General features: G+C 71.6%; 90 protein-coding genes and 7 pseudogenes (2 of these 97 running past the window's edge). 52 read left to right on the top strand and 45 right to left on the bottom strand.

Annotation, left to right across the window (positions count from 1 at the left end):
- The 3 genes from FHS34_RS06070 to FHS34_RS06080 form a co-directional block, all read left to right on the top strand.
- On the top strand, window positions 1-1,935 hold the 3' portion of the coding sequence (locus FHS34_RS06070) for a glycoside hydrolase family 65 protein (RefSeq protein WP_184961926.1). Its footprint begins 462 nt before the window's first position; 1,935 of the gene's 2,397 nt are visible here — the last part of the coding sequence; the start codon falls outside the window, past its left edge; its stop codon occupies window positions 1,933-1,935.
- Window positions 1,936-2,165: 230 nt separating this feature from the next.
- Entirely contained in the window at window positions 2,166-3,350 is a 1,185-nt protein-coding gene (locus tag FHS34_RS06075) for an alpha-hydroxy-acid oxidizing protein (RefSeq protein ID WP_225817542.1), read from the top strand.
- Between the two features lie 115 nt (window positions 3,351-3,465).
- The gene (locus FHS34_RS06080; protein WP_184961928.1) at window positions 3,466-4,620 is read left to right on the top strand and encodes a helix-turn-helix domain-containing protein; all 1,155 of its coding nucleotides are present in this window, start codon (window positions 3,466-3,468) and stop codon (window positions 4,618-4,620) included.
- Window positions 4,621-4,731: 111 nt separating this feature from the next.
- Here FHS34_RS06080 and FHS34_RS06085 read toward each other — a convergent pair whose 3' ends face one another.
- The gene (locus FHS34_RS06085) at window positions 4,732-6,021 is read right to left on the bottom strand and encodes a PAS domain-containing protein (protein ID WP_184961929.1); all 1,290 of its coding nucleotides are present in this window, start codon (window positions 6,019-6,021) and stop codon (window positions 4,732-4,734) included.
- Between the two features lie 363 nt (window positions 6,022-6,384).
- On the opposite strand from FHS34_RS06085, the gene FHS34_RS06090 reads away from it, so the two are divergent.
- From FHS34_RS06090 to FHS34_RS06110, 5 genes are all read left to right on the top strand, one after another.
- Complete coding sequence (locus FHS34_RS06090; protein ID WP_184961931.1) at window positions 6,385-7,758, top strand: ATP-grasp domain-containing protein; 1,374 nt, start codon at window positions 6,385-6,387, stop codon at window positions 7,756-7,758.
- Window positions 7,755-9,767: a PEP/pyruvate-binding domain-containing protein gene (locus FHS34_RS06095; RefSeq protein ID WP_184961933.1), complete on the top strand. Its 2,013-nt coding sequence runs from the start codon at window positions 7,755-7,757 to the stop codon at window positions 9,765-9,767. The genes FHS34_RS06090 and FHS34_RS06095 overlap by 4 nt, the downstream gene beginning before the upstream one ends.
- An 8-nt stretch (window positions 9,768-9,775) precedes the next feature.
- Window positions 9,776-11,116, top strand: a complete 1,341-nt coding sequence (locus FHS34_RS06100) for an MFS transporter (RefSeq protein ID WP_184961935.1) — start codon at window positions 9,776-9,778, stop codon at window positions 11,114-11,116.
- Window positions 11,117-11,197: 81 nt separating this feature from the next.
- Window positions 11,198-12,367, top strand: coding sequence for a phosphatidylinositol-specific phospholipase C domain-containing protein (locus tag FHS34_RS06105; RefSeq protein WP_184961937.1), 1,170 nt, complete (start codon window positions 11,198-11,200; stop codon window positions 12,365-12,367).
- A 176-nt stretch (window positions 12,368-12,543) separates the two neighbouring features.
- Window positions 12,544-13,416: an LLM class F420-dependent oxidoreductase gene (locus FHS34_RS06110; RefSeq protein WP_184961939.1), complete on the top strand. Its 873-nt coding sequence runs from the start codon at window positions 12,544-12,546 to the stop codon at window positions 13,414-13,416.
- Between the two features lie 58 nt (window positions 13,417-13,474).
- On the opposite strand, the gene FHS34_RS06115 is transcribed toward FHS34_RS06110, so the two are convergent.
- Window positions 13,475-14,779 carry a M28 family metallopeptidase gene (locus FHS34_RS06115; protein WP_372478586.1) on the bottom strand — a complete coding sequence of 435 codons (1,305 nt, stop codon included), beginning with the start codon at window positions 14,777-14,779 and terminating at the stop codon, window positions 13,475-13,477.
- 327 nt (window positions 14,780-15,106) lie between these two features.
- On the opposite strand from FHS34_RS06115, the gene FHS34_RS06120 reads away from it, so the two are divergent.
- Window positions 15,107-16,180: a fatty acid desaturase family protein gene (locus tag FHS34_RS06120; RefSeq protein WP_184961943.1), complete on the top strand. Its 1,074-nt coding sequence runs from the start codon at window positions 15,107-15,109 to the stop codon at window positions 16,178-16,180.
- Window positions 16,181-16,253: 73 nt separating this feature from the next.
- On the opposite strand, the gene msrA is transcribed toward FHS34_RS06120, so the two are convergent.
- Window positions 16,254-16,775 carry a peptide-methionine (S)-S-oxide reductase MsrA gene (gene msrA / locus FHS34_RS06125; protein WP_184961945.1) on the bottom strand — a complete coding sequence of 174 codons (522 nt, stop codon included), beginning with the start codon at window positions 16,773-16,775 and terminating at the stop codon, window positions 16,254-16,256.
- A gap of 316 nt (window positions 16,776-17,091) precedes the next feature.
- Here msrA and FHS34_RS06130 point away from each other — a divergent pair, with 316 nt between their 5' ends.
- On the top strand, window positions 17,092-19,152 hold the full coding sequence (locus tag FHS34_RS06130; protein ID WP_184962859.1) for a galactose-binding domain-containing protein: 2,061 nt from the start codon (window positions 17,092-17,094) through the stop codon (window positions 19,150-19,152).
- A gap of 63 nt (window positions 19,153-19,215) precedes the next feature.
- On the opposite strand, the gene FHS34_RS06135 is transcribed toward FHS34_RS06130, so the two are convergent.
- The gene (locus FHS34_RS06135) at window positions 19,216-20,406 is read right to left on the bottom strand and encodes a S8 family peptidase (RefSeq protein ID WP_184962861.1); all 1,191 of its coding nucleotides are present in this window, start codon (window positions 20,404-20,406) and stop codon (window positions 19,216-19,218) included.
- 353 nt (window positions 20,407-20,759) lie between these two features.
- On the opposite strand from FHS34_RS06135, the gene FHS34_RS06140 reads away from it, so the two are divergent.
- A complete protein-coding gene (locus FHS34_RS06140; RefSeq protein WP_184961947.1) occupies window positions 20,760-21,491 on the top strand; it encodes a DUF7873 family protein in 732 nt (243 codons plus the stop codon).
- A gap of 450 nt (window positions 21,492-21,941) precedes the next feature.
- On the opposite strand, the gene FHS34_RS06145 is transcribed toward FHS34_RS06140, so the two are convergent.
- Window positions 21,942-24,038: a SpoIIE family protein phosphatase gene (locus FHS34_RS06145; protein WP_184961949.1), complete on the bottom strand. Its 2,097-nt coding sequence runs from the start codon at window positions 24,036-24,038 to the stop codon at window positions 21,942-21,944.
- A 345-nt stretch (window positions 24,039-24,383) separates the two neighbouring features.
- Here FHS34_RS06145 and FHS34_RS06150 point away from each other — a divergent pair, with 345 nt between their 5' ends.
- From FHS34_RS06150 to FHS34_RS06170, 5 genes are all read left to right on the top strand, one after another.
- Window positions 24,384-25,352, top strand: coding sequence for a cyclase family protein (locus FHS34_RS06150; RefSeq protein WP_184961951.1), 969 nt, complete (start codon window positions 24,384-24,386; stop codon window positions 25,350-25,352).
- A 124-nt stretch (window positions 25,353-25,476) separates the two neighbouring features.
- A complete protein-coding gene (locus FHS34_RS06155; protein ID WP_184961953.1) occupies window positions 25,477-28,299 on the top strand; it encodes a SpoIIE family protein phosphatase in 2,823 nt (940 codons plus the stop codon).
- Window positions 28,300-28,420: 121 nt separating this feature from the next.
- Complete coding sequence (locus tag FHS34_RS06160; RefSeq protein WP_372478587.1) at window positions 28,421-29,950, top strand: sugar ABC transporter ATP-binding protein; 1,530 nt, start codon at window positions 28,421-28,423, stop codon at window positions 29,948-29,950.
- On the top strand, window positions 29,947-31,029 hold the full coding sequence (locus tag FHS34_RS06165; protein WP_184961957.1) for an ABC transporter permease: 1,083 nt from the start codon (window positions 29,947-29,949) through the stop codon (window positions 31,027-31,029). Before FHS34_RS06160 ends, FHS34_RS06165 begins: the two co-directional genes overlap by 4 nt.
- A gap of 86 nt (window positions 31,030-31,115) precedes the next feature.
- Window positions 31,116-32,249 (top strand): substrate-binding domain-containing protein, encoded by a 1,134-nt coding sequence (locus FHS34_RS06170; RefSeq protein ID WP_225817546.1) that lies wholly within the window; start codon window positions 31,116-31,118, stop codon window positions 32,247-32,249.
- A 43-nt stretch (window positions 32,250-32,292) separates the two neighbouring features.
- On the opposite strand, the gene FHS34_RS06175 is transcribed toward FHS34_RS06170, so the two are convergent.
- The 8 genes from FHS34_RS06175 to FHS34_RS06210 form a co-directional block, all read right to left on the bottom strand.
- The gene (locus FHS34_RS06175) at window positions 32,293-34,146 is read right to left on the bottom strand and encodes a peroxidase family protein (protein ID WP_184961961.1); all 1,854 of its coding nucleotides are present in this window, start codon (window positions 34,144-34,146) and stop codon (window positions 32,293-32,295) included.
- A 117-nt stretch (window positions 34,147-34,263) separates the two neighbouring features.
- Window positions 34,264-36,168: a GMC family oxidoreductase gene (locus FHS34_RS42280; protein ID WP_308288302.1), complete on the bottom strand. Its 1,905-nt coding sequence runs from the start codon at window positions 36,166-36,168 to the stop codon at window positions 34,264-34,266.
- Window positions 36,165-36,578, bottom strand: coding sequence for a hypothetical protein (locus FHS34_RS06185; RefSeq protein ID WP_184961963.1), 414 nt, complete (start codon window positions 36,576-36,578; stop codon window positions 36,165-36,167). Before FHS34_RS06185 ends, FHS34_RS42280 begins: the two co-directional genes overlap by 4 nt.
- Window positions 36,579-36,995: 417 nt before the next feature.
- The gene (locus FHS34_RS06190; RefSeq protein ID WP_184961965.1) at window positions 36,996-37,970 is read right to left on the bottom strand and encodes an antibiotic biosynthesis monooxygenase; all 975 of its coding nucleotides are present in this window, start codon (window positions 37,968-37,970) and stop codon (window positions 36,996-36,998) included.
- Between the two features lie 6 nt (window positions 37,971-37,976).
- The gene (locus FHS34_RS06195; RefSeq protein ID WP_184961967.1) at window positions 37,977-40,694 is read right to left on the bottom strand and encodes a molybdopterin-dependent oxidoreductase; all 2,718 of its coding nucleotides are present in this window, start codon (window positions 40,692-40,694) and stop codon (window positions 37,977-37,979) included.
- Window positions 40,691-41,518, bottom strand: coding sequence for an FAD binding domain-containing protein (locus tag FHS34_RS06200; protein ID WP_184961969.1), 828 nt, complete (start codon window positions 41,516-41,518; stop codon window positions 40,691-40,693). The genes FHS34_RS06195 and FHS34_RS06200 overlap by 4 nt, the downstream gene beginning before the upstream one ends.
- A 274-nt stretch (window positions 41,519-41,792) precedes the next feature.
- Window positions 41,793-43,517 carry an acyl-CoA dehydrogenase family protein gene (locus FHS34_RS06205; RefSeq protein ID WP_184961971.1) on the bottom strand — a complete coding sequence of 575 codons (1,725 nt, stop codon included), beginning with the start codon at window positions 43,515-43,517 and terminating at the stop codon, window positions 41,793-41,795.
- Between the two features lie 119 nt (window positions 43,518-43,636).
- On the bottom strand, window positions 43,637-44,209 hold the full coding sequence (locus FHS34_RS06210; RefSeq protein WP_184961973.1) for a PadR family transcriptional regulator: 573 nt from the start codon (window positions 44,207-44,209) through the stop codon (window positions 43,637-43,639).
- Between the two features lie 199 nt (window positions 44,210-44,408).
- Between FHS34_RS06210 and FHS34_RS06215 the strand changes: the two genes are divergently transcribed.
- Entirely contained in the window at window positions 44,409-46,787 is a 2,379-nt protein-coding gene (locus tag FHS34_RS06215) for a SpoIIE family protein phosphatase (RefSeq protein WP_184961975.1), read from the top strand.
- A 196-nt stretch (window positions 46,788-46,983) separates the two neighbouring features.
- Here FHS34_RS06215 and FHS34_RS06220 read toward each other — a convergent pair whose 3' ends face one another.
- Window positions 46,984-48,585, bottom strand: coding sequence for a M4 family metallopeptidase (locus FHS34_RS06220; RefSeq protein WP_225817547.1), 1,602 nt, complete (start codon window positions 48,583-48,585; stop codon window positions 46,984-46,986).
- Window positions 48,586-48,729: 144 nt separating this feature from the next.
- Window positions 48,730-49,710, bottom strand: coding sequence for a LysR family transcriptional regulator (locus FHS34_RS06225; RefSeq protein WP_184961977.1), 981 nt, complete (start codon window positions 49,708-49,710; stop codon window positions 48,730-48,732).
- Window positions 49,711-50,114: 404 nt separating this feature from the next.
- On the opposite strand from FHS34_RS06225, the gene FHS34_RS06230 reads away from it, so the two are divergent.
- From FHS34_RS06230 to FHS34_RS06335, 22 genes are all read left to right on the top strand, one after another.
- Window positions 50,115-50,279: a hypothetical protein gene (locus FHS34_RS06230; RefSeq protein WP_184961979.1), complete on the top strand. Its 165-nt coding sequence runs from the start codon at window positions 50,115-50,117 to the stop codon at window positions 50,277-50,279.
- 812 nt (window positions 50,280-51,091) lie between these two features.
- Complete coding sequence (locus FHS34_RS06235) at window positions 51,092-52,570, top strand: sugar transferase (protein ID WP_184961981.1); 1,479 nt, start codon at window positions 51,092-51,094, stop codon at window positions 52,568-52,570.
- A gap of 73 nt (window positions 52,571-52,643) precedes the next feature.
- Window positions 52,644-53,960 (top strand): nucleotide sugar dehydrogenase, encoded by a 1,317-nt coding sequence (locus tag FHS34_RS06240; protein WP_184961983.1) that lies wholly within the window; start codon window positions 52,644-52,646, stop codon window positions 53,958-53,960.
- Window positions 53,950-55,221 (top strand): glycosyltransferase family 4 protein, encoded by a 1,272-nt coding sequence (locus FHS34_RS06245; protein ID WP_184961985.1) that lies wholly within the window; start codon window positions 53,950-53,952, stop codon window positions 55,219-55,221. The genes FHS34_RS06240 and FHS34_RS06245 overlap by 11 nt, the downstream gene beginning before the upstream one ends.
- Window positions 55,211-56,581: a Wzz/FepE/Etk N-terminal domain-containing protein gene (locus tag FHS34_RS06250; RefSeq protein WP_184961987.1), complete on the top strand. Its 1,371-nt coding sequence runs from the start codon at window positions 55,211-55,213 to the stop codon at window positions 56,579-56,581. Before FHS34_RS06245 ends, FHS34_RS06250 begins: the two co-directional genes overlap by 11 nt.
- Window positions 56,578-58,107: a Wzz/FepE/Etk N-terminal domain-containing protein gene (locus FHS34_RS06255; protein WP_184961990.1), complete on the top strand. Its 1,530-nt coding sequence runs from the start codon at window positions 56,578-56,580 to the stop codon at window positions 58,105-58,107. Before FHS34_RS06250 ends, FHS34_RS06255 begins: the two co-directional genes overlap by 4 nt.
- A gap of 3 nt (window positions 58,108-58,110) precedes the next feature.
- A complete protein-coding gene (gene asnB / locus FHS34_RS06260; protein ID WP_184961991.1) occupies window positions 58,111-60,045 on the top strand; it encodes an asparagine synthase (glutamine-hydrolyzing) in 1,935 nt (644 codons plus the stop codon).
- Window positions 60,046-60,061: 16 nt separating this feature from the next.
- Window positions 60,062-62,251, top strand: coding sequence for a bi-domain-containing oxidoreductase (locus tag FHS34_RS06265; protein WP_184961993.1), 2,190 nt, complete (start codon window positions 60,062-60,064; stop codon window positions 62,249-62,251).
- A complete protein-coding gene (locus FHS34_RS06270; protein ID WP_184961995.1) occupies window positions 62,248-64,215 on the top strand; it encodes a heparinase II/III family protein in 1,968 nt (655 codons plus the stop codon). Before FHS34_RS06265 ends, FHS34_RS06270 begins: the two co-directional genes overlap by 4 nt.
- An 8-nt stretch (window positions 64,216-64,223) precedes the next feature.
- Window positions 64,224-65,744, top strand: a complete 1,521-nt coding sequence (locus tag FHS34_RS06275) for a right-handed parallel beta-helix repeat-containing protein (protein ID WP_184961997.1) — start codon at window positions 64,224-64,226, stop codon at window positions 65,742-65,744.
- Window position 65,745: 1 nt separating this feature from the next.
- Entirely contained in the window at window positions 65,746-66,978 is a 1,233-nt protein-coding gene (locus FHS34_RS06280) for an O-antigen ligase domain-containing protein (protein ID WP_184962000.1), read from the top strand.
- Window positions 66,979-66,980: 2 nt separating this feature from the next.
- Complete coding sequence (locus FHS34_RS06285; protein ID WP_184962001.1) at window positions 66,981-68,225, top strand: glycosyltransferase; 1,245 nt, start codon at window positions 66,981-66,983, stop codon at window positions 68,223-68,225.
- Window positions 68,222-69,457, top strand: a complete 1,236-nt coding sequence (locus FHS34_RS06290) for a class I SAM-dependent methyltransferase (RefSeq protein WP_184962004.1) — start codon at window positions 68,222-68,224, stop codon at window positions 69,455-69,457. The genes FHS34_RS06285 and FHS34_RS06290 overlap by 4 nt, the downstream gene beginning before the upstream one ends.
- Entirely contained in the window at window positions 69,454-70,248 is a 795-nt protein-coding gene (locus tag FHS34_RS06295; protein ID WP_184962006.1) for a sugar phosphate nucleotidyltransferase, read from the top strand. Before FHS34_RS06290 ends, FHS34_RS06295 begins: the two co-directional genes overlap by 4 nt.
- Window positions 70,245-70,892: a PIG-L deacetylase family protein gene (locus FHS34_RS06300; protein ID WP_184962008.1), complete on the top strand. Its 648-nt coding sequence runs from the start codon at window positions 70,245-70,247 to the stop codon at window positions 70,890-70,892. Before FHS34_RS06295 ends, FHS34_RS06300 begins: the two co-directional genes overlap by 4 nt.
- Before the next feature lie 3 nt (window positions 70,893-70,895).
- Window positions 70,896-71,921: an NAD-dependent epimerase/dehydratase family protein gene (locus FHS34_RS06305; RefSeq protein WP_184962010.1), complete on the top strand. Its 1,026-nt coding sequence runs from the start codon at window positions 70,896-70,898 to the stop codon at window positions 71,919-71,921.
- On the top strand, window positions 71,909-73,192 hold the full coding sequence (locus FHS34_RS06310) for a DUF4910 domain-containing protein (RefSeq protein WP_184962012.1): 1,284 nt from the start codon (window positions 71,909-71,911) through the stop codon (window positions 73,190-73,192). The genes FHS34_RS06305 and FHS34_RS06310 overlap by 13 nt, the downstream gene beginning before the upstream one ends.
- 5 nt (window positions 73,193-73,197) lie before the next feature.
- Window positions 73,198-74,508 (top strand): MATE family efflux transporter, encoded by a 1,311-nt coding sequence (locus FHS34_RS06315; protein WP_184962865.1) that lies wholly within the window; start codon window positions 73,198-73,200, stop codon window positions 74,506-74,508.
- Entirely contained in the window at window positions 74,505-75,452 is a 948-nt protein-coding gene (locus tag FHS34_RS06320; protein ID WP_184962014.1) for a glycosyltransferase family 2 protein, read from the top strand. The genes FHS34_RS06315 and FHS34_RS06320 overlap by 4 nt, the downstream gene beginning before the upstream one ends.
- Window positions 75,449-76,672, top strand: a complete 1,224-nt coding sequence (locus tag FHS34_RS06325) for a polysaccharide pyruvyl transferase family protein (protein ID WP_184962016.1) — start codon at window positions 75,449-75,451, stop codon at window positions 76,670-76,672. Before FHS34_RS06320 ends, FHS34_RS06325 begins: the two co-directional genes overlap by 4 nt.
- The gene (locus FHS34_RS06330; RefSeq protein ID WP_184962018.1) at window positions 76,669-77,220 is read left to right on the top strand and encodes a dTDP-4-dehydrorhamnose 3,5-epimerase family protein; all 552 of its coding nucleotides are present in this window, start codon (window positions 76,669-76,671) and stop codon (window positions 77,218-77,220) included. The genes FHS34_RS06325 and FHS34_RS06330 overlap by 4 nt, the downstream gene beginning before the upstream one ends.
- 8 nt (window positions 77,221-77,228) lie before the next feature.
- Window positions 77,229-78,563: a glutamate-1-semialdehyde 2,1-aminomutase gene (locus FHS34_RS06335; protein WP_184962020.1), complete on the top strand. Its 1,335-nt coding sequence runs from the start codon at window positions 77,229-77,231 to the stop codon at window positions 78,561-78,563.
- Window positions 78,564-78,635: 72 nt separating this feature from the next.
- On the opposite strand, the gene FHS34_RS06340 is transcribed toward FHS34_RS06335, so the two are convergent.
- Complete coding sequence (locus FHS34_RS06340) at window positions 78,636-79,286, bottom strand: phosphatase PAP2 family protein (RefSeq protein ID WP_184962022.1); 651 nt, start codon at window positions 79,284-79,286, stop codon at window positions 78,636-78,638.
- A gap of 437 nt (window positions 79,287-79,723) precedes the next feature.
- Entirely contained in the window at window positions 79,724-80,731 is a 1,008-nt protein-coding gene (locus tag FHS34_RS06345) for an NADP-dependent oxidoreductase (RefSeq protein ID WP_184962024.1), read from the bottom strand.
- Between the two features lie 272 nt (window positions 80,732-81,003).
- On the opposite strand from FHS34_RS06345, the gene FHS34_RS06350 reads away from it, so the two are divergent.
- From FHS34_RS06350 to FHS34_RS06365, 4 genes and pseudogenes are all read left to right on the top strand, one after another.
- Window positions 81,004-81,552 carry a DUF485 domain-containing protein gene (locus FHS34_RS06350; protein WP_184962026.1) on the top strand — a complete coding sequence of 183 codons (549 nt, stop codon included), beginning with the start codon at window positions 81,004-81,006 and terminating at the stop codon, window positions 81,550-81,552.
- Complete coding sequence (locus tag FHS34_RS06355; RefSeq protein ID WP_184962028.1) at window positions 81,549-83,165, top strand: sodium/solute symporter; 1,617 nt, start codon at window positions 81,549-81,551, stop codon at window positions 83,163-83,165. Before FHS34_RS06350 ends, FHS34_RS06355 begins: the two co-directional genes overlap by 4 nt.
- 396 nt (window positions 83,166-83,561) lie before the next feature.
- A pseudogene (locus FHS34_RS06360) lies at window positions 83,562-84,302 on the top strand (SCO6745 family protein); the annotation flags it as partial.
- A gap of 1,065 nt (window positions 84,303-85,367) precedes the next feature.
- Entirely contained in the window at window positions 85,368-86,507 is a 1,140-nt protein-coding gene (locus FHS34_RS06365; protein WP_184962030.1) for a peptidoglycan-binding domain-containing protein, read from the top strand.
- 35 nt (window positions 86,508-86,542) lie between these two features.
- Here FHS34_RS06365 and FHS34_RS06370 read toward each other — a convergent pair whose 3' ends face one another.
- Window positions 86,543-87,964: a DEAD/DEAH box helicase gene (locus tag FHS34_RS06370; RefSeq protein WP_184962032.1), complete on the bottom strand. Its 1,422-nt coding sequence runs from the start codon at window positions 87,962-87,964 to the stop codon at window positions 86,543-86,545.
- 209 nt (window positions 87,965-88,173) lie between these two features.
- Here FHS34_RS06370 and FHS34_RS06375 point away from each other — a divergent pair, with 209 nt between their 5' ends.
- Window positions 88,174-89,394: a metallophosphoesterase gene (locus tag FHS34_RS06375; RefSeq protein ID WP_184962034.1), complete on the top strand. Its 1,221-nt coding sequence runs from the start codon at window positions 88,174-88,176 to the stop codon at window positions 89,392-89,394.
- 64 nt (window positions 89,395-89,458) lie between these two features.
- Window positions 89,459-89,712, top strand: a pseudogene (locus FHS34_RS06380) (GTP-binding protein); the annotation flags it as partial.
- A gap of 101 nt (window positions 89,713-89,813) precedes the next feature.
- On the opposite strand, the gene FHS34_RS06385 reads toward FHS34_RS06380, so the two are convergent.
- The 6 genes from FHS34_RS06385 to rpmG all read right to left on the bottom strand — a co-directional run bounded on the left by FHS34_RS06385 (window position 89,814) and on the right by rpmG (window position 93,677).
- On the bottom strand, window positions 89,814-90,563 hold the full coding sequence (locus FHS34_RS06385; RefSeq protein ID WP_184962036.1) for a TIGR03943 family putative permease subunit: 750 nt from the start codon (window positions 90,561-90,563) through the stop codon (window positions 89,814-89,816).
- On the bottom strand, window positions 90,560-91,585 hold the full coding sequence (locus tag FHS34_RS06390; protein WP_184962037.1) for a permease: 1,026 nt from the start codon (window positions 91,583-91,585) through the stop codon (window positions 90,560-90,562). The genes FHS34_RS06385 and FHS34_RS06390 overlap by 4 nt, the downstream gene beginning before the upstream one ends.
- Before the next feature lie 183 nt (window positions 91,586-91,768).
- Window positions 91,769-92,011, bottom strand: coding sequence for a 30S ribosomal protein S18 (gene rpsR, locus FHS34_RS42285; protein WP_184962039.1), 243 nt, complete (start codon window positions 92,009-92,011; stop codon window positions 91,769-91,771).
- A gap of 63 nt (window positions 92,012-92,074) precedes the next feature.
- The gene (locus FHS34_RS06400) at window positions 92,075-93,253 is read right to left on the bottom strand and encodes a GTP-binding protein (protein WP_184962041.1); all 1,179 of its coding nucleotides are present in this window, start codon (window positions 93,251-93,253) and stop codon (window positions 92,075-92,077) included.
- Window positions 93,250-93,507: a type B 50S ribosomal protein L31 gene (locus tag FHS34_RS06405; RefSeq protein ID WP_184962043.1), complete on the bottom strand. Its 258-nt coding sequence runs from the start codon at window positions 93,505-93,507 to the stop codon at window positions 93,250-93,252. The genes FHS34_RS06400 and FHS34_RS06405 overlap by 4 nt, the downstream gene beginning before the upstream one ends.
- Window positions 93,508-93,512: 5 nt before the next feature.
- Window positions 93,513-93,677 carry a 50S ribosomal protein L33 gene (gene rpmG / locus FHS34_RS06410; protein WP_184962045.1) on the bottom strand — a complete coding sequence of 55 codons (165 nt, stop codon included), beginning with the start codon at window positions 93,675-93,677 and terminating at the stop codon, window positions 93,513-93,515.
- A gap of 74 nt (window positions 93,678-93,751) precedes the next feature.
- Here rpmG and rpmB point away from each other — a divergent pair, with 74 nt between their 5' ends.
- On the top strand, window positions 93,752-93,988 hold the full coding sequence (rpmB, locus tag FHS34_RS06415) for a 50S ribosomal protein L28 (protein ID WP_184962047.1): 237 nt from the start codon (window positions 93,752-93,754) through the stop codon (window positions 93,986-93,988).
- Window positions 93,988-94,293 carry a 30S ribosomal protein S14 gene (gene rpsN / locus FHS34_RS06420; protein WP_184962050.1) on the top strand — a complete coding sequence of 102 codons (306 nt, stop codon included), beginning with the start codon at window positions 93,988-93,990 and terminating at the stop codon, window positions 94,291-94,293. Before rpmB ends, rpsN begins: the two co-directional genes overlap by 1 nt.
- A gap of 667 nt (window positions 94,294-94,960) precedes the next feature.
- On the opposite strand, the gene FHS34_RS06425 is transcribed toward rpsN, so the two are convergent.
- Entirely contained in the window at window positions 94,961-95,134 is a 174-nt protein-coding gene (locus FHS34_RS06425; RefSeq protein WP_184962052.1) for a hypothetical protein, read from the bottom strand.
- 192 nt (window positions 95,135-95,326) lie between these two features.
- Between FHS34_RS06425 and FHS34_RS06430 the strand changes: the two are divergent.
- Window positions 95,327-95,844: pseudogene (locus FHS34_RS06430) on the top strand (DUF6233 domain-containing protein).
- Between the two features lie 61 nt (window positions 95,845-95,905).
- Here FHS34_RS06430 and FHS34_RS06435 read toward each other — a convergent pair.
- From FHS34_RS06435 to FHS34_RS06445, 3 genes are all read right to left on the bottom strand, one after another.
- Window positions 95,906-97,042 (bottom strand): IS30 family transposase, encoded by a 1,137-nt coding sequence (locus tag FHS34_RS06435; RefSeq protein ID WP_184962054.1) that lies wholly within the window; start codon window positions 97,040-97,042, stop codon window positions 95,906-95,908.
- Between the two features lie 198 nt (window positions 97,043-97,240).
- A complete protein-coding gene (locus tag FHS34_RS06440; RefSeq protein ID WP_184962056.1) occupies window positions 97,241-97,537 on the bottom strand; it encodes a hypothetical protein in 297 nt (98 codons plus the stop codon).
- A 93-nt stretch (window positions 97,538-97,630) separates the two neighbouring features.
- Window positions 97,631-99,028: a replication-relaxation family protein gene (locus FHS34_RS06445; protein ID WP_184962058.1), complete on the bottom strand. Its 1,398-nt coding sequence runs from the start codon at window positions 99,026-99,028 to the stop codon at window positions 97,631-97,633.
- Between the two features lie 681 nt (window positions 99,029-99,709).
- Here FHS34_RS06445 and FHS34_RS06450 point away from each other — a divergent pair.
- Complete coding sequence (locus FHS34_RS06450; RefSeq protein WP_184962060.1) at window positions 99,710-100,165, top strand: helix-turn-helix domain-containing protein; 456 nt, start codon at window positions 99,710-99,712, stop codon at window positions 100,163-100,165.
- A gap of 178 nt (window positions 100,166-100,343) precedes the next feature.
- Here the strand turns inward: FHS34_RS06450 and FHS34_RS06455 are convergent, their stop codons facing one another.
- From FHS34_RS06455 to FHS34_RS06495, 9 genes and pseudogenes are all read right to left on the bottom strand, one after another.
- Window positions 100,344-101,075, bottom strand: coding sequence for a hypothetical protein (locus FHS34_RS06455; RefSeq protein WP_225817550.1), 732 nt, complete (start codon window positions 101,073-101,075; stop codon window positions 100,344-100,346).
- A gap of 58 nt (window positions 101,076-101,133) precedes the next feature.
- Window positions 101,134-101,490, bottom strand: coding sequence for a hypothetical protein (locus FHS34_RS06460; protein ID WP_184962962.1), 357 nt, complete (start codon window positions 101,488-101,490; stop codon window positions 101,134-101,136).
- Between the two features lie 317 nt (window positions 101,491-101,807).
- Entirely contained in the window at window positions 101,808-102,326 is a 519-nt protein-coding gene (locus FHS34_RS42290) for a hypothetical protein (RefSeq protein ID WP_225817551.1), read from the bottom strand.
- Window positions 102,327-102,549: 223 nt separating this feature from the next.
- Window positions 102,550-102,768, bottom strand: a pseudogene (locus FHS34_RS44050) (DJ-1/PfpI family protein); the annotation flags it as partial.
- 615 nt (window positions 102,769-103,383) lie between these two features.
- Entirely contained in the window at window positions 103,384-104,634 is a 1,251-nt protein-coding gene (fmdA, locus tag FHS34_RS06475) for a formamidase (RefSeq protein ID WP_184962062.1), read from the bottom strand.
- A 24-nt stretch (window positions 104,635-104,658) separates the two neighbouring features.
- Window positions 104,659-105,297 carry an AmiS/UreI family transporter gene (locus FHS34_RS06480; protein ID WP_184962063.1) on the bottom strand — a complete coding sequence of 213 codons (639 nt, stop codon included), beginning with the start codon at window positions 105,295-105,297 and terminating at the stop codon, window positions 104,659-104,661.
- A 191-nt stretch (window positions 105,298-105,488) separates the two neighbouring features.
- On the bottom strand, window positions 105,489-105,761 hold the full coding sequence (locus tag FHS34_RS44055; protein WP_184962065.1) for an FmdB family zinc ribbon protein: 273 nt from the start codon (window positions 105,759-105,761) through the stop codon (window positions 105,489-105,491).
- A gap of 159 nt (window positions 105,762-105,920) precedes the next feature.
- A complete protein-coding gene (crcB, locus tag FHS34_RS06490; protein WP_184962067.1) occupies window positions 105,921-106,289 on the bottom strand; it encodes a fluoride efflux transporter CrcB in 369 nt (122 codons plus the stop codon).
- The gene (locus tag FHS34_RS06495) at window positions 106,286-106,762 is read right to left on the bottom strand and encodes a fluoride efflux transporter FluC (protein ID WP_225817552.1); all 477 of its coding nucleotides are present in this window, start codon (window positions 106,760-106,762) and stop codon (window positions 106,286-106,288) included. The genes crcB and FHS34_RS06495 overlap by 4 nt, the downstream gene beginning before the upstream one ends.
- Window positions 106,763-106,978: 216 nt before the next feature.
- Here FHS34_RS06495 and FHS34_RS06500 point away from each other — a divergent pair.
- Together FHS34_RS06500 and FHS34_RS06505 are read left to right on the top strand one after the other, a co-directional pair.
- Window positions 106,979-107,461, top strand: a pseudogene (locus FHS34_RS06500) (NAD(P)-dependent oxidoreductase); the annotation flags it as partial.
- Window positions 107,462-107,633: 172 nt separating this feature from the next.
- Window positions 107,634-108,056 (top strand): hypothetical protein, encoded by a 423-nt coding sequence (locus tag FHS34_RS06505; RefSeq protein WP_184962069.1) that lies wholly within the window; start codon window positions 107,634-107,636, stop codon window positions 108,054-108,056.
- Window positions 108,057-108,162: 106 nt separating this feature from the next.
- On the opposite strand, the pseudogene FHS34_RS44060 reads toward FHS34_RS06505, so the two are convergent.
- The 4 genes and pseudogenes from FHS34_RS44060 to FHS34_RS06520 all read right to left on the bottom strand — a co-directional run.
- A pseudogene (locus FHS34_RS44060) lies at window positions 108,163-108,399 on the bottom strand (hypothetical protein); the annotation flags it as partial.
- 451 nt (window positions 108,400-108,850) lie between these two features.
- Window positions 108,851-109,231, bottom strand: coding sequence for a hypothetical protein (locus tag FHS34_RS06510; protein ID WP_184962964.1), 381 nt, complete (start codon window positions 109,229-109,231; stop codon window positions 108,851-108,853).
- A gap of 110 nt (window positions 109,232-109,341) precedes the next feature.
- Window positions 109,342-109,641, bottom strand: a pseudogene (locus FHS34_RS42305) (PAS domain S-box protein); the annotation flags it as partial.
- A gap of 270 nt (window positions 109,642-109,911) precedes the next feature.
- Window positions 109,912-110,964 carry an AI-2E family transporter gene (locus tag FHS34_RS06520; protein WP_505383588.1) on the bottom strand — a complete coding sequence of 351 codons (1,053 nt, stop codon included), beginning with the start codon at window positions 110,962-110,964 and terminating at the stop codon, window positions 109,912-109,914.
- A gap of 460 nt (window positions 110,965-111,424) precedes the next feature.
- Here FHS34_RS06520 and FHS34_RS44065 point away from each other — a divergent pair, with 460 nt between their 5' ends.
- Window positions 111,425-111,580 (top strand): diacylglycerol kinase family protein, encoded by a 156-nt coding sequence (locus tag FHS34_RS44065; protein ID WP_372478588.1) that lies wholly within the window; start codon window positions 111,425-111,427, stop codon window positions 111,578-111,580.
- 423 nt (window positions 111,581-112,003) lie between these two features.
- On the opposite strand, the gene FHS34_RS06530 is transcribed toward FHS34_RS44065, so the two are convergent.
- The 4 genes from FHS34_RS06530 to FHS34_RS06545 all read right to left on the bottom strand — a co-directional run.
- Window positions 112,004-112,681: an HdeD family acid-resistance protein gene (locus tag FHS34_RS06530; protein ID WP_184962073.1), complete on the bottom strand. Its 678-nt coding sequence runs from the start codon at window positions 112,679-112,681 to the stop codon at window positions 112,004-112,006.
- 100 nt (window positions 112,682-112,781) lie between these two features.
- Complete coding sequence (locus FHS34_RS06535; protein ID WP_184962075.1) at window positions 112,782-113,828, bottom strand: NAD(P)-dependent alcohol dehydrogenase; 1,047 nt, start codon at window positions 113,826-113,828, stop codon at window positions 112,782-112,784.
- A gap of 23 nt (window positions 113,829-113,851) precedes the next feature.
- A complete protein-coding gene (locus FHS34_RS06540) occupies window positions 113,852-115,120 on the bottom strand; it encodes a cytochrome P450 (RefSeq protein WP_184962077.1) in 1,269 nt (422 codons plus the stop codon).
- Window positions 115,121-115,180: 60 nt separating this feature from the next.
- Window positions 115,181-115,343 carry the 3' end of an NAD(P)/FAD-dependent oxidoreductase gene (locus FHS34_RS06545; protein ID WP_184962079.1) on the bottom strand. 1,241 nt of this gene lie beyond the right edge of the window, so the window shows 163 of its 1,404 coding nt (coding positions 1,242-1,404); its start codon lies off the right edge, out of view — the gene reads right to left on this strand; the stop codon is at window positions 115,181-115,183.

The raw sequence follows: 115,343 nt of genomic DNA on the forward strand, positions 1-115,343 counted from the left end.
TACGAGGTCGAGCCGGTCGACGGTGCGGCCACGGTGGCCGTGCAGTCCGAACTGGTCGCCAACGAGCAGCTGCCCCGCTTCGAGGGCGACCCGCGCGTCGCCGCGGCGACCGAGTCCCCGCTGGTGCCCGAGGAGCACTTCGCGCAGGACACCCGGCTGCGGCTCGTGCACCGCACCGGCCACAGCGGGCTGCGGGTGGGCGCGGCGGCCGACCACATCGTGGAGGGGCCCGAGAGCACCCGCTGGACGGCGCAGAGCGAGCCCGACGTCAGCCGTCTGACGGTGACCGCGGACCTGGTGCCCGGACAGCCGCTGCGGCTGGTCAAGTTCGTGGCGTACGGCTGGTCGGGCGAGCGTTCGCTGCCGGCCGTCCACGATCAGGTGGACGGAGCGGTGGCGGGCGCCGTCAGCACCGGCTGGGACGGGCTGGTCGCCGCGCAGCGGGCGTACCTGGACCGCTTCTGGGCCTGCGCGGACGTCGAGGTGGAGGGCGACGCCCAGATCCAGCAGGCGGTGCGGTTCGCCCTCTTCCATGTGCTCCAGGCGGCGGCGCGCGGCGAGAACCGGGCGATCCCCGCGAAGGGCCTGACCGGAACCGGGTACGACGGGCACTCCTTCTGGGACACCGAGTCCTATGTGCTGCCGGTGCTGACGTACACCGCGCCGGAGGCCGTCGCGTCGGCGCTGAGGTGGCGGCACCGGACGCTGCCGGCCGCGCGGGAACGCGCGCGTCAGCTGGGGCTGGCGGGGGCGACGTTCCCCTGGCGGAGCATCGACGGCGCCGAGTGCTCGGCCTACTGGCCCGCCGGTACCGCCGCGTTCCATGTCAACGCCGACATCGCCATGGCCGTCGTACGGTACGTCGTGGTGACCGGGGACGAGGACTTCGAACGCGGGGAGGGACTCGACCTCCTCGTGGAGACCGCCCGGCTGTGGCGCTCCCTCGGTCACCACGACGCGGAAGGCGTCTTCCACATCGACGGCGTCACCGGCCCGGACGAGTACAGCGCCTTCTCCCGGGACAACCTGTACACCAACCTGATGGCCCGGCAGAACCTGGTGTCCGCCGCGAACGCCGCGGTGCGCCACCCCGACCGGGCGGCGGAACTCGGTGTCGACGACGAGGAGGCCGCGGCGTGGCGGGACGCCGCGGCCCGGATGGCGGTGCCCTACAACGAGTCCCTGGGCGTGCACGAGCAGTCGGCCGGTTTCACGTCCTTCCAGCGCTGGGACTTCGAGGACACACCGCCCGAGAAATACCCGTTGCTGCTGCACTACCCGTACTTCGACCTCTACCGCAAGCAGGTCGTGAAGCAGGCCGACCTGGTGCTGGCGATGCTGGAGTGCCCGGACATCTTCACCGAGGAACAGAAGGCGCGGAACTTCGCCTACTACGAGGCGCTGACCGTCCGCGACTCCTCCCTGTCCGCGTGCTGCCAGTCGGTGCTCGCCGCCGAGACCGGGCATCTGCGGCTGGCCTACGCCTATCTCGGCGAGGCCGCCCTGATGGACCTGGACGACCTGGAGCACAACACCCGCGACGGGCTGCACATCGCCTCTCTCGCCGGCACCTGGATCGCCCTGGTCACGGGCTTCGGGGGGATGCGCCGGTACGTGGGCGAGGAAGGCAGGCCGGACCAGTTCGCGTTCGCGCCGCGCCTGCCGGAGGCGCTGTCCAGGGTGGCGTTCACCGTGCTGCTGCGCGGCCGCAGGCTGAAGGTGGACATCGGCCAGTCCTCCGCGATCTACCAGCTGGTCGACGGCGAACCGCTGGAGGTGCTGCACCACGGGGAGCCGGTGACGGTGACCGCCGAGGCGCCGGTGGAACGCCCCGTGCCGCCGGCTCCCGCGCGCCCCGAACCGCAGCAGCCTCAGGGCCGCCATCCGGAGGGCCTGACCGGTGGTGAGGAATCCCCGGCGGAAGCACACGAGTAGCGCCGTAGCGCCCGGGTGACGTCCGGGACAGCCGCTGCCGCACACCGCGAGAACGGCGGTGCGGCGGGGCGGGATCCGGGGCCGGGTGGCCGTGGTGTCTGTCCGTGGCGACAAGCCGGGACGGCCGTGTGCTGACCGCCGGGACATGGCCCTGGGCCCGCCCGGTCGGCAGGGTGGGAGGGGCCGCCGGCCGGGAGGGTCCCGGGCAGGCGGTGCGCGGGAGGGCTGGGATGACGATGCGGTCGGCCTCGGGCGGGCACTACGGCGACTACCAGAACGAGATCTACTTCGAGGGACTGTTCGGAGTGCTGCCGGACATGCCCATGGCCTACGCGGAGCTGGAGGCACGGGCCCGGGCTGCGCTGCCGGCGTCGGTGCTGTCGTACGTGGCCGGCGGGGCGGGAGACGAGTTCACGCAGCGGGCGAACGTCACGGCGTTCGAGCGGTGGGGGCTCGTGCCGCGGATGATGGTGGGGGCGGCCCGGCGGGACCTGAGCGTGGACCTGTGCGGCCTGCGGCTGCCGTCGCCGTTGTTCATGGCGCCGGTCGGGGTGATCGGGCTGTGCGCGCAGGACGGGCACGGTGACCTGGCGACGGCGCGCGCCGCCCGCCGGAGCGGGGTACCGATGGTGGCCTCGACGCTGACGGTCGACCCGATGGAGCGGGTGGCGGCCGAACTCGGGGACACCCCAGGCTTCTTCCAGCTGTACACGCCCACGGACCGGGCGCTGGCCGAGAGCCTGGTGCACCGGGCGGAGGCGGCCGGTTTCCGTGGCATCGTCGTCACCCTCGACACCTGGATCACCGGCTGGCGGCCGCGTGACCTCGCGGCGAGCAACTTCCCTCAGCTGCGCGGCCACTGCCTCGCCAACTACACCTCCGACCCGGTGTTCCGCGCCCGTCTGGCGAAGTCGCCGGAGGAGGACCCGCGAGCCGCCGTCCTGGAGTGGGTCCAGATCTTCGGCAACCCGCTCACCTGGAACGATCTGCCCTGGCTCCGGTCGCTCACCGACCTGCCGATCATCCTCAAGGGCATCTGCCACCCCGAGGACGTCCGCCGGGCCAGGGACGGCGGCGTGGACGCGGTCTACTGCTCCAACCACGGCGGCCGGCAGGCCAACGGCGGGCTCGCGGCGCTCGACGCGCTGCCCGGCGTCGTCGCGGCGGCGGACGGACTGCCGGTGCTCTTCGACTCGGGGGTCCGATCCGGCGCGGACGTCGTCAAGGCGCTCGCCCTGGGCGCCACCGCCGTCGGCGTGGGCCGGCCCTACGCCTACGGGCTCGCGGTCGGCGGCGAGGACGGCATCGTGCACGTCCTGCGGTCGCTGCTGGCCGAGGCGGACCTGATCATGGCCGTCGACGGCTACCCGTCCCTCGCCGACCTGCGCGCCGAGGACGCCCTGCGGCGGAACTGACGCCCCGCGCGACGGCCGAGGCACCGCGCCGGAACCGATGTGTCACGCCGGCGGTGGTCGCCGGGTGCCCGGGGCCGTGGGGCGGCGCGGCTCGCGCGGGGCGAGAATCGTCGTCATGCACGACAAGCCCGAGCCCGATCCGGCCACCCGGGAGCGGCAGCGCCGTCTTGTGCTCGACGCGCTGCCGGTCGGCGAGGTGGCCCGGGACGCCGCCGTCACCGTGGTGCACGAGATCGCCCGCTACCACCGGCACGGCGCCGAACAGGTCCAGGCCGAGCTGATGTCCGTACTGACGCCGGTACTCGCCATGCTGCGGGAGGCCAGGGACGCTTCGCCCGGCGAGCGGGAGGCGTTCGCCGCGTTCGGGGCGCTGCGCGCGCAACAGGGCATCGGCCTGGAACCGTTCCTGGAGGCGACCCGGCTGACCACCCGCCGGGCTTTCGACGCGCTGTACGCGCGGGCCCGTACGACGGCATCCCCCGAGGTCGGCATGGAACTCCTGCGGGACTTCTGGGCGGCCTGCGACCAGGTGTCGGCGGAGATGATCCAGGGCCACCGGGAGCGCGAGCCGGCACACGTGCAGGCCGCGCAGGAACAGCGCACCCTGCTCCTGCGGCAGCTGCTGACCGGCGAACTGCCCGCCGGGTGGCTGCCGTCCGCCGCGACCGCCCTGGGCCTGGACCTGCGTGCCGAGTACCGGGTCTGCCACGCCCGGCCGGACGAGGGGCACGACGTCGCGGCCGTGGAGCGGGCCCTGCGCCCGCACACCGTCGTCGTGCTCGCCGAGCCGGGCGCGCAACGGGTGATCGCGCTGGCCGACGGCCGGCCACCGGCCTCGTTCGGCCTGCCGTCCGGGGTCGGTGAGCCGCGACCGCTGGCCCGGCTGCGCGAGTCCCTCGCCCAGGCCGAACGGGGCAGCGAGCTGGCGGCCGCCTTCGGGCTGCGCCGCTGCGTGTCCCCCGACGAACTCCCCCTGCACTCGGCCGTACTGACCCTGCCCCAGGTGGGAGAGTGCCTGGCCGAGCGCTGTTTCGGCCACACCAGCGGGGAGCGCCGCGCCACCCTGGTCCGTACCGTCGACGTCTACCTCGCCGCCGACGCCAACGCCGACCGGGCCGCGGCCGCCCTGTTCGTCCACCCCAACACCCTGCGTTACCGCATCCGCGGCCTCACCGCCACCACCGGTCTGGACCCCGCCCGCACCGAGGACGCCCTGGCCCTGTGGTGGGCGGTCCGCCATCTGGAGGCCCGGGACCACGGCACGAACTGACCGGGACCATCGCACACCGAGATCTGTGACATCAGGTGGGCGGATCCGTGGCCGTGCCGGAGCAGTGGCCGGTGTGGAGGGCCGGCCGGACTCTTCCCGGCGGCGACCCGGTCAGGCGGGGCTGAGGGGATGTGCCGCCGTGGTGGAGCGCGGCGGCCAGGTGTGCGGGGAGAGGATGCCGAGCACGTAGGCCCGGGCGACGAGTGCCGGGCGGGTCGCGCCGCCCAGGAGGTGCCGCAGGCGGCTCAGGTGGTAGTCGACCGTCTGCCGGGACAGCCGCAGCGCCTCGGCGATGTCGGCGTTGCTGTGCCCGGCGGCCAGCAGGGCGAGTATCCGCACCTGGGCGGCGGTCAGCGGAGGGTGCGGTTCATGGCTCAGGCCGAGCCGGGTGACGACCGCCCACACCTCGGGAGCCCAGTCCCGGTGACGGCGTACGGCGCTCAGGTGGAGCCAGGCCCGGCGCCGGCGCCGGTCCCCGTCGACGAGCACGGCGCTGGTGCGCGCGCTTCTGCGCCGGCCGCCTATGAGGTCGTCCCAGATCCGGTGGAGCGCGGCGCGTTCGGGCGTCTCGGCCAGCAGGCTGTCGGCCGGCGAGCCGATGAGGTCGCGGAGCCGGACACGCAGCAGCTCGGCGACGGCGGCGCTGGCCTCCCCGACCACTCCGTCCGCGGACAGGCGCAGACAGGGCAGGCCGCTGTGGTCCCGCAGGGCCCGCAGATCCTCCTCGGCCTGGCGCCACTGGTCCAGTGCGTGGGTGTACTCGGTGATGTCGACGTAGATGCCCGCCACACAGCGCAGCGTGCCCCAGCTGAGGGGGAAGCGGTAGCCGGCCGCGTGCCCGGGGGAACCGTCCGGGCGGCGGTAGGCGAGGGTGTGCCGTACGGAGTGGCCGCCGCTGAGGACCTCCTCGTCGAGGGCGAGGAAGCGGGCCGCCTCCTCGGGTCCGTCCGTCTCGGTGAGGTGGCGGCCGATCAGGTGGTCGCGGGTGGTGCCGTACAGGTGGGCGTAGGCGTGGTTGGCCCAGACGTAGCGGCCTTCGGCGTCGCGGACGAACACCGCGGCGGGGCTCAGGTCGGCGAACGACGCGTAGGCCCCCGGCCCGGGTGCCGTGCCGCCCACCTCGACCGCGACTCCCCGGCTGCGTCGGCGCTGCGCCCCGCCGCCGTGCACCGACCGGTTGACGTCGAAGGTGCGGCCCTCGAACCGCGCCTGACAGGGCCCGTCGCCGAGTAACGCCGACGGGCCGCCGCGTTCGCCGCCCAGGGCCTCCAGGAAGCGGCGCGCGGTGCGTTCGTCCGCGAACGCACCGCCCCCGCTCTCGACCAGTCCCGAGCCGCCGTCGGCCTCCCACCAGGACACCGGAAGCGTCGCGAGCAGCGTCTTGAAATCGGCTTCGTCCACGGCTCAACTCCTTCAATTTTCCACGAACATCACGTTGAGTGACACATCATGCGTGTCCCGTAGGCGCCGCCGCATGCCGGGTCGCCCGGGACAGGCCGGATGTCGGCGCCCGCGGGCCCGGGCCGGGCACAGGCACATCACCGGATCTTCACACACCGGCCGCCGCGTCCCCGAGTAAGGCATTTGCCTGAGACGTCGACGCTCGGCACGCCGTGCGGCGGGCAGCCGGACTGCTTCGCTGGAAAGGAGAGACCCCGCGTCGGCGGGCGGCCGGCGCACCCCGGACGCCGCCCCGCCGGCGCACCGCGCGAACCGACGCGCGACAGGAGCAAGGTCCCGGACAGCAGAAGGAGTTGGGTATCCGTGGCGAAGGTGCTGTACGTGCATGCGAAGGGCGGGCCCCCGGTCGGGTACGCCCTGGCTCGGGTGGCCGCCAGGTCCGTCGTGCACCTGCTGGCACTCAGCGAGCTGCCCGCCGGTGTGGCGGCGCGGGCGGAGGGGCTGTGCGCCTCGGTCGCCGCACGCGAGGACGCGGGCGCGGACGATCTGGTCGAGCTCATCACGTCCCGCGCCCGCGAGGTGGGCGCGGACGCCGTCATCACCTTCTCGGAGTACGCGGTGGTCGCGGTCGCCGAGGCCTCCCGGCGGCTCGGCCTGCGGGGCGCCGGGCCCGCCGCGGCCCTCGCCCGGGACAAGCGCCTGATGCGCGCGGCCTGGCACCGGCGGGGCATACCCCAGCCGCGGTTCCGCGGCGTCACGACGGTGGGGCAACTGCAGGCCGCGGCGGCCGAGTTGCCCGGCCCGCTGCTGCTGAAGGCGGCCTGGAGCGCCGGTTCGACCGCGCACCAGATCATCGAGGGGCCCGCGGACGTCCCGGGCGCCTGGGCGCGGTCGCACGCGGTGATGACGGAGTCGGCCCGGCTCGGCTACGCGGAGCTCCATGTGGCGGGCGCCGGTGAGGACTTCATCGTGGAGGAGATCGTCAGCGGCCGTGCCGAGGAGTGGTTCGAGGAGCCGGGCTGGGGTGACTACGTCAGCGTCGAGGGGGTCGTCGTGGACGGCGTCTTCCGGCCGGTCTGCCTGAGCGGCCGGATGCCGACGGTGGCGCCGTTCACGGAACGCGCGGGCATCACGCCGGCCGCGGTCGGGACCCGGGCCCAGGCGAGGATCGTGGAACTGGCCCGGCGGGCCGTGGACGCGCTCGGGCTGGAGAACTGCGGCACGCACACCGAGATCAAGCTGGGTGCGGAAGGCCGTATGTGGGTGATCGAGACGGCGGCGCGCTTCGGCGGCGCGATGACCGTGCCGCAGATCGAGGAGGTCTTCGGGCTCGACCTGGTCGGCATGTTCACCGAGCAGTTGCTGGGCGGTTCGCCCGGCTGGCCGGCCGGGGCCCTGGCACCCGCGGACGCCGCGGGCGCGGCCGGGTCCCTGGTCGTCCTCGCCGTGGACGGCGCGGGCGCCCCGTGGCCGGACCGGCACCTGTGGGACTCGGCCTCGGTGATCCGTTCCGCTCCGGTCGGCGCGGGCAGCACGCTGAGCGTCGTCGGGGAGAGCTCGCTGCCGGACGGCACACCGGTGCCGGTCTACGATCCGGCCGCGGGTGCCAACACCATGGCGGGCCTGTGCCTGGTGTCCGCCGGCCGGCCGCAGGCCGTGGTCCGCGACTTCACCGCCCTCGTGGACGCCATGCCGCGCATCCTGCCGCGCTACGTCCCGCAGGGGGTGCGGGCATGACCCTGACACTGGGTGAGACCGAGGTCCCCTGGGCCGGCGGGGACCGTACCGTCGTCGGCGCCAACCTGTCGCTGCCGCTGTTCCGGACGCTGTCCGGGGTGCTCGCCGGGCACCCGTACCTGAAGGTGGTGGTGGACCGGGTGGAGAGCACCTGGCATCTGCTGGACACCCGGGTCCATCCCTTCCACGTCAACTACATCGCCACCCGCGTCCTCGGCATGACCCTGGACGAACTCGACGCCGATCTGGACGCCTTCAACGCGTCCGTGTACATGGATCCCGAACGGCGCTTCCTGCTCGGGGTGCTGTCGCTGCACAGCGAGGAGGCGGCGGACGGGTCCGAGAGCCCGTTCCTGGTCCTGGAGACCACCGAGGCGGACACCATGCACGCCGCTCTGCTGGAGGAGTTCTACCTTTATGTGCGCGGGCGGGTGGACGGCCGTCTGCCGCTGCTGCTGAAGCCCGCCAACCACGGCCAGGAGCACGAACTCGCCTCGGTGGGGGAGGCGCGCGTCCCCCGGATCCTGAGCCACCGGCTGTTCGGCGACCGGACCCGCACCTGCCTCAATCCCGGAGAGGCCGAAGGCCGTCTGCGTCACTTCCGCACCATGGCCGAGTACGAGGCAGCCGCGGCACAGCTGGGGTGGGCGGACATCGTCGCGATGCCCCGCCTGCCGGACGACGTGCCCCGGGTCGCCGGGTTCGTCAACACCGAGCCCATCACGCCGCTCTCGCACACCAACGTGCTGGCCTCGGGCTGGGGCATCCCGAACGCGATCATGCGCGACCTCGACGCCCTGGTGCGGCGCGACGGTCTGGACGGTGCCTGGGTGCGCTACCGGGTGCGCGAGGACGCCGTCACGCTGGAGCCGCTCTCTGCCGCACCGGACCTGACGAAGCCCGCCTGGCACCAGCAGCGCATCCGCATCGAGACACCGCTGCTGGACGAGGCCCCGGTGCTGGCCCTGCACCGGCTGCGGAGCACCGACCGCGACAGTTACGGCACCAAGGCGGCCAACCTCGGGGAACTGCACCACGTCCTGGACAGCCGCACCGCCGACCTGACGGCGTTCTACGCGCGCCCGCGCCCGCCGCGCCGCGATCTCCTCGGCCATCTCGCCGCCCGGCTCGGCGAGCAGGGGGCCTCACCGGAGCGGCTGCGGGCCGCCGCGGCCCGGTGCGTGGCGGAGACCGTCCGTGCCCCCGAGGGCGTGGCGCTGCCGTTCCGTCTGCACCACCTGTTCCTGACCTCCTCGCCCGCCCTCCAGCAGGGCATCGGCAAACTGAAGATGGCCCTGGAACTCGAGGCGTTCGACATCGTGGACCCGCTGTGTCTGAGCCTCCAGCACCTCGTGCGCACCGCGCCGATGCCGGACGAGGTGGCCCGGGCGATCACGGCGTCGGTGCCGGGACCGCCGGCCGGCGGGCACCGCATGGTGGTGCGCTCCTCCTCCAACGCCGAGGACCTGCCCGGCTTCTCCGCCGCGGGGATCTACGACTCGGTGACCACCGTGCGCGGTGTGGAGCAGCTCATGGACGCCGTGCGGCAGGTGTGGGCGTCGCTGCTGTCGCCGCGCAGCGTGCGCCTGCGGCACCAGGTCGGCATCTCCCTGGACGACACCTACATGGGGGTGATCGTCCAGGAGTACGTGCCCGCGAGCCTCGGGGGCGTGCTGGTGACGTGCAACCCGACCCGTCGTGAGGACTTCCGCAACGTGTACCTCAACTGCACGCCCGGTTCACCGGAGCGGGTGGTGGACGGGACGGTCCTGCCGCAGCAGTACCTGTACAACACCGTCGAGGGCGGCGGACGCACGCTGGACGTCGGCACCTCGGGCGAGGACCTGCCGCCCGAGACCCGGACGGCGCTCGCCCGGCTGGCCCTCACCGGGCGCCTGCTGCAGTCGCACTTCAGCGCGGACGACCCCGACGGCGCCCTGGACATCGAGTGGCTGATGACCGACGAGGGGGCGTTCCGTCTGGTCCAGGTCCGCCCGTACGCCCGGTGAGGCCCCGCATGCCCGCTCGGTGGCTCCGCCGGGCCGAGCCGGTCGCCTCCCCGGTGGCGCGTCGGATCATCCGCCTGAACAACGGGTTCCAGCTGCTGTTCAACCTGCTGTGGTGGATGCCGGTCTTCTACGCCTACCAGCGTGACGCCGGTCTGTCCGACGGCCAGATCTTCGGCATCCAGAGCATCTACTACATCGCGTTCTGCCTGTTCGAGATACCGACCGGTGTCATCGCCGACCGCATCGGGGCCCGCAATTGCCTGCGCGCGGGAGCGGTCGTCATGACGGCGGCGAACATGGCGCCGGTCCTGGCCCCGTCGTACACCGGCTTCCTCGTCCACTTCCTCGCCATCGCGGCCGGGCGCTCGCTCACGTCGGGCGCGGCGAGCGCCTATCTCTACGACGGTCTGCGCGCCGAGGGAGCGGAGGCGCACTACCTGCGGGCGGAGGGCACCGCGCGGTCCCTCGGGCTGGCCGCCAAGGTCGTCTGCTGGCCGCTCGTCGGCCCGCTGATGGCGCTGGCCGCGCCGACCCCGTACCTGCTCAGCGCGGCCGGTGCCGCCGGGTCGCTGGCCTGCGCCCTGGCGCTGCCGCGCCTCGCACCGCGCGGTACGGACTCCGGGCCGGGCGCGCGCGGGCGGCGGGGCGGAAGCCTGCTGCGCGACACGGGTGCCGCGCTGCGGGCCCTGCGGGTCTCCCCGTGGCTGCCGCTGCTCATGGTGCAGGGCGTGGCGGTGTTCACGCTGTCGCGCATCTGTCAGGTCAACCTCTTCCAGCCGGTGCTGCTGGACCACGGGATCGGGGAGAGCACGCATGGCGGTGTGCTCGCGGCCATGACGGTGGCCGAGGCGATCGCCTCGGCGCGCCCGCAGTGGCTGAGCCGCCGGCTGGCGCCGGCCCAGTGGGTGTCCCTGCTGAGCGTGGCGCTGGCCGTGGTCCTCGCGGGCACGGCCCTCGGGGGGCCCTGGCTCGTGGTGGCGCTGCTGTGCGCGTTCGCCGCGATCACCGGGTTCGTCTATCCCGTGCAGCGCAAGCTCATCAACGACGCCATCCCGGCGGACGCGCCGCGTGCCACGCTGCTGTCGGTGGAGAGCATCGTGGACCGTGGGGTGTGCGCGCTGGCCGCGGTCGCCGCGGGCGCCTACCTGGCGGCCGGCCGGCTCGACGCGCTGTTGTGGCAGAGCGCCGCGGTCACCTGCGTCCTGATCCCGGTCCTCCATCTGGCGCTGCGCCGGACCGGCCGGGCGGCACCGCGTGCGAAAGCCGGGGCAGCCGCGCGACCGGCTCCGGCGGAGGCCGACGAGCCGGTGCCGTTGCCGGTCGACGAGTGTGTCGCACCGCATCCGTGATTGAACTGGGCATGCCATGCAACTGCCCCTACCCTCGGTGCCCGACCTCGGCCTCTTCCCCCCCAAGGAGGGCGTACGAAGATGAGAAGTCGAACGGACGGCACCCGCCCACTGAGTTCCGCGGCCTGCCTGGTCGCCCTGGTTCTCGCCGTCGCCATGACGGTGACCGGCGGCGGACCGGCGCGGGCCGCGCAGCCCGGCCGGGCCTCCGCCGCGACGGTGGACCTGTCGCGCTGGATGGGCGAGCTGCACGGCTACCTCGACGGCCGGCCGCTGAACCGGATCGCGATGCCCGGCAGCCATGACTCCGGCAGCTGGAGCATCCCGGCCGACCCGGGCCTGTGCACCAGCGGCTGGTCCTACGACGCCGCCAAGCTGGACCCCCGGCTGGCCGCCAGCATCTCGCGGACCCAGAGCGGCAGTCTCACCGAGCAGCTCGACGAGGGTGCCCGCTATCTCGACCTGCGGCTGTGCCACGAGGGCGGGCAGTGGCGGACCTTCCACGGCGCCCCGATGGGAGGACTGTTCTTCGACGACGCCACCGGTGAGGCCGCCTCGGTGGGGCGCTGGATCGACGAGCACCCCTCGGAGGTCGTCGTCATCAGCGTGTCGGCCGCCGTCCCCGCGGGGGCCGACGCCACGGAGCCGCTGACCAGGCTGCGGGACCTGTTCGGCTCCCGCGTCGCCGACCGGACGGAGCTGTCCCCGGCCTCCCCCTACGGCGACTTCGTGCGGGCCGGCAAGAACGTCGTGCTCGTCGACGCCTCGGCCGCGGTCCACGAGCCGTGGGCCTGGCATGCGGACGACGTCTCCGACCGCGGCAGCTACCCGGCGGGCAACCCGAGCTGGTGGGACATCCTCAAGTCCTTCTTCAACGGAAGCCCGCCCCAGCAGGTCTACGACCAGACGCTGACCCTCGATCAGGCGGCCCTCGACCGCGAACCCGGCCCGGACGCCGGACGGTTCTTCGTCCTGTCGGGCATCGTGCAGCCGGACGTGCAGATACCCCAGCTGTTCCTCATCCGGCTGCTGGCGCCGTTCTTCCCGGCGGCCGTACGCGACAACTACCTCATGCATCTCGCGAACGGCCTCAATGCCCAGCTGGTCACCAAGCTGAGGACGGACTGGCGGGCGCCCGGGCCGGCCGGCCACATGAACATCGTGTCGGTCGACGACCTGGGCCACCGGCCGCAGGGCGACCTCCAGCGGGCCGTCATCGACATCAACACCCTGCCCGGCCGCGCCACCTGACCCCCGTCCGGGGGTCCGCCGGTCCCGCGATGGGCCCGGCGGACCCCGGACGGCACGTCGCACGGCCGTTCACGGCCGCTGCTGTTACGGTCGGGTTCCCTCTCGGTCCCGCTGGTCCGCACGCCCTGGAGCCGTCCGGCGCGGCGGACTCCGCACGGACGCCAAGGAGGCGACTCATGCGCGTGGGACTGCATGCCCTGGGCATCGGCGACGGTGCCCGTCCGGAGATCGTCCGGGCCGTGGCGCGCGCCGCCGAAGCGCACGGGTTCGGCCGGCTCTGGGTCGGCGAGCACGTCGTCATGGTCGACACACCCGTCTCCCGGTACCCGTACTCCGACGACGGCCGGATCGCCGTCCCGGCCGATGCCGACTGGCTCGATCCCCTGCTCACCCTGGCCTTCGCGGCCGCCGTGACGGACCGGATCGGGCTCGCCACCGGAGTGCTGCTGCTTCCCGAGCACAATCCGGTGGTGGTGGCCAAGCAAGCGGCCACCCTGGACGTCCTCTCGGCCGGGCGGTTCACGCTCGGCGTCGGGATCGGCTGGTCGGCCGACGAGTTCACGGCGCTCGGCGTCCCGTTCGCGGGCCGGGGCCGCCGGACGGAGGAGTACCTCGCCGCGATCCGGACACTGTGGCGGCAGGACACGGCCACCTTCGAGGGCGAATTCACGCGCTTCAGCGAGGTGCGCGTCAATCCCAAGCCGGTACGCGACCGGCGGATCCCCGTCGTCATGGGCGGCAACGGCGACGCGGCGCTGCGCCGGGCCGCGACGGTCGCCGACGGATGGTACGGCTTCAACCTCTCGGCCGCCGAGGCCGTGGAGCGGGCAGCCGTCCTCGCCGGGCACCGCGCCGAGCGGAACCGCCCGGCGGACGACTTCGGCGTGGCGGTCGCGCTGACCGACGGCGACCCGGAACTGCTGCCCGGACTCGCCCGGGCCGGCGTGACCGAAGTCGTGGTCGTCGCGGCCCCGCCCGCGACACCCGACGAGGCCACGCGCTGGGTCGCCGGCCTGGCCGACCGATGGCTGACTCCCGCCCGCGCCTGAGCGGCGGGACCGCGACTCCCGTGCGGGCCGGCGGCCGCCGGCCCGCACGGACGGCCGGTCAGAAGGTGAGCTTCCAGCTGTCGATGTAGCCGGTGTCCTGAGCGGCGACGTCCTGTACCCGCAGCCGCCAGGTCCCGTTCGCCGGCTCGCTGGACGCGTCGACCGTGTAGGTCGCGATCACGTTGTCCGCGGAGTCCGAGCCGCTGGAGTTCTTCAGCCGGTAGGCCGTGCCGTCGGGCGCCAGCAGGTCGACGACCAGGTCACCGCGCCAGGTGTGCTTGATGTCCACCCCGACCCGGAGCGCCGACGGCGCGTTTCCGTTGCGTCCGGACACGGTGACGGCCGAGGTGACCGCGGCCCCGTTGTCCGGGACGGCGACGTCCGTGGTGTTCTCGTACGAGTCGCCGGACGGTGGTGCCGTCGCGGCGAGGGTCCAGACCGCGTACGCGAGCGCGTCGCTGTTGCGGTCCAGCGCGGTGTCATCGATGTTGGCGGTCGTGTCGCACGAGGAGTGGTAGCACCGGTCGAACGCCTGACCGGAGGTGCCGCCCCATTTGGCGGCCTGCGCCGCCGACTTCGTCCGTTCGGCGCCGGTGAACAGGCCGCCGACCGGTATGCCCGCGTTCTTGAAGGAGGCGTGGTCGGAGCGGCCGTCGCCCTCCGTCTCCGGCTCGGTGGGTATGCCGAGCCCGGCGTACCAGTCCTTGAAGGCCTTCTCGATCGCCGGATCGTCGTCGTAGACGAAGTAGCCGGGGTTCGGGGAGCCGACCATGTCCAGGTTGATGTACCCGGAGATCTTGGCCCGGTCGGCGGCCGACAGGCTGTTCACGTAGTTCCTGCTGCCGACCATGCCCAGTTCCTCGGCTCCCCACCAGGCGAAGCGCAGGTGCTTGGCGGGCTGGAACTGGGCGCGGGAGACGGCGAGGGCCGTTTCGAGCACGGCCGCGGAGCCGGAGCCGTTGTCGTCGATACCGGGGCCGGCGGAGACCGAGTCCAGGTGTGCGCCGGTCATGAGGACCTGGTTCGGGTCGCCGCCGGGCCAGTCCGCGACGAGGTTGTAGCCGGTGCTGCCGGAGGAGGTGAACTGCTGGAGTGTGGTGGTGAATCCGGCCGCGTCCAGTTTGGCCCTCACGTAGTCGACGGAGGCCTTGTAGCCGGTGCGGCCGTGGGCCCTGTTGCCGCCGTTGGCGGTGGCGATGGACTGCAGCTGCGTGAGGTGGGCCTTGACGTTGGCGAGCGGGATGTCGGGTGCCGCCAGGGCCTGGGCCGCGGTGGGGGCCGTGCCGGTGCCGTCCCGCGTCACCGAGGACGCGGGCGAGGCGGCGAGCAGACCGGCCGCGGTCACCAGTGCCGCGCACGCCATACCTTGTGAGACGGCCGGGCGCAGGCGTGATCGTGGTTGCGTCATGTGGGGAGCCGCACTTTCTCGTCGATGTGGGGAGTCGAACGGTGCCTGGATCGGTGGTGCCAGAGCTGTGCGGTCGTGCCGTATGCGCCTGATGCTCAGTCAGCCGCCGATCCCCGTCAAGAGTGACGACCGGGCCTCGTCGTGCCCGGCTCCGCGCCGTGGGAACGAGGCCAGGGCCCGGTCGCGGGGGATAACCCCCGGCCGCGGGTGGGGCTGGGCGTCGTGGTCATACGGTGGCTGGCAGGCTTCTGCGTGCCGTGCGGCCTCCGCAGAATTTCCGGCATGACGACCTCTCCCGATGCCTCCGTCGCCACCCGCCGCCCGGCCGGGGACGCGGCCACCTCGCACTCCGGTGCCGGCAGTGACTTCGCCGGACTGTCCCGGCGGATCGCCGCGGCCGGTCTGCTGAAGCGGCGCCCCGGCTACTACACGGTGCGGCTCGGCCTCGTGACCGGATCGTTCGCCGCCGCCTGGGCCGCCTTCCTCCTGCTGGGCGACACCTGGTGGCAGCTGGTCGTGGCCGCCTTCCTGGCCCTGGTGTTCGGGCAGGTCGCCCTGGTGGCACACGATCTGGCGCACGGGCAGGTCTTCAGGCGGCGCCGGCACAGCGAGATCGGCGGGCGGCTGTTCGGCAATCTCGGCATCGGCATGAGCTACGGGTGGTGGATGAACAAGCACACCCGTCACCACGCCCACCCCAACCATGAGGAACTCGACCCCGATGTCGCCCCGGACATCCTGGTGTGGTCCGCCGAGCAGGCCAGGTCGAGCACCGGGCCGGCGCGCCTCATCGGTGGCCGTCAGGCACTGCTGTTCTTCCCGCTGCTCACCCTGGAAGGCTTCAACCTGCACGTCGCGGGTGTGCGGGCACTGCGTTCGCCGTTCATGAAGAACCGGCTGCTGGAGGGCGCTCTGCTCCTGCTGCACTGCGCCGCGTATCTGTCCGCGCTGTTCCTGGTGCTCTCACCGGGCAAGGCGGTGGCGTTCCTCGTGGTGCACCAGTGCCTGTTCGGCGTCTACCTGGGCTGCACCTTCGCGCCCAACCACAAGGGCATGCCGACGATCACCGGTGAGCAGCGGCTCGACTTCCTGCGGCGCCAGGTCCTGACATCCCGCAACGTGCGCGGCGGCCGGTTCACCGACGCGATGCTGGGCGGCCTCAACTACCAGATCGAGCACCACCTGTTCCCGAGCATGCCCACGGTCCATCTGCGGCGGGCCCGGGTGATCGTGCGGCAGTACTGCGCCGAGATCGGGGTGCCGTACCACGAGACCGGACTGATCCGGTCCTACCGCGAGGCCCTGACGCATCTGCACCGGGTGGGAGAGCCGATCAGGCGGCGGCACGGGGCGTGAACACGGATCCCCCTGCGCACGCGCGCGTGCGGAGGGGGATCGCGGCGTTCGGGGACGGCGGCCGCCCGGCGCCTCAGCCCTGCGGGGACGAGGCCCGGCGGGGCAGCTTCCAGTTCGGCCGCGGGAAGTGGCAGGTGTAGCCGTTCGGGTAGCGCTCCAGGTAGTCCTGGTGCTCGGGCTCGGCCTCCCAGAAGTCGCCCACGGGCTCGACCTCGGTGACCACCTTGCCCGGCCACAGGCCGCTCGCCTCGACGTCCGCGATGGTGTCCACGGCGACGCGGCGCTGTTCCTCGTCGGTGTAGTAGATGGCGGACCGGTAGCTGCGCCCGATGTCGTTGCCCTGGCGGTCCCTCGTGGTCGGGTCGTGGATCTGGAAGAAGAACTCCAGGACATCGCGGTAGGTCGTGGTCATGGGGTCGAAGAGGATCTCGATCGCCTCGGCGTGGTCGCCGTGGTTGCGGTACGTGGCGTCGGGTGTGTCGCCCCCGCTGTAGCCGACGCGGGTGGACACCACGCCCGGCTGCTTGCGGATCAGGTCCTGCATGCCCCAGAAACAACCGCCCGCCAGTACGGCTCGCTCGGTTTCCGATGTCATCGGTCGCTCCCTCACGTTCGAGCCGTTGTCCGGCGCGGTCGTCTACGTACGGTTCTCACGTTCATCCAGCTTATTACTACCTGTGAGTAACCATCGCGCGGACCGGCCGCCCGGAGCGGGCGCCCGGCCGGCCTTGCGCGGGCACCCCCGCCCATGACCCGGAACACGAGTATTGACTCGTAAGGCGGCACTGGCGATCCTCATGGCGCACGGATTACCTAGACATGACAAATCGGTGTGCGCGCGTGCCCGCGGGGGCTGACCTCCTTGTCGGCCGACCGCGCATCCCGCCGACCGAGGGACGTGGGCCGTGGCCATGACCAGCCGCCCGTACCGCCGACGCCGAGACGTCACCATGCTGTCGCTGCTCCTGCTCGTGCTGGCCGCCGTGCTCGGGCCCACCCCGAGCTCGGCGGCCGGGAACGACTGGTGGATCCCGGACGCACGACCGGCACCGGACTCCGGGATCAACGTCACGGGCGCGCCGTTCACGGGCACCGACGCCGAGGGCGACGTGCGCGGGTTCGTCGACGCCCATGACCACCTGTTCGCCAACGAGGCCTTCGGCGGCCGCCTCATCTGCGGCAAGGTGTTCTCCGAGGCCGGTGTCGCCGACGCGCTCAAGGACTGTCCCGAGCACTACCCCGACGGCTCGCTCGCCGTCTTCGACTTCATCACCAAGGGCGGTGACGGCAGGCACGACCCGGTCGGCTGGCCCACCTTCAAGGACTGGCCCGCCCACGACTCGCTGACCCATCAGCAGAACTACTACGCCTGGGTCGAGCGGGCCTGGCGCGGCGGCCAGCGGGTGCTGGTCAACGACCTCGTCACCAACGGGGTCATCTGCTCGGTGTACTTCTTCAAGGACCGCGGCTGCGACGAGATGACGTCCATCCGGCTGCAGGCGAAGATGTCGTACGACCTGCAGGCCTACATCGACAAGATGTACGGCGGCACGGGCAAGGGCTGGTTCCGGATCGTCACCGACAGCGAGCAGGCCCGTGAGGTCGTCGAGCAGGGCAAGCTGGCGGTCGTCCTGGGCGTGGAGACCTCCGAGCCCTTCGGCTGCAAGCAGATCCTGGACGTCGCGCAGTGCAGCAGGGCGGACATCGACAAGGGACTCGACGAGCTGTACGCGCTGGGCGTGCGCAGCATGTTCCTGTGCCACAAGTTCGACAACGCCCTGTGCGGCGTCCGCTTCGACTCGGGCAGTCTAGGAACGGCCATCAACGTCGGGCAGTTCCTGTCGACCGGCACCTTCTGGAAGACGGAGAAGTGCACGGGCCCGCAGGCCGACAACCCCATCGGCTCGGCCGCGGCACCCGGGGCCGAGGCGAAACTCCCGGCGGGGGTCAGTGTCCCCTCGTACGGCTCGGACGCGCGGTGCAACGTCCGCGGACTCACCGACCTGGGTGAGTACGCCGTGCGGGGCATGATGAAACGCAAGATGATGCTGGAGATCGACCACATGAGCGTCAAGGCCGTCGGCCGCGCGCTCGACATCTTCGAGTCGGAGTCCTACCCGGGCGTGATCTCCTCCCACAGCTGGATGGACATGAACTGGACCGAGCGGGTCTACGGACTCGGCGGCTTCGTCGCCCAGTACATGAACGGCTCGGAAGGCTTCGTGGCCGAGGCGAACCGCACCAAGGCACTGCGGGACAAGTACGGCGTGGGCTACGGCTACGGCACGGACATGAACGGTGTCGGCGGCTGGCCCGGGCCCCGGGGCGCGGACGCGCCCGACAAGGTGACCTACCCCTTCCGCAGCGTCGACGGAGGCTCCGTCATCGACCGGGTGACCGCCGGTCAGCGCACCTGGGACATCAACACCGACGGAGCCGCGCACTACGGCCTCGTCCCGGACTGGATCGAGGACATCAGGCGCGTCGGAGGCCAGGGCGTGGTGAACGACCTCTTCCGGGGAGCCGAGTCCTACCTCGGCACCTGGGGTGCGACCGAGCGGCACCAGGCGGCGGTGAACCTCGCCAAGGGAGCCCCGGCCACGGCCAGTTCGGCGGAGTGGTGGAACCCGTTCACCAGCTACGCGCCGGGCCTCGCCGTCGACGGCAGCCGGGACACCCGCTGGGCCAGCGAGTGGAACGACGGCCAGTGGCTGCGCATCGATCTGGGCTCCACCCACCGGGTCGGGCAGGTCACGCTCGACTGGGAGCGCGCGTACGGGAAGTCGTACAACGTCCAGCTCTCGGCGGACGGCTCCGACTGGCGGACGGTCTGGTCGACCACCGCGGGCGACGGCGGCCTCGACACCGTCCGCTTCCCCGGCACGCCGGCGCGCTACGTGCGCATCGCGGGCACGGAGCGGGGCACCAAGTGGGGGTACTCGCTGTACGAGGTCGGCGTGCACAGCGGCTGACACGAGGGCCCGGCGGTGCCGCCGCACTCGGGCGGCACCGCCGGGCCTCACGGTCCGGTGGACCTATTCGGTCACCTTCAGCAGCTTGTTGGCCGTTCCGCTGCCCGGGTTGGTGATCTTGTCGCTGGTGGCGCCGCCGGTCAGCGCCGAGGCGACCTGATCGGGCGTGGCGTCCGGGTGTCCGGCCAGGTAGACGGCGGCGGCTCCGGTGACGTGGGGGGTCGCCATGGAGGTGCCGGATATCGTCTTGGTGCCCTGGTCGCTGTCGTTCCAGTCGGAGGTGATGTCCGAGCCCGGCGCGTAGAGGTCCACGGCCTTGCCGAAGTTGGAGAAGTCCGACTGGGCGTCGTCCTTGGTGCTGGATGCGACCGTGATGGCCTCGGGGACGCGGGCGGGCGAGCTCTGCCCCGCGTCGGCCGACTCGTTGCCGGCGGCGACCGCGAACGTGACACCCGAGGCGATGGCCTTCTTGACCGCCTCGTCGAGTGCGGGGTCGACGCCTCCCCCGAGGCTCATGTTGGCCACCGAGGGGCCCTGGTGGTTCTTGGTCACCCAGTCGATGCCCGCGACGACCTGCTCCGTGGTGCCGGAGCCGTTGTCGTCGAGGACTCTGACGGCGACGATCTTGGCCTTCTTGGCCACGCCGTGGGCGGCACCGGCGATGGTGCCGGCCACGTGGGTGCCGTGGCCGTTGCCGTCGTCGGCCTTGTCGTCGTTGTCGATGGCGTCGAAGCCGTAGGCGGCGCGGCCCTCGAAGTCCTTGTGGCTGATGCGTACGCCGGTGTCGATGACGTACGCGGTCACTCCCTCCCCGGCCTTGTCCGGGTAGGTGTACTTGCCGTCGGCGGCCGTGTCCTTCTGGTCGATGCGGTCCAGGCCCCAGGACGGCGGCTTGTCCTGGGTGGCGTCGATGTGGAACTTCTTGTTCTGGACCACCGTGGACACCGCCGGGTCGGCGGCGAGGCGCTTGGCCTCCGTCTGGGTGAGGCTGTCGGCGGAGAAGCCGTTCACCGCCGAGCCATAGGTCCGGCTGACCTCGCCGCCGTACTCCTCGGCCAGTTCCTGCTTCTCGGCCGAGGACGCCTTCTCGTCCAGCAGGACGATGTAGCTGCCGGCCACGGCCCCTTCGGCGTTCAGGCCGAAGACCGTGCCCTCCGTGGGCTGTCCGGCCTGGGCGAGGGGGGACACGTAGAAGGCGGTGCCCACGACGGTTGCGGCGGCCGCGACCGCGGTGACGGTCCTGGCCCTGCCCATGCGTTTGTGTTGCGCCGTCAAGAGGGGTCTCCTCGCGAAGTGGGGGGATTTGCGTTCGAACGGCAGCGCTGCGCGTGCCCTGGAGCGTGCCGACTTGTCGCGAGCAGATCAATGCCTTGACGTGCCCCTGATGCCTCACGAGGCATCAGTCTCCACAGGACTCACGCACATCCGAGGCAACCCGAACGCAAACGCGCAGCCCGAGAGGCTGGTTGAAACGCCAAGGAACAGTCACGAATTCTCCGTGCCGATTTCTTCACCGGGCGGTCACGCGCCCTGCGGCGGGCGGTAAATCACGTGCGCGTGTCCGCGCCGACGGGATACGTTCCTGCCTGTTCGAAGGGGGAACCGAAGTGGCGAAGCTGAACCAGATCATCGCCGTCGAGAAGGGTGTCAAGGGCAAGTCGCTCCAGGACATCACCGCGGCGCACCACAAGGTGCAGAAGCCGGCCCTGCTGGCGGGCATCTCGCGCACGTACCAGCCGAAGGACGAGGAGGGCGAGCAGCTGCCGCCCGAGTCCACGCGGGTGCAGGTGCAGGCCGAGGACGTGCTGCGCGAGATGTCCGCGTCGCTCACCCGGCTCTTCGACGTCACCGCCACCAAGGACTGGGCGAACTGCGCGGCCCGCGCGGACGTCACGGTCGACGGCCGGACGATCGTCGCCGACGTCCCGGTCAGCTACCTCCTCTTCCTGGAGAAGCAGCTCACCGACCTGCACACGTTCGTCAGGAAGCTGCCCACCCTCGACGCCGCCGAGTCCTGGTCGCACGACCCGTCCACGGACTGGTGGAAGACGGACCCGGTGCGCACGATCCGTACCAGGAAGGTCCCGCGCAACCACGTCAAGGCGGAGGCGACCGACAAGCACCCGGCGCAGGTCGAGGTGTACTACGAGGACGTGCCCATCGGGTACTGGACGACCGTGAAGTTCTCCGGAGCGCTCCCGGCCCGGCGGGTGAACGAGCTGGTCGAGCGGGTCGAGAAGCTCCAGCAGGCGGTGAAGTTCGCCCGCGAGGAGGCCAACGGCGCCGAGGTCACCGACCAGCGGGTCGGCGACGCCGTGTTCGGCTACCTGCTCGGCTGACGCCGGCCGCGGGCAGCAACCATGATCGCCCCCGTGTGCGAGCGCGGGGGTGCGTTTCAGGCGCGGACCGGATTGAGGACCGGTGCGCGCGATGAGCGCAAGCTGACACTGAAGTTCAGCCTGAAGCAGCGGTGACAGTGAAGGTTCGAGTCCTTCCCCCGGCACCACACGGGCCGGGGTGGCCCAACATGGCAGAGGCAGCCGCCGTCAATCTCAGACTCTCGCTCCAGTCTCAGCATCGCCGCCGATCGCCGGATCGACCGAGGCCGGACGAACGCCGTCGGATGCGAGTTCGACTCTCGCCTGCACCTCTTGCACGGTGCGGTAGTTCAAAGGAAGAACACGACGGCATGATGACTGATCCGTCCTCTTAAACGCCGCCGGCGTGCGCAATTGGGTGGCATCCCCAGGGGCCCGGGAGCTGGATACGACTCCCGGGCTCCGCCATGTTCACCGGCCTTCGCGTGCGGCGCCCGGTCGGGGTCCGGCGCGGGCGATCAGCAGGGCGACGTCGTCCTCGCCGCCGGGCGGCCGGAGGATCTCCAGGATACGGTCGCAGGCGTCTTCCGGCTCGCGGCCACGGGTCGCGGTGAGGGCGTCGAGCAGGGTGTCGAGGCGGGCGTCGATGGATTCGCGCCGGGTCTCGACCAGGCCGTCGGTGTAGAGGACCAGTTCGTCACCGGGGCCGAAGGGGATCGTGGTGTCCTCGAAGGGGACTCCGCCCACGCCCAGCGGTGCGCCGGCGGGAAGGTCGAGAAGGCGCGCCTCCCGGCCTGCTCCCAGCAGGGCCGGGGGCAGGTGGCCGGCCAGGCACATGCGGCACTGGCCGCGGTGGGGGTCGTAGACGCAGTAGATGCAGGTGGTGATGGCCTGCTCCACCCCTTCGGTCAGGTGATCGAGGTGATACAGGGCCTCGGCCGGGGCGAGATCGAGCTCGGCGAACGCACGGGCCGCGCTGCGCAGTTGGCCCATGGTGGCGGCGGCGTTGATCCCGCTGCCCATGACGTCACCGACCACCAGGGCGGTCTTGTCCCCCCGCAGGGGTATGGCGTCGTACCAGTCGCCGCCGATCTCGCTCGTGGCGCCGGCGGGCTGGTAGCGGCAGGCGACCTCCAGGCCCGGCAGGTGCGAGGGCAGCTCCGGAAGCATGCTGCGCTGGAGGGTGAGGGCCGCGTGGCGCTGGGTCTGGTAGCCGCGGGCGTTGTCGATGCAGACCGCGGCCCGGGCGGCCAGTTCGGCGGCGAGCAACGCGTCGTCGTCGTCGAAGGGCGCGGGGTTGCGGGTGCGTACGAGATCGAGGGCGCCCAGGACCTCGCCCCGGGCCATGAGCGGTACGGCCAGGTAGGAGTGCACGCCGGCCTCCTCGAGGAGGGAGGCGGCCTCACCGTGGCGGGCGATGCGCTCCAGATCCGGGCGCGTGGTGCGGGGCACCAGGACCGGTTCGCCGGTACGCACGCACCGGGTGATCAGGCGGTCGCTGTCGTAGGTGGCGAGTCCCCCCGGCGGGTCGGCCGCGCCGACGGCCACGGTCGGGTGGGCCGCGCTGACGGCGAGGGCGCGGAAGCGGGCCGGGCCCTCGTCGGGCGCGGTACGGCAGCGGAGGGCACTGTCGAGCAGGTCCACGGCGGCCACGTCGGCCAGGACCGGCACGACGAGGTCGGCGAGCTCGCGCGCCGTGGTCTCCAGGTCGAGGGTGGTGCCCACGCACGCGGAGGCGCCGGCGATCAGCGCCAGCCGCTGCCTGGCCCGAGCCGCCTCGGCGGCCGCCCGATGGCGCTCGGTGACGTCGATGACGGAGTAGGCGAGGCCCAGCACCCGTCCCGCGGAGTCCTCCAGCCGGTAGTACGAGACGGACCAGGCGTGTTCGTGGTCCGGGTCGTTGGGCGGACGGCAGACGATGTCGCGGTCCACGACCGACTCGCCCGTCTCCAGGACATGGCGCAGCCGTGCCTCGGGATCGGTGTTCAGGAACGTGAGGACCTCGCCGACCGGCCGCCCGAGACGCTCGGCGGCGGACTGGCCGGTGATGCGCTCAAGGGCCGGGTTCACGGCGAGGTACCGCAGGTCCGGGCCGAGGATGGCCAGCCCGACCGGGGACTGGGACACCAGCCGCACGGCCAGCGCGGCGTCCCGCTCGACCCGCTGCACGGCGGCCTGGTCCGCGGCGAGGCCCAGTACGTAGGTGTCGCCGAGGTCGTCGAGCAGCCGCATGTTGCGGAATTCCACCAGGCGGGTGCTGCCGTTCTTGTGCCGGATCGGGAAGGCTCCGGCCCAGTCGGAGCCGGACTCCATGACCTCGGCGAAGAGCTTGATCACCTCGTCGCGGTGCTCCTCGTGGACGGTGAGGTCGGCCGCGAACCGGCCCAGCGCCTCTGTCGCGGTGTAACCGAACAGTTCCTCGGCCTTCGGGCTCCAGAAGACCACCTGGCCGTCGGCGTTCAGCACCACCGCGGCGACGCTGAGCAGGTCGAGCAGGCCACTGGGCGGCGCGGCGGGACCGGCCGGCGGCCGGCCGGCGACCTCTCGGGCGGATTCCGTGGTGCCCATGCCTCATTTTCCCTCCCGCTCGGTGGCGTGGCTCGTGCCATACCGGCGGTCTTCCCTTCATACATGGTCGTCCCGGACGAAGGAAGCGCACACCCGCGGCCCGCCACGGCACCCGGGCCGCTCAGGCGGCGCCGACCTGCTCGGATGCGAGCGGATCGAGGAAATCCGGTTCCGGCCGGGACGGGAGACCGGCCGGGACGGCAGGTGTCGGCCGGCAGGGCGGGTGCCCCGCGGCGGCCGGCCCCGGCTTCCCGGGCCGGGACGGGCGGGCTGTGCGAGGCTGGAGCCGATCACGAGCGCCTCGCTCCCTCCGAGTTCGTCACGCCCGGGGATCGGTGAGTACAGATGACTTCGAGGTCCGCCGACGCTCCCGGTACCGGATCGGCCGGCACCGGCAACGGGCCCGCCGTCTCCCGCCGGGAGTTCGACGCGCTCTTCGACGCGGTCCGCACCTGGGGCCGCTGGACCCCGGCCGACCGCGGTGCCTGGAACCGGGTGACCGCGGACCACGTCCGGCGGGCCACGGCCGCGGTGCGCTCCGGGGTGGTCGTCCCGCTGGCGCTGCCCTGGAACACCCGGCCCGGCCCCGACAACCGCCGGGCCGCCCTGCACCACATGACCGATCTCGGTGACGTGGAGAGCCCGGAGCCGTCCACGTACAAGGACTTCATCGGCGCCGACTACCACGGCAAGGGCGTCACGCATCTCGACGCACTGTGTCACATCGCCTACCGGGGGCGGCTCTACGACGGCCGGCCGGCCGGCGACGTCGTCGGCGCCGCGGGGGCCCGCTTCGGAGCGGTGTCGGCGCTCGGGCCCCTCGTCACCAGGGGGGTGCTCCTGGACCTTCCCGCGGTGCTCGGCATCCGCTGGCTGGAGCCGGGACGGGCGGTGCACGCGGCGGACGTCACGGCCGCGGAGCGGGCCCTCGGCGTGACCGTCGGCGAGGGCGACGCGGTGCTCCTGCGCTCCGGACACGTCCGCCGTCGCGCGGAGCTGGGGGCCTGGGACCCCGGCACGGCGAGCGCGGGCTTCCACGTGGACGCCGTTCCGCTGCTGGCCGGGCGTGGTGTCGCACTGCTCGGAGGTGACGGCGACAGTGATGTCCGGCCCTCGCCGGTGGAGGGGGTGCACTCGCCGGTCCATGCCCTGGCCGTGGCCGCGATGGGCGTCCCGCTGCTCGACAACCTCGACCTGGAAGCCCTCTCCGCCGCGGCGGCGGAGGCCGGGCGGTATGAGTTCCTGCTGGTCGTGGCGCCACTGAAGGTGCCGGGCGGGACGGGTTCGCCCGTCAACCCGGTGGCGGTCCTGTGACGGCCGAGCCGGACGATCACGCACAGGAAGTACCGGTTCCGTCGCGACCCATCACCCGAATGTCCGTATTCTCATTTATGTCAGACTGGTTCCGAAAAGCGGACTCTCGCAAGTGAGGCGCAGCGTGGTTCGGTTCGGCGGGACACCGACGCCGACGAGGCGTGCGGCGGGTGACACAGAGCCCGCCCGTTCTCGTGAGCGGTTCCTGGAGGGCGGCCCGGTCGAAGCCGGCGTGCGCGCGCCCATCTCCAGTTCGTGGCAGCGCTGCCGGTCCCTGGGGCTCTCACCGGACCGGAGCGACCTCCCCTTCCGGGATGATTACGACACGGAGGCACGGATCGTCCGCGCGGCCGCACCGGTGCTCGACCGGCTGCGGGACAGGTTCGCCGGCAGTCAGATGAACATCTGCGTCGCCGACGCGAGCGGGACCGTCCTCCTGCGCCGCTTCGGGGAGGCGTCCCTGGCCCGAAGCCTCCCGGCGATCCAGCGCGTCCCGGGATTCGTGTTCGCCGAGCAGTTCGCCGGCACGAACGGCATCGGTCTCGCTCTGGCCGAGCGGCAGCTCATCCGGGTCTACGGCGCCGAGCACTTCGCCGAGCGCGCCCAGACGAGCGCCTGCCGCGCGCTCCCGGTCCGCGACCCGCTCAGCGGCCGTATCGAGGGCGTCCTGTGCTTCGGCTACCCCCGCGGCTTCGACGACCCCGCGCTGGCCACCGTGATACGCAAGGCGGCGCGTGCCATCGAACGGCGGCTGCTCAGACACAGCTCCGCCCGCGAGCGCGCGCTGCTGCGGGCGTATCTGGACACCGCGGCCGAAGCCGCCGTCGGCCGTCACCACACCATCGGCCTGGACGAACTGGCCCTCGGTCAGCACTCCCGGGACCGGGCGATCCTCATGGAGACGGCCACCGAGCTGATCTCTGGCGCGCAGCGGGCCGCCGTCCACGTCCCGCTGTCCGACGGCCGGCGTGTCACGCTGCTGAGCCGTCCGATGACGAGTGCCACCGGGGTCGTGGGCCTGGCCATCGAGGCCGTGCTGCCCGGCCCGGCACCACGGCATCCCCTCGTCGCCCCGCGGCAGGTCGACGAGGTGCCGGTCTTCCCCGCCGGACCCGCCGCTTCCTACGCCGGCCTGCCCCTGGGAGCCGTCACCGTCGCCGCTCCCGGCCGGACCGCCACCGGGGGCAAGGGCGTCACCTGCCTCGGAGCGCCGGACGATCACCCTGCCGCCGTTCCCCCGTCGAGAGGGCTGCTGCTGGTGGGAGAGCCGGAGGTGGCACGGCACGCCCTCGCCGCACGGCGCCGGCTGGAGCTGCTGTCCGAGGCCAGTACGCGCATAGGCACCACCCTGGACGTGCGCCGCACCGCCCAGGAACTGGCGGAGACGGCGGTGCCGCAACTCGCCGACTACGTCACGATCGACCTGCCCGAGGCCGTACTGCGCGGGGAGGAGTCCGCCGACCCGCACGGCGACCTGCACCGCACGGTGGTTCACGGCATCCGCGACGACTGCCCCTTCCATCCGGTCGGCAAGCAGGTCGACTACGGCCCGACCACCCCGCAGCTGCGCTGCCTGACCGACGGGGAGCCGGTGCTCGAACCGGACCTGGAGGCCGCCGCGGGATGGCTCGCCCACGACCCCGAGCACAGCGGGGACCTGCTGGCCCACGTCCACTCCCTCATCGCGGTCCCCCTGGTGGCCCGCGGTGTCGTGCTGGGCGTCGCCGCCTTCTACCGCGGGCGGGATCCCGCGCCCTTCGGCGACGACGACCGGTCACTGGCCCAGGACCTCGCCTCACGTGCCGCGCTGTCCATCGACAACGCCCGGCGCTACACACGCGAACGCACCATGGTGCTCGCCCTGCAGCGCAGCCTGCTCCCGCACGGGCTGCCCGAGCAGGACGCCGTCGACGTCGCCCACCGCTATCTGCCGGCCGAGGCCGACGTGGGCGGGGACTGGTACGACGTCATCCCCCTGTCCGGCAGCCGGGTCGGCCTCATGGTCGGGGACGTCGTCGGCCACGGCATGCTCTCCGCCGCCACCATGGGCCGGCTGCGCACGGCGGCACGCAGCTTCGCCGAACTCGACCTCCCCCCGGACGAGGTCCTCATCCACCTCGACAACCTGGTGGGGCGCCTGGACCGGGAGGACGCCGCCGACGACGAAGCGGACATCATCGGCGCGACCTGCCTGTACGCCATCTACGACCCGACCACACAGCGGTGCACCATGGCCCGCGCCGGGCACCCTCCCCCCGCCCTGGTCAGCCCCGACGGCACGGTGTCCTTCCCGGAGCTGCCCGCCGGCCCTCCCCTCGGCCTGGGGGGCCTGCCCTTCGAAGCGGTCGAGACCGGCCTTCCCGAGGGCAGCCAGCTCGTCCTCTACACCGACGGGCTCATCGAGGACCGGCACCGCGACGTCGACGACGTCCTCGACCAGCTGCGCGAGGCCCTGGCGTACCCGGAGCGCCCGCCCGAGGAGACCTGCCAGGCGGTGCTGCACAGTGTGGCGCCCGCCCACCCCTACGACGACATCGCCCTGCTCGTCGCCCGCACCCGTGCCCTGGACCCCGGCCGGATCGCCACCTGGGACCTGCTGCCCGACCCGGCGCTCGTGGGCGATGTCCGCGCCCGCGCCATGCGTCAGCTGGCCGACTGGGGACTCGACGAAGCCGCGTTCGCCGCGGAGCTGATCCTCAGCGAGCTGGTCACCAACGCCATCCGCCACGGTTCCGGATCCGTCCGCGTCCGGCTGCTCCTCGACCGCACCCTGATCTGCGAGGTCTCCGACGCCAGCAACACCGCCCCGCACCTGCGCCGGGCGGCGAGCACCGACGAGGGCGGCCGGGGACTGTTCCTCGTCGCCCAGCTGGCGCAGAGCTGGGGTACGCGCTATCTGCCGCAGGGCAAGGTCATCTGGGCCGAATGCGGCCTCGACGGCACCTGAGGCCGGCGGCGCCACTGATCCGTTGGGGCCACACCCGCGCAAGAAATCCTGGATGTCATGGATCGTCCCCCTAGGATCGAGGGCGACCGCCGGGACGAACTCGCCAGGCCGACCTCCGGAGCTGTCCGTGCACGACCCTCCCGGCACCGACGCGGAACCGCTGGTCCGCATCCGCGGGCTCAGCAAACGGTTCGGCGGCACCCTCGCGCTGGACGGCGTCGACCTCGACGTACGCGCGGGCAGCGTCCTCGCCCTCCTCGGCCCCAACGGAGCCGGAAAGTCCACCCTCATCAAGGTGCTCGCCGGCGTCCACCACGCCGACGCGGGACACGTCATGGTGGACGGGCACCCGCTGGGCAGCCATGCCGCCTCGCGCGCGATGTCCTTCATCCACCAGGACCTCGGTCTCGTGGACTGGATGACGGTCACCGAGAACATCGCCCTGGGCATCGGCTACCGGCGCCGCGCCGGACTGATCTCCTGGCGGCGCACCCGGGAGCGCTGCGCCGAGGCCCTGCGGACCGTCGCCGGGCACCTCGACCCCGCCACGCCGGTCGCCCGCCTCTCCCCCGCCGAGCGCTCGCTGGTCGCCATCGCCCGTGCCCTCGCCGCCCGGGCGGGGCTCGTCGTCCTCGACGAGCCGACCGCGCGCCTGCCCGCCGCCGACTGCGCCCGGCTCTTCCGTGTCCTGCACGCCCTGCGCGACCAGGGGCACGGCCTCCTCTACGTGAGCCACCGCCTGGACGAGGTGTACGAGGTCGCCGACGCGTTCGCCGTCCTGCGCGACGGCCGGCTCGTCAGCCACGGCGCCCTGGCCGGCCACAGTCCCACCCGGCTGGTGCACGACATCGTCGGCGCGGAACCGGCCCCCTACCGCCCCGCGACCGCCCGCGCCGACGGCCCGGCCGTGCTGAGCCTCGACGGCGTACGGACCGCCGGCGCGGGGCCGGTCGGCCTGGAGCTCGGGGCCGGGGAGGTCCTGGGCCTGGTCGGCCTCTCGGGCGCCGGGCACCGGGAGCTGGGCCGGGCACTCGCCGGTACCCGGCCGCTCCTCGACGGGCGGGTCCTGCTCGGCGGCCGGCCGTACCGGCCGCGCTCGGTCGCCGACGCCGTCCGCCTCGGCGTCGGCTTCGTGCCCGGCGACAGACAGCGGGAGGGCTGCGCCGCCGAGCTGACCGTGCGGGAGAACCTGCTGGCCAACCCGAGCGCCGGTCGTCTCCCGGCGCCGCGGTGGATCGCCCCCCGCCGCGAACGCGCCGAGGCCGCCGGCCTGATCGAACGGTTCTCGGTGCGCCCCCGCGACACCGAGGCACCCATCGGCACGCTGTCCGGCGGAAACCAGCAGAAGGTCATGATCGGCCGGTGGCTCCGGGTGGGTCTGCGCCTGCTGATCCTGGAGGAACCGACCGCGAGCGTGGACATCGGGGCCAAGGCCGCCGTCTACCGCCTGCTCGACGAGGCGCTGGCCGCCGGCCTCGCGGTGCTGCTCGTCTCCACCGACTTCGAGGAGGTGGCGGGCGTCTGCCGGCGCGCCCTGGTGTTCGTCCGCGGGTCCGTGACGGCCAAGCTGAGCGGTCCGGCCCTCACGGTCGCCGGGCTCACCCGGGCCGCCTCGGCCATGCCGCCGTCCGGAACCGCGACGGACTCATGACCGCCCCGCCGTCCTCCTCCTCGTCCCCGTCCCGGCCGCACCGGCGAAGGCCGGCCGGGCACCTCGTCGGCGCCTACGGCCTGCCGGCCCTCACCGTCGTGCTCTTCCTGACCTTCTCCCTCGTCCTGCCGCGCACGTTTCCCACCCGGGACACGGTCGACTCGCTCCTGTACACCCAGTCGGTCCCCGCCGTCCTCGCGCTCGCCGCCACGGTTCCCATCGTGACCGGCGCGTTCGACCTCTCCCTCGGCTACGGCCTCGGCCTGGCGCACGTCATGGTGCTGCGGCTCGTCGTCGACGGGCGGTGGCCGTGGCCCTGGGCCTGCCTCGCGGTGATCGCCGGCGGGGCGCTGGTGGGCGTCCTCAACGGTGTGGTCGTCGAGTACGGCCGGATCGACTCGTTCATCGCCACCCTGGGGACCGGCAGCATGATGTACGCCGTGACCGGCTGGGTCACCGGCGGCGGCCGGATCGTCCCCGGCCCCCAGGGCCTCCCCGCCGCCTTCACCGATCTCTACGACTCCCGGTTCCTCGGCCTCCCGGTCCCCGCCTGCTACGTGCTCGTGCTCGCGGTCGCCCTCTGGCTGGTGCTGCAGCGGCTGCCGCTCGGCCGGTACCTCTACGTCGTCGGCTCCAACCCGCGCGCCGCCGAGCTCGTCGGCATCCCCGTCCGCAGGTACACCGTCTACGCGTTCGCCGCGTCGGGGCTGATCGTCGGTTTCGCCGGTGTGCTGCTCGCGGCCCAGCAGCAGATCGGCAACCCCAGTGTGGGCCTCGACTATCTGCTGCCCGCGTTCGTCGGCGCCCTGCTCGGCTCCACCGCGATCCAGCCCGGACGGCCCAACGCCCTGGGCACGCTCGTCGCCGTCGCCGTGCTCGCCGTCGGCCTCACCGGCATCGGCCAGCTGGGTGCCGACTTCTGGACCATCCCCCTGTTCTACGGCGGCACCCTGCTGCTCGCCGTCGGCCTGGCCGGTTACTCCGCCCGCCGGCTGCGCACCGGGGCCGACATGTCCGCCGTACCCCTGGAGCCGCCGCCTGCGGGGCGGGACGGCGACCCGACGGACGCCGCGCCATGACCCGGCTCACGGATCGCCGGTCGCCGCACCCCCGCTTCCCTCCGCGAGGAGCGTCGGCGCACCGCGGCCGCGAGGCCGTCCCCCGCGTGGCCGGGGCACGGCCGGCCGCCGTCGCCCTGCTGCTGGCGGCGACCGCCCTCGCGGGCTGCGAACGCGGCTCGTCGCATCTTCCCGGGGTCTCCCCCACGGGCCCGGGCGGCTGTCCCGCGGCCCAGGCCGAGGCCCGGACCGCCGTCAGCCGGGCGGAGCGCGGCGACGTCCCCTGGGGCGGACCGACCGGTGGCCCCGCGGCGGTGCCGGGCAAGACGATCGTCTACGTTGCACAGACCATGACCAACCCCGGCGTCGCGGGCGTCGCCCAGGGCGTACGGGAGGCCGCGCGGGTCATCGGCTGGAACGTCCGGGTGATCGACGGAGAGGGCACCCCCGCCGGCATCCAGGCGGCGCTGGGCGAGGCCGTGTCCCTCAGGCCCTCGGGCATCGTCCTCGGCGGTTTCGACCCCGGCTCCACCTCCCAGCAGGTGGCGCGGGCCACCGCGGCGCACATCCCGCTCGTCGGCTGGCACGCGGTCGCGTCCCCCGGCCCCAGCACCGACCCCCCTCTCTTCACCAACGTCACCACCGACGTCGACGCCGTCGCCGGGATCAGCGCGCGGTGGGTCATCGCACGCTCCCACGGCAACGCCGGGGTCGTCCTCTTCACCGATGCCTCGATCCCGTTCGCCCGGCACAAGTCCGACCTGATCGCCCAGGGGCTGGCCGCCTGTTCCGGCGTGCGGCTGCTGGCGAACGAGAACATCCCGATCCCGGACGCGAGCAGCCGTACGCCCAGGGAGGTCTCCGTCCTGCTCTCCCGTTTCGGGAGCCGGTGGACCCACTCGGTCGCGATCAACGACCTGTACTTCGCCGACGCGGCCCCCGCCTTCCGGGCGGCCGGGGAGAAGGGGTCCGGCCCGCCGTTCAACATCGGCGCGGGTGACGGCGACCCCTCCGCGTTCCAGCGCATCAACAGCGGGCAGTACCAGGCGGCCACCGTCCCCGAACCGCTGACGCTGCAGGGCTGGCAGATCCTCGACGAGTTCAACCGCGCCTTCTCCGGCCGTCCGGCCAGCGGCTATGTCGCGCCCGTCCATGTCTCCACGGCGGGCAACAGCGCGGGGGCCATGACCTGGAACCCGTCGGGCTACCGGGAGGCGTACCGGAAGATCTGGGGCGGGTGACGCGGCCGCCGCCGGCGGCCGCGTCCCGCGTCTTCCGGGGCTCTCAGGTCTCCTTCGGTGCGGCGCTGTGCCACGGCACGAAGGCGTTGGTCAGCCCGGAGAGGGCCGTACGCAGCTCGGGGTGGTGCCGCAGCAGGACGGTGACCATGCTGTTGTCGTCGATCCAGGCCATGCCGGCCTTGGAGTAGACCTCGGGGGTGTAGTGGGTGGTGAAGAACCGGTCGCTGTTGAGCCGGCGGGACGCCATGAGGATGAAGATGCGGAAAGCCGTGTCGCTGAAGGCGAATCCGGGCGGCAGTTTCTCCGCGTACAGCCCGACCATCAGGTCGACCTTCTCGATGTCGCCGTCGTAGAGCCGCTCGATCTGCCCGGCCCACGCCGGATCGTGCGCGAGCTCCGTGAAGCTCCCTGCGGGCTTGAGGCGCAGCAGCCGGCGGAACTCGTTGTAGCGGGGCACGCCCAGTTCGCGGGAGCGCAGGATGTCGGTGGCGGCGAGGTCCTGCAGAAACCCGTCCGGCCGCTCGAACTCCTGCAGGAACCTGGGGAAGTTGTGCAGGGTGACCAGTCCGGGATGCAGGGTGCCGAAGCTGTAGAGCAGGTCGGCCATCTCCGTGGTCTCCAGGAACTTCAGCGCTCCGGGACCGGAGATGTCACGCAGGGTGCAGTGGCGCAGGGACGTGTCGTCGGCGACGGCGCGCAGATGCCAGTCGTCGCGGATCAGCGGGTGCATGCGGTACACCGCCACGAACTCCTCGGTGAGCGCGTACGGGACGCCGTAGTGGTCGGTCTCGCCGCCGGGGATGCCGCTGATGACCTCGCTGTCGCTGATGCGCCCGAGCAGGTTGTGGACGCGCTCCTCCGCGATGCCCCACCAGTTGGCGCGCAGCGCCTTGACCGTGGTGGGGTGGCTGATCACGGCCGGTGTCCACTCCACGGTGTGGATCTTCGCGAGGAGCGCGGAGTTGATCAGCCGGGCGCGCTGGAACAGTTCCTCGTCGCTCCAGGACGGGTAGGCGCCGTGCAGGTGGTCGCAGATCGCGTTGTGCTCCCGGGTGAACAGGTCCTGCATCATGGCGAGGCCCAGCCAGAAGCCGGGCACGCGGGCGGGGTCCTGGGCGGGGTCGGCCGGCACGGGCGGCTGCTCGCCGTCCCACAGGTGCAGCCGGCCCAGTTCTCCGGTGCGCAGCTGGTGCTGCTCGGACTCGCTCTTCCCGTAGATCTGGGACGCGTCCCACCAGTGGGAGGACACGTTGACGCGGGTGTCGGGCGTACCGGCCGGTGCGTGGGGGTCGCGCGTGGGGTCGTCCGGGGTCCGCATGATCTTCATGGGGTGTTCGGGCCAGGGGTCGTCGTCCAGCAGGGGAACCTCCCAGGGCCGGTCCGCGGGGCTCGTGCCGTGGCTGAACCAGTCCCGGATCATGAACTGGAGCCAGGCGGCGACCAGGGAGTTGACGGATTCGGCCGGGACGAGCCCGTCACGGGTGAGCAGGGTCCGGCTGACCTCGCGCGGACTGGGCGCGGACAGTACGTCCTCGGGTGCGGCCGGGGCGATGGCCTCCAGCGGAATGTTCCGGCCGAAGCGGGTGCCGGCCATGCCCATGCGCGGCTCGCCGAGGTCGTTGTGGCTGCCGTCCGCGGTCCGGTTGACCTGGTGGCTCGCGGACGGGGGCGCGGGCTCGGGTTCGTCGGCCGCGGGCAGCCCGCCGGTGTCGTACAGGTTCTTCTGCCGGAGCCGGACCCGCAGCCCGAAGAGCGTCAGCAGGCCCGCCGGCACGGGCAGTCTGTCCCAGCCGATGCGCCGGTCGACGTACTGGGCGGCACCGGTGATGATCCGCCAGGGCAAGGACGTGCGGTATCCGGCCGGGGAGCGCCGTGGGGCGCGTCGGTGCGTGGTCATCGCGATACTCCTTGGGTGACTCCGGATCGTTTCGTTCGGGGGGCGGACGGGACGGGGGCGGGGACCCGCCTGGAGGGGGCGGGGACGGGGGCCGCCCGGCGGGGACGGTGGCGGGGGTCAGGCGCGGGCGGCGTCGTGGAGGATCACGTCGCTCGCCTTCTCGCTGATCATGTAGATGGGGGTGGCGACGAAGAAGCCGGGGATGTGCGGGAAGACCGAGGCGTCGACGATCCGCAGCCGGTCCACCCCGCGGACCCGGAAGGCGCTGTCGACGACCGCCGAGGGGTCGTCGGCGCCTCCCATCCGGCAGGTGCACGACGCGTGGTGGCCCCAGGCCTCGTCCTGCACGAAACGCCGGACGGCGTCGCGGTCGCCGGCCTCTTCGCCGGGCCACAGCTCCTTGAGGACCACGGCGTCGGCCCGCTGGTTCATTCCGCGCACGAACTCCACGGCGTCGGCCATCGCCTCGAGGTCGAGGCCCTCCTTGTCCGTGCCCTCGGTGAAGTAGTGGAAGTCCACCAGTGGGGTGTCGCGCGGGTCCGTGGAGCGCAGCCGGACCCGGCCTCCCGTGTTGCGGGTGCGGCTCTTGAGGATCGCCCAGGTGAATCGGTCCTTGTGGTGGGTCAGGTCGAGGGAGTAGCCGGGCCGGTAGCCCCGGAAGTCGAAGGGACCGCCGAAGATGAACAGGTCGGGGGCGTCCAGGTCCGGGCGGGACTTGCGGGTGATGCCGAGGACGGCGCCGTTGGTGGTGTACAGGCCCTCGCCCTCCCGCCACTGCCGGTAGCAGCGATCCGGTTCGGTCCCGGGCCTCGGGGCGTGGAAGGCGCACTCCTCGACGATCGGGAACGCGCGGCGCATCTGGCTGACCACGCCGACCTCGTACCGGTCCTGGAGATGCGCGCCCACGCCGTACAGGCCGGCCCGTACGGGGATGCCGTGCCGCCCCAGCTCCTCGGGCGGTCCGATGCCCGAAAGCATCAGCAGCTGCGGCGTGTTGAAGGCGCCGGCGGCCAGGATCACCTCACGGGAGGCGACGACCCGGCGCGGCACCGCCGGACCGGAGTCCGCGCCGGGATCGGCCCGGTAGGCGTGCGCCCCGTCCAGGTAGTCGACGCCGGTCGCCGCGTTCCCTTCGTCCAGGACGATCCGGGTCGCCAGCGCGTGCGTGCGGACCGTCAGATGACCGGGGTGTTCGCGCTGCACGGCCCGGACGCGTTCGCGTACGGCGCTGCGGCGGCCCGCGGCCGTGGAGAGGGGGATCTGCCACAGCCCTTGCAGCGCCTGGGTCTGCACCCGCCAGTCGTTGGGGTCGGCGAAGGAACCGAAGCCCTCCAGGGGGGACAGCGGCCGGTCGAGGAAGCCGGCCAGCTCCTCCTCCGCGGCGGAGACGATGACCTTCAGCAACTGCGCGTCCTGCACGGCCAGTCGGGGATCGGCCAGGGCGGTGGGCAGCCAGCCGTCGAACCCGTGCCGGGCGTCGTTGCGGTACCGGGCCGCCACGAAGGGCAGGTGGCGGAGCAGCACGGCCAGGAGCGGGTTGCCGGGCGGCCGCTTGGGCCTCGGCCGGTAGGTACAGCGTTCCAGCCGCTCGAAGTACCGGCGCATGGCCGTGCTGTGCCAGCTGGGGTCGCCGGTCTCCGCCGCGATGGCGTCCCAGTCGGCGTTGTACGGGTAGACGGTGATCAGCGCATGGTGTGCGGTGCACCCGCCGACCGTGCCGGCGCGCGGGTAGAGGATGCCCTCGTCCGGTACGAACTTGCTGTCGCGCCGTTGCTGCCGGTCGTCGGCGTAGTGCCGTACGAAGTAGTTCCAGCACTGCGCGGGATCCTCGGAGGCGTCGGCGTGGAACGCGGGCACCAGGTAGTTGTCGTCGTCCTCGGCGCCGCCGGCGTCCAGGAGCAGGGTGCGCATCCCCGCGGCGGCGAGGTTGGCCGCCAGTGGCCCCCCACCGGCGCCCGCTCCGACGACGACGTAGTCGAAGCCCGTCTCGGTGGGCGGGGCGGCCCCTGGATGAGTGGTCACTTCCGGCCGCCCTTCGGGGAGTCGGTGAGCGCGGCGGTGCCGCTGACGGCCAGGGCGGTGTTCAGGGCCGAGATGAGCGTGGTCAGTACCGCGGTGTGCGGCGCGACACGTCCGTTGACGCCGAGCATGGCCGCCGTCGCGGTGTCACTGGCATGGATCAGGATGCCGTCGCGGACGTCGTCGCGCAGTCGCTCGCCGCTGTGGGTCAGCAGGTCGAGTCCGAGCAGGACCGTGCGGATGCCGAAGAGGCGAAAGGCGTAGACCGCTGCCGGGCTGGGCGGATCGCGGTCGGGGTCGAACCGCCGGATGAGCGATTCCGGTGCCAGCAGCCCGGCGGCACCGTTGAAGAGTCTGATTCCGGCCAGGAGGTACACCGGGACCGGTCGGGTGGAGGCAGGGGCCGTGGCCATGACGTCTCCTGAGGGTGTGGTGATTCTCGCGGTGACGGGACCATTCGCCGAACCCCACGGCAAGGGAGAGGAACACCCTGGACGCACTCTTGGTGACCACGCTAGGTCACCGCCTGCCCAACTGCCACTCGGGGCACACGACTCAACGTTGAATCCGCAATGGTCAAACGGGCACACATCCCCACCCGCCGGTGGCGGGCCCTCTCCGGATGACCGCGAACGACGCGTAACGGCGGACGATCACGACGGACGGACGCGACGGACGCCGTCGGTCCTGACGGATTGCCGCTCCCCTCCCGACGGGCGGCGCCCTGGCTGAGCTCACCCGAGCTGACGCCCTGTCATCTCGCTCCGCGGGCCGCCGTCGCCCGGCCGGGAGGAACTTCGGGTACGCGCTGCCGTCCCCGCGCTCACCGGTCAGGGCAGCGTCCAGAACCGTACGGTGACGAGATAGAACAGGGCGGCCCAGCAGACCATCGCCACCGCGACGATGCCGAGGCCGCGGAGGTCGGTCCTGGCCGCCGGTTCGTCCGGTGGCGGCCGCAGCCACCGCCCGAGCAGCGGGTTCACGTAGTAGGGCATGGTCAGGAAGCTCATGAGGAAACTCGACAGCAGGTTGCCCACGAGCAGCCCGATCCAGAGCCGCAGGTGCAGCGGGGAGAGAGCGAGCGTCAGCAGGACGACGGTCGGATACAGACCGACCCAGATGGCGAGGGAGGTCCTGGTCTCGGAGGGCGGCGGCGGTGTCTCCTTGCCGTTGCCCTCGAAGGCGAACCAGCTGCCGAACGAGTTGTCTATCGTCCGCAGCTTGAAGTCGCTGAACTTCTCGCCCGCGGCCAGGACCTCCTGCCGTTGGGGTGACGTCAGCCAGGCGTCGAGGTGCTCGGCGCTGTCGTAGCGGTACAGCGTGGTCCATTCCTCCTGCAGGCCCTCGATGGGGCGGAACAGCTCGGTCCCGCGGAACCCGGCGAACTTGCTCTCCGCCTCGACCATGTGGCGCTGCCAGTCGAGGAAGGCGTCCACATGGCTGGGGTGGACGCGGTGGGTGACCACCACGGTGACCAGCGGATCCAGTGCCTGGGTGCCGCTGCTGACCACCTGCTGGGTCGCCGGACCGTCGAAGTACCTGGCACCGACGTCCAGGTACGTCTGCCGGGTGGCGCTGTTGATCCACGCCTGCAGATGCGCCACCGAGTCGAACCGGTACACGACGACCCAGTCGGGCTGGAGCGGTGTCGGCGGGGAGACCTCGGCGCCGAGGAAGCCGGGGTAGTAGGCCGCCGCCGTGTTCAGGTCCTCCTGCCACTTCTCGAACTCCCGCTCCGTGCCGGGCAGGACCTTCTGGCCGATGATCGCCGTCGCCGCGGCGGCTACGTTCTTCTGGATGCTCATGGTGGATCAACCTGTCGACACCGACTGCTCCGCGGGGAGTCGGCCGTAAATGCGTTCCGGAGTCAGCGGCAGCGCACGGTAGCGGACGCCCGTGGCGTCGTGGACCGCGTTCGCCAGCGCGGGGGCCACCGGGTTGATGCAGCACTCCGCCATTCCCTTGGCCCGCAGGGGCCCGACCGAGTCCGCCGAGCCCACCAGGAGCACCTCGGTGGGCGGTATGTCGGCGTAGGTGGGGATGCGGTAGTTCCGTAGGTTCGGGTTGACCATGACGCCGTTGTCGTCGACCTGGTAGTTCTCGGTCAGCGCGAAGCCGATGCCCTGGGCGACCCCGCCCTCGATCTGTCCCCGGACCTGCGCCGGGTTGATGATCACTCCGGCATCCGCCGCCTGCACGCTGTACAGGATCCGGATCTCGCCGGTCACGCGGTGCACGGCGACCCGGAACCCTTGCGTGTTGGAGGTGACGCTGCGGGGCGAACCGTAGGCCTTGCGTGCGGCGGTGAACCGGATTCCGCGCGCCCGGGCCAGCGCGACGAGTTCGGCCAGTGACACCCGGCGGTCGCCGCAGACCACACCGTCGTCGTCCATCGCGCACATCACGACGTGCACGCCCGTGTGCGCCGCGGCGAACTCCAGGATGCGGTCGCGCACGGCGCCCGCCGCCCGCAGGACCGCGTTCCCCGCCACGAAGAGGCCCGCGCTCGCGAAGGCGCCGGTGTCGAATCCCGTGCGGTCGGTGTCGGACTGCACCAGCCGGATCCGCTCCGGCGTCGTGCCCAGCTGGCCGGCCGCGATCTGGACATGGGCGGTCGAGGTCCCCTCCCCGAACTCGACCGTACCGACGGCCACTTCGTAGATGAGGTCGTCGCCCAGGGTGACCCAGGCCTCGGAGAGGTGTTCCGTCGGGGGCGCGGTCTCGTGCAGGGAACTGGCCACGCCGGCTCCGACGAGCCACTCGGGACCGGGGGGCGGCCGGTCGGCCGTACGGACCAGGGCCTCGCCGACCAGGTCGACGCACCGGGCGAGTCCGTCCTCGGTGAAGATCACGTCGTCGGGACCCTCGTGCAGGGCGACCAGGGGCTCACCCGGCCGCACGATGTTGCGGCGGCGCAGTTCGAGCGGGTCCATGTGCAGGGCGCGGGCCAGTTCATCCATCGCCGACTCCACGGCGAACGCCGGCTGCGTCATCCCGTAACCGCGCAGCGCCCCGCTCGGCACGGTGTTCGTGTAGACGGAGTACGCGTCGTACCTCTTGTGGGGGCAGCGGTAGATCATGACGGCGGCCCCGCCCGCGTAGACGGTTTCGCCGCCGTGGTTGCCGTAGGCGCCCGTGTTGGACACGTTGCGCACCTGGAAGGCGGTGAGCGTTCCGTCGGCCTTCGCGCCGAGTTTCACCGTGAGGGTCATCGGATGCCGCGGCGAGGCCGTGGTGAACTCCTCCTCGCGGGTGTACTCGAGACAGGTGGGCCGCCCGGTGTCCAGGGTGGCGAGCGCGACCAGGTCCTCCGCGATCACCTCCTGCTTGCCGCCGAATCCGCCGCCGACGCGCTTGCAGAACACCCTCACCTGGTCCGGGCGCAGCGCGAACAGGTACTCCAGCTTGACCTTCGCGATCGAGGGCGACTGCGAACTCGTGCGGACGTTCAGCCGGCCGTCCTCCAGCCAGGCGATCGAGCCATGGGTCTCCAGGTGCGCGTGCTGCACGCGTGGGGAGAAGTACGTGCCTTCGTGGATCACGTCGGCCGCGGCGAACCCCGCGTCGACATCGCCGATGTGCGAGTGGAGTTCGAGCAGGATGTTGTGGACGGGGTCGCGGACGAACGGATCGTCCGAGCCGTGCAGTTGGGGCGCGCCGTCGGCCATCGCCTCCTCGGGGTCGAACACCGCGGGCAGCACCTCGTACGCGACGACGAGCCGCCGGCAGCCCTCCTCCGCGGCCCCGGCCGTGTCGGCCAGGACCGCGGCGACGCGCTGGCCGGCGAAACGGACCGTGTCGTCGAGGATGCGGGTGTCGTCCGGGTCGACCAGATGGTCGGTGTGGATCGCCGTGGTGAAGCGTCTGCGGGGTACGTCTTCCCAGGTGTAGACCCGGCGCACACCGGGCACCGCGAGGGCGGCCGTCCTGTCGATCGAGACGATCCGGGCGTGCGCGTGGGGCGAGTGCAGCACCTTGAGGTGCAGCATGCCGTCGATCCGTGTGTCCATGGTGAACTCGGCGTGCCCGGTCACCACGTCGTGGCCCGCGGGCGCTGCGACGCTCGTGCCCACGGCCTTGCCCGGTGCCGCCGTCTCCACCGCGCCGACACCCCGCACGGCGTCCGCGATCGCCCGGTATCCGGTGCAGCGGCAGAGGTTGCCCTTCAGCGCCCTCGGCAGGTCCGCCTTCTGTTCCTCGGTGAAGGTCGCCGACGTCATGATCACCCCCGCGGTGCAGAAACCGCACTGGAATCCCGGGGCGTCCTCGAACTGCCGCTGCATGGGATGTGGGGCGCCGGGGCGTCCGAGGCCCTCGATCGTGGTGACCTCGCGGCCGTCCGCGCGGAAGGCGGGGGTGATGCAGCTGTGCACCGGTGCGCCGTCCAGCCATACCGTGCAGGCGCCGCAGTCGCCGGCGTCGCACCCCTTCTTGACGCCGAAGTGGCCGAGGTCGCGCAGGAAGGTGCGCAGACACTGACCGGGGGCCGGCTCGCGGTCGGATTCCTTGCCGTTCACGATGTAGTTCATGCCAGGTCCCCAGCGGTGAGTTCGCGGCGGATCTCCTCGGCGAAGTGCCGGGTGAGATGCCGGCGGTGGTCGGGGGTCCCGTTGGGATCGGCGAACCAGACGTCGGCGGGCACGGCGTCGATGCTCCGCCGCAGGGTCCGGGCATCGGGCAGGGAGTCGAAGGCGATGCGGACCGGCCGCGTGGTGCCGGCGGTGACGGTGAGCAGCAGGTCGCTCGCTCCCCGCCGCTGCGTGCCGACGAGGAACACCGTCGAACGGCCGAGCCGGGTCAGTGCGAAGCGACGGTGCGCGGTGCGTCTGCGCAGCGCGTGCTCCGGAAGGGTGACGCGCCGGAGGATCTCCCCGGGGGCGAGTACGTTGCGGTGGTCGCCGATGACGAAATCGAGGGCGTCGACGAAGCGCACGGAGCCGTCGGGCGCCCACAGTTCGTACCGTGCCTCGAGCGCGACCGTCAGCGTGATCATCGGGCCGGCGGGCAGCGACATGCAGATGTTTCCGCCGACGGTGGCCGCGTTCCAGACCTTGAACGAGGACAGGAACGCCTCGCAGCTCGCCCGGAACAGAATTCCGGCGGTCCAGCTCTCCGGGCACGGGAAGGCGTACAGGTCGCGGATGGTGCAGGTGGCGCTGATCTCCAGGCCCTGGTCCGTCGGGACGAGGGGCTCCCAGGGCAGTGCCGTCAGATCGATGAGCCTTCGCAGGTCCGGCTGCTCCGTGGAGTAGAGCCATGTTCCGCCTGCGAGCCAGGCGTCGCCCTCGTGCCAGTCCATGCCCGGCCGCTCGGACGGTCGCCGGATTACTTCGGTGATGGTGTTGAGGTCCATGAGAACCGACCTACGGGAGAACGGACCTGCGAAGAACCAGGCCGTGGCCGCCCTGTCCGGGTCACCGCGCCGGCAGGGACCGGCGGGCCCGGGCACTTTTTCACAGGGTATCGCGGCACGTGAAAGGGGCCTTGCCGGAGCGATGAGCACCGAGAGTGACCGAAGGGCTCCGAAAGGCTCCGAGGGGCGACTACGCCGTCCACCGGGCCGAACCCCGGCCGCACCGGTGGCCGGGCCCGCGCGGGCCGGGCCACCGGTGCGGCGTACGGCGTGGCTACGGAGCCATCTCGTACGCTCCGGACAGCGCCTCGACCCGCTGCCAGACCCGCTCCGTGCGCGCCTCGTCGACGACCGGCCGCCGGACCGCGCCCAGCGCCCAGTCCTGCTGCCGCTCGGTCGCCGAGTCCTTGCCGTGCAGTTCGACGGCGTGCGCGGAGAAGTCCCGCACGAGGACGGCGAAGAGCTCGTCGAGGACGTCCTCGTCGAGTCCGGTCAGGGCGGCCTGCTCCAGGACGAGCTGACCGTGCACGACGAGGGCGAAGAGCTGGCCGACCGCGAGGAGGAGGTCGAGGTCGCGGCTCTGCTCCGCGTCGGGGGCGGCCGTGGTGGCGAACTCGCAGAGCGCGTCGGCCTGTTCACGGAAGCGGACCACGTTGGGCAGGTGTGTGAAGGCGTCGAAGGCGGGCCGCCAGTCGTGGAAGCGCACCGAGCCGAGGCCGCGGGCCGGGCCCTGCCGGAACAGGAAGTCGTCGTCGGCCGCGTCGAGACGCGTCGGTACGGCCGGGTAGTCGGCCGGGTCGAGGAGGTGGCTGCGCATGAACTTCAGGATCAGCGCCAGGTTGACGTGGACCGTGCCCTCCAGCTTCGGCAGACCGCGGATCTCGACGGCGGCCTGGCCGAAGTAGTTGTCCTTCTCGAAGCCCTTGGCCGCGATGACGTCCCACATGAGGTCGATGACCTTCTCGCCCTCCGTGGTCACCTTCATCTTCGTCATCGGGTTGAAGAGCAGGTAGCGGCGGTCGTCCGGTCCCGCGGAGCGGAAGTAGTCGACGGCGCGGTCGCTGAAGGACTTCATGCCGACGAGCCGGACGTACGCGTCGGTCAGCTCGCGCCGCACGTGCGGGAAGGCGGTGACGGGGCGGCCGTAGAGGATGCGGTTGTGGGCGTGGGTGACGGCCTCGTACATCGCGTGCTCGCAGATGCCGATCGAGGCGGTGCAGAGGTTGAACTTGCCGACGTTGACGGTGTTGAGGGCGGCGTCGAAGGCGGCCCGGCCGGTGTGCAGGACGTCCTCGGCCCCGACGGGGTAGTCCTCCAGGCGGAACTCGCTGACGAACTTGGAGGAGTCGACGACGTTCTTGACCAGGTGGTAGGCCGGGTGACGGCTGTCGGCGGCGAAGAACACGTAGCCGTCGGGGCCCTCGACGTCGGTACGGCGGCCGAAGACGGAGACGAGTCCGGCGGTGTTGCCGTTGCCTATGTAGTACTTGGCGCCGGTGGCGCGGAAGCCGCCGTCACCGTCGGGCTCCAGCAGCATGTCGGTGGAGTAGATGTCGGCGCCGTGGGTCTTCTCGGACAGGCCGAACGCGAACACCTCGCCCTGGGCGAGGAGTTCGGCGGCACGGCTGCGGGCGGCGGCGTTGTCGCTCTGCCAGACCGGGCCGAGCCCGAGGATCGTGACCTGCCAGGCGTACCAGTAGTCGAGGCCGTAGAAGCCGAGGATCTCGTTGAGCGCGGCGATCCGGGCGGTGTCCCACCGCTTGTCCGGCTCCGGCTCCCCCGCCGCGGACGACGGGGTCAGGAAGGTGGCGAAGAGGTTCTCCTTCGCCGCGAAGGCGAGGAAGTCACCGAGCCACGCGCGGGTCCGGTAGTCCTCGATCAGCCGCCGCTTCCCGCGCTCCTCGAACCAGTCGACGGTGGCCCGCAGCAGGCGGCGCGTCTCGGGGTCGAAGTGCGCGGGATCGTACGTGCGCGGGTTGAACAGCAGCTGGTCGGCCATGGGTTGACGCCTTTCGGCTGGTGGAGGGGTGGGAATCGGGAGGTCGTCCGGACGGGCCGGACCGGGAGGATCCGGAGGACGGGGACGGTCACATGGACCGGCGGCGGGTGCGGAGGCGGTCAGCGGTCGGGGCCGAACCGGGCCAGCGTGGCGAGCACGTCGTCCAGCCAGTCGATCATCATGCGCTCGTACGCGACGCCGCCGCGCAGGACGACGTGCTGGAGTTCTCGTTCCGCGTCGAGCGGCGCCTTCGCGCCGGCCGCGCTCGCCTCCGGCCCCGTGAAGTCCCGTGTCTCCCCTGCGAGATAGTGCGCCAGCCGGTCCCGGTGCGCCTGCCGGTGCCGCTCCACTTCGCGGATCAGCGCCGCCGGATCGTCGAAGGCGGCGCCCCGGATCTTCACGGCCAGGTCGTGGCGGACGCTCTCCGGCTCGATCGGATCGTGCAGCCAGGAGGACAGCGCGGCGCGCCCGAGATCGGCGACGGAGTACTCCTTCTTGTCCGGCCGGCCCTGCTGCGGGACGTCCCGGGCGTCGACCCAGCCGTCGTCCTCCATGCGCTTGAGCACGCGGTAGATCTGCTGGTGGGTCGCGGTCCAGAAGTAGCCGATGGACCGGTCGAAACGCCGGGCGAGTTCATAGCCGGACGCCGGCTTCTCCAGGAGCGACACCAGGATCGCGTGTTCGAGCGCCATGACGTCGATCCTGCTATGCAACTCGTTGCATAGCAAGCGTCGCCCGCACCGATGCGACGCGGCTCACCCCACGGGCGGCACCCGACCCGATGCGACCGGCGGTCCCGGGCCGTCCCCGCCCACCACGTGGTGATCGCGGGTGCGGTTGTCGTCCCCCGTGCGGCACGGGATCCTGAGGAGCACGAGGGGAAGCGGTGTCATGGATCGTTTTCCGAATGCAGCCGATGTCGAATTCCACAGCCCTTTGGACCTCTCCAGGGCCGCCGTCGCGGTACTGGACGCCGAAGGCCGCGTCTCCGGGTGGGGACCCTCGGCCCAGCGCCTTCTCGGACACGCGCCCGAGGACGTGCTCGGCCTGCCGGCGGAGCGACTGCTGGCCGCGGCCCCCGGACAGCGGCCGGCCGCCCTCTGCAGGGCGGGCAAGCCCCGCGGCACGGTCCTGGACCTCTGCTGCCGGGACGGTCGTATCCTGCGCGCCGCCGTGACGTTCAGCCCCCTCGCGCACCGGGGCGCCGCCGCGACCGTCGTCGTGGCGGCCGACCTGGAGGCGCTGCGCGGCTGGGAGCTGCAGCTGGCGATGCTGCAGGGGCTGGCGACGGAGTCCGCGGTGGGGCTGACGATCTTCGACACCGACGGGATCGTCGTCTGGGGCAACGTCTCCACCGATCTGGAGCTCGCGGGGATGGCGCAGTACATCGGCAAGCCGGCGTCGGCCCTCTTTCCGGAGGGCGAGTTCATCTCCCGCCACCACCCCCCGGACGAGGACCAGATCATGGAGCACGTGCTGACGACGGGGGAACCGATCCTGGGCATGCACTATCGCGGACGCGCTCCCGCCGACCCCGTGCGCGAGCACGTCTGGTCCTGTTCCTACCACCGACTGGTGGACGCCCGGGGCGAGCCGCTGGGGCTCTTCGAGGAGTCGCTGGACATCACCGACCGCTACCGCGCCCAGGAGCGCCTGTCCCTGCTCGTGCGGGCGGGAAAGCGCATCGGTGCCTCGCTGGACGTGCGGCGTACGGCCGCGGAGCTCGCCGACGTGGCGGTGCCGCAGCTGGCCGACGAGGTGCTGGTGGACCTGCCGGCGGCGGTCATCGAGGGACGGCAGCCGCCCACGGGATCGGCGCCGGGGCACAGTCTGCTCCGGATGCACGGCCGGACCTCGGAGGAGTTCCGGACCAGCCCGGTCTCCTACCCGCCGTCGTCACCGCAGGCGCAGAGCCTGGCCACGAGCCGCCCCGTCGTCGGCGCGTCCCCGCCCGGGACCCCGGACGAGACGGAGACGGAAGCGGGCGCCTCGCACTCCTGTCTCTTCGTCCCGCTGCTCACCCGCGACGCGGTCCTGGGTCTCGCCACGTTCCGGCGCAGCAGCAACCCCGATCCCTTCGGCGCCGAGGAGCAGACGCTCGCCGTGGAACTGGCCGAGCGAGCCGCCGTCGGCATCGACAACGCCCGCCGCTACACCAGCCAGCACGCGGCGGCCCTGGTGCTGCAGCGGAGCCTGCTGCCGCAGCACCTGCCCCGGCTGAGCGCGGTCGACGTGGCGTACCGCTACCTGCCCGCCGACAGCCGCGTGGGCGTGGGCGGCGACTGGTTCGACGTGATCCCGCTGTCCGGTGCCAGAGTGGGTCTGACGGTCGGCGACGTGGTGGGCCACGGCATGCACGCGGCGGCGACCATGGGCCGTCTGCGCGCCACCGTGCGGACCCTGGCACTGCTCGACCTGGATCCGGCCGAGCTGCTCACCCGGCTGGACGACCTGGTCACGCAGGACTCGGAATCCCGGACGGACGACGTGCTCAGCGACCAGGCGCTCGGGGTGACCTGTCTCTACGCGATCTACGACCCGGTGAGCGGCCGGTGCGTCTGGGCGAGCGCGGGTCATCCCCCGCCGATCGTGGCCGACGCGAACGGCGCGGTGGCCCTGTCCGCGCTGGCGCCGGGACCGCCGCTGGGGCTGGGGGGCCTGCCCTACGAGAACGTCGAGCTGAGCCTGTCCAACGGCAGCGTGGTGGCGTTCTACACCGACGGCGTCGTGGAGGACCGGCGCACCGACATCGACAGCGGAATCGACCGTCTGGCCCAGATCCTCGCCTGGCAGCGGGGCCCGGTGGAGGAGTTGTGCGACAGGGCGCTGGGGGCCCTGCCGCCCGGACCGCAGGCGGACGACGCCACCCTGCTGCTGGTCCGCACCCGGCGTCTCGACGCCGGCCGGGTGGCGGACCTGGAGCTGCCCCCCGACCCGGCCATGGTGGCTCGCGCGCGCACGCTCACCGAGCGCCAGCTGGAGACCTGGGACCTGTCCGACCTGTCGTTCACCGCCGCGCTCGTGGTGAGCGAGCTGGTCACCAACGGCATCCGGTACACCGGCGGGCCGGTGACGCTGCGGCTGATCAAGGACCGTTGCCTGCTGTGCGAGGTCTCCGACAACGCCCACACCGCACCCCATCTGCGGCGGGCGCGTCGGGACGACGAGGGAGGCCGCGGCCTGTTCCTCGTCGCCCAGGTTGCCCAGCGCTGGGGCACGCGGTACACCTCGTCCGGCAAGACGATCTGGGCCGAGCTGGCCATCCCCTAGCGCCTCTCGTCCGGTGCGGCGGCCCTGGGCCCGGGAAGCGCGACGTCACCGGAAGACGCCGGGGCCCGGACGACGGGGCTGGGGATCCTCGTCGTCCGGGCCGGCGTGCACGGAGCGGGCGGGGCGTCGGCGCCTCGGCGCTCCGGTGCTCCTGTGCTTCTGTGCTCCTGCTTCGGTGCCTCGGCGCTTCGGTGCGTCAGACGACCTTGACCGCGCTCCAGGCCGCGGCCACGGTGGCGTACTCGGGGCCGGTGGCGCCGTAGAGGTCCTTCGCCGCGTTCAGCGTCGCGGTGCGGGCGCCCTTGTAGTCCGTGGTGGAGGTCATGTAGACGGTCAGCGCCCGGTACCAGATGGCGGAGGCCTTCTTGTTGCCGATGCCGGTGACGGTGGAGCCGTTGCAGGTCGGGCTGTTGTAGGAGACGCCGTTGACGGTTTTGGCGCCGCTGCCCTCGCTCGCGAGGTAGAACCAGTGGTTGCCGACGCCCGAGGAGTAGTGCACGTCGAGCCGGCCGACCGACTTCGACCAGCAGTCGGCGGAGCCGCCGTCCAGGGACGGCTTGTCGAAGCGGCGCAGCCACGGCGGGGTGGACTGGTCGCTGAAGAGGTAGTCGGGGGTGTCGACCGGGTTGTTCGCGTACCACTCGACCATGGTGCCGAGGATGTCGCTGGTGGCCTCGTTCAGGCCGCCGGACTCACCGCTGTAGCGCAGGTTGGCGGTGGCGGAGGTGACGCCGTGGGTCATCTCGTGGCCCATGGTGTCGAGGTCGACCTGCTCGGGGTCGGTGGTGCCGTCACCGTCGCCGGTCAGCATGCAGAAGCAGGTGTCCGACCACTGGGCGTTGTCCCAGTTGGTGCCGACGTGGACGAAGACGGTGGCGCCGCGGCCGTCGTTCTTGATGCCGTTGCGGCCGAAGGTCGACTTGTAATAGTCGTATGTCTTCGCGGTGTTGGCGTGCGCGTCGACGGCGGCGGTGGCGCGGTCGGCGGAGAACTTCCTGCCGTCGCCCCACACGTTGTCGGCGTCGGTGAACAGGGTGCCGGAGGTGCTCTTCACGGACGAGGACGAGAGGTTGTGGGCGTCCTTGGTGATGTGGCCGCGCACCGGGTCGATCAGGGCGAAGGTGCCGTCGGCCTGCTGGGTGGTGTCGATGCCGATGTCACCGGTGTACTCGGAGTGGCCGGTTCCGGTCGCCTCGCGCTCGGCGTCGTAGTTCTCGATCGCCGCGCCGGTGGTGGCGTCGGTGACGAAGACCTCGCCGTGCGGCTGGCCCTTGTCGCCGAGGCCCTGCACGGTGGTGCGCCAGGCCAGCCGCGGGGTTCCGTCGGCGGCCCACACGACCAGTTCGGGGGTGGACCTGGCGTTGCGCACCAGGCCGTGCGAGCGCTTCAGGGCGCCGGCCGCGGTGCCCTTGGCGCCGACGGCGGGAACGACGGACCTGAGCGCCACCGTGTGGGCCTTGGCGCGGGTGGATCCCTTGAGCGAGCCGTCGGCCTTCTGGTGGACGACGAAGTCGCCGCCGACGACGGGGAGACCGCGGTAGGTCCGCTCGAAGCGGACGTGCTGGGTGCCGTCGGCGTCGAGGACGACGTCCTTGACGTGGAGCTTCTGGCCCGCGCCGAATCCGAAGGTGCCGGCGTGCCGGGTCACGTTCACTCTGGCCTGGGATATCGCCGTGTCGCGGACGGTGTGCGCGCGCTGCGCCGCCTGGGGCTGCGAGTGCGCCGGTACGGCCATCGCACCGGTGGTGAGGACGCCTGCGGCGACCATCGTGGAAAGAGCAAGAAGGGGACGGGGCATGACGGGGTGATTCCTTCGCTCGTCGTGGGGTGACGACGTCCTGGGACGTTGACGCGAAGTGTTCACCAGGTGACATGTTCCTGACGTGACTCCATCTGGGATATAGCCGCGGAGCTATAGGGCAGGAGTCCGTGCCCCGGCCCCTCACCCGTCCCCGGCGAGCGCGAAGTCCTCGCCCCCCGCCTCCCACCAGGCCAGATACTGCGGCCGTTGCCGCACCATCGACAGATAGGCGGCCAGCAGACGCGCGCACGCCGCGTCGGCGAGCTCAGGCGGAACCGATCCGGTGTTCCAGGCGAGGAGCAGTCGCCGGTGCAACGGCACGTCCACGAGCGGCCGCTGCACCGTTCCCTGGACGGAGACCTCGGCCGTCGGCCATACGCCGCAGACGGCACGCCCACCGGCGACCAGGATCTGCGCCACGGACAGGTCGGGCGTCACATGGGTGATGCGCGGAGTGAATCCGGCCGACTGGCAGGTGAGTTGGAGATAGGCGTGCACACCGCTCTCGTCGGCCTCCGGCATGACCCACTCCTCGTCCGCCAGTTCATGGAGGCCGACGCTCTCCTGGCGGGCCAGCGGATGGTCCGCGGCGAGCAGGACGAAGACCGGCTCGCGGAGCAGTGTGCGGGTCGCCACCGACTCGCCGACCGGCAGTGGGAAGCCGGGGAACTCGCCGAACACCGCGATGTCGCACTTCGACAGGCTCAGCGACTTCACGAGGGTGTGCACGGAACGGCGGGCGTCTATGGTGAGCCGGCGTTCCGGGACGAGTTCGAAGAGGGCGGAGACCAGCAGCGACATCAGCGGTCCGGCGGTTCCGCCCGCCCGCAGCGGGGTGGCGGCCTGCCGGTCCCCCTCGGCCGCCGCTCGCGCGTACTCCCGCAGCCGGTCGAAGCCGACGACCAGGTCCCGGGCGCAGCGCAGGACGTACTGCCCGTTCTCGTTCGGTGTCACCCCGTCGACGCTGCGGACGAAGAGCGGGCCGCCCAGCTCCTGTTCGATCCGCTTCAGCTGCGCGCTCATGGCCGGCTGGGAAAGCTGGAGCCGTGCGGCAGCCCGGCGGATGCTGCCGGCCTCGGCGACCGTGAGCAGGACACGGAGGTGCCGGAACTCGAGGTGCATGAACATTCCCCGCTCAGCGCGGGGGACCCGTACACCCCCCGTGACCTGCAGAACCCTCTGCCCGAGGGCATGGGGACCAAGAATCCGACGGACCCGTGGGGGTGGCAACCCCCGGACGGTAAAACCTGCGCGCGAACGCCCCGGCGCTTCACCGGCATTCCGGTTCCAGTCCCCGCATACCGCCACGATTCACCGGACCGCCTCCGTCCGGACCGCCTCCGTCCGGACCGCCTCCGTCTGCAAGGTCGACGCTCACCGGCCCGCCCGCCATCAGGCGGAGCAGCGGTCACGTACGGGTAGGCGGTGACCCGGCCGTCCGCGCGGGCGACACCCTTCGGGGGCCGCTGACCCCGGACGGCAACACCGGCGGCATCAGGGCCGGCGGCAACTCGGTGACCGGGGCGGTGAGTATCACCGACAACAGCGGCAGCGGCCCGCTACCCGGTGAGGCCGTGCCCGTGTTCGACGGCAACCAGGTCTCCGGGCCGCTGAACTACGCGGGCAACGAGCCGGGGCTCACCCAAATCCGCAACACCGTGGACGGGCCCCGGTCCGGACAGTGCCGGTGACACGGATTCGCCCCGTCGGCGGCAGTGAAGGCGGCACGGAGCCGGCGCCGGAATTCCGCGGTGCTGACTAACGGCCTGAAGCTAACGACCTCAAGACGAGTCCTGCCACTGTCCGAAATCTGGCGCCTAAAATCAGGCATCCTCACTCTCCGTGGCGATAGAAGCCCGCGAACAGCCGACAACTCGCCGAGTATTCGTTCGAAATGCGTTTCGGCCAGACTTAACCCGCCACAACTCGCCGAGCCTACCGCGCGGAAGCCCCACCTGGGGGCCGAACAAGCCTCTTCAGTGCACGGCGCCGCCAGGCACCCGTAAACGATCAAGGGTCGGCGTAGCCGACCGAAAAGGTTGAACACAAATTACACACACCCCCTCTTCAATTCCGGCACCGATGGTCTAGATTGACCGTGCTTCAGCTGACCGGTCGCGAGGCGACCGGCAAATGATCTTTGGGTTCGGCGCCAGGGAAAGCCGTCAGTCGCGTTCCCGGCGCCGGACGTGGGGGTGATCAGTTTTCGGGGCCCGGGAAGGGGGCCTGGGGTGCGGGGGCACCCGGGGTTCCGACGGGTTCCCGCGCACCTCGCGAGACCGGCAGGACATACGCCCTGCTGCCACCGGGGTGGGTGGTTCGAGCGGCTCCGAAACGGCCGGGATGCCATGCGCCCAAGGGGCGGGGGCCTCCCGGGGAAGGGCAGCGCGGCGGGGGGCGGGGGCCTCCCGAGGGGAGGAACAGTGCGGGAGGCGGGGGCCTCCCGAGGGGGAGGAACAGTGTTAGGCGAACACGTCGAACCACTGGGAACCTGGGGGGTTCTGTGCGGCAAGGGGGAGCAGTCAGCTCGTTTCCGTCGGTGCGCGAGCGCCTGGCGAACGGGCCAATCAGCCATCCCGCGATCGACTGGGAGCAGCGGTACCGCCGTACCGTGATCATCAGCGACACGGTGACCACCGCCTTCGTGGTGGCGGCCATCGGCAACTTCTTCGGGGCCCGCGACGCGGCCAACTGGCACGAGAAATGGGGCATTCTCGCATTCGGCACCGAGCTGCTGGTCCTGGGGGCGCTCGCGGTGAGCCGGTCGTGGGCTCCGGCGGTGCTCGGCCAGGGGGCCGAGGAATTCCGCCGGCTCGGACGCTCACTGTTCATGGCGACCGTCGCGCTGGCGCTCGGCGGTATCGCCCTCACCTCGCGCAACATCAAGCTCTGGATCTTCGTCGCGATCCCCGCGATCGCGCTCATCACCATGACGGCGCGGTATCTGCTGCGCCTCTGGCTGCACAAACAGCGCAAGGAAGGGCGGTGCCTGAGACCGGTGCTCGCGGCCGGGAGCCTGGCCACCGTCCGCGATCTGATCACCCGGACCCGCAAGTTCCCGCACCTCGGCTGGCGGGTGGAGGCCGTGTGCACGACGGACGGTCTCGGGCTCGAAGGCGACCAGCTGGACGGAGTGCCGGTCGTCGGCCCCCTGGCGGACGTGGCGGGCCACGTGCACCGCGACGGCTACCGTGTCGTCGCGGTCACACCGGACCCGCACTGGTCACCGGACCGGCTGCAGCGGCTGGCCTGGAACCTCGAGAGCAGCGACGCCGAGATGGTCGTCGCGCCCGTGCTGATGGAGGTGGCCGGCCCGCGGCTGCACGTCGACGCGGTGCTCGGGATCCCGCTGCTGCGGGTCAGCATGCCGACCTTCACCGGCGGCCGCCGGGCGGTCAAGGAGGTCGTCGACCGGATGGGCGCGGCGGTCCTGGTCATGCTGTTCGCGCCGTTGATGGTGTTCGTCGGGCTGCTCGTGCTGGCGGACAGCCGTGGTGGGGTGTTCTACCGCCAGCGCAGGGTCGGCAAGGACGGCCGCGAGTTCACCATCCTCAAGTTCCGCACCATGGTCTCCGGGGCCGACGGGGCACGGGCCGAGCTGGCCGACCGCAACGAGGGCGCCGGCCCGCTCTTCAAGCTCCGCCGGGATCCGCGGGTGACCCGGGTGGGAGCGGTGCTGCGCCGGTACTCGATCGATGAACTCCCGCAGCTTTTCAACGTGCTGACGGGTTCGATGTCGCTCGTCGGTCCGCGGCCTCCGTTACCGGAGGAGTGTGCCGCGTACGACCCGGACATCCGGCGGCGGTTGCTGGTCAAGCCCGGGCTCACCGGCCTGTGGCAGATCAGCGGACGCAGCGACCTGCCGTGGGAGGAGGCGGTCCGGCTGGACCTGCGGTACGTGGAGGACTGGTCGCTCGCCCTGGACACAGTGATCTTGTGGAAGACGCTGCGTGCGGTGCTCCGGGGGCAGGGGGCCTACTGATGCGCGGAAGTCGTCGTCCGGCCGGCGCGCGGACCGCAGGCCGGCAGGGCCTGCCTGGGGGGAGGAACGGGTCATGAGGATCAGCGTTTTCGGGCTCGGCTACGTGGGCTGCGTGTCGGCCGCGTGCCTGGCCGGCATGGGTCACGAGGTCATCGGGGTGGATGTGAACCAGGTGAAGGTCGACCTGGTCAACGACGCCAAGGCCCCGGTGGTGGAGGAGCGGATCGGCGAGCTCATCGCCGAGGTCGTGGGGAGCGGGGCATTACGCGCCACCGGCGACGTCCGTGAGGCGATCATGGACAGTGAGGTGTCACTGGTCTGCGTGGGCACGCCGTCGGAGCCCAACGGCAGTCTGTGCACCACCTACTTGGAGCGGGTCACCGAGCAGATCGGTGCCGCGCTGGCCGAGCGGGGTGGGCGGCACACGGTCGTGTACCGCAGCACGATGCTCCCGGGCACCTGCCTGAACCTGCTGGTGCCGATCCTGGAGAAGTACGTCGGCGGCACGGTCGGGGTGGACATCGGGGTCGCGGTCAACCCGGAGTTCCTGCGCGAGGGCACGAGCGTGCGGGACTTCTTCGACCCGCCCAAGACCGTCATCGGCGAACTCGACGCGGCGAGCGGCGACACGGTGATGGCGCTGTACGAGGGACTGCCCGGCGAGGTGTTCCGGGTACCGGTCCCGACGGCCGAGGCGATCAAGTACGCGGACAACGCGTTCCACGGCCTCAAGATCGGCTTCGCGAACGAGCTGGGCGCGGTGTGCCAGGCCCTCGGGGTCGACTCGCACCAGGTGATGGACGTGTTCCTGGCCGACCGCAAGCTGAACATCAGCCCCGCCTACCTGCGGCCCGGCTTCGCCTTCGGTGGCTCCTGCCTCCCCAAGGACCTGCGCAGCCTGGTCCACGCGGCGCAGCGGGCCGACGTCTCGGTGCCCATCCTCTCCCACGTACTGCCCTCCAACTCCGACCATCTGCAGCGTGCGGTGGAGCTGGTCGAACGCGCCGGCAGGCGCCGGGTGGGAATGTTCGGGCTGTCCTTCAAACCCGGCACCGACGACCTCCGCGAGAGCCCGCTCGTCGAGCTGGCGGAGAGGCTCTTCGGCAAGGGCTACGACCTGAAGATCTACGACGCCAACGTGAGCCTGTCCCGGCTGCTCGGCGCGAACCGCGAGTACATCGAGACCCGGCTGCCGCACCTCGCGCAGCTGCTCGCGGATTCCGTCGAGGAGGTGCTCGACCACGCCGAGGTGTGCCTGGTCGGAACCAGGGATCCGGCCGTGCTGTCGGCGCTGCCCCACGGGGACGGCCCGGTGATCGTCGACCTCATCCGCCTTCCCGACGCCGAGACGCGCCGGACCGAACCGGGGTACATGGGCCTTGCTTGGTGACACGACCAGCGGCGACCGGACAGCCGGGCGCGCGCTGATCCTGGTGGAGAACCTGTCGGTGCCGTTCGACCGGCGGGTGTGGCAGGAGTGCACGACACTGCGCGACGCGGGCTGGACGGTGGACGTCATCTGTCCGCGAGGCAGCAAGCGGGACACGGAGGCGGAGGCGGAGATCGACGGGGTGCGGATCCACCGCTACCCGTTGCGCGCGGCCACCGGAGGTCCGGCCGGCTACCTGCGGGAGTACGGATCGGCGTTGTGGCACACGTTCCGGCTGGCCCGGAAGGTCGGCCCGGTCGACGTGGTCCACGCCTGCAACCCGCCCGACCTGCTGTTCCTGCCGGCCCTCTGGCTGAAGCAGCGGGGAGCGCGGTTCGTCTTCGACCAGCACGACCTGGTGCCCGAGCTGTATCTGTCCCGGTTCGGCCGCGGCAAGGATCTGCTCTACCGCGGGGTGTGCGCGCTGGAACGGCTGACCTACCGGGCCGCGGACGTCGTGCTCGCCACGAACGAGAGCTACCGGGACGTCGCGGTGCGCCGGGGCGGCCGGCGGCCGGCGGACGTCTTCGTGGTGCGCAGCGCCCCCGACACCGAGCGGTTCCGCCCCGTACCCCCGGAGCCGGAGCTGAAGCGGGGCAAGCCTCATCTCCTGTGCTACCTCGGCGTCATGGGCCCGCAGGACGGTGTCGACTACGCCCTGCGGTCCCTCGCGAAGCTGCGCGAGGAGTTCGGGCGTACCGACTGGCACGCGGTGTTCGTCGGCGCCGGCGACACCTTCGACGCGATGGTGGAGCTGTCCCGGCGGCTCGGGCTCGCGGAGCAGGTGCAGTTCACCGGGCGTATCCCGGACGCCGACCTGGTGCGCTACCTGTCCACCGCGGACGTGTGCCTCTCCCCCGACCCGCTCAATCCGCTCAACGACGTGTCGACCATGAACAAGGTCCTGGAATACATGGTGATGGGCCGTCCGATGGTCTCGTTCGACCTCAAGGAGGCGCGCGTCTCCGCCGGTGACGCCGCCGTCTATGCACCCGCCAACGACGAGACCGAGTTCGCGAAGCTCATCGCGCTGCTGCTGGACGACCCCGAGAAGCGGGCACAGATGGGCAAGACCGGCCAGGAGAGGATCGGCGGACCGCTCTCCTGGCGCAACTCCCAGCGATCGCTGCTCGCCGCCTACACCGCTGCCTGCCGTGACCACACCCCGGTGTCACGGACCACCCGGACCGGGCAGAGAGGCAGCAGCACCATTGAGCGATGACACGATACGCCTGGTCACGATCGGGCGGATTCTCCGCCGGCGCCGACGGTTCCTCATCATCCTCGCCGTGGTGGGTGCGATCGTCGGCTACGGCGCCTCCTTGCTGTTCCCGCCGCGCTACACGACGTCCGCGTCGGTACTGCTGCCGGGGGCGTGGGAGGAGCGTGAACTGCTGACCCAGGCGGAGATCGCGACCAGTTCGGTGGTGGTCGACCGGGCGGCCGACACCCTCGGCTGGAGCGGGGTCAGCGGCAGCGAGCTGCGGGACCGGGTGAGCGCCAAGGCCTCCGACGGGAACATCATCAAGATCTCGGGCACCGCCGACACCCCGAAGCGCGCACAGCAGCTGTCCGACCAGGTGGCGCAGCAGTTCGTCGCGTTCGCCGCGCGGATCGGGGGCGACGGCACCGACCCCGAAGCGGCGGCGCAGCCCGAGGCGTTGCGGCAGATGGTGGTGACGACGAGCCGTCGCATCACCGAGCTGGCCGACGCGGCTGGTACGGGGCAGACCGTGGAGAGCGTGCAGACCCGCACCGAACTCGCGAAGCTGCGCACCTCGCTGCAGGAGGCCCTCACCAAGCTCGACCAGGCCGGCCCCGCCGCCACCCAGGCCAACATGGTCGTGATGGGACCGGCGGCCCGGCCGACCGGCGAGGCACCGCCGACGAGGGCGCAGCTGGTCGTCGCCGGGGCGCTGCTGTCCTTCCTGCTCGCGGTGATCGGCCATCTCACCGCCGCGCGGATGAGCCGGCGGCTGCGCACCGAACCGGAGATCGCCGCGGCGCTGGGCTCGACGTTCCTGGGTACCGTCGACGTACCCGGTGACCGGCCCGCACAGCGGCCGGAAGGCGGTGGCCCGTGGGCCCGGGTCCGCGGGCTGCTGGGCATCGACGTCCGGTGGGACATACCCACTCCGCGGACGGCCGGTGACGAGGCCGGTCGGCGGATCCGCTACCGGCGGGTGTGCGCCCGCCTCCGGGACCGGCTGCCGGCTCCCCGCCGGCTGCTGGTCGTCGTCCCGGACGGCGACGAGATCGCCGGCCTGGCCGCCGGGCAGCTCGTCGCCGAGGCCGGAACCGATCCGCTGCTGAGGGTGGTGCGGGTTCCGGTGTCCCGGCCCATGGTGCCGGACCGCGGCACCGAGTCCGGCGCCCTGGTCGTCCTCAGCGCGGCCAACTGGACCGCGGGGGAGCTGGCCGGCGTCGCGGAGGCGTGTGCGGACGCCAAGCACCAGGTCGTCGGCATCGTCCTCGCCGGCCCGGTCCGGGCCGCCCGTCCGACGCGGTCCGGCGGCCGTTCCCGGGCCGCCGCCGTGCCGGCGCTCGCGGTCGGCGACGACGCGTCAGGAGGTTCGGTGTGACGACGAGTACGACGGCGCAGTCGTCGGCCCCGGCCCCGCTGGTGGACCTCCAGGTGCTGGTGGTGGCGGTGCGCAGGCGGCGCCGGCTCTGGTCGGCCGCGGCACTGCTCGGGCTGCTCATCGGCGCGGCGGCCGCGGTCCTGCTGCCCCAGCCGCCCACCGCGGTGACCAAGCTGCTGGTCGCGCACCAGGCGGACCAGCCGAACGACCCCGGCACGCTGATCCGCACCGACGCCGCCCTGCTGCACACCACACGGATCGCCGGCACGGCCCTGCGGTCCCTCAGGTCCCCGGAGAAGCCGGAGGACTTCATGCAGGACTACGAGGGCCTCGGCCTGACCAACAACCTGCTGCAGATCACGGTGACCGGTGACAGCGACGCGGCGGCGGTCGCCCGCGCCAAGGCACTGGCCGACGCGTTCGTCGCCGACCATGTCAGGCGGATACAGCAGGCCGCCGACGCCGAGGCGAAGAGCCTCCTCGACCAGCGTGACCGCATGCGGCACGAACTCGCCCAGGTCAACAAGTCCATCGGAGAGGCACCGCCGGACAGCGGCCCGAAGACGTCGGCGAACATGGAGTCGCTCTTCGCCCGCCGCGCCGAACTCACCTCGCGGATCACCGACTTCGGTGAGCGCGCCGCGGAGGCGCGCATCGGCACACCCCAGCTCATCGCCGGCACACAGATCGTGGACGCCCCGCGGGCGGTGCGGCACTCCCTGCCCAGGACGGCCGTCACCAACGCCACGATCGGGCTCGTCCTCGGGCTCGTCCTCGGGCTCGTGGTGGCCGCGGTCGGCGCGGTGGTCGCGGACCGGCCCGTGCTGCGCCGGGAGATCGCGTCGAACCTCGGTGTCTCCGTCATCGCGGAACTGCCCCGCCGTTCACCGCGGCTGTGGCGGCGCCGACGCGACCGGGCGGCCCGCGAGCGGCTCACCACGTCCCTGGCCCGCACCGTGCGCGGCTCCGCGGAACCGGTCTCGCTGCTGGAACTGGGCTGCGCGCGCAGCACCGGCGTGATCGCGCTGGACCTCGCCAGGGCACTGGCAAAGGAGGGGCCGGTGGTCGTCGTCGACGGACTGCCCGGCCCGCAGCTCTCCAAGCTCCGCAGGAAGCCGGAAGACCCCACCGTGGTCACCGGCGAACGGGCCGCGGCCGTGTCACCCCAGGAGCACCAGGAGCGCCGGCTCGGCGTCGGCTCGGTGGCCCCCGGCACGGCGTGGACCGACCTGCGGTACCTCGGTACCCGGACCGTGCTCGTCGTGCGTGCGGGGCACGGCAGCGCGGCATGGCTGCACACCGTGGCGCGGCAGCTCACGGACCAGAGCATTCCCGTGATCGGTGTGGTGCTGATCGACCCCGATCCGCGTGACCGGACCGACGGCACGCTGTGGGACGGGCTGGGCACCGCGCTGCGCGGCCGGAACGAGCTGCAGGCCCGACCGAAGGGGACGGGCCGGCATCGGACGGAGCGGCTGCCGATGCGGGCGGCACGGGTCCCGGACAGTGACCAGGAGGCACGGTAGGACATGTGTGGCATCGCGGGCACTTACCGATGGCCGGACGGGAAGGCCGTGACCGACCGGCTGACCGAGATCCTCGCCCACCGCGGTCCGGACGGAGCGGGCCGGTACAGCCATGCCGCCGGTGACGGCGAGGTGCACCTCGGGCACCGCCGGCTGGCGATCATCGACCTGTCCGAGACCGGCGCCCAGCCGATGGTCTCGGACGGCCTCGTCCTGACGTACAACGGCGAGCTGTACAACGCGCCCGAGCTGCGTGCCGAGCTGGCGGCCGCCGGCGTGCGCTTCCGCGGTACCTCCGACAGCGAGGTGCTGCTGGAGGCCTGGCGGCGCTGGGGCACGGACTGCCTGCCCCGGCTGCGCGGCATGTTCGCGTTCGGGATCTTCGACGAGCGGACCGGTGAACTGGTGCTCGCTCGTGACCAGCTCGGGGTCAAGCCGCTGTTCCTGCTCCGGCGTGGCGACGGTCTGGTGTTCGCCTCCGAGCTCAAGGCGCTCGCCGCCGTGACCGGCCGGTCGCTGCAGGTGGACCATGCGGCGCTGGTGGCCTCGCTGCTGTACTACTGGGTGCCGGACTCACGGTGCGCGTTCCGCGAGGCGGAGAAGCTGCCGCCGGGGAGCTGGCTGCGGTGCCGGCCCGACGGCCGGGTGGAGCGCGGCCGGTTCTGGCACCTGAAGGACGTCGCCGCCGAGGCCCGGGAGCGGGCCCGGGCCGGTGAGCGGCCGGATGTCGCCGCCGTCGTCGAGGAGTCGACCCGGCGCCACCTGCTCTCCGACGTGCCCGTGGCGACCTTTCTGTCCGGAGGGCTGGACTCCAGCTATCTGACCGCGCTGGCGGCCCGGGACCGGCCCGGGATCTCCGCCTACACGATCGGGTTCCGCGCCGAGGACGCCAGGTTCGAGGCGATGCCGGACGACCTGCGCTATGCCCGGCAGGTGGCCGAGCGGTTCGGCGTCGATCTGCACGAGATCGAGATCGCCCCGGACGTGCTCGACCTGCTGCCGCGGATGACGTACCACCTGGACGAGCCGATCGGTGACCCCGCCGCGATCAACACGTTCCTGATCTGTTCGGCCGCCCGGGAGGCCGGGGTCAAGGTGATGCTCTCGGGAATGGGCGCCGACGAGCTGTTCGCCGGTTACCGCAAGCACATGGCCAACCTGATCGCGCTGCGTTACCAGCGTGTTCCGCGGCCCCTGCGGCGGGGCCTGTCCAGGGCCGTGGACCGGCTGCCGGTCGCCACGGCCCGCCGGGGGTACCGGTCGGTGCGCTTCGCGAAGCGGTTCCTCTCCTTCGCCGATCTGCCGGAGGAGACCGCCTTCCGGCGCAGCTACACCATGTACGACCGGGGCGAGCTGCTCGCCCTGGTCGATCCGGACCTGGCCGGAACGGTCGACGACGTACTGACCGAGCACGCGGACGTCTACCAGGACAACGACCTCGACGACTTCGTCAACCGCATGTGCCTGGGCGACGCGCGGATGTTCCTGCCGGGCCTGAACCTCGCCTACACGGACCGGTCGAGCATGGCCGCCTCGACCGAGGTGCGGGTGCCGTACGTGGACGTCGAGGTGGTCAAGGCGGCGTTCACCGTGCCCGGCGACCGCAAGATCGTCGGACGGCAGGGCAAGGCCGTCCTGAAGGAGGCGGCCACCTCGGTCCTGCCCCGGGAGATCGTGTACCGGCCCAAGGGCCTGTTCAGCGCCCCGCTGCGGGCCTGGATGAGCCGGGATCTGGCACCGCTGGTGCGCGAGGTGGTCAACGAAGGCGAGCTGGTCCGCTCCGGGCTCCTGCGCCGCGACGCCCTGGCGCGGATGGTCGCCCAGGACGCCGCCGGGCAGCAGGACTTCTCCAAACATCTGTGGCATGTGCTGACCCTCGAGTACTGGTATCGCGGCGCGACCTCCGGGTCCGGCCCGAACTCCCCCGTGACGGCGTAGAAACAAGAGGACTTCGGTGAAACAGGTCGTACAGAACTACAAGAGCGGCGAGCTGGCGGTGCTCGACGTGCCGGTTCCGGGGTGCAAGCCGGGCGGTGTGCTGGTCCGCAGCGCCTACTCGCTGATCTCCACGGGGACCGAGCTCATGAAGGTGTCCGAGGCCGGCATGTCGATGCTGGGCAAGGCCCGTTCCCGGCCGGACCAGGTGGCCAAGGTCATGCAGAGCGTGGCCACCAACGGGGTGCCCGCCACCTACCGCAAGGTGATGGGCAAGCTGGACTCCTACACGCCGCTGGGCTACTCGCTGTGCGGGGTGGTCGAGCAGGTCGGCGCCGGCGTCGACGACGTGAAGGCCGGCGACCTCGTGGCCTGCGCCGGCAACGAGCACGCGCTGCACGCAGAGCTGAACTGGGTACCGAAGAACCTCTACGCCCCGGTGCCGGACGGACTCGCGCCGCGCCACGCCGCGTTCGGCACCGTCGGGTCGATCGCGCTGCAGGGCGTCCGCCAGGGCGAGTCACGGCTCGGTGAGGTGGCGCTGGTCATCGGCCTCGGACTCATCGGGCAGCTGGTGGTGCAGCTGCTGACCGCCTCGGGGGTCCGCGTCGTCGGGGCCGACCCCGACCCGGCGCGCTGCGAGCTCGCCGAGCGTCTGGGCGCCGCGGCCTGCGGCGATCCGGCCTCCGCTGCCGTGGAGACCGCCGTCGCCGAACTCACCGGCGGTCACGGGGTGGACCAGGTGTACCTGGCCGCCGGCGGCGGCAGCAACCAGCCCGTCGAGCTGGCCGCCCGGCTCTGCCGGGACCGCGGCCGGGTCGTCGACATCGGCAAGTGCCGTCTGGACCTGCCGTGGAACGCGTACTACGAGAAGGAGCTCGACGTCCGGTTCTCCCGCAGTTACGGCCCCGGGCGCTACGACCCGGAGTACGAGCTGGAGGGCCGGGACTACCCGATCGGCTATGTGCGCTGGACCGAGCGCCGCAACCTGGCGTGCTTCCTCGACCTCGTCGCCCGCGGCCGGGTCGACGTGGAGCCCCTGGTCTCCCACATCGCCGACTTCGACGACGCGGTGGAGACGTACCGGCGTCTGAAGGACGGCGAACTGAAGGCCGTGGCCGTGCTGTTCCGGTACCCCGGGCACACGGCGGAGGCCGAGGCCGAGGCTCCGGCGGTGGCCGTGCCCGCGGTGAAGCGGCCCGTCGGCGCAGTGTCGGCGCCGGCCCGGGCCGCCGGGACGCCGGTGCGGCTGGCGTTCGTCGGCGCGGGGAACTACGCGACGTCGATGCTGCTGCCGCACCTGGCACAGCGCGACGGCGTCGAGCTGTCCACGGTCGTCACCACGACGGCGCTGTCGGCGGCCAACGCGCAGCGGAAGTTCGGCTTCGCCGAGGCGACCACCGATCTCGACGCCGTGCTGGGCGACAAGTCCATCGACGCGGTGTTCGTGGTCACCCGGCACAGCTCGCACGCCGAACTGACCCGAAGGGCGCTGCTGGCCGGCAAGACGGTGTTCGTGGAGAAGCCGCTGGCGCTCACCGAGGACGAGCTGGCCGGCGTGCTCGCGGCGGTGGAGGAGTCCGGGAACGACCGGCTGCAGGTGGGCTTCAACCGCCGGTTCGCGCCGCTGCTGCAGGAGGCCAGGACGCGGTTCGGCGCCCGGACCGGTCCGGCGAGCCTGCGCTACCTGGTCAACGCGGGCCGGCTGCAGCACGGCAGCTGGTACCTCCAGCAGGGCACCGAGGGCTCGCGGTTCGCGGGTGAGGGCGGGCACTTCATCGACACGGCGAGCTGGCTGCTGGGGGCCGATCCGGTCTCGGTGTACGCGGTCGCCACGTCCGGCAACGAGGACCTCCAGGTCGTACTGCGCTACCCGGACGGTTCCACCGCCGCCATCAGCTACGTCACCACCGGCGCGCCCGGCTTCCCCAAGGAGACGCTGGACCTGGTCGCGGACGGCAAGGTGCTGCGGCTCGACGACTTCGTCCGTGCCTCGGTGTACGACCGCAAGCGGTGGGTCAGTTCGCGGCTGCCCACGGCCCGGGACAAGGGCCAGAACGCCGAACTGGCCTCGTTCATCAAGGCAGTTCGCACCGGCGGTCCGATGCCGGTGCCGCTGGAGTCGCTGGTCGCCACCACGGCGGCCACCCTCGCCGTGCAGACCGGCCTGGCCGGCGGCGCGCCGGTGTCGTTGGCGAGGACGCGATGACCATGAGCGCGGGCTGGTACCTGCGGCGGCTGTCCCGGATGGGGCCGCGGGAGGTCGGCGGCCGGGTGGGCGACGCGGTGCGCAGGCGGCGGTGGCGGTCGGTGCGGCCGGACTCCCCCGGCGTGACCGGCGCCCGGTTCACCTCGCCCCTGCCCGCAGCCACGATCGCCGCGGTCCCACCGGACGCCGCGAAGCGTCTCATCACCGAGGCGGACCGGCTGATGGCCGGCCACGTCGAGTTCTTCGGGGTGGTCCGCGACGACCTGGCCGACCCGGACTGGTGGTACGACCCGAAAACCGGGCGCCGGGCTCCGTGGGGCTACGCCTTCGACGTGCCGTACCGGGACGAGGACGCGGTCGGGGACATCAAGCAGATCTGGGAGCTGTCCCGGCACCAGTACCTCACCGTGCTCGCCGCCGCCTACGCGGTCACCGGGGACGAGCGGTACGCCGAGCGGGTGGCCGAGCACCTGCGGTCGTGGTGGGCGGCCAACGCGCCGCTGTGCGGGGTGCACTGGACCAGCGGCATCGAGCTGGGGATCCGGCTGCTGTCGTGGGTGTGGATCCGCCGGCTGCTCGACGGCTGGCCGGGCGCGGCCGCGCTGTTCGAGGGCAATCCGGTGGCACTGAACCAGATCTGGCACCACCAGCGCTGGCTGGCCGCCTTCCCCAGCCGGGGGTCCTCGGCGAACAACCACGTCATCGCCGAGGCCGCCGGGCAGTTCGCCGCGGCCTGCGCGTTCGGGTGGTTCCCCTCCTCGGCGCGCTGGCGGGCCGACGCGCTGCGGTCGCTGGACCGGCAGCTGCGCGCCAACACCTTCGGCTCCGGCCTCAACCGCGAGCTGGCCACCGAGTACCACGGGCTGGTGCTGGAGCTCGGCCTGGCCGCGGTGGCCGAGGCGGATGCCGCCGGAGTGCCGGTTCCCGCGTCGGTCCGGCTGGTGCTGCTGCGGATGACCGACGCGCTCGCGGCCGTCGTGGACAGCCGGTTACGTCCGCCGCGCCAGGGGGACGCGGACGACGGGCACGGTCTGGTCGTGGACGGGCCGGGCACCGACCGCTGGGCCTCGCTGCTGACCACCGGGGAGGCCGTGTTCGGCCGGCTCGCCTGGTGGCCGGAGGTGACCGGTACCGATGTGCGCACCGCGCTGCTGGCCGCGCTCGTCCGGCCGTACGCGAAGGACGGAACCGCACCGGCCGTGTCCCGCCCGGCGAGCCGGCCGGCCACGTTCGCCGACGCGGGGATGACCATCCTGCGGGGTCCCGGGGAGATCTGGTGCCGCTGTGACGGTGGTCCGCACGGGTTCCTGTCCATCGCCGCGCACGCCCACGCGGACGCGCTGTCCCTGGAGGTCCGGCACGACGGGGTCGACGTGCTCGCCGATCCGGGGACGTACTGCTACCACGGGCAGCCCGAGTGGCGGCGGTACTTCCGGTCGACCCTCGGCCACAACACCCTGCAACTCGACGGCGCTGACCAGTCCGTCTCCGGCGGCCCGTTCCTGTGGACCCGGCATGCCGCGACCCGCGTCCTGGTCGCGGACACCTCCGACGCCTCCGACGGGGGCACGGCCCGCTGGTGCGCCGAGCACGACGGCTACCGGCCTTCGGTGCACCGCCGCCGGGTGGAACTGACGGCCGCGAGCCGGGAGCTGACGGTGGTCGACGAGGTGCGCGGACCGCGCCGGGCCGTGCGGCTGGCGTTCCACCTCGGCCCGGCGATCGCCGCGGACCTGGCGGGGAACCGGGCGGTGCTCACCTGGACCCGGGACGGCGAGGACCGCTCCGCCGTGCTCGACCTGCCCGGGCAGCTGTCCTGGCGGGCGCACCGCGGCGAGAGCGAGCCGCCGCTGGGCTGGTACTCCGCCGGGTTCGGGCGCAAGGAACCCGCCACGACCCTGGTGGGCACCGGCTTCGCCGACGGCGCGGAGCGGTTCACCACCGTACTCGGGTTCGGCGGCTAGGGGGGCGCGTGGGGTTCAAGAGGCGGCACTGGGCATGGCCGGCGGCACCGCTGGCGCTGGCCGTGCTGGCGGCGACCGGCTGTGAGAGCACGCCGAGTGCGCGGCCGAAGCCGACCGCCGCGCCGTCCACGTCCGTGGCCCGGGTGTGCGCCGAACCCGCGGCCGGGCCGGCGAAGCCTCCGCCGGGCGCGGTGACGGTCGACCCCGCGGTGGCCGGTGACCTGGCCGCGAAGACCAAGAGCAGCCCCCCGGACACCACGTTCTGGCTCCGGCCGGGCAGGCACAGGCTCGAACCGGACCGCTACGCCCAGGTCATCCCCAAGGAGGGGGACAGCTACTTCGGCGCGCCGGGCGCGGTGCTCGACGGCCGGAGGACCAACCAGTACGCGTTCGGCGGCACCGCCCGCGACGTCACCATCCGCTACCTGACCGTGCAGAACTTCGTCGCGCCGCATGACGAGGGCGTGGTCAACCACGACTCGGCCGACGGGTGGGTGATCGAGCACGCGACGATCCAGCACAACTCCGGCGCCGGACTGATGGCCGGGGCCCGTCAGCGGGTCCGCGCCAGCTGCCTGCGCGGCAACGGTCAGTACGGCATGAACGCGTACAAGGCCACCGGCCGTATCAGCGGCCTGGTGGTCGAGGGCAACGAGATCGTGGGCAACAACAGGGACGACTGGGAGCGGCGACGGCCGGGCTGCGGCTGCACGGCGGGGATCAAGTTCTGGGCGGTCGACGGCGCCGACGTACGCGCCAACTGGGTGCACGACAACCGCGGAGCCGGGTTGTGGGCGGACACCGACAACAACGACTTCCGCATCGAGGACAACGTGCTCGAGGCCAACGACGGCGCCGCGCTGATCTACGAGACCAGTTACAACGCGGTCATCCGGAGGAACACGATCCGGCGGAACAACTGGGTCGAGGGGCGCAAGGGAGCCGACCGGGGCGACACCTTCCCGTTCGCGACCGTCTACCTGTCCGAGTCCGGCGGCGAACCACGGATCCGGGCCCGCACGGACAGGATCGAGATCTACCGGAACGTGCTGGAGGACAACTGGTCCGGGATCACCCTGTGGGAGAACGCCGACCGGTTCTGCAACAGCCCGGCCAACACCTCGTCCGGTGACTGCACGTTGCTGGTGAAGGACACCGATCGCTGCGCACAGCCGGCGATCGCCACCGCGCCGCTGTACGCCGACTGCCGGTGGAAGACGCAGCGGGTGGACATCCACGACAACCGCTTCGAGCTGGACAAGTCCGTCGTCTCCTGCACGGTGAAGTGCGACCGGATGGCGGTGCTGGCCAACTACGGCACCTTTCCGGACTGGTCTCCGTACCAGGGCGACCGGGTGGCGCAGGCGATCACCCTCCAGCAGCACAACCGCTGGCACCACAACGTCTACATCGGGCCATGGAAGTTCGTGGCCCACGACCCGAGCCGGACACTCGACTCGGGGCAGTGGCAGGGCACGCCGTACGGGCAGGACGCGGGGAGCACCTTCCGCGCGCGGGACGGTGGTTGAGATGGGCACGGAGCACACGCCGAAGATCGCCGGGACGGCCTGGGGACTGCTGGTCCTCAACACGCTCGGCTCCGCCGGAGCGAAGACCATCGTCCCGCTGCCCCGCTCCCTCATCCAGATGGTCACCATGGGCTCGCTGGTCGCGGCGTTCGCACTGGCGCTGGCCGTCAACCTCCGGCTGCGCATCAGGGCCAGCGCCTTCCTGTTGCTGCTCTCGCTGCTGCTGGTGCCGAGCGTGATCTCCAGCGTGGACCTGGAGTCCGGGTTCGGCGCGCTGTTCCGCTGCACCCGGCTGGCTCTCTTCATCGGCACGCTGTGGTTGCTCAGCCGCTGGTGGGACGGCGGCCCGACGTTCGTCCGGCACCACATCCGGATGTACTTCGCGGTGCTCGGGTCGGTGGCCGCCGGCCTGGTCATCTCGCCGGGCGCGGCTCTGCCCGACCTCTACGGCGGGCGGCTGGTCGGCGCGCTGTGGCCGCTCACCCCGCCGCAGATCGGACAGTACGCGGCGGTGGTCATCGGGCTGACCGTGCTGCTCGTACTGGACCACAGGACCGACCGGACCAGTGCCGCGGTGGTCATCGTGCCGTCCCTCGTGCTGCTCGCGCTGACCCATACCCGGACGGCCACGCTCGGCCTGCTCATCGGGCTGGCGCTGGCGATCGGGTCGCTCATCCTGACCAGCGCCGCGGCCCGCCGGTTCTTCACCTGGGCGGTGCTGTGCGCCGTGGTGGCCGCGGTGGGGTTCGCCTCCGCGCTGCAGGCGTGGTTCCTGCGCGGACAGAGCCAGGAGAACTTCTCCAGCCTCACCGGCCGGGCCAAGGTCTGGCACGCCCTGCTGGTGGCGCCCCGGACGACCACGGAGTACCTGTTCGGTACCGGCCTGGGCGACAAGTCGTTCGACGGGCTGCCGATCGACAACAGCTGGCTGGCCGTCTACAACGAGCAGGGGGTGACCGGCGTCGCCCTGGTGGCGGCGGTCATCGTCGTGCTGGGCGGCGTCGCTCTGCTGCGGCCGCCCTCGCTGTCGAGGGCCTGCGCGATCTTCCTGATCAGCTACTGCGCGATCGCGTCGTACACCGAGGCCGGACTGGGCGACGCCTCGCCGTATCTGCTGCATCTGACCGTGGCCGCCTCGCTGCTGGCGGCCCCCGCCGAGGCCGCGCCCCTGTCCACGCCCGAAGTCCCTCGACGGCCCGTCCCGCGATGGGCCCGGAGATCGGAGGTGACCTGAGCATGCACGTCCTCGTGGTGCACAACCGCTACGCCTCGGCGCAGCCGAGCGGCGAGAACAAGGTGGTCGACCAGGAGGTGGCGCTGCTGCGCGGGGCCGGCCACCGGGTCGAGGTGTTCGAGCGACGCAGCGACGACATCGCCGCCCGGTCCCTGCCGGGCAAGGTCGCGGTGCCGCTGCTGGTGCCGTGGAACCCGGCGGTCCGCGCTGAGCTCGCCGCCCGGCTGCGCGCCGAGCGGCCGGACGTGGTGCACGTCCACAACGTGTTTCCGCTGCTGTCGCCGGCGGTGCTGGCCGCCTGCGCCGACGCGGGCGTGCCCGCCGTCGCCACGCTGCACAACTACACCCAGGTCTGCCCGCCCGGCACGCTGCAACGGGACGGCCGGCCGTGCACCGAGTGCGTCGGGTCGGCGGCGGCGCTGCCCGCCGTCCGGCACGGCTGCTACCGGAACTCCCGGCTCGCGACGGTGCCGCTCGCGGTCAGCCTGTCGGTCAACCGGCGGCGGTGGTGGTCCGGCGTCGAGCGGTTCCTGTGCATCTCCGCGGCGCAGCGCGAGGTGCTGGTGCGGGCCGGCATGCCGGCCGAGCGGCTGGCGGTGAAGCACAACTTCGTGCCCGAGCCGGGCGTCCGCCGGGCGGCCGGCGGCGAGCATCTGCTCTATCTCGGCCGGCTCGCGGAGGCCAAGGGCGTGCGGCTGCTCATGACCGCGTGGGACGAGGTCGCCGCGGGCGGCGGAGTGGGCGTGCCGCTCGTGATCGCCGGCACGGGGCCGCTGGAGCGCGAGGTGACCGCCTGGGCGGCGGGCCGGGACGACGTGCGGTACGTCGGCCTGTACGACCAGGCGGAGTGCCGGCAGGCGATCGCGCGCTCGGTCGCCGTGGTCGCTCCCTCGACGTGGCTGGAGGCGTTCGGTCTGGTGGTCGTGGAGGCGATGGCGGCGGGGGTGCCGACCGTCGCGGCCGGTCACGGCGCCTTCGTCGAACTCGTCGAGGACGGGGTGACCGGGCTGCTGCACCGGCCGGGCGAGTCCGCCTCGCTCGCGTCCCGCATACGCCGGATCGCGGCCGAGCCGGACCGCAACCGGGAGATGGGCCAGGCGGCCCGGCGCCGTTACGAGCAGGGTTTCAGCCCGGCCGTCGGCCTTGAGCGCCTGCTGGAGGAGTACCGCACCGCGATCGCGGGGCGGTCAGCGCTGACTCGTGCCGGGGACACCCGCGCGAGCAGGGGGGATGGGGACAGTAGATGACACGATGCCGACTCTGCGGCTCGGATGCGATGGCGAGCGTCGTCGACCTCGGGGCGACGCCGCCGTGTGAGAGCTTTCTCGCCGCGGACCGACTGGACCAGCCGGAACCGGCGTACCCGCTGCACCTGCGGGTCTGCACCGACTGCTGGCTGGCGCAGATCCCTCCGCTGATCACACCGGAGGAGACGTTCAGCGAGTACGCGTACTTCTCTTCGTACTCCACCTCCTGGGTGGAGCACGCGCGCACCTTCGTCGCCGACGCCGTGCGGCGGGTGGGTCTCGGCCCCGACGCCTTCGTGGTCGAGGTCGCGAGCAACGACGGGTACCTGCTGAAGCACGTGGTGGACCGGGGGATCCGCTGTCTCGGCATCGAGCCCTCGGTCAACGTCGGCGCGGTGGCGCGGGACGCGGGCGTGCCCACGCTCACGGAGTTCCTGAGCCCGGCCGCCGGCGCCGCCGTCCGCGCCGAGCACGGCCCGGCGGACCTGGTGGTGGCGAACAACGTCTACGCGCACATCCCCGACGTGGTCGGGTTCACCCAGGGGCTGCGTGCCCTGGTCGCCGACGACGGCTGGGTCTCCATCGAGGTGCAGCACCTGCTGACCCTGATCGAGGAGAACCAGTACGACACGATCTACCACGAGCACTTCCAGTACTACACGGTCGCGTCCGCGATCCGGGCCCTGGCGAGCGGCGGACTCACCCTCGTGGACGTAGAGTTGCTGCCCACCCACGGCGGCTCCATCCGGCTGTGGGCCCGGCCGGACGAGGTGGCCGGCGAGCCGGCGCAGCGCGTGGCCGACGTGCTGGAGAAGGAGAAGGCCGCCGGGCTGCGGGAGCTGTCCGGGTACACCGAGTTCTCCGCCCGGGTGGCCAAGGTGCGCCGGGACCTGCTGCGGTTCCTCATCGAGGCGGCCGAACGCGGTGAGACGGTCGTCGGCTACGGCGCCCCGGGCAAGGGCAACACCCTGCTCAACCACTGCGGGATCCGGCCCGACCTGCTCGCGTACACGGTCGACCGCAACCCCTACAAGCACGGCCGGTACACCCCGGGCACCCGCATCCCGATCCTGCCGCCCGAGCAGATCGCCGCCGACAAGCCGGACTACGTGCTCGTCCTGCCGTGGAACCTGCGGGCCGAGCTGACCGAGCAGCTGTCCTACGTGCACGACTGGGGCGGCCGGCTGGTCTTCCCCATCCCGGAACTGAGCATTGTCGAGGTCACGCGATGAAGGTCGTACTGTTCTGCGGCGGTTACGGGATGCGGATGCGCAGCGGTGCCGCGGACGACGTGCCCAAGCCGATGGCGATGGTCGGCCCCAGGCCGCTGATCTGGCACGTCATGCGCTACTACGCGCACTTCGGGCACACGGAGTTCATCCTGTGCCTCGGGTACGGGGCTCATCACATCAAGGACTTCTTCCTCAACTACGAGGAGACGACGTCCAACGACTTCGTGCTGCGGGGCGGGCGGACCGAGCTGCTCTCCACCGACATCTCCGACTGGACGATCACGTTCGCGCAGACGGGCATCGAGTCCCCGATCGGGGAGCGGCTGCGCCGGGTGCGGCACCATCTGGACGGCGACGAGATGTTCCTCGCCAACTACGCCGACGTCCTCACCGACGCCCCGCTGCCGGAGATGATCGACCGGTTCGCCGCGCGTGACGCGGGGGCGTCGATGATGGTGGTGCCGCCGCAGTCGTCGTTCCACTGCGTGGAGTTGGGCGAGGACGGTCTGGTGGGCGGCATCACCGCGGTCAGCGAACTGCCGCTGTGGGAGAACGGCGGCTACTTCGTGCTCCGCCAGGAGGTCTTCGACCACATCCCGGAGAACGGGGACCTGGTCGCCGACGGTTGCGCCCAACTGGCCAAGCGCGGACGGCTGGTGGCGCACCAGCACCGCGGCTTCTGGAAGCCGACGGACACCGTGAAGGAGCGGGCCGCGCTCGACGCCGCGTACGCGCGGGGCGAGCGCCCGTGGGCCGTGTGGGAACGCGGCAACGCCGGGGTGAGCGCGTGATCCGGCTCGGGGCCGGGCGCCCGGACCGGATCGCCGCGGTGGGCGCGCACTGCGACGACATCGCCATCGGCGCCGGCGGCACGCTGCTGACGCTGTGCCTCGCGCGGCCGGGCATCCGCGTCGACGCACTGGTGCTCTCCGGCGGTGGCGGCGAGCGGGAGCAGGAGGAGCGAGCTGCGCTCGCCGCCTTCTGCCCGGGCGCCGACCTGCGGCTGACCGTGCTCAAGCTGCCGGACGGCCGGCTGCCCGTCCACTGGGACGAGGCCAAGGCCGCCGTCGAGGAACTGCGCGGGCAGACCGACCCGGATCTGATCCTGGCCCCGCGCACCGACGACGCGCACCAGGACCACCGCGGCCTGGCGCGGCTGATACCCACCGCGTTCCGCGACCACCTGGTGCTCGGCTACGAGATCGTCAAGTGGGACGGCGATCTCGGCCGCATGGCGGCGTACCAGCCGCTGTCGCCGGAGATCGCCGAGGAGAAGGTCCGGCTGCTGCAGGAGCACTACCCCTCGCAGCGGCACCGGCCCTGGTACGACCGGGAGGCCTTCCTGGGCCTCGCGCGGATCCGCGGCATCGAATGCCACGAGCGCTACGCCGAAGCGTTCGCCGTCACCAAACTCACGCTCAACCTGGGGGGTTGAACCTTGCGCGTACTGCTCACCGGACACCAGGGCTATCTGGGAACCGTCATGGCCCCGGTCCTCGCCGCCGCCGGGCACGAGGTCGTCGGCCTCGACGCCGGCCTGTTCGCCGACTGTGTCCTCGGCCCGAAGCCCGCGGACCCGCGGGGGCACCGGGTGGACCTGCGCGACGTCACGGCCGACCATGTGGCCGGGGTCGACGCCGTGATCCACCTGGCCGCCCTGTCCAACGACCCGCTGGGGTCGCTGGCGCCGGAGCTCACCTACGACATCAACCACCACGCGTCCGTGCACCTGGCCCGGCTGGCCCGCGACGCCGGGGTGCGGCGCTTCCTGTACGCGTCGACCTGCTCGGTGTACGGCGCCGCCGGCGGCGACGACCTGGTGGCCGAGGACGCCCCGCTGCGCCCGGTGACGCCGTACGCGGAGTCCAAGGTGCGGGTGGAGGACGACCTGCACGCGCTGGCCGACGGCGACTTCAGCCCGGTGTACATGCGCAACGCCACCGCCTTCGGCCACTCGCCCCGGCTGCGCGCCGACATCGTGCTGAACAACCTGGTGGGGCACGCCCTCCTGTCCGGCGAGGTCCTGGTGCTCTCCGACGGCACCCCCTGGCGTCCGCTGGTGCACGCCGCCGACATCGCCCGGGCCTTCGCGGCCGCGCTGACCGCGCCGCGGGAAGCGGTGCACGACACCGCGTTCAACATCGGCAGCGAGACGAACAACGTCACGGTCGCCGAGATCGCCGAGCAGGTCGCCGAGGCGGTGTCCGGCGCGAAGGTGCGGATCACCGGGGAGAACGGTGCGGATCCGCGCTCGTACCGGGTGGACTTCTCCCGGTTCCGCACGGCGGTCCCGGGCTTCGACTGCGAGTGGACGGTGAAGCAGGGCGCGCTCGAACTCGCCGACGCCTACCGCAAGCACGGGCTGACCCGGGAGGACTTCGAGCAGCGCTTCACCCGCCTCGCCGTGCTGCGCGCCGCGTCCGAGGCCGGCGCCGTCGACGACACCCTGCGGTGGCGCCGGTGACCGAGGCCGGCGAAGAGATGTACGCGCTGGTGGAGCGGTTGTACCCGCTCTGCCGGAGCATCACCGGCGACGGGGTGCGCGCCACCCTGGAGATCGTCGGCGAGTACGTCCCGCTTGAGGTGCACGAGGTACCGACCGGGACCCAGGTGCTCGACTGGACGGTGCCGCAGGAGTGGAACATCCGGGACGCCTACATCGCCGACAGCACCGGCAAGCGGGTCGTCGACTTCGCCGCGTCCAGCCTGCACGTGCTCGGCTACAGCGTGCCGGTGTCGGCGACCATGCCCCTGTCCGAGCTGCGCGGACACCTGCACACCCTGCCGGACCACCCGGCCTGGGTGCCGTACCGCACCAGCTACTACAAGCCGGAGTGGGGGTTCTGCCTGGCGCAGGAGACCCTGGACGCGCTGCCGGACGGCGAGTACGAGGTGCGCATCGACTCCACGCTCGCCGACGGCCACCTCACCTACGCCGAGCACGTGGTGCCCGGGCAGGTCGCCGACGAGGTGATCGTCTCCTGCCACGTCTGCCACCCGTCGCTGGCCAACGACAACCTGGCCGGCATCGCGGTGGCGACGTTCCTGGCCCGGGCGCTGGCGGAGCGGACGCCGTACTACACCTACCGGTTCATCTTCGCGCCCGGCACCATCGGGGCGATCACCTGGCTGGCCCGCAACGCGGAGCGGGTGGAACGGGTCAAGCACGGGCTGGTGCTGGCCTGCGCCGGCGACCCGGGCCACCTGACGTACAAGCGGAGCCGACGCGGCGACGCGGAGATCGACCGGGTGATGCGGCACGTGCTGGCCGCCTCCGAACGCCCGCACCGGGTCACCGAGTTCACCCCGTACGGCTACGACGAGCGGCAGTACTGCTCGCCCGGGTTCGATCTCGGCGTGGGCTCGCTCAGCCGGACCCCGTACGCGGGCTACCCCGAGTACCACACCTCGGCGGACGACCTGGACTTCGTCTCTCCGGAGGCGATGGCCGACACGCTCGCCGTCTGCCGCGAGGCGTTCGCCGTCCTCGACCGCAACCGGCGGTACGTCAACCTCAGCCCCTACGGCGAGCCGCAGCTGGGCCGGCGCGGGCTGTACGACGCGCTCGGCGGCCGCAGCGACACCAAGCAGGCCCAGATGGCCCTGTTGTGGGTGCTCAGCCTCTCCGACGGCGAGCACGGTCTGCTGGACGTCGCCGAGCGGTCCGGGCTGCCGTTCGACACCGTCGCCGCCGCGGCCGGCGCCCTGCACGGCGCCGGGCTGATCAAGGCATGACGCCGATGACCACCGGGGAGGAGCAGACGGCGGCACCGGCAGACGGGGCTGAGGACGCCCGGCGGAGCGCCAAGCGGGCCCTCGTCGGCCGGCTGTCCTGGGGACTGGCCGACCAGGCGGCCTCCAGCATGACCAACTTCGCGGTGGGCATCTACGTGGCGCGCTCGCTGGGGGTGACCGCGTTCGGCGTGTTCAGCCTGGCCTGGGTGACCTACGGCGTGGTGCTCAACATCTCCCGCGGGCTGGCCACCGATCCGCTCGTGGTGCGCTTCAGCGGCGTGCCCGACGCGTCCTGGCGCGGGGCGGTGGTCCGCTCGTCGGGTACCGCGCTCGGCGTCGGTACGGCCATCGGCGCGGCGTGCCTGGCGGTCGGGCTGGGGCTCGGCGGCCGCGTGGGGCCCGCGTTCGCCTGCCTCGGCGTCGTGCTGCCGGGGCTGCTGCTGCAGGACGCCTGGCGGTTCTCGTTCTTCGCCGCCGGCACCGGGCGCAAGGCGTTCGTCAACGACCTCGTGTGCGGCATCGCGCTCGTCCCGGCCATGGTGGTGGCGGCCCGCGTGGGCACCGTGGCCGCCTTCGTGCTCGCCTGGGGCGCCGCCGCCACGGTGGCCGCTGCCTACGGCTGCCTCCAGTCCGGCATCCGGCCCCGAACGGCCCAGGCGCGCGGGTGGCTTCGGGAGCAGCGCGATCTCGGCTACCGGTACCTGGTCGAGAACGTCAGCCTCAGCGGCGCGAGCCAGCTGCGGGCGTACGGGCTCGGCGTGATCGTCGGGGTCGGCGCGGTGGGTGCGGTGCGGGGCGCGGAGCTGCTGCTCGGCCCGTTCCTCGCCGTGCTGATGGGGCTGTCGCTGGTCACCGTCCCGGAGGCGGCACGGGTGCTGCGGCAGGCCCCGCACCGGCTCGGCGCGTTCTGTCTCGCGCTGGGCGGCGGGCAGGCCGCGGCCGCGCTGCTCTGGGGCGGGGCGCTGCTGCTGATGCCGGACCGGCTCGGCGAGCTGGTGCTCGGCGACGTCTGGCACTCCGCCGCGGCGCTCATCGGGCCGGTCACCCTCAGCGTCGCGGGCGCGGGCCTCGGCACCGGCGCGGCGGCCGGGCTGCGCGCGCTCGGCGCGGCCCGGCGCAGCCTGCGCTGCCAGCTGTTCGCCTCCGCCTGTTACGTCGGCGGCGGGCTCGGCGGAGCGGCCGTCGCCGGCACCGTCGGCTCGGCCTGGGGCGTCGCGACCGCGACCGTCAGCGGTTCGGCCGTGTGGTGGCTGCAGCTGCGGTCCGCCCTGCGCGAGCACCGCCAGAACACGATCCCCGAAGTGAGGACCTCATGACCGACCGACCCAGGCTGAGCATCGGCCTGCCCGTGTACAACGGCGAGGAGTACCTGGCCGAGTCGCTCGACGCGCTGCTCGGCCAGACCTACGAGGACTTCGAGCTGGTCATCTCCGACAACGCCTCGACCGACGGGACCGAGGACATCTGCCGCAAGTACGCCGCGCAGGACGCGCGCATCCGGTACGTCCGGCTGCTCCGGAACGTCGGCGCGACACCGAACCACAACTACGTGTTCACCCAGTGCCGCGGCGAGCTGTTCAAGTGGGCCTCGCACGACGACCTGTACGCCCGCGATCTGCTGCGGCGCTGCGTCGAGGCGCTGGACGAGCGGCCGGACGTGATCCTCGCGCACGCCGACCAGGCGGTCATCGACGGCGACGGCCAGGTGAAGGTCCCGTACGCGTACACGCTCGCCACCGGCTCACCGCACGCGCCGGAGCGCTTCCGCAGCCTGCTGTTCGAGCCCGGTGGTGACGACTTCTACGGGGTGATCCGGGCCGACGTGCTGCGCCGGGTGAGGCCGATGGACAGCTACCACCACGCGGACCGCACGTTCGTCGCCGAGATCGCCCTGCACGGGCGCTTCCACCAGGTGCCGGAACTCCTGTACTTCCGCCGCGACCACCCCACCCGCGCCGAGCGCGCGAACCCCTCCAAGCGCTCCCGGTGCGTCAACCTGGACCCGCGCCGGGCGGGCCTGCTGCACCCGACGCCCCGGCTGCTCGCCGAGTACGTCTGGGGCTTCACCTCGGCGATCCGGCGGGCCCCGTTGTCCCCGGCCGACCGGCGCGCGTGCTACCGCCACCTGGCCGCGTGGATGACCAGCCGGGTCCGGCCGGGCGCCGGTGAGCGGGTCGAGGACCGTGCCCCGGTCGACCCGGCCGAGCTGACCGTCTCCGTCGACGCCCTGGTGGCCGGACGTGAGGGGAAGCGGGCATGACGTCGGCTGAAACTCCGGTGCGCGTGGGGGTGTTCGGCCTGCTCGGCTCGGGCAACCTCGGCAACGACGGGTCGCTTGAGGCGGTCCTCGGATACCTCCGCGCGGAGCATCCGGACGCGGAGGTGGACGCGCTGTGCGGCGGACCCGAGGCGGTGACGGCCAGGTTCGGGATCCCCGCGACGCGGCTGCACTGGAACCGCGCGGAGTACCGGACCGCGTCCCGTGCGGGCGCGATCGCGTCGAAGGGCCTGGGCAAACTCGTCGACGTCTTCCGCACCGCCGCCTGGGTGCGCCGGCACGACGCGGTGATCGTGCCCGGCATGGGCGTCCTGGAGGCCACCCTGCCGCTGCGGCCGTGGGGCTTCCCGTACTCGCTGTTCCTGCTCTGCGCGAGCGGCCGGCTGCTGGGCACCCGGGTCGCGCTGGTCAGCGTCGGCGCCGCCGAGATCCGCAGCCGCCCGACCCGGGCCCTGGTGCGCTGGTCGGCGCGGCTGGCCGCGTACCGGTCGTACCGGGACGCCCAGTCCCGCGACGCGATGCGGGCGATGGGGGTCGACACCGCCCGCGACGAGGTCTACCCGGACCTCGCGTTCTCCCTGCCGACGCCGAAGGCGAGCCCGCCCTCGGGCCGGCCGGGCACGGTCTGCCTCGGCGTCATGGACTTCCACGGCGGCAACGACGACCGCGCCCGGGCCGAGGAGATTTACCGGCGCTACCTCGACGGGACGATCCGGTTCGTCCGCGCGCTCGTCGAGGAGGGCCGACCGGTCCGGCTCCTCACCGGCGACACGTGCGACGAGTCGGTGGTCGCCGCGATCCTCGACGCGGTCGGCTCACCGCTGGTCACCTCGGCCGAACCGGCCTCACTGGCCGACCTGATGAACGAGATGGCCGCCGCCGACACCGTGGTGGCCGTCCGCTACCACAACCTGATCTGCGCGCTGAAGACCGGAACGCCCGTGCTCGCCCTCTGTTACGCGGCGAAGAGCGACGCGCTCATGGACCGGATGGGCCTCGGCGCGTACTGTCACCCGGCACGGGAGGTCGACGCCGACCGGCTGCTCGAACAGTTCCGGGACCTGGAGAAGCACGCGCCGGACCTCCGCCGGACCCTCGCCGAGCGGAACCGTACCGCCGCACAGCAACTCGCCCGCCAGTTCACCGCCTTGACCACGACCCTGTTCCCGGCGAACACCCACGCCCCGCGGAAGGCACCATGAAAGCGACCCAAGTTGCGGAAATCGCCGGCGCCCATCTGTTCGAGCCGACGCCGTACGCCGACGAACGCGGCTTCTTCTGCCGCACTTTCGACGCCGACGTGGTCCGTTCGGCGGGCCTCGACCCGGACGCCTTCGTCCAGGACAGCCTGTCCCGCTCGGTCCGGGGCGTGCTGCGCGGACTGCACCTGCGCTCCGGCGCCGGCGAGGCCAAGCTGGTGCGGTGCTCGTACGGGCGGATCTTCGACGTCGTCGTGGACCTGCGGCCGGACTCGCCGACCTACCTGGGCCGGGCCTTCTTCGAGCTGTCCGGCGAGACACAGGCGACCCTGTACATCCCGGCGGGATGCGCGCACGGCTTCCAGGCGCTGACGGAGACCGCCGACACCTCGTACCGGATCGACCGCCCGCACGACCCGGCCGAGGACGTGACGATCGCCCACGACGACCCGGAGCTCGCCATTCCGTGGCCGCTGCCGGTCACCTCGATGTCCCAGCGGGACCGGGAGGCGCCGGGCCTCGCCGAGGTTCTGAAGCGAAGAGAGAGTTGAGGTCGGCGTTGGACACTGAAGGCACCGAAGAGCTCCTCCTGCCCCGGTCGCGGCAGGCGAACGAACGGCTGCACGCCCTGATCCCCGGGGGCGCGCACACCTATGCCAAGGGCGACGACCAGTACCCCGAGAACCTGGCCCCGGTCATCAGCCACGGCCGCGGTGCCCACGTGTGGGACGTCGACGGCAACCGGTACGTCGAGTACGGCTCCGGCCTGCGGTCGGTCAGTCTCGGCCACGCCCATCCCCGCGTGATCGAGGCGGTGCGGCGGGAACTCGAACGTGGCAGCAACTTCGTCCGGCCGTCCGTCGTGGAGGTCGAGGCCGCGGAACGTTTCCTGGCCACGGTGCCGACCGCCGAGATGGTGAAGTTCGCGAAGAACGGCTCCGACGCCACCACCGCCGCGGTGCGCCTCGCCCGCGCCGCCACCGGGCGCCCGCGGGTGGCCCTCTGCGCCGACCATCCGTTCTTCTCCGTCGACGACTGGTTCATCGGCACCACGCCGATGTCCGCCGGCATTCCGGCGGCGACCAACGAGCTCACCGTGGCGTTCCCGTACGGGGACCTGGCCGCCACGGAGGAGCTGCTCACCCGGTACCGGGGCGAGGTCGCCTGTCTGATCCTCGAACCCGCCACCCACACCGAGCCGCCGCCCGGGTACCTCGCCGGCCTGCGCGAGCTGGCCGACCGGCACGGCTGCGTCCTGGTGTTCGACGAGATGATCACCGGCTTCCGCTGGTCCGAGGCGGGCGCACAGGGCCTGTACGGTGTCGTCCCCGACCTCTCCACGTTCGGCAAGGCGCTCGGCAACGGATTCGCCGTCTCCGCGCTGGCCGGGCGCCGCGATCTGATGGAGCGGGGCGGGCTGCGTCACTCCGGCGACCGGGTGTTCCTGCTCTCCACCACGCACGGTGCGGAAACGCACTCCCTGGCTGCCGCGATGGCCGTACAGACCACCTATGTCGAGGAGGGCGTCACGGCGCGGCTGCACGCCCTCGGCGAGCGGTTGGCCGCCGGTGTCCGCGAGGCCGCGGCCGCCATGGGCGTCGGGGACCACGTCGTCGTCCGGGGCCGGCCCAGCAACCTGGTCTTCGCCACCCTGGACGAGAACCGGCAGCCCTCGCAGCGGTACCGCACCCTGTTCCTGCGCCGGCTCCTCGCGGGTGGGGTGCTGGCCCCGTCGTTCGTGGTGAGCAGCGCGCTCGACGACGCCGATATCGCCCACACCGTCGACGTGGTGGCCCAGGCCTGCGCGGTGTACCGCAAGGCGCTGGACGCCGGTGACCCCGGCGCCTGGCTGGCCGGACGACCGGTGAAGCCGGTGTTCCGCCGCCTGGCGTGACATGACGTCAGACGCGCTCCCGCCGACCGGGGCCGGCCGTCCGGCCGGCCTGCCGGTCAGCAGGTCAGCCGCTCAGCCGTCCGGTCGGTCAGCCGTCCGGTCGACGAGCCACGCGGTCGCCGGTACCACGGCCAGCGCGGTGCACCAGCCGCCGAGGGCGTCGGTCGGGTAGTGCGCGCCCAGGGCCACCTGCGCCCAGCCCATGGCGGCGCCGGCGACCAGCGCCGCGGCGAGCACGAGTGCCGTGCCGGCCGTCCTGCCGAGGCCGAGCCGGCCGGTCGCGGGCAGCGCCACCACGAGGGCGAGCGCGGTGAGGAAGGCGGTGTGCCCGCTCGGGTAGGACAGGTTGTCGTCGCCGTGGATGGTGCGTCCCACCAGGTGCTTGAGCAGCGTCGCCGTCCCCACGGTCAGGCCGACGCCGGCAACGGCGAGCACCGCTGCGCGAGGGCACCGCAGCAGCAGGCAGCCGGCCACGGTTGCCACGACCAGCATCGCCGCTCCCCCGGGCTCCCCCAGGAAGTCCAGGGTCAGAGCGACGTTCCGCCACGGCGGCCCCACGCCGTCGACCACCGCCACGACCGCCGCGTCCAGGCGGCCGGGCTCGCCGTCGTCGGCGTACAGCGCCCCGAGCACGACGACCACCAGTGCCGCGAGGGCCGCGATCGGCCCGAGCCACGCGCGCGGTGACGGGGGCAGCACCGCGCGCGCCGGCCGGCCCGTCACACGCCCGGCGTGTCCGGCCGCTTCGTGGTCCTCCGCCGGGCTCGGTAACCGGCGATCCGGATCCTGACTTCTCGGAGCGAGGTGTGGGTGCGATCCTTCATCCGACCGGTGGGCAGCCATGAATCAGCGACTTCCTCTTCCCCCTGCCCGGGCCGTCCTGAAGACCGCCCGGCCCGCTTTCGGTGACCGAGAACCGCCCGCTGCCGCTCGCCGGCCGCGCGATCCTCCGCGGCCGGCCGACGTGGCCTCCGGCTTCCGTCGGCCCCAACTCCCCGCCCGTACGCTGGCCTTGGCATCGGATCAGTCTCTGCCGACCACCCTAGCCGTCCATGCGGTCGCGCCACACCGCCCTCGGAAAGTCCGCGCGCCGACGCCGCCGGGACCATCGGCCGGCCCGGTGGCGACGACATGGCGCGACGGACCCTTCGCACCGCCGGTCAGGCCAGCTCCAGCACCAGCTTGCCGACGTTCTCGCCACGGAAGAGCATCTGCAACGCCGCGGGGAAGTCGTCGACCGTACCCCTCACCACGTGTTCCTTGACCTTGACGCGGCCGGCGCCGATCAAGGCGGAGATCTCCTGCGCGGCCTCCGCGTAGCGCTTGGCGTAGTCGAAGACGACGAAGCCCTCCATGCGGGCACGGCGCACCAGCAACGAGAGGTAGTTGGAGGGGCCGTGGACCGGTGTGGCGTTGTTGTACTGGCTGATCGCGCCGCAGATCACGACGCGGGCGTGCATCGCCAGACGGGTCAGGGCGGCGTCGAGGATGTCCCCTCCGACGTTGTCGAAGTAGACGTCGATGCCGTCGGGGGCGTGCTCGCGCAGGGCCTTCCTGACGTCTTCGGCGCGGTAGTCGATCGCGGCGTCGAATCCCAGCTCGCCGGTGAGCATGGCACATTTCTCGGGCCCGCCGGCGATGCCCACGACGCGGCAGCCCCTGGCCTTCGCGATCTGCCCCGCGATGCTGCCGACCGCTCCGGCCGCCCCGGACACCACGACGGTCTCGCCGTCCTGCAGCGCGCCCACGTCCAGCAGGCCGAAGTAGGCGGTCATACCGGGCATGCCCAGCGCGCCCAGATACGTCGAGGGCGGGGCGAGGGAGGTGTCGATCTTCATGGCACCGCGGCCGTCGGAGACCACGTACTCCTGCACGCCGAAGGTGCCGACCACGTGGTCGCCGGGCTGGAAACCGGGGTGGTTCGATGCGGTGACCTCGACGACCGATCCGGCACGCATCACCTCTCCGATGCCCACGGGCGGCAGGTAGGAGGGGCGGTCGTCCAGCCAGCCCCGCATGGCCGGGTCCAGGGAGATGACGCGCGTCCGGCCCGCGAACCGGCCCGGACCCGGTTCCGTGATCGGTTCGGAACCGTGCTCCCAGTCTTCGGGTTTCACTTCACCCACGGGGCGGGCTGCCAGACGGATCTGACGGTTGGTCGCGGACATCACGCCTCCTGTCGTTGCGGACCCCCGACCATACCGACCAGTGGGTACGCCGCTCGCAGTGATATTCCCCACGGATCAACCTTACGTCCCGCGACCTAGGGTCCGGGGGCAACCGGCCATCGCCGGACCGTCGTCGACCGGATGCCGCATCGAGCCGGAACCGTGACCGCGACAGGCTTATCACGCATTCCAACCAGTCGGTATCGTGCGCCGCCACACCGATGCTCCAGAGCCACCTCCCACGGATCCGAGCCGCACCGGAAGGCCACGCGATGACAGACCCCTACGACAACCGGTACCCACCGGCCGCATCGCCGGACCGGACGCAGCCGCGGACCGAGCCCCACGGCAGCGCCCCCCGGCGCGCGCCGTACGGGCGGGACCCCTGGCAGGAGCCGTACGGACAACAGCTGCCGCAGGACACCTCGTACGGCTCCTACCCCTACGACGGCGCGCCTTCGTACGACGCGTTCGGGCAGGCCCCGCAACGCCCCCCGCACACGCGGGAGGCGCACCCGCACGGCGCCGACCTCGCCGGCCTCCGCTCGGCCTACAAGGTGCTCCGCCGGGTCTCCACGCTCACCGCGCTCGGCTCCTTCGTGGTGTACGTGGCGCTGTCCTGCGGTGCGCCGGACCTGATGGGTTCGAAGATCGCCGGGGAGCTGAGCCTGGGAATGGCCCTGGGGATCCTGCAGCTCCTCGTCACCTTCGCGGCCGTCTTCTGGTACGGGCGCAGCGCACGCCACTCCGTGGACCCGCTGGCGCGGGCCGTCCGGGAGCGAACGGTCCGGCCCGGCCGGGACGCGGGGGTGGCGGGATGAACGACTACGGCTCGGGGACGCAGGCGGTCGTCCTGGTCCTGTTCAGCACCCTGGTGACCCTCACGCTGCTGATGTGCGTGATGGCGGGTCCCGACCGCGACGATCTGACGAACTTCTACACCGGCTACCGCTCGCTCACCCCGCTCAGGAACGGCCTGGCGATCGCGGGCGACTACATCTCCGCGGCCACGGTGCTGAGCACCACCGGCATCATCGCCCTGGCCGGATACGACGGTTACGTCCTGGCGGTCAGCACCGCCCTGTCGCTGGTGCTGCTGATGTTCCTGCTGGCCGAACCGCTGCGCAACGCCGGCAGCTTCACCATGGGCGACGTCCTGGCCCGCAACATGTCCGGGCGGTCCGTCCGCGTCGCCTCCTGCGTGGTGACGCTCGCGGCAACCCTCCCCTTCCTGGTCGTCCAGCTCTCGGGGGCCGGGTCACTGCTCACCTTCATCCTGGGCCTGTCGCACGAGACCGGCGCCAGGACGGCCTGTATCGCCCTCGTCGGCAGCCTGATGATCATCTACGCGGCGATCGGCGGCATGCGGGGCACCGCGCTCGTCCAGATGATCAAGATCGTGCTCCTGCTCGGCACCAGCGTCACCGTCGCCGCCCTGGTCCTCAACCGTTTCGACTGGAACCCCGGCGAGATGCTCCGGGCCGCCGAGCGCGGCAGCGGAACGGGCCCGGCCTTCCTCCAGCAGGGCCTGCAACTGGGCACCTCGGCGGCTCAGCGGCTGGACTTCGCCAGTCTTCAGATGACCGTGATCCTCGGCGCGGCCTGCCTGCCGCACATCACGATGCGGCTGTACTCGGCGCGGGACGTGCCCGCCGTGCGCCGCTCCATGTCATGGGCGGTCGGCACGGTCACCACGTTCTGCCTGACGGTGATCATCATGGGTACGGGCGCGGCGGCCCTGGTGGGGTCGCAGTCCATCACCGCGGCCGACGCGCACGGCAGGACGTCGGTGCTCATGCTGTCCCGGGCGCTCGGCGGCGGTGCCGGCTCGGTGGGCACGACGGTTCTCTACGCAGCGGTGGCGGGCACGGTGTTCATCACCCTGCTGTCCTCGGTCGCGGGGATGACCCTGGCCGCGGCCTCGTCGCTCGCCCACGACCTGTTCGCCCATGCGCTGCGGCGGGAACGGGCGGCGCCGCGCACCGAGATGACGGTGGCGGCATGGACGAGCGTGGTGGTGGGGACCGTTGCCATCCTGCTCTCTGTGCTGGTCGAGAACTGGGACGTCGCCGTACTGACCACGCTGGCGATCTGCATCGGGGCGTCGGCCGTCGCCCCTGCGCTGACCTACTCCCTCTTCTGGCGAGGGTTCACGCGCACCGGCCTGCTCGCCGCCCTCTACGGGGGCACGGCCTGCGCACTGGTGCTGATGGTGTTCTCCAGGGCGGTTTCGGGCACGCCGTCCGCCGTCTTCCCGCACGCGGACTTCGCCTGGTTCCCCCTGCAGTCCACCGGCCTCGTCTCCATCCCGTTCGGCTATCTGGCGGGCTGGCTGGGCAGCCGGCTGGACCACCGACGCCGCACCGCCGAGAGCCGCGAGAACCGGCGGCTGTACGAGGAGAGCGAGGCCCGGCTGCTCGCCGCGGCCGAATGAGCGGGAGCCGCGCGAGTGCGCCGGCCAGGTCTCGGCCGAGTTCCACCCTGGCCGGCGCCGGCTCCCGGTCTTGACAGTCCGTCACTTCCCCTGGAGGCTACCGACCAGTCAGTATGACGCGGGGCGCGGCCGGAGCCGGGCATCTCCACGGTGCGCGCAGGACGGCGCGTTCGGCCCGGCGACCGCACAGGAGACCGTGCGACGGACCCGACGGACCCGACGGACCCGACGGACCCGACGGACCCGACGGACCCGACGGACCCGACGGACCGACAGTTCAGGATCCCGCTCGTCGACTCCCCGGAGAGGTGACCCATGAAGACAGCACGCGCGGCCTGGCGCCGCCTCGAACCCGTTCACGGCATGATCTACTTCGTCCCCTAGGCGCGACGGCGGTACGCGGAGCTCGGACTGAGCGGACACGCCGGGTACTTCGCCTCCCGCGGCGCCGCCTTCGGCCCGGCATCCGCCGAACTGATCATTTCGACCTTCTACAACTTCAACCCCGCCTTCGTCCGGCGGGCGGTCGCCGGGGCCTGGCACGCGACGACACCTCAGCAGGTGCTGGACGCCCGGTACACCGCGGCGGGTGAAGCCCTGCGGCGGGCGGGAATCCACGAACTGCCCGCCCTGGACGAGGTCCTGACGCTGGCCCACCGGGCCGCCCAGGCGGCCTGCGACCACGGGCAGGGCCGCCCGCTGTTCGCCGCGCATGCCGCGCTCCCCTGGCCGGAGGAGCCGGTGCTGCGGCTGTGGCACGCTCAGACGCTGCTCAGGGAGTTCCGCGGGGACGGCCATGTCGCGGTCCTGCTGAGCGAGGGCGTCGGGGGCCTGGAGGCGCTGATCCTGCACGCGGCCACCGGTGACGTCCCCGTCGGCTTCCTCAAGGTGAGCCGCGCATGGCCGGAGGAGGAGTGGGCGGACACCCTGGAGCGCCTGCGCGAGCGCGGTCTCCTCGACGGCGACTCCCTGAGCCCGGAAGGCGCACTCCTGCGCCGGCACATCGAGGACCGCACCGACCGCCTGGCCCTGCCCGGCTACGCCGCCCTGGGTGACACCGGCTGTGAGCGTCTCGCCGAAATCGCCGGCCCCTTCGGCCGCGCCGTCCTGCAAGCCGGCCTCATCGAACTCGGCTGACGGCGCCTGCCGGGCCGGCCACGGAACGCGTCCGGCCGAGGTGACCGCCCGCTGCCGGTTCCACGGGACTCAGTCCTCGGCCTCCTCCGTACTGCTCGGTGAGCCACTACTGGTGGGAGAGGCGCTGACGCTGCCGGAAGGACTGGCGGAAGGCCGCGTGGACGGGGTCGCCGTTCGTGTCGGCGGGCTGGGGCGGCGGCTGCTGCTGGAGGGCCGGGGCGTCGGATCCTCCTTCGCCGGTGGCGGCGCGCTGGTGGTGGCGGGAGGCCGGGAGACCGGTGACTCACTGCGAGGCGGGCTCGGCGGAGGAGTCCGGATCCCGTCACCGCTGGGGTTCCGTACGCCCTTTCGCGCCGGGTGCGTGGGCAGCCGCTCCGGTGAGGCCGACGCAGCCGGGGCGCCGGTGACGCGGACCTCGGCCTCTGCGGGGGGCGGCTCCGGGACCGATGCCGCTCGCGGTGCTGTCGACTGGTGAACCACCGAAGCGGTGGCCAGCCCTCCGATGATGGTGAAGGCGGCCGCGGCGAAGGACTGGACGGCATACTTCTTCAGCCGCGACGGACGAGCGTAGGGGTCTGCCGGCAGGTCCTGCGGGGCGGTGGGCGCCCCGGGCAGGGGGGACTCGGAGAACTCCGGTTCCCCGCCGAAGCGGACCTCCGGCATCGCCGCGTCGACGGCCGGGGCACCGTCTCTCCGCTCGCTCGGCTGTGCCATGCCGGAGTCGAACGCCCCGCACTCGGGGCAGGTTACGGCGCCGTTGAGCGTGCGGTTGCACGGAATGCAGTAGTCCATGAAGCGACCGTTCTCAGTCCTTGAATCGACGGAGGAGGGGGTCGACCCGATGCGGGCGGCAGCCGGCGGCGGGAAGACACAGTCTGGTGTGTTGCGGACCGATCCTCTACATGGGCGAACCTCACTCACCGGTCTGTCGGGGGCACCGGTTACTGGGGTCAACGGGGCGGACCGAGCGCGTACTCAAATGCCGGCTGACGTGTGGGGCAGGTAACCCTGCCGGGACGGTCCCCGGCGCTCAGCAGGACGAGACCCGTGGCGGACCTCGGTCTGATGAGGCGTGCGTTACACAAGGGCCGCGGTCGAAGACGAAGCCGTACGGCCTGCGTACTGCCCACGGAGGAGAAGGAAAGCCCGCCGCCGGGACGCTGTACGGAAAAGGAGGACCCCGTGGGCCGCGAGGACACCGACCCGGAGCGGACTCCCGCCCCGGACCCTGACATCGTGCGCGAGACGAGGGACTCCTTCCAAGCCGTGCTGGACGCTTTGGACGCCGCACGCGCCGATCTCCTGCGCGACGAGCGGCAGGAACCCGCCGAGGGCCGGCCGCGGTCCCGGGACCGGCACGATCACCCGACCGGGACGGTCCGCGTTCACCAGCCGTCCCCGTCACCGTCCCAGTCCCCGTCACCGTCACCGTCACCGGCCTCCTCCGCATCCGGCGAGGTGCCGCCGGTCGAGCGTGTGCCGTCAGGCCCGCGACCGGAGCAGCCCGTCCCCCGCCGGCCGGCAGCCGAGGGATCGGCGGGAACCGGCGGTCCGCGCCCGGCCGACACCCCGGAGGCCGTCGTGGCGGAGCCACCGGGGTCCCCCGGAAGGCCGAGGCCGGACGTCCCCCACACTCCGGCCGTCCGGTGCGGCCAGCTCGCCACGGCGCCTCCACGGGGACACGCGCCGTCCGACCGCGTACCCGGGAGGAGGACCGGCCACAGGAAGCGGCGATCCACCACCGGCGGCCGCCTGCGAGTCGCCGGAGTCCTCGGGCTGGGCGCGGCCGGCGCCGTCCTCGCCACTTGGCTGCTGGCCCACTCCGAGGCCGGGCCGCCCCCCTCCTCTCCGGCTTCAGGGCACAGGGAAGCCCCCCGGCCGGCGAACCCCGCGCCGAAGAACCCCTCTGCCCCCACTACGGGGCGGACCGACCGGCCCCGGCCCGGCGCATCGGATCCGCCGCTCCCCGAGATTCCGGGCACGGGCGTCCTGCGCCCGGGCGACAGCGGCCATGGAGTCTACGAGCTGCAGGTACGTCTTCTGCAGCTTCCGGGCATCTACGACGGCGGCGCGATGGACGGCCGCTATGACGTGGAGGTCCGAGCCGCGGTCGCCCTCTTCCAGGAGCGGTACGGGATCCGCGGCGACCAGCGCGGGGTCTACGGCGCCGAGACACGCCTCGCCCTCATGCTGCGGACCAAGTGACCGGCCGGTGACCGGCCGTCAGCCAGGTGCCGGGCTCAGCCGCCGCGCCGCACCCGGGCGGCCTTGCGGGCCTCCGCGAGCTTGCGGGCCTCGCCGCTCTTGCGCGCCCCCCGGCCACCGGAGCCGCTCTTCGCGTCCTTGGTACTGCCCAGGCCGCGGAACGGGGCGTTGTGGTTCTTGGGGCGCGGTGCGGCCGGCCCGCCGTCCAGAGGCTCTCCGGAGGGGGCCTTGGCGCCGGTGATCCGGCTCAGCTCCGCCTCGCCGGAGCGCACTTTGCTGACCTTGGGAGCGACGTCGGCGTCCGTCATGACCTGGCTCGTCTCGCGGCGCTGTCCCGGCAGGACGAGGGTCACGACGGTGCCGGAGCGGCCGGCCCGGGCCGTGCGGCCCGCGCGGTGCAGATAGTCCTTCGGGTCGGTGGCCGGGTCGACGTTGACCACCAGGTCGAGGTCGTCGACGTGCAGTCCGCGTGCGGCGACGTTCGTCGCCACCAGCGCGGTGACCTGCCCGTCCTTGAACTGGGCGAGGGTGCGGGTGCGCTGCGGCTGGGACTTCCCGCTGTGCAGGGCGGCGGCGGCCACGCCGCTGGCCCGCAGATGCCTGGTGAGCTGGTCGACGCCGTGCTTGGTGTCGAGGAACAGCAGGACGCGGCCGTCCCGGGCGGCGATCTCCGTGGTCACGGCGTACCGGTCCGGGCCGTGCACGACGAAGACGTGGTGCTCGATCGCCGAGACCGCGCTGGACGAGGGGTCCACGGAGTGGACCGCGGGGTCGCGCAGGTAGCGCTGCACCAGCTGATCGACGTCACGGTCGAGGGTCGCGGAGAACAGCATCCGCTGCCCGTCGGGACGGACCTGGTCCAGGATCTCGGTGACCTGCGGCAGGAAGCCCATGTCACACATCTGGTCGGCCTCGTCCAGGACGGCGATGCGCACCCGGCCCAGGCGGCAGCCCTTGCGCTCGACGAGGTCGTGCAGCCGGCCGGGCGTGGCGACGACGATCTCGGCGCCGTCGCGCAGCGCGGCGGCCTGCCGTCCGATGGACACTCCGCCCACCACGGTCGCGAGCCGCAGCCGCAGCGCCTCGGCGTACGGGGTGAGCGCCTCACCGACCTGCTGCGCCAGCTCCCTGGTGGGGACCAGGACGAGCGCCAGCGGCTCCTTGGGCTGCGCGCGCCGCCCGGCCGTCCGGGCGAGCATCCCCAGGCCGAAGGCGAGCGTCTTGCCGGATCCCGTGCGGCCCCGGCCCAGCACGTCCCGTCCCGCGAGCGCGTTCGGCAGCGTCGCCGCCTGGATGGGGAAGGGCACCGTCACACCGCGCTCGTCGAGCTCCCGCAGAACCTCGGCCGGCAGCCCGAGCTGTGCGAAGGACGTCGCCATGGGCAGCGCCGAGGAGGTGCTTGTCGCCTCGGCCGCGTGGTCCTGCCGCCGGGCACCGGCACGTGCTGACTCGCTCACAGAAAGCCTTCCTCCGAAGGGACCGTACCGAGGAAGGCGCGGCGGGGAAGCGCCACCGGCCGACGACACCGTACGAGGCACCGCCACAGCGACGCCGCAAAAAAATCGACATTAGCACGGGGTGCACCGCCCGGCCCTCCTGCGCTGCCGGCCCGCGAGGGCGACCGGATACAGTGCGCGGGACGGCAGCCAGGTCAGGGAGGGTAAGCGTGACCGACACCAGCGACACCCGGCCCGCAGAGGGTGCGGCGCGAACGCCGCGGCAGAGCCGACTGCACCGCCTGATGCGCTACCTCCCCCTGATCGCCCCCGTCCTGCTGTGGGCCGTGCCCTGCGGGGTGCTCCTGTACACCGGCCAGCACTGGCCGGCGCCCGTCACGGCGGTCGGCACCGTCCTGTTCGCCCTCGGCCTCATCGGCATGCCGCTCGCGATGGTGCGCGGCCACGGCCGGCGCCAGCAGGACCGGGCGGCGATCGTCGGTGACACCCTGCTGGGCACCAGCTGGGTCCTGTTCACCTGGTCCGTCCTGCTCGGCGTCCTCCTGCGGCTCGCCCTCACCCTGGCCGGCGTCGGCGACAGTCAGGACCGGGCCCGAATCGTCACGTGGGCCGTCCTCGGCGTCACCGCCGTACTGCTTGCCTGGGGGTACGCCGAGGCCCGCCGCGTCCCGCGCGTACGCCGACTGGACGTGCGGCTCCCACGACTGGGTGCCGGGCTGGACGGCACCCGCGTCGTCCTCATCACCGACACCCACTACGGCCCGCTCGACCGCGCCCGCTGGTCGGCACGGGTGTGCGAGACGGTGAACACCCTGGAGGCCGACCTGGTCTGCCACACCGGCGACATCGCGGACGGCACGGCCGAACGCCGCCGCGCCCAGGCCGCGCCGCTGGGTACCGTGCGGGCCACCCGGGCCCGGGTCTACGTCACCGGCAACCACGAGTACTACAGCGAGGCCCAGGGCTGGGTCGACCTGATGGACGAGCTGGGCTGGGAGCCGCTGCGCAACCGCCATCTGCTGCTCGAACGCGGAGGCGACACCCTTGTCGTCGCCGGCGTGGACGACGTCACCGCCGAGTCCTCCGGCCTGGCCGGCCACCGCGCCCACCTCGCCGGGGCCCTGGCCGGGGCCGATCCCGGCCTGCCCGTCCTGCTCCTGGCCCACCAGCCCAAGTTCGTCGACCGGGCGGCAGCCGAGGGCATCGACCTCCAGCTCTCCGGTCACACCCACGGCGGCCAGATCTGGCCCTTCCACCACCTGGTCCGCCTCGACCAGCCCGCGCTCGCCGGCCTCAGCCGCCACGGCACCCGCACCCTCCTCTACACCAGCCGCGGCACCGGCTTCTGGGGCCCACCGTTCCGCGTCTTCGCCCCCAGCGAGATCACCCTGCTCGTGCTCCGCTCCGGGCACCTGCCCACCTCGCCGTAGCACCGGGCGGGCCGGCACATCCGCTCGGCATGACGCCCGCACCACCGGCACACGAGGAATCTGCCACCCAGGCCGGCTGTGGACGTTCGTCACCGAGGAACTCGACAGCGGCGCATACGGCCAGATCCTGCGCTCGAAGGGATTCTTCACCATGGCCGGCCGACCGCACGTGAAGATGCGCTGCACGCGGCGCTGACCGATTGCCTCGTGGCCGAAGGCGAGAGCTTGCCGCCCGTCGACCCCTTCCCCGCGTGGGACACCCACGGCGTCGACGGCACCTGCGACCCGGAGCATCCCGAACTCGTCGCGGGTGCCTGAAAAGGCTACGGGCCGGTGGCCTCTATCGGCCGAGGAGATCGTGCACACCGGGGCCGGCGAAGCGGCTGCGGGCCGGAGCGGCAGAAGGCTTCGGCGGAAATTTACCTCGTGGGAGTCAGCGGAAGAGCGTCGGTGTACGCGTTCACCGGCTTGGCGATCTTCTCCTCAGACTGGGCGTCGAGCGCGGCGGCGGCAGAGCTCGTGCCCAGGGTCCCCCGGGGGTGCCAGGTGCCCGTGACGGCTACCCAGGTGTTGGTGGGCAGGGCCGGGGTGCCGTAGATCCGTACCTTTACGGACTGGGCATCCGCCGCACAGCAGGAGATCATGATCCGGGTCAGAAACCAGCTGTCGCCCTGCTGGCCGGGCGTGACGAATCCGGCCATCTGGACCGTACGTCCCCTGATGGCCTTGGTCCGGTCCTGCTGCACGCGACGAGTGAAGTCGGAGAGGGTGATCGGTAGCGGTGAGATCCCCGGCAGTGGGTCGAAGTCGTCCTGATGAGTGATGGCCTTGGGGGCTGCACGGGAGGCGGTGTACGCGCCAAGGGCGGGCGGGGCATAAAGGAGCAGGCTCAGTACCGGGAGGAACAGCAGCCACGCGGCACGGGGTGTGGTGGAGTGGTGGTGCCCGTGGCTTTCATTGCCGTGGTCCGTATGCTCCTCGCCTCCGCGCCGTCGCCCGTACGACACCGCGTCTGCCACGCCGAGCAGGATCAGCAGAGCGCCGGAGGCGATGAGCAACGGGCGCATCCCCTCCTTGACGTAGCGCAGGTACAGATCGGTGAAGAGGGAGACGCGCAGCAGTCCGATGCCGGCGAGGAGGAGCAAGGTCATCTGCAGCGGGCGTTTCACAGCAGTGCTCCTCCGATCAGCGAACTGGACAGGACAGCCACGACCGTCGTGGCGGCGGAGAACCGGACCGCGAAGGCCCGGCCGAAGGTGCCCGCCTGCAGGGCGATCAGCTTGAGGTCGACCATGGGACCGACCACCATGAACGCCAGCCGCGCGACCGGCGAGAACCCGCTGAGCGAGGCCGCCACGAACGCATCCGCCTCCGAACACACTGCCAGCACGATCGCCAGTGCGGCCAGGAACGCCACGGAGAGCCAGGGCGAACCGGAGAACGCCTCCAGCACGGAACGGGGCACCGCCACATTGAAGGTGGCCGCAGCCATCGCACCCACCACGAGGAATCCGCCCGCGTGCAGGAAGTCGTGCTGGAAGCCCGCCCGGAACTCCCGCCACCGACTGCCACCCACCTGATGCCCGCTGTGCCGCAGCTTGGGCCGCAGCCACTCGGCCCGCCCCAGCCATAGCCAAAGCCAGCCCATCACCGCGGCTGTGCCCAACGAGGCCAGCAGCCGGGCGGCAACCATCGCGGGGTGTCCGGGGAAGGCGACCGCGGTTGCGGTCAGCACCACCGGGTTGATCGCGGGTGCCGACAGCAGGAACGCGAACGCGGCCGCCGGCGTGACACCTCGGGCGATCAAGCTGTTGGCCACCGGCACCGACGCACACTCACAGCCTGGCAACACGGCTCCCGCCATGCCGGCCACCGGCACGGCGAGCACTGGCCGGCGTGGCAGCACACGGCTGAACACTCGTGCGGGCACGAACGCGTTGATGGCACCGGACAGGGCCGTGCCCAGCAGCAGGAAGGGCAGCGCCTGCACAGTCACGGCGAGACACACGGTGCGCCACGCCTGCATCGCCGGGGTCTCCATCCACCGGCCCCCGAAGTAGAGCACCGTGCCAGGAACGGTGGCCGCCCCCAGCAGCAGCAGTGGCCAGAACCTGAACCAGTCGGGAGCGGTCTCGTCCCTCGCCGCTCCGTCCGTATCGGGGGCCTCGGTTCGTTCGTGTGTTCTCTGCATGCCGGCTCCGCCTGTCAAATGCCCGAGTCAACGTAGCGGACATCGACGAAGACCATATCCGAGGGTGCCAAGAGCTCTGCCTGATACACCGAGGGCAGCCTGGCTGCCGCTGCTGGGTGCCACGACGGCCAGGCAGGTTGCCGCGCCGTCGGACCCGTACGCGAAAGCGCTGACGCGCGCCGACTATCGGGAACTGTAGGGCAGCAGAGCCATCTCGCGTGCGTTCTTGACGGCTTGCGCTATCTGCCACTGCTGCTGACGCGTCACGTGGGTCACCCGACGGCTGCGGATCTTTCCGCGGTCGGAGATGAACGTGCGCAGCACATCAGTGTCCTTGTAGTCGATGTACGTGATGCCGGCGGCGTCCAGCGGGTTGGTGCGCTGCCTTGGGGCGTTCTGCCGCCGGGGTGTCTTGTTTCGGGGCACGGTCGGGTCGGTCCTCTCTTCAAGGGATGCGTTCGGACATGCAGGCCATCGGGCAGGCAGAGGTCAGGCCACCGGGTAGAGCAAGTCGTCGAAGGCGTGCGGCAGTTCCATCCAGCCGTCCCTGCCCGCCGCGTACTCGTCGTGCGTGAGCAGACACGAGTCGAGCAGGGACAGCAGACCGTCTCGGTCAAGGCCCGGCGAGGTGAAGGTGAGGTACTGGCAACGGTCACCGTGCTCTGGATGCCAGTCCAGAGACGCTGCGACGCGCCGTTCGGCCGGAACCATCTCCCAAGCGGCCGCAGGCAGGGCGGCCAGCCAGGGACCGACCGATTCCACGCACAGCGCGCCGCCCGCGGCGTCCCACGACAGCAGCGTGTCGGGACGGTCCGCCAGCCAGAAGCGCCCACGGCTGCGGGCGGCGGCGCAGGTCAGATCCTCCAGCGCGGCGTAGAGGCGCTGCGGGTGGAAGGGCCGCTCGCACCGCCAGACGAGGGTGCTCACGCCGTGCTCGTCGCACTCCTGCGGCAGCAGCGCGCAGGCTGGGTGCAGGCGGGCGGCGGCCGCTGCCACGTCGAACCCCGTCAGCAGAGCGGCGCCCAGAGTGCCACCTCTTCCGACCCGTATCGGTCGTGCGCCGGGTGTGAGCTGGGCGAGCAGCGCGCGGTCGCTGTCGTCGGTGCACTCGCCGTCCCCTCCCCCCGAGCCGTCCTCCGCCAGGGCGATGACCGTGGGGTACTCCAGCTGACGGGCGAAGGTGTCGGCGACGGTGCGCTGGTCGGTCGGAGCGGCGGCGAGGCCGACGTCGGCCAGGTCGTCACCGTTGGAGAGGTACGGCAGGACGAGTGCCGGGTCGACTGCGGTGGCAACGCCGGTCAGAGCCAGCGGTGCGCCCGCGGCGGCTATCACCCCGGCCATGGCCTGGGGCTCGACGGAGTCCCACAGTTCCACGACAGCCAGCCGGCACCGGCCCTCCTCCGCGAGGCGCAGCAGTTCAGGGACGAGGTCCTCGCGCAAGGCACAGCACGCGCAGTCGTTCACCAGGGGTGCGTCGCCGCTGCCCAGCGGGCCGTCGGCGTCGCGTACGGTGCGGTGCACAGCGCTGTCGACGGCACACGTCAGGTCGTGGTGCAGTGCGACCGAGCCGGGGACCGTACGCAGGATCTCGTCCACGGCGGCGCGGCGGGCGTCGGCATGCAACCCGGCGACGATCGCGACCGGAAGCCGCGTCCGCTTCCCGCTCACCGCTGGTCTCCTCCGCGGCCGTAGCGCCGTTCGAAACGCTCGACCCGGCCCGCGGTGTCCAGGACCCGCTGGGTGCCGGTGTAGAAGGGGTGGCTCGCCGAGGAGATCTCGACGTCGATGACCGGGTAGGTGTTGCCGTCCTCCCACTCGACGGTCTTGTCGCTGGTGGCTGTCGACCGGGTGAGGAAGGCGTAGTCGGCGGCCCGGTCACGGAAGACGACCGGGCGGTACTCGGGGTGGATTCCGGGCTTCACGGCTTTCAGCGCTCCTCACGGAAGTCGACGTGGCGGCCGGCGACGGGGTCGTACTTGCGCAGGGTCAGCCGGTCGGGGTTGGTACGGCGGTTCTTGCGGGTCACGTAGGTGTAGCCGGTGCCGGCGGTGGACCTCAGCTTGATGATCGGGCGCAGTTCGTTACGGGCCATGGGCAACACCATACACGGGATTGGTTTTCATTTTCATTTAGGCCTACTGTGCTGCCACAACACGAGGAGGAACCATGTCCGCTCACTGCCAACTCACCGGCCGACAGCCCGGCTTCGGTCATCAGATCTCGCACTCGCACCGGCGCACGAAGCGCCGCTTCGACCCGAACGTCCAGCGCAAGCGCTACTGGCTGCCGAGCGAAGGCCGCCACGTCCGGCTCACCCTCTCCGCCAAGGGCATCAAGACGGTGGACACGATCGGCATCGAGGCCGCCGTGGCCCGCATACGCGCCCAGGGAGGGAAGGTCTGATGGCGAAGAAGAGCAAGATCGCGAAGAACGAGCAGCGGCGCCTTGTCGTGGCCCGCTACGCCGCCCGCCGCTCCGAACTGAAGGCGATCATCTCGTCGCCCCGGACATCCGACGAGGATCGCGCGGCCGCTCAGCGCGAACTGCGCCGGCAGCCCCGCGACGCCAGTGCCACCCGCCTGCGCAACCGTGACTCCGTGGACGGCCGCCCTCGCGGCCACCTGCGCACCTTCGGCCTGTCCCGCATCCGCGTACGCGAGATGGCCCACGCGGGCGAGCTCCCCGGCGTGACCAAGAGCAGTTGGTGACCCGGACCCGGTCCGCTCCCCCCTCAAGACCGCGCCGCCCCGGACGTCTGCGTGCCCGCTCTGGGAGGCATCGAGGACTTCTCCCTCCCACGCCGAGCGGAGCGGCGCGCCGATGCAAGCCCTGAACACCGGCGCTGAGCTCGCAAGGCCACCTCCGGCCCCCAGGAAGGTCCGTGATCCAGGCACGGTGAACAGAAGGCCCCCGACGTTCTCACGGTGATGGCGGCTGAGACCACGACCCGGCCGTTCCCCTGCTCTTCCCCAGAGCCGGCGCGCAGGTTCGGCTCAGGAGGGGGCACGCACAACCGCGAGGGAGACGGCACGGGAGCGGCTGACCGGCAGAGCGCACCTCATCCCGACTACGGACACCATGCCGGCGCGGGCCCTGTCCCCTCCTCGGCGGCCGCCCGCCGAGCCCGCAGGCCCTGGTGGTGCCGGCCGCCTACCCGACGCGATGGGCATGCCCGCCCCGCACGAGCCGGTCTTCCGCACCCGCCGAGGCCCTCACCCGCCGCCGGGCCGGAAGCGACTACACCACCATCACGGCCCTGGCACGCCAGCTCGCGAAGACGTTCTGGGCCAAGATCGAGAAGATCGACCCGGGGCAGCAGGATCTGCCATCTGAGCCCGGAGGTCGCCGCCGCCTGGCCCCGAGCCGGTCCCGAAGTCACTCCCTGATGGGGCGTCGACTTGCTCGAAGCTGTCGCACCGTCGCCGGGTCCTGGTAGCCGACCTGCTGCGCAATGGCGGCAGTGGGCATGGTGGTGGTGCTGCGCAGATGATCGGCCCGCTCGGCGCGCAGCGCCCGGATGAACTGCTTGTCGAACTTCGTCTGCGCCATGGTCGTGCCCTTTCGGTGTGCGTCCCGGCACCTCACACCCGGAAGCGGACACGCACCGTAAACCGGTTGACCTGTGGATAAAGTCTGGCGATTCGAGCACCTCGAACGGCTCGCCGTTCCGGTGGGGATCTCGGGGGTCGGGCTGTCTACCGTGGGGCCGTGACCACGCCTTCCGACGACGCAGCCTAGCCGGTGCCGGTGCGGGTCGTGCTGCCCGCGGATCCGGTGCTCGGTCATCCGGAGCAGGAGGTCGTCGCGCGGCTGTGGAGGCGGCGGCAGACCGAGACGGGCTGGCTCTACCTGGTGGGGCTGCCGTCGTACCAGGACCTTGAAAACGGCGGCGTGGAGGCGGCGGAGTACCGGGTGTGGGTCCGCGCGCCCGACCATGTGCGGCCGGTCGACGGCCTCGACTACGACCAGGTCGCCACCGAGCGGCTGGAGCCGTCACCAACGTCGGTGGTCCGCGAAGTGCTCGGGGAGCGCCGGCCTTCGGGGTGGGTGCCGGCGAAGGTGCGCGAGGGCGCGGCCCGGCCCGGGGCGTCCTGCACGCGCCCGACTGCGAAGAGGCTCCGCAGGGCGCACCGCTGCTCGATGTGGAGCACGCGTTGAACGTCGCGGAGAACCCGGGGACACGGCTGTGCACGCTGTGCGGGTGCGCTCAGGAGCTGACGCCGATGCTGAGCGGGTTCGACCACATCACCGACTCCTGACCTGCCGTGGTCGGGTCTGTGGGGTGGATTCGAGGGATCGTTGCAACACGGGGTGAGTTGATCAAGCAGCCAGCAGTTTATGCAGTCGCTCGGCTGGGGTCTCCCAACCGAGCGTCTTGCGTGGACGGCTGTTCAGCTCGGCAGCGACGGCCTGCAGGTCTTCAGGAGTGTGCGTGGACAGGTCGGTGCCCTTCGGAAAGTACTGACGCAGCAGGCCGTTGGTGTTTTCATTCGAGCCGCGCTGCCACGGGCTGCCGGGGTTGCAGAAGTAGACCGGGACGTTGGTCGCGATACTGAAGCCGTGGTGGGCGGCCATCTCAGTGCCCTGGTCCCAGGTCAATGACCGCTTCAGTTGAGGTGGTAGGGCGTTGACGGTGGTGATGAGGGCGTCGCGGACGGCTGCTGAGTTGTAGCCGTCGGGCAGGTGGACCAGCAGCAGGTAACGGGTGCTGCGTTCGACCAGGGTGGCGATCGCGGAATGCTTCTGGCGGCCGAGGATCAGGTCGCCCTCCCAGTGCCCGGCGACGGCCCGGTCGGCGGCCTCGGCCGGCCGCTGGCTGATCATGACCATGTTCTTGACGGCTCGAGAGCGTCGGCGGTCGGCTAGGCGGCGAGGGCGCCGCCTAGCACGTCCGGTGCGCAGAGCCCCGGTCAGTTCGCGGCGGAGGTCTGTGCGGCCTCGGGAATAAAGGGCCTGGTAGATGGTCTCGTGGCTCACGTGCATCTCTGGCCGGTGGAGGAAGTGTCTGCGTAGAGCGTGGCAAATCTGTTCAGGGCTCCAGCGCAGGGCCAGATGAGACTGGATGAAGTCGTGCAGTTCCGGATTCCGGCCGATCTTCCCGGTCTTGGGGCGGGGCCGACGGGCGTCCGCGCGGCGCTGGGCGGAATAGGGCCGGTAGTGCCAGCGACCGTCAGCCAGGGCGGTGCCATTGCGCCGGACTTCGCGGCTGATCGTCGAAGGGCTTCGTCCCAGCTCGGCCGCGATCGCCCGGATGCCGGCCCTCTCCCGCAGCCGGTCGGCTATGTGGACGCGGTCGGCTTCGTGTAGATAACGCATGGAGTCGGTCGGTTCAGCGACGGGTGCGGCGTTGACCGGCGGTGCTGCCTTGAACCGGCCCGACGCACCTCGTCCGTTGCGCCACCGCTCGCCCGTGCGGGTGCTGATACCGACGGCCCTGGCAGCCTCGACAAAGCTCATTCCTCGATCCACAAGCAGGAAGTATGTCTCCCGTTCCCGGACCAGTGGCCTGTTGCCCTGGGGCCTTCGGATTCCACGAATTTCGACGTCCACTGCCACCTCTGGGCTGAGGTGTTGCAACGACCGTTGGAACCCAGATGGTCGGGGCGGCCGGTGCCGTGGTCGGGCCCGTGGTCGGGCCTGTGGTCGGGCCTGTGGTCAGGGTGTGTCGCCGGAGTAGTAGAAGCGGCAGCTCACACCCGGGCCGGGCGTGCGGGGTTCGCCGGGGCGCAGGTCGTACAGGGCACGGCCACCGGGCCACCGCCCGAGTTCGGTGGACAGGGCCGCACCATCGTCGACTTCCTCGGTCCGCCACCCGTGGATGTCCAGCAGCAGACCGTCCAGCGGCCCGCCGACCAGTTCGGCGTAGGTCCGGTGTGGGAGCGGGCCGGGGTGGGGGTCGTCGTGTTCCGCGCCGTAGACCCGGCCGTTCAGCAGCTGCTCATCGCCGTTCATCCGACCAAGCGTTGCAGCCGCCACCGACAACGCGGGCTTGCCCAGGGCTGCCCTGGGCAAGCCCGCGTGGTCGGTGGCCGCGGCTTGCCCGGGTCAGGTGCGGAAGCGGGAGAACCAGCCGCCGGCCTTCTGCGCGGCGGCCTGTTCCTCTGCCTCCTGGCGCAGGCGCTCCTGCTCCTGGCGCTCGCGTTCGTCGGCTTCGCCCTGCGCCTCGGCTGCGACGGCCCGCTCCTGGCAGTCCTCGCACAGGTGCGGGTGCGACTGGCGCGTGCCCCAGTCCCGGGTGTAGCCGATCGCCTCCCACCGGTCGTCGGTGAACTTCTGCCCGCAGTCCGCGCAGACCGGCCGCCGCGCCTCCCGCTGAGCGGCTTCCCGCTCCTCACGGCGCCGCTGTTCTTCCCGGGCGGCCTGGCGGCGGCGGGCGAGGTAGGCGTCCCGGCGGGCATTGCCGATCGCGTCCAGCAGCGGCTGGCGGTGGTCACGGCCGAAGCGCCAGAAGGCGGGCCCGGCCGGGCCGTGTGCGCGCAGCTCCTCCAGCGTGGTCACCACGATCGGGATGCAGCGGTCGTAGGAGTGGTAGCCGCCCTCGGGATGCCACCGTCCCTGCCAGTGGTGACGGGTGATGTCGGCGACCCTGGCCATCTGGCTCTTGGCGGAACGCTGGCCGACCTGGTGGAAGACGAGCAGGACCGGCGGGTGCACCCGCTCGTACTCATCGCAGTGGGGTGCGGACCAGCGGGTGCGCCACATCGGCTTCTCGATGCCGTCGGTGTCCTTCTCCTGCCGCTGGAAGAACCGGGCGTACTTGTCGAACTTCTGCGCGATGAGGACGGCTTCCTCGGTGCAGTTGTCGACCTCGATGAACAGCAGCGGCACCCCGGCCTCCGGGGCGGTCAGGACGACGTCGGCGCGGGCGCTGCCGATCGCGGGGTTCTTCCAGGTGCCCTTCACCGGGAGCGCGACCTCGGTGGCGTAGGAGGCGAGGGTGCCGATCCCGTCGGGCGCGTCGACGGCGGCCCGCGCGGCCGCGACCGCTTCGGCCGGCTCCCCCGCGACCAGGTCCAGGTTCGGCTTCGGGCGGATCAGCGCGATGACCGTCTCGTTCACCGTCATCGGGTGCGAGGCGCCGGAGCGGCCCGCGCTCTTGGGCATGCCGCCCATCTCTTCCGGCTCGCGGTCCAGGTCGATCGCGGCGGCGGCCAGACCGTCCTTCGTGAGCAGCCGGGTCTCCTCCCCGCCCCGCGTGCGGCCGCCGTCGACGGCCAGGCCGTGGCGCCGCAGGTCGTTCACCGCGGCCCGGTGGGAGGCGGTGCGGGCTTCCTTCCGTTTCGCTGGGGTTGGCTTGGTCGTGTGCCGGTAGGTCAGGTGCGGCGAGGACAGCCGCTGGATCTGGTCGGCGGTGGCGACCTTCAGCACGCCGAGGACGCGCAGCACATCCGCGCGCAGGTCGTTGCTCGATCCCGCCTCGTTCTCCTTGCGCTTGCCCGCCATCAGGCTCGCCCTCCCATCGTCCGCGACCGGCCAGCGGCCGGGCGCCGGCCCCCGGCCGTGGAGGGGACCGGGCCCCCGGACCCGATGATCTCCCCCACCACCGACAACCAACTCAAGGACAAGGGGAGAGAAGAGGGTTGTGACGATCCGGCACGGACCCGGAAACCCGTGGTGACAAGGGGAAATGCCGGGTGCGTGACTGCCGGGCACGGAAGTGGCTTCGGCAGTGGGAACGCAAGCGCCGGCGGCAGGGCCTTACCGGGGCTTGCCCAGCAGCCGCTACGCCGGGCGCGGCCAGGCCGGGCACCGAGGCCGTGCGGGGTCGGGCTCCAGGATCGCGGCCGCGCGGGGCGGTGGGAAGGGGTGGGTCGGTCGGGTGCGGGCACGGTGTCCTCGTTCCTCCGGCCTGCTGGCCGGGTCGTGGTCATCCGGCCCGCGCGCGGATCTGCGCACGGGCCGGAGCCACCGTGTGAAGCGACCCCTTGTCCGCGGTCTGACGGCCACCACCGTGAGGCGCCCGGTTCCTCCTTGACCACCCCTTGCAGTCCTACTTTGTCCGTGCCCGGAGTCATGTCCGCACCGTGTCCCGGAGAGCGGTCCAAGGTCCCTCAGCTCGCAGGACACCTTCCCCGGACAGCGCAGCACTTCGTGACCTCCCGCCCGGCACCAGGTTGTCGGGACGTGGAGAAGACCCTGCCAGAAGCCATCGCGGTGTGCATTCGACTCAGCCGGGCCCAGGACGCCTACGGCGTGACGGCTGACAACAAGGAGGTGGGACTGGAAGAGTTGATCGCCGCGGGCGACGCCTTCCGCGCCTTCACCGATGGGCTGCGCGGCGAAGTCGACATGGACTTGGCGCAAGCCGCGGCCATGGAGGTGACAACGGGGAGGAAGCACCCGTACATCCAGCAGGATGAGGAGGGAAACCCCGTCGCGCTCGTCCCGCCACGAAGGATGACGGATGAGCAGGTCGCGCTGGCGCGAGAGCTCCTGGCCGACCCCAAGCAGACGATCAGCGGCGTCGCGAAGGCTCTCGGTGTCACGCGCGCCGTCCTCTACAGCGAGGTGCGCGAGGCCAACGGCCGTTACGCACGGCTGAGAGCCACCGCACAGCAAGGAGACGCGGTCGCACCGTAGCCCGAGGTCCTCACCGGGCGGGTCGCGTGCTGGAGGGCGAGGAGCCGAGCCGCCAGTCCGAGGGCTTCTGGCCGCGGGACGTTTCGCCGGCTTCGATCCGCGCCTTCTCAAGGACGCGACCGCGCCGGCGCCCACCGACATCTGGTCCGTGGGCGCCGGCGCGGTCAGCGGTCGGCCGTCAGCTCGCCATCATGGCCTGGAGGTCGCTGAGCGACAGCTCGTTTGTGCCACGGTCCGCCGCCTTGCTCTGCGTCCACGCGACGATCGCCGGGTGGGCGTCCTCGTACTGGGTCCCAGCGGTCGTGTGCTGCCCGTCGGTGGTGGCGACCTGGGTGAGGTAGGCGGCCAGGGCGTGCGGGCCGCCGCCGTTGTACCCGATCTCGTAGCCCCGGCCGTTCCTCTGCGGAAGGAACGACAGAACGCCCCTGCCCGTCCGGGCCCAGAACAGACCGCGACCGGTGTAGAAGCGGCTGAAGACGTCGTCCGGGCGCAGTTCGAGCGGCGCGTACGTCGTGTAGCTCCACTGGTCCGTGCCGCCTTCGCGTCGTTGTTTGAAGTGCTTGCCGACGACGGGCAGCCCGTACTCGGGGTCGTAGAAGGTCCGGCGGTACATGCAGCCCGAGCCGTTGCTTGCCGACGGGCTGCTGGGGTCCTCCGTGACGCACGGGTGGAACAGGGCCGGGATCTCCTTCGACCCCACGAGGGTGCAGTGCATCGCGTTCGGCTCGCACCGCACCAGCCTGCCCAGCCACTCCTGGAAGTGAGGTGTCACGGTCTGCTGCGCCTCGATGTCCAGTACGGCGTTCAGCGACGACGTGACGGCGCCGCGCTGGGGCTCGGTGTAGAGGACGAAGTTCAGGTAGCCCTTCGTCGGATCGGTCAGGTTCAGATCGCGGGCCTCGTAGGGCAACGTGGCGCTCCAATGCGGGTGCCGGGCGGCCGGGGCGCGGCCGCAGGGAACGGTGAGGTCAGCCGACGCGGTGTTCCGGGCGCAGGGTGAGGCCGCGGTTCAGGAACTGCGCGGTGTCGTCCGGCCCGAGCCCGAGAGCGCGGGCAACGGCGGTGCCTTCGTCATCGCGGACGAAGGCGAGCAGGATCTTGCGGCTGGCGGGGTCGGCCATGACCCGGCGGGCGGCTTCAACGGTGTGAGCTACGCAGCCGGGGGTGCCGTCTTCGACGATGTCCCGGCGCGTGGTGTCGTCCCAGACGTTGAGCTGGAGGTTGGCGCCCTCGGTGGAGCAGTCCTCTTTGGAGTCCGCGCCCAGGACGCACCGCCCGAGCATCGCGGCGTGGGCGTGACGCTGGAAGTAGACGGCGGTGCCCAAGAGCCGGTGGACCTCCTTCGCCGTGTTCCCGCGGGCCTTCTCGGGGCTGACAAGCGAGGTGCTTCGGGTCGTGGGGCTGCACCCGGACTTTCAGCGCTGCCAGGCTGCGGGCGAGATCGTCGGCGATGCTGAGCAGACCCACCAGGTTCACGTCGCCGCGCTGGCGGGGCGGGGGCTGTCGAGCGGTTCCAGCGGTTCGTGCAGGTCGGTCAAGGGTTCCTCCCGTGCCGGGTGCCAACCTTCCGATTCTCGATCCGGCTTCCTGGGGCTCGCGGGTGAAGTCACAGATCGGCCACGCCCTGGCCGGTTGCCATCCCTCACCGGTCACGGCCCGCTCCCCTGCCGTGGTCGGGCCGGTTCGCGTGGTGCTGCTGCTGGTCGGCGGGCTTGACCACGTCGGCCGGCTGCTCGGGCTTCGGTCGGGCCTCGAAGGCGCGGCGGCGGGCATTGGCCGTGCGGGTGAAGGCGGCAAGCCGTTCCAGGTTCGCCGGTGTGCGCAGCCACGTCGCCGGGTCGGTCGTACGGCCCCCCAGGTACTCCTCGGGCATCGCGTCCTGTGCGGCAGCGGGCGGGGTGCGGGCGGCGCGGATCGCGTTCTGCACGGCGAGGCTGGCGACCCGGGCCCGCTCGTACCGGCTCGACTCGCGGGGAGGCTTGCCGTCGGTGCCGGCGATCCACCAGCGATCGGGCTCGGTGAAGTCGGCGGTATAGAAGAGCTGGTCGGCAGTCGGGGTCCGGCGGCCGGGCTGCGGAGCGGTGGACTGACGGCTGTGGGCGGACAGGGCGCGGTCGGCGATGTAGTCGTCCAAGCGACGTTCCCAGCCGATCCCGTACATGACGCTCCAGGGTGCGCCGGGTGACGCCCAGTGCCAGTGCCGCGTCGGCCACTCCGACGGGGCGGTGCAGATGGGCTCGCGCCCATGCTTCGAAGTCACTGATCAACTGATCGTGGTCATCGAGGTAGTCGGTCACCGCCCTCGTGCTCGGCGTCGGCCGTTCGTCGATGAGCAGAGCACCCGCCGTCTCGGCAGCCAGCATTGGACTGGCCTGAGCAACGATGCTGAGCGCCAGGTCGATGTGTGCGAACGCCGCGCCGGCCGTGACGATGCTTCCGTCGCGCACCACCATCCGCGACATGTCCAGGTTCACAGCCGGATAGCGGCGCCGGAAGAGATCCTGAAGCCACCAGGTGGTGGTTGCCGGCCGCTGATCCAGCAGCCCCGCCTCAGCGAGGATGAAGGTCCCCGTACAGGCCGCGGCGAGTGTCCTGCCACCCGCCGCCCAACCCCGGAGCTCGGTACGGCAGAGACGCTCGCAGCAGCGCGTCCAAGGTCATGTCGTCGAGTTGTACGACAACTCATTCGATCGGGGCTAGGACCTGCGGATATGCCACGCCAGGGGCCTCAAAGTCAGCACGCAACCAGCACGGGAACGCGATGGTGCTGGGTGGGCATCATTCGAGGGCTCGACGCAGCGTCAGGGAAGTCATATTGGACGGCCAACCGATCTCACAGAGTGTAGTCAACGTCTCGACTCGCGGGCGATCGTTCCCAGCCCGTCGGTAGCGCGGCACTAGACGTCGGTACGAGACCACCACGGCGCCGACCGTCCAGGACAAGCTGAGGGCCCGGACTGCTGCGCACGGGGGAGCAGAACGGCGTCGAACTCCCCCTGCGTGTCCACCTGGCCTGGGAACTGCCGAAATACAAGCAGCGCGGCCTGACAGGTGACCGACGAGATGTGACACCGGGTGCGGACCCGGGGGCCGGGCTGCCCGGCAAGCGGACAACCCGACTCCTGTGCCGACGCCGCGGCCCGCCGTATCGGATCCGGCGAACGGCGCTGACGCGGGCCGAGCCCGGCCGGGACCGCGGGGCTTCAGTCGGCATCAGGTCAGGCGGTGGCCACCGCGCACTGGCCTCGGTCGGCCTTCGTCGGTCCGGTGGCGCTGGGGCGGACCTCGAAGTCGAACATGGCGGTCGGCACGTACAACGAGCAGCATGCGTTGGGGATGTCGACGATGCCGCTGATACGTCCCTCTATGGGAGAGGAGCCGAGCAGCAGGTAGGCCTGCTCTCCGCTGTAGCCGAACTTCTTGAAGTACTCGACGGCATTGAGGCAGGCCCGGCGGTAGGCCAGCGTCGCGTCCAAGTAGTAGTTCGTGTCCGTGTCGTGGTCGACGGAGATCCCGATGAAGGTGAGGAACTCCGTGTACCTCGGCTCGACGTTGCCCGGAATGAACACGGGGTTGGTGGAAATGCCATAGGTCTCCATGCCGCCCTTGATCAGGTCGACGTGGAAGTCGATGAAGCCGCCCATCTCGATGGCGCCGCAGAAGGTGATCTCTCCGTCGCCCTGACTGAAGTGCAGGTCGCCCCCGGAGAGCTTGGCGTCCTTGACGTGTACGGGGTAGAAGACCCGCGAACCGCGCGTGAAGTTCTTGATGTCGTGGTTGCCTCCGTTCTCGCGGGCCGGCACCGTGCGCGCACCCTCCGTGGCGATGCGCTTGGCGAGGTCTCCCGTGGCCGTACCGGCGAGTGCGTTGGTGGCGTCAGGAGGTACGGCGAGGGGCGGTACCCGGTTGGGGTCGGTGTCGATCAGCGCCTGCTCGCGAGCATTCCAGCGGGCGAGCATCTCGGTGGACGGGGCGGTTCCGAACAGCCCGGGGTGGGTGATTCCGGTAAAGCGGATCCCGGGAAGGTGGCGGGAGACGGCCTGCTGTCCGTGAAAGTCCCATATCGCTTTGTAGGCGTCCGGGAAGTAGTCGGTCAGGAAGCCTCCGCCGTTGGCCTTGGCGAAGATGCCGGTGTAGCCCCAGCCCTGTCCCGCCGCGTCCCCGGTCTGCTGTGGCACGGGGCCGAGGTCGAGGATGTCGACGACGAGCAGGTCGCCAGGTTCGGCGCCCTCCACGCCTATCGGGCCGCTGAGCATGTGCGGGATGGTCAGGTCGATGTCGCGTACGTCGTTGGCGGTGTCGTTGTTGCCGACCTGGCAGTCGGTCCAGTCGCGGCACTCCATGCGGAACTCCGCTCCCGGCTTCACCATGGCGACGGTGGGGATGTCCGGGTGCCACCTGTTGTGGCCAGGCACGGCCTGGTCGCGCATCGACTTGCTGTGGTCCACGCTGAAGAGAATTTCAGGCATGAGAACTCCTATATTCCGATCCGGTCACGTTGGTGCGCCCGCCCCTCCGACCCGCGGAGCCGCTGAGGTCGGCCCGGGCGTTCTGCGAGTGCGCAGCCACAGCCCCGTGAACACCACGACGCCGAAGGCCGCCAGTGCGATGGCGATCTCCGTGGGGTGCTTCCAGTAGCCGGAAAGCAGCAGCCCGGCGGGAATCACACCGGTGACCCAGCCTTCGATCGCCGTGACCCAGCCGGTATAGACCGTGATCTCGTCCTTCTTGAGACCGAGCAGCACGAAGAACAGGAACCACAGGAAGGCCCAGTAGAGCCAGATGACCCCGAAGGGGTAATCCTTAAGGAGTCGGAAATTGACGAACGAATATCCCAGGGCTGCAATTGCCACAAACAGCGAGTAGTAGCCGACGCCCGTGCTGTCGAGATCGGCGAGCAGGCCGACACCTACATAGAGGTAGGTGAACCCGAAGAGGTAGATGCCGGATGCCGCGAGGATCTTCAAGGGGTCGTCGTTGGCCGTGAAGATAAGGTAAGTCGGCGTCAGTACCTGCAGTGCGCCTACGAAAAGGTTGAACACCGCGCCGGCTCGGGCATCGACCTTCCCGAGCAGTAGCAGTCCGTTGATGAAGAGCACCGCACCGACAAAGAGCAGTCCCACATTTCCCACGGGGACACACCTCCTCAGTCCGCGTGGGGAGTGGAATCGCGCGGCGCCGTAGCCGCCGAGGACACGGCCCCTATCGGCCCGCGTTGCGTGATTCCGCAGTCCGCAATTCCGCAGTCCGCACGCCGCTACGGGAACGACGTCGTGTCCGGTGCCGAACCCGCATGAGACGTTCTGCCTTGCGACCACCGCCTTCAGGGACGCGGCAGCCGCGAGAGTGCGGGGTGCGGTTGCACCTTTCTGCGCGGCGGCAGTTGGGAGACCACAGTCGGGGCCTCGCGCGCCTGCTCCTCCCGGACATGGAGGGCGGCGACCGCTTTCGAGGTCCGCGTGATGCCGGGCGAGGAGTACACGCGTCTTGCAGCGCCCGCACAGTCAGGACAGCCGTATGCCCTCGGCGCCGTCCCGATCGCCAACCTCACCTCGAAAGGTCCACATCGGCTGCACAGATATTCGTAGGTTGCCATCAGCAGCCTCCGGATGCCGGTGGACGCCTACAAACCGGAGTGCCCGTTCGGCACACGCGACCAGCGCACACCCAGCACATTTCCTACCTTCAAGGAGACGTCTCGCAAATCCCGGTGTCAAGTGCCGGACGACCGGACGTGGACCTTCTCGTGGCGACCTCACAGCGACCCGATGGCGAACGCCGACGCGGCCGCCGCAAGCCCCACCGCAATACTCGAAACGGCGTACAACAGGGATTTACCGACCAGCCCTTTGTCGCAAAGGTGAACCAGCTCGTAACTGAACGTGGAGAACGTGGTATAGCCGCCGCAGAAACCGACGCCGCCGATAGCCACGACCTGTTCCGGCAGTGCGTGCCGTGCGCCGAGGCCCACCAGCAGCCCCAGCAGGAACGAGCCGGTCACGTTGATCAGCCAGGTGCCGCGCGGGAACGCGCCTGGGCTCCGGTACTGCACGTACTGGTCGAGTACGTAACGCGCAACCGCCCCGACGGCGGCCGCCGCCCCGACGGCCGGCAGGATGATCACCGTGCCCACCGCCCGTACCGGCGGGCACGCCCTCGCCGCGCGTCGAGCCGTCTGTGTCGGGCCGCCGTCAGCCTGCCGACGGCCAGGCCCAGAACGGCGGCGGCCAGGCCGGCGAAGAGGCTCCCGAAGATGTTCAGCGCCGCAGCCGTGTAGTGGCCGTGGCCCAGCAGCCGATCGGTGTCGACCATCCAGGTCGAGAAGGTGGTGAAGGCGCCGAGGAAGCCGACGGCGGCGAACGGCCGCACGTACCGGGTCGGCGGCCAGATCTCGCACACGTGCACGAGCAGCAGTGCCAGCAGGAACGACCCGGACACATTGACGGCGAACGTCGTCCATGGGAACGCCGTCCCGGGGGCGGGGAAGGCCAGCACCAGTGCGTAACGGGCCGTCCCGCCCAGCAGACCGCCCAGTGCGACCGCCGCCAGGACGCCCCCGCGCAGACGTGCGCGGAACGGCTCCCGAACTTCCGTCACAGACCTCATCGAAATTGCCGCATCCCTGGCCGCCGGAACACCTCCCATTATCCCAGTGCATTGCAGTTTCGACGCACGCTCGATTGATATTCAAGATCACCGGTGTTCCACCGCTGGAGGACGTCGTGGCAAGAATCCTTGCGGTGCTCTATCCGGCTCCCGTGGGCGGTTGTCCTCCCGACTGCGCCCGCGACGGGCACCCTGGTGCACAACAGGCCGGCCCACGAGTGGGAGACCGCCGAGAAGGGCTGGGGCGTTGCCGAAAGCGTCTCGCGCGCCTACGGCCTCGAAGGCATGAACGGCGGCGTCCTCGGCTCCGGCCGCATCGGCCAGGCGGTGTCCGCGCCGCCTCAAGCCGTTCGACGTCAGGCTGCACCACTGCGACGTGCGCCGGCCGGCCAGGGAGGTCGAGGAGGCGCTCGTACATCGTCAACACCGCACCGGCGCTCATCGTCGACCGGGACGCCGTCGTGCGGGCTCTCGACAGCGGCCAACCGGCCGGTGACGTCTGGTACCCGAAGCCACCACCGCCCGACCGTCCCTGGCGCACCCTGCCCCATGAGGCGATGACGCCGCACGCGTCCGGGTCGACCCCTCTCGGCGCAGGCGCACTACGCGGCCGGTACACGGGAGATCCCGGAGAGCTGGCTCGGCGGTCGCCCCATCCGCCCGGAGTACCTGAAATCAGCTGCAGATTGAATAGAAGATCCACCACCCGGCTGTGAGCCGATTCACCCACGACTTACTGGACGGGCCCGAGTGAAACCCTTAGCGTCCATGAATATATTGTTTTTCGTTATCAGGGAGCCGGCGCCGCGCCTAATCTCTCCAAAGAAAACCAGGCGAACGCCGGGAAGGTGGATCAGTGAGCATGGACGCAGTGTGGGTCCGGGGCGTGACCGGCATTCAGATGCACCACGTGACCGACCTTCAGGACGCCGGCAGGTTTCTGGGCAACGCAGCGATGGCACTGCGGGCCGCGCACGTGAGGACCGGCGCCGACCAGTACTCCGGGATCGCCGCCGAGCTCAAGGCTCTGGTGGAGCGCGTGCGTGAGCTGGAGGACGAGGCGCGGTCGAGCATGCACGAGCTGCACTCCGCCGACCCCGAACGTTTCGCCCGCTGCCGGGACGGCCACGAGCCGTGGCCCGGCGAGATCCCGGCAGGATTCATCCCGCGCCACACCTGCAAGGACGAGTGCCTCTACCACGACCGCCAGGTCCTCGACGCCATCATGCAGTGCACCTGCGGGCGACCGCCGTGCCGGGCCTGCGAGATCGGCGGCAAGCTCTGACGAGCCCCGGCGTTCCCATGGCCGAGCCGGATCGAGACACCATCTGAACACGTACGGTCACGGCTCCCCACTCGCGGTGATCCGGAACACAGATGTGGGGCCATCGCTAAATCGAGGGACGGCCTCCCTTCCGGGGGAGACCTGTCAGTTGTGACAAGTGCATCCCGAGGCGCCCGCGCCCGGTGCACGGTGCCCGGCCGACCGCGATGGCCTCGCGGGGGTGCACGAGACTGACGGACAACTTTCCGGAGCACGGCGCCCGTGATCTTCCAGATACGCAGGCGACGAGGTTCAGCAGCGTGGACTTGCCGCTGCCGGAAGGGCCCGCCACGGCAAGGGCCTCGCCCTGAGGCGTGCGCCGGCCGCACGATCCACCTGGTCGGCGGTCACCTCGCCCTCGACACGCAAGCGCAGGCCGACCGGGTGGACTTCGCCGACTGGCCGGTCCTGGCGAAGCTGACCCGCTGGGGCATCAACGCCCACATGGGCACGCGGTCGGCTGGGCACTCCCCCTGTTCGGCATACCGCTCGCCGCCTTCCTGGCTGCCGACCTCGTCGTCGGCGCCGTCCGACGAAGCCGGACGGCCACGGGACCAACAGCCGAGTCGGACTGAGCGATGCCGTCCGACTCGGCTGAGTCGGACGGCTCGTGCCTCCGAGCCACTCCCCGAGCAGCCGTGCAGTCGGCGCTCGGGGCCCCAAAGGTCAGTCGAGAGTGAACCGCTCGATCATGTGGTTGCCGTTCTGGTATGCAGCGACCACCAGCTGTGATTGCCGCACCAGCAGATGGTTGTTCAGGCTTCCAGTCGATCCGGTCGCAGGAAGTTGTCGATGACGTAGGTGATGTGGTGCTCGCCGCTTGGTGTCGTGAGGACCTCGGTGCCCTTGGTCCACACTGCCGGCCTGGCATCGAAGGCGCCCACCAGAAGGGCGCGGTCGAAGGCCAGATCGGCTTCTTCCGCCGCAACCACTTCGTTCCGGTCCCCGAGGTCTCCTCGCTCGGCAAGCTGAACGAGATGGTCGAGCAGTGGGACCGGCAGGATGACGCCCGCCGCATCGGGGCGAGATCCAAGACGGTCGCAGAGTGCTTCGCGTTCGAACAGCTGCCGCGGCGGCCGTTGCCCGACGAGCCGTTCGAAACCGGACGGATGTTCAAGCCACAGGTCGACCGCCATAGCCAGATCCCGGTGCGCACCAACCGCTGCTCGGTCCCGATCAGGCTGATCGGGTCCGTGACGGACACCAGCCACCGGGTGTCGGCGTCCTGCCCGCACAACGACGAGACCCGCAGCGTCATCCTGAGCGCGTGGCCGTCGCGGTGGCGTATCGCTACGGTCCCCGACCAGCCGTCCTCCGCCCGGTACTCCTCGGCGAAGGTTGACGCCCTCCGTGCCTCCTCGGGTGGCGGCAGCACGTGTGCGGCATACCGGTTCACGACCTCCCCGGCCGAGTAGCCGACAAGCTGCTGCGCGGCCTGCGTCCACCCCACCACAATGCCCTTCGCGTCGAGCATCGCAATCGCGGCGTCAGGCATCTCAGGCGGGCTCACCGGCTCGGCGAGGGAGGTGTGGTCGGAGTACGTCATCGCGGTTCATCCCATCGTTGCGGAGGTGAAGAGCGCGTCGGCGCGGGGCGCGGCGGCTCTGTGTGCAGCGGTGGTGAACGGCGTTGTCCGGTTGAGCGGCACACGTGGGGGCATTGGCGCCATATCCAGCATCCTGCCCACTTATGATGAAATCATCAGATAAAGCAGCACCATCGTCAAGCACCTCAAGACTGATTGAATGATCACTTGATGTTGGGGCATGCATGGAATCAGAGATGTCGCTTCCGGCGGCCGAGTGTCACGGAGCAGTCATTCACGGTCGCCGGACCCGTCGGCGTTCTCGGGGTCGTTGTCTGCGCTCATCGGCAACCGAAGCGGCCGACCCTTGCGGTGGGCCCAGAGGTCACCGAGGACGACCTGAATGACGCCGGTGACCGGAATGGCCAGCAAGGCACCGAGGATCCCGGCGACCTCGGCGGCGATCAGGATGGCCAGCAGCACGGTGAGGGGATTGAGTTTCACCGTCCGGGACAGGATGAGCGGTTGCAGTAGGTGGTTCTCTGCCTGCTGGTAGACGACGAAGAAGATGATGGCTCCGATGCCGGCCGGCAAGGAGTGGACGAACGCCACCGCCGAGGCGACGACAGCCCCGATGGTGGCTCCCACCAGGGGAATGAGGTCGGTCAAGGCGACGAAGAGGGCCAGCAGGCCGGCGAACGGCACTCCGGAAACGAGCAGCATGCCGTAGGTCAGGAGCCCGCAGATCAAGCTGATCAGCAAGTTTCCGGTCAGGTAGCCGTTGACGGTACGGGCGCACGCTGCTCCGACGCGGCGTATCCGGGCCGCGGACGCCGTGTCCACGAGGGCCAAGGACCGCTCTATGGCCTTGGGGCCCTCCAGGACCATCAGATAGGCCAGGACGAAAATTGTGAGAGCGCCTGTCACTGTGGTCGCGGCACCGCGGATGAACTTCAGGGCGGGCGTACTCAGTCCGGTGGCGAACGCCCGGATCTGTGCCTGATGCCGCTGGACGTACTGCAGAGCGTGCGTCCGCTGAAGCAAGTTACCGACTGGCCCGCGACCGGCCTGGGCGTCCCTGATCATGGCGGGCAGACGACCGGCGAGCCGGCTTCCCTCCTGAGCCAGGGGGATGACGAACAGAGCGACCACCGCGCCGACGGCCACGGCAGCAGCCAGGAAGACCAGCAAGGTCGCCACCGACCGTCGGCATCGCGGCACCCGTCGCTGCAGCGCCTGGACCGCCGGATGAAGGGAGACGGCCAACAACAACGCGATGACCGCCCAGATCAAGACCCGCCGAGCATGCACCACCAGTTCGAGTACGACGTAGGTGGCGAGCACCAGGCCGATTGTGGCGAGGATGGTTCGCACCGGAACCGGACGCGACGCCATGGGCACTGGGTGCCCTGCCTCAGTCACCGGAAACGGGTGAGCTCCTCGTCCGTGAGCCCTGGTGTCCTGCGCTCTCGCCACTGTCCCCCTCTGCCACTGGCGGCGGCAGGTCGGCGGCCCAGCGACCGGTGCCAGCGCCGCCCTAGCCGTACGCGGCCACGTCGCGGCGATCCATGCAGACGGGGAGGCATCCGCCGGCTGTGCCGCCTACCCCTATGGCGGCTGGCGACGGTCACGTCCTGGGCATCGCCCCCTCCGACCACGGCGCACGCAGGTTGCGGGAACGGTGTGGCCAAGCGGAACGAGCCCGGGCGTTCGGAGCTCAGGTTTTCCTGATCGATCCTTCCCTGCGCCAGGACCTGACGGTGTCGCCCGACGCGCGGTGGATGACGGTGCGGATCTGCTGGGGGTGGCCCGGCGGAGACGGCACCCAGGCGCTTGTCGCCGCGGTGGCCGCGGAGACGGCCTGCCCTTCGTCGTCGTTCCGGCGGGTACCCGCAACCACTTCGCGAGGGATCTCGGCCTGAACCGTGAGGACCCTTCGTCCGCGCTGGAGGCCCTGTGAGCAGCAACCCCTACCAGGTCGACGACCCGGCCGGACTCGGCAGGCGGGCGCAGCTCGACTCCGGGCTCCTGGGAGTACTGGCCGCCAGGGCGGAGACGCCCGCGGAGACGGCCGCCAGGCTGCGAAGCGGGCAGACGCATGGCCTGACCCGTCTCGCGACACCCGACGACGTCGTCATCCAGCCGACGCCCCGGTCGTCCCCGTCGGGCTCGACGGCGAAGCCGGCACCCTGCCCACTCCCGTACGGTGCCGGATCAGTCCCCGGACGCTACGGGTGCGGGTTCCCCACCATCGGCCGGGCGCCGTGCCCACCGGATGGCGGCCGCCGGGATGGGCCGTCGTCCGGCGGGCGGCCTCACTCGTCGGACGGTCTCATGGCCGTCACACCGACTGACCCGAACGCCGCTCACCGCTTCCAGCCGGTCAGTGCTGAGGGTGCGGTCGCGCGTGGAACTGAGGACGCCGCTGGGTGGCCGTGCCCGAAGCGAGATGACCGATCTCGACGCGCGTCCTGATGGCGCGGACCACCTCGGTCAGGCCCACGATGAGGGCCATGACGCCCACCACCAGGGTGAGTGTCGCGATCGAGGCGAACGGCATGACGATCATCACGGTGCCGGCCAGAGCCCCGACGATCCCGAAGGCGACGTGCCAGCCGCGCCCCGGCATGGCCGGGGCTGAGGCCGCCGCGGCCGTCTCCGTGGTGCCGCGCAGCAGCCAGCTGAAGCCGATCCACAGGGCGAGCAGCAGGAGCGACTCAAGGGCGCCCCGGAAGCAGATCAGTCCCAGCAGGATGGAGGCCGCGCCGGTGATGAAGTGCAGCACGCGAAGGTGCCGTGGGACGTGGGTGCCGAAGGCGGCGGCGAGTTGGAAGACACCGGTGACCAGTAGGTAGACACCGAAGAGAATGCCAACGACGCGCAGCGTCGCGCCCGGCCAGACCAGGGCGATGACGCCCAGGGCGATGGTGGCGAGGCCCATCGTGAGCAGGATCTGCCAGCCCATGTTCGCCAGGGCGGCCATGCCTTCTGCCACGGGCCTCTCTTCTGGCGCGCTGCCGCGCGGGGGAATGGGGCCCGGGGAATCGGTGGGGGATGTCATGGCGCCTGCCTCCTTATTGGAGCAGCGTTGTCGCGTCAGTGCATGTCCGTCGTCACCCGACCACGCCGCATGTGCGTGTCGGTCGCATTGGCGTCGGTACTCATGCGTGGGGGGTGACGACGGCGCGTCCTTGGATCTTGCCGTCGTGCAGGAGCTGGTACGCCTCGGCGGCGCGTTCCAATGGGAAGTGCTCGACCAGCATCCTGATCTTTTTCTGCTGGGCGAGGGTGATCACTTCCATGAGTTCGGGGAGGGTGCCCCAGTAGGGCGAGGCGACCGAGCACTCGTGCGGCGGGCTGATGAAGTTGACGGGCAGGGCTCCGCCGCCGAGGCCGACGATGGTCAGGTGGCCGAGCACCCTGGCTGCCTGAGCAGCCATCCGCAGAGTCGGGTCTATCCCGACCATGTCCAGCACGAGCTCAGCGCCCAGCTGTCCCGTCAGATCCTTGATGCGCGTAATCGCCTCGTCGCCCGAGAGAAGCGCCTCGTCGGCTCCCATGTGCTTGGCGGTTTTCAGCTTGCCCGTGTCGGTGTCCACGGCGACTACGGTGGTTGCCGTGGTGAGCGCGCGCAGGATCTGGATGGTCATCTGACCCAGACCGCCCGCCCCGATCACGACCGCGGTCGACCCCGGTCCCAGCAGGTGCAGCGACCGTTTGACGGCGTGATAGCTGGTCAGTCCGGCGTCGCTGAGCGGGGCGGCCTGGCGGGGGTCGAGGGTGCCGAGCGGAATCAGGTACCGCGGCGCCGGGACGAGCAGGTACTCGGCCATGCCGCCGTCGTGACCGCCTCCAAGGCCGGGGCCCTGACCGCCGAGGTTCTGGCAGTAGTTCTCCAGGCCCTGGCGGCAGTTGGCACACATCCCGCAGCCCCAGCAGCCATAGACGATCACAGGGTCCCCGGACGTGAACCCGGTGACGCCCGCTCCCAGCCGTTCCACCCATCCCGTGTTCTCGTGGCCGAGCGTGAAGGGCAGTTCCGTGGCGAGCCCGGGTGGTGGCCCGGGTGCCTCCATGATGTGCAGATCGGAGTGGCACGCACCGGCACCTGCGACCTTCACCAGCACCTGCCCCGGTCCGGGCTCGGGAACCGGCACCTCGCGCAGCTCCGGCGGTTGCCGCCACCCGACCAGTTGGAAAGCCCGCATTGCGATCCCTCACACACACGCGCTCAGTCACGGATGCCGTCGATGTCGACCAGGACGTGCCGCGGTCCGCGGAAGATCTGGTTGTGCCGGTACGGCGGCGGGTCCTCGACGAGCCGGGGGTTCTCCACCCGGCGGACGAACTCGCCGACCGCGACCTGGACCTCGAGCCGGGCGAGCGGGGCGCCGAAGCAGAAGTGGATGCCCTGGCTGAAGCCGAGGTGCTGGTTGTCGCGGCGTTCGAAGTCGAGTGCGTCGGGGTCGGTGAACCGTTCCGGGTCGCGGTTCGCCGAGCCGTACGCCAGGAAGATCGGCGCTCCCTTGGGGATGGTGGTGCCGGCGATGTCGATGTCTTCCAGCGCGGAGCGGGTGTGCCAGAACTGCACCGACGACTCGAAGCGCAACAGCTCCTCCACCGCGGGCACGATCAGCTCGGGCCGGCGGCGCAGCTTGTCAAGCGCCTCGGGGTGCCGCAGCAGGGTGAGCACGCTGTGGGCGATGAGGTTCACCGTCGTCTCATGTCCCGCGAAGATCAGGAGCAGGGCGTTGCTCGCGAGGACGCCCTTGGACATCCGTCCTTCCGGGCCGTCCTCGTTGACCAAGGCGGAGAGCATGCCCGGGCCCGGCTGGTCGGCGTACCGGTCGAGCAGCTCGGCTGCGAACTGCCCGAAGTCCTGCACGGCCTGCCGGGCCCCGGCCAGTCGGCTCCGGATCTCTTCGGAGGCGGCTTCGGGGCCGAAGTCCAGCCCGTCCAAGGCCGTTTCGATCCAGTGGTGGAAGCGTGGCTCGTCCTCCAGTGGCACGCCCAGGACCTTGCAGATCACCGTCACCGGCAGGGGGTAGGCAAAGTCGTCGACGGCGTCGATCCGGGTCTTGCCCCTCATGCCGTCCAGGAGGCCGTCCACGAGGCGGCGGATGTCGGGTTCCAGGTCGGAGATCAGGTGAGGCGCATGGGGCGGGCCGACGAAGTGCGGCATCATCGTCCGGCGGTCACGGTCGTGCTCGGGCGGATCGCAGGTGATGATGTTCGGCTCGGTCAGCGCCTCTCTGATCGGCTCAGCCGCTGGTTCCCCCGAGTGCTCGGTACCGGCCGCGACCAGGGCCGGGGACTTTCTTGGGTCCGAGCTGACCCGGGGGTCGTGGAGCAGCGTGACGATCTCCCGGTAGGTGCTGACGACGTAGGTTCCGTCCGGTTGCCGCGCCACCGGGGTTTTGCGCAGTTCCTCGTAGAAGGGGTACGGGTTGGCCCGGTTGGCGTAGCGCAGGGCCTGCTGCCAGGGGGTTTCCTCGACCACGAGGCTCCCCTCCTTCTTACTGTGGATGCTGTCCGCCGAGCCGCCCGGTCGGCGGCCGGTTCAGTGGTGTCGCGGCCGGAACTCGGCCGTCCGCCCGCTCGGGGCGTGGCCGGTCAGGACGACGTCGGGGATCGCCGTCGGGACCCTCGGGTCCGGAAACTCGGCCGGCATCGGCTTCATGTCGGGCGGCTGGTCCCAGCCCGGCGGCGGAGGCGGGAACGGG

The organism is Streptomyces echinatus (assembly GCF_014203595.1).
Lineage (GTDB): Bacteria > Actinomycetota > Actinomycetes > Streptomycetales > Streptomycetaceae > Streptomyces > Streptomyces echinatus.

Bases quoted from the DNA above. Each gene is read 5' to 3' on its own strand.
- FHS34_RS06150 (WP_184961951.1), top strand. From the start codon at position 24,384: ATGACTTCGAGGTCCGCCGACGCTCCCGGTACCGGATCGGCCGGCACC.
- FHS34_RS06220 (WP_225817547.1), bottom strand. From the start codon at position 48,585: ATGCCCCGTCCCCTTCTTGCTCTTTCCACGATGGTCGCCGCAGGCGTC.
- FHS34_RS44055 (WP_184962065.1), bottom strand. From the start codon at position 105,761: ATGGCAACCTACGAATATCTGTGCAGCCGATGTGGACCTTTCGAGGTG.
- FHS34_RS06145 (WP_184961949.1), bottom strand. From the start codon at position 24,038: ATGGGCACCACGGAATCCGCCCGAGAGGTCGCCGGCCGGCCGCCGGCC.
- FHS34_RS06295 (WP_184962006.1), top strand. From the start codon at position 69,454: ATGAAGGTCGTACTGTTCTGCGGCGGTTACGGGATGCGGATGCGCAGC.
- FHS34_RS06285 (WP_184962001.1), top strand. From the start codon at position 66,981: ATGCACGTCCTCGTGGTGCACAACCGCTACGCCTCGGCGCAGCCGAGC.
- FHS34_RS06210 (WP_184961973.1), bottom strand. From the start codon at position 44,209: ATGGCGCTCGAACACGCGATCCTGGTGTCGCTCCTGGAGAAGCCGGCG.
- FHS34_RS06135 (WP_184962861.1), bottom strand. From the start codon at position 20,406: ATGGGCAGGGCCAGGACCGTCACCGCGGTCGCGGCCGCCGCAACCGTC.
- FHS34_RS06435 (WP_184962054.1), bottom strand. From the start codon at position 97,042: ATGAGCTTTGTCGAGGCTGCCAGGGCCGTCGGTATCAGCACCCGCACG.
- FHS34_RS06530 (WP_184962073.1), bottom strand. From the start codon at position 112,681: ATGACATCCCCCACCGATTCCCCGGGCCCCATTCCCCCGCGCGGCAGC.
- FHS34_RS06100 (WP_184961935.1), top strand. From the start codon at position 9,776: ATGCCCGCTCGGTGGCTCCGCCGGGCCGAGCCGGTCGCCTCCCCGGTG.
- FHS34_RS06115 (WP_372478586.1), bottom strand. From the start codon at position 14,779: ATGGCGTGCGCGGCACTGGTGACCGCGGCCGGTCTGCTCGCCGCCTCG.
- FHS34_RS06280 (WP_184962000.1), top strand. From the start codon at position 65,746: ATGGGCACGGAGCACACGCCGAAGATCGCCGGGACGGCCTGGGGACTG.
- FHS34_RS06345 (WP_184962024.1), bottom strand. From the start codon at position 80,731: ATGTCCGCGACCAACCGTCAGATCCGTCTGGCAGCCCGCCCCGTGGGT.
- FHS34_RS06095 (WP_184961933.1), top strand. From the start codon at position 7,755: ATGACCCTGACACTGGGTGAGACCGAGGTCCCCTGGGCCGGCGGGGAC.
- FHS34_RS06080 (WP_184961928.1), top strand. From the start codon at position 3,466: ATGCACGACAAGCCCGAGCCCGATCCGGCCACCCGGGAGCGGCAGCGC.
- FHS34_RS06215 (WP_184961975.1), top strand. From the start codon at position 44,409: ATGGATCGTTTTCCGAATGCAGCCGATGTCGAATTCCACAGCCCTTTG.
- FHS34_RS06225 (WP_184961977.1), bottom strand. From the start codon at position 49,710: ATGCACCTCGAGTTCCGGCACCTCCGTGTCCTGCTCACGGTCGCCGAG.
- FHS34_RS06535 (WP_184962075.1), bottom strand. From the start codon at position 113,828: ATGCGGGCTTTCCAACTGGTCGGGTGGCGGCAACCGCCGGAGCTGCGC.
- msrA (WP_184961945.1), bottom strand. From the start codon at position 16,775: ATGACATCGGAAACCGAGCGAGCCGTACTGGCGGGCGGTTGTTTCTGG.
- FHS34_RS06130 (WP_184962859.1), top strand. From the start codon at position 17,092: ATGACCAGCCGCCCGTACCGCCGACGCCGAGACGTCACCATGCTGTCG.
- FHS34_RS06185 (WP_184961963.1), bottom strand. From the start codon at position 36,578: ATGGCCACGGCCCCTGCCTCCACCCGACCGGTCCCGGTGTACCTCCTG.
- FHS34_RS06445 (WP_184962058.1), bottom strand. From the start codon at position 99,028: ATGGCGGGCAAGCGCAAGGAGAACGAGGCGGGATCGAGCAACGACCTG.
- FHS34_RS06330 (WP_184962018.1), top strand. From the start codon at position 76,669: ATGAAAGCGACCCAAGTTGCGGAAATCGCCGGCGCCCATCTGTTCGAG.
- FHS34_RS06190 (WP_184961965.1), bottom strand. From the start codon at position 37,970: ATGAGCATCCAGAAGAACGTAGCCGCCGCGGCGACGGCGATCATCGGC.
- FHS34_RS06315 (WP_184962865.1), top strand. From the start codon at position 73,198: ATGACCACCGGGGAGGAGCAGACGGCGGCACCGGCAGACGGGGCTGAG.
- FHS34_RS06390 (WP_184962037.1), bottom strand. From the start codon at position 91,585: ATGCAGAGAACACACGAACGAACCGAGGCCCCCGATACGGACGGAGCG.
- FHS34_RS06200 (WP_184961969.1), bottom strand. From the start codon at position 41,518: ATGGACCTCAACACCATCACCGAAGTAATCCGGCGACCGTCCGAGCGG.
- FHS34_RS06075 (WP_225817542.1), top strand. From the start codon at position 2,166: ATGACGATGCGGTCGGCCTCGGGCGGGCACTACGGCGACTACCAGAAC.
- FHS34_RS06205 (WP_184961971.1), bottom strand. From the start codon at position 43,517: ATGGCCGACCAGCTGCTGTTCAACCCGCGCACGTACGATCCCGCGCAC.
- FHS34_RS06195 (WP_184961967.1), bottom strand. From the start codon at position 40,694: ATGAACTACATCGTGAACGGCAAGGAATCCGACCGCGAGCCGGCCCCC.
- FHS34_RS06120 (WP_184961943.1), top strand. From the start codon at position 15,107: ATGACGACCTCTCCCGATGCCTCCGTCGCCACCCGCCGCCCGGCCGGG.
- FHS34_RS06425 (WP_184962052.1), bottom strand. From the start codon at position 95,134: ATGGCGCAGACGAAGTTCGACAAGCAGTTCATCCGGGCGCTGCGCGCC.
- FHS34_RS06355 (WP_184962028.1), top strand. From the start codon at position 81,549: ATGAACGACTACGGCTCGGGGACGCAGGCGGTCGTCCTGGTCCTGTTC.
- FHS34_RS06505 (WP_184962069.1), top strand. From the start codon at position 107,634: ATGGACGCAGTGTGGGTCCGGGGCGTGACCGGCATTCAGATGCACCAC.
- FHS34_RS06365 (WP_184962030.1), top strand. From the start codon at position 85,368: ATGAGGCGTGCGTTACACAAGGGCCGCGGTCGAAGACGAAGCCGTACG.
- FHS34_RS06165 (WP_184961957.1), top strand. From the start codon at position 29,947: ATGACCGCCCCGCCGTCCTCCTCCTCGTCCCCGTCCCGGCCGCACCGG.
- rpmG (WP_184962045.1), bottom strand. From the start codon at position 93,677: ATGGCCCGTAACGAACTGCGCCCGATCATCAAGCTGAGGTCCACCGCC.
- FHS34_RS06105 (WP_184961937.1), top strand. From the start codon at position 11,198: ATGAGAAGTCGAACGGACGGCACCCGCCCACTGAGTTCCGCGGCCTGC.
- FHS34_RS42290 (WP_225817551.1), bottom strand. From the start codon at position 102,326: ATGTACGGGATCGGCTGGGAACGTCGCTTGGACGACTACATCGCCGAC.
- FHS34_RS06325 (WP_184962016.1), top strand. From the start codon at position 75,449: ATGACGTCGGCTGAAACTCCGGTGCGCGTGGGGGTGTTCGGCCTGCTC.
- rpsN (WP_184962050.1), top strand. From the start codon at position 93,988: ATGGCGAAGAAGAGCAAGATCGCGAAGAACGAGCAGCGGCGCCTTGTC.
- FHS34_RS06290 (WP_184962004.1), top strand. From the start codon at position 68,222: ATGACACGATGCCGACTCTGCGGCTCGGATGCGATGGCGAGCGTCGTC.
- FHS34_RS06350 (WP_184962026.1), top strand. From the start codon at position 81,004: ATGACAGACCCCTACGACAACCGGTACCCACCGGCCGCATCGCCGGAC.
- rpmB (WP_184962047.1), top strand. From the start codon at position 93,752: ATGTCCGCTCACTGCCAACTCACCGGCCGACAGCCCGGCTTCGGTCAT.
- FHS34_RS06110 (WP_184961939.1), top strand. From the start codon at position 12,544: ATGCGCGTGGGACTGCATGCCCTGGGCATCGGCGACGGTGCCCGTCCG.
- FHS34_RS06175 (WP_184961961.1), bottom strand. From the start codon at position 34,146: ATGACCACGCACCGACGCGCCCCACGGCGCTCCCCGGCCGGATACCGC.
- FHS34_RS06440 (WP_184962056.1), bottom strand. From the start codon at position 97,537: ATGAACGGCGATGAGCAGCTGCTGAACGGCCGGGTCTACGGCGCGGAA.
- asnB (WP_184961991.1), top strand. From the start codon at position 58,111: ATGTGTGGCATCGCGGGCACTTACCGATGGCCGGACGGGAAGGCCGTG.
- FHS34_RS06320 (WP_184962014.1), top strand. From the start codon at position 74,505: ATGACCGACCGACCCAGGCTGAGCATCGGCCTGCCCGTGTACAACGGC.
- FHS34_RS06510 (WP_184962964.1), bottom strand. From the start codon at position 109,231: ATGGCGGTCGACCTGTGGCTTGAACATCCGTCCGGTTTCGAACGGCTC.
- FHS34_RS06270 (WP_184961995.1), top strand. From the start codon at position 62,248: ATGACCATGAGCGCGGGCTGGTACCTGCGGCGGCTGTCCCGGATGGGG.
- FHS34_RS06240 (WP_184961983.1), top strand. From the start codon at position 52,644: ATGAGGATCAGCGTTTTCGGGCTCGGCTACGTGGGCTGCGTGTCGGCC.
- fmdA (WP_184962062.1), bottom strand. From the start codon at position 104,634: ATGCCTGAAATTCTCTTCAGCGTGGACCACAGCAAGTCGATGCGCGAC.